Genomic DNA, 111,750 nt, shown 5'->3' on the forward strand with positions numbered 1-111,750 from the left:
GCTGCATCCAGCTCAAGCGGTTGACCAAGGCGCGATGGCTGTTGCCGGCGCCTTTGGGCTTGCCGGTGGAGCCCGAGGTGTAGATCACGTAGGCCAGGTTAAGGGCATGCAAGGCCACATTCGGCGATTCGCTGCTGTAGCCGTCGAGCCATAGCGCCGGCTGGTCCAGGGCAATCACCTGGATACCGGCGACGGGCAGCGACGCCAGCAGGCTCTGCTGGCTGAGCAGCAGTTGTATGCCGCTGTCTTCGATCATGTAGGCCAGGCGTTCCTGGGGGTACTCAGGGTCGAGGGGCACGTAGGCGCCACCGGCCTTGAGAATCGCCAGCAGGCCAACCACCATCTCGATGGAGCGCTCGATGCAGATGCCCACCAGCACGTCCGGCCCTACGCCCTGCTCGCCCAAGGCATGGGCCAACTGGTTGGCGCGCGCATCCAGTTGGGCGTAGGTCAAGGTGGTGCTACCGAACACCAGCGCCGGTGCATCAGGGCTGCGCCGCGCCTGGTCTTCGATCAGGTGATGAATGCCGCGTTCGGTCGGGTACGTCTCGGCGGTCTGGTTCCAGCTGTGAACGAGCCGTTGCTGTTCATCCGCATCAAGCATGGGCAATTCGCCGATGCGCTGTTCGCCATCGAGCACCATGGCCTGCAGCAGGCGGGTCCAATGCCGGGCCATGCGCTCGATGGTGGGCGTATCGAACAAGTCATTGGCGTAGGTCAGCGCGGCATGCAGGGTGCCGGACTTTTCGTAGGTGTCCAGGGTCAGGTCGAACTGGGTGGTGCGGCCTTGCCATTCCACCAGGGCCAATTCCAGCCCCGATGCGGTACTGACCGAGGCGATGTCGGCGACTACCGGCTGATGGTTATACATCACCTGAAACAGCGGCGTGTGGCTCAGGCTGCGCTCGATTTTCAGCGCTTCAACCAGACGTTCAAAGGGCAACTCCTGATGGGCCTGGGCGCCCAGGGCATGCTCCTTGATACCTTGCAGCAACTCGGCAACCCGCGTTTGCCCGGTCAGTTCGGTGCGCAACACCTGGGTGTTGACGAAGAACCCGATCAGCCCCTCGACTTCGGTGCGATTGCGATTGGCAATCGGCACACCGACGCGGATGTCGCTTTGGCCGGTATAGCGGTGCAACAGCACATTGAAGGCACCGAGCAGCAGCATGAACAGGGTGACGTTGTGTTTTTGCGCGCAACTGCGCAGTTGCACGGCCAGTGCCGGCTCAATCGCGAAGTTATGCCGTGTGCCCTGGTAGCTGGGCATGGCCGGCCGCGGGTGATCAGTGGGCAATTCCAGTACCGGATGCTCATCACCCAGGCGAGCCTGCCAGTACTCCAACTGGCGCGCCTGCTCGCCCGCTTCCAGCCAGCGGCGCTGCCACAGGGCGTAGTCGCTGTACTGGATGGGCAGCGCTGGCAGTTGGGGCGTTTCGTTGCGCTCATGGGCGTCATAGCAACGGATGAATTCGTCGATCAGCACGTTCATCGACCAACCGTCGGAGACGATGTGGTGCAGGGTCAGCAGCAACACGTGTTCCTGCTCGGCAAGCTTGAGCAGTTGCACGCGCAGCAGTGGCCCATGTTCCAGGTCGAACGGCAACAGCGATTGACGGGTGGCGGCGGCGTTGACGGCCTGCTCCCGCGCATCGACGGCCAAGGCGGTGAAGTCCAGGTGCTCGACGGTCACCGACGGTTCCACCGCCACCTGCGCCAGCCGCTCATCGGCCTGACGCTGGAACACCGTGCGCAGGGTTTCGTGACGCGCCACCAGGCTGGCGAACGCTTGCTCCAGCGCTGGCAGGCTCAACACGCCACTTAAACGCACCGCGCCGGGCAAATTGTAGGCGCCGCTGGCCGGATCCAATTGCCATAGAAACCACATGCGCTGCTGTGCGTAGGACAGCGCCTGGCGGTCCTCCACCTCCACCCCTGCCGGAATCGGAAACCTCGAAAAATCCACGCCTTCTTTCTGCAAGGCTTGCAGGAACAATTGGCGTTTTTCCAGGGGCAGCCCGATAAACCGGCGAGCAAGTTTCAAGGAGTCTTCAGCATTCATTTCTTGGAATCCGGGGCAATAGGCGGGAAGCACAAAGGCACGTCGTCCCTATAAAACGAACCGGGCGGGGAAAAATTAGCGGGGGGATGGGTGGCGGTTGCGCGCGGGGAATACAGGCTGGCGGGAAGCGTCCTACGCAAAATCAGTACGCCACCGCTAGGGTTAGCGATGCGTGCGCTCTAGGCTTGCCGAGGTCAGGTTATCCAGACGTCTACACGAGGGAAATCAGCGCAATGAATCGCCAACTGCAATACAAAGGCAATAACGGCTCAATTGAATACAGCGCTGACGACAACTGCCTGTTCGGCAGGCTTTTGTACATCAGCGCGCTGGTGAGTTATGAGGGCCAAACCGAACACGCATTGGAAGTGGCCTTTCGCGAAGCCGTGAATGATCTGCTCAACCAAACCTGCGAGGCCAGCCCTTTACCCTAATCGCCGGTAACCCAACACCGCCGAGCCCGCTACCACCGCCCCCGCCGCCAGCGCCACCCAGAACCCGCTGGTGGCGCCAAAGTGGTCGATCATCCACCCCGAACTGGCGGCGCCAATGGCCACGCCGATGCTCAGGCCGGTGATCAGCCAGGTCATGCCTTCGGTCAGGCGGCTGGCCGGGACGATCTGCTCCACCATGGCCATCGACACAATCAAGGTGGGCGCGAAGAACAGTCCGGAGATAAAGATCGCAGCGGCCAAGCCGGGAATATTGCTCACCAGCAGCAAGGGCAAGGTGGTCAACGCCGTGGCTACGCCGCAGTACAGGAACTGGCGTGGTAGCGGCGCCTTGAGTTTGAGGGCACCGAAGGCCAACCCGGCCAGGCACGAACCAATGGCATACACCGACAGCACGATACTCGCCGCCGCCGGCTGGCCCTGATGCTGGGCGAAGGCCACGCTGACCACATCCACCACGCCAACGATCACGCCCATGGCCAGCAGCAGAATCATCAGGATCAATACCGACGGCGAAGCAATCAGCCAGCGACCATGCGCGCCTTGATGCGCGTGCACCGGTGGCTCGGTTTGCCGTTGCAGCACAAAGGTGGTGACGCCCACCGCCAGCAACAGCGCAGCCACCAAAGGCCCGGCCTCTGGAAACACCGCCACGCTCAACCCCACCGAAATGGGCGGGCCGATGATGAAGCACACCTCATCAAGCACCGACTCCAGGGCAAACGCGGTTTGCAGCCTGGGCTGGCCACGGTACAGCTCGGTCCAGCGCGCCCGCACCATGGCTGACATATTGGGCATGCAGCCCGCCAGCGCGGCGAACAGAAGCAGCGTCCAATTCGGCGCCTGCAACCGCGTACACAGCAGCAACATCAATAGCGCTCCGCCGCCGATCAGCGCGGCAATCGGCAATACTTTGCCCTGGCTGTAGCGGTCCACCCAACGTGACACTTGCGGCGCGCAAATCGCCGTGGCCAGGGCAAACACCGCCGCCACCGAACCGGCCAGGCCATAGCCGCCATGCACCTGGGACAGCATGGTGATCAGGCCGATGCCGGTCATGGATATCGGCATGCGTGCCAGCATGCCCGCGAGCACGAAGGCCCGGGCACCGGGGGCCTGGAATAATTCGGCGTAGGGGTTCGCCATGACGTTAATGCCTTCTTTGCTTCAAGTTGCGCAGCTTTTTATCACACCAACCGCTTGATCTGCTTATGCCGCCACACCAACCGGTAATAGGCGATCTGCAACACCAGCATCGCCAGGTAGGTCACCGGAAATGCCATCCACACCCCTTCCAACCCGAAGTGGGCGTTGAACAGATAGGCCATTGGTAACTCCACGCAGAGCACGCAGAAGATCGAGATCGCCACCGGCATCAGCACCACGCCGCTGGCGCGCATGATGCCGCCAATCACCGCCTGGAAGCCGAATACCAGAATGCTCCAGAGCATGATGTGCAGCAGGTGTTCGGCCCGCACCCGTGCGCTGTCGTCGGTGATGAACAGCCCCAGCAACCAGTGGGACAACCCGTAGCCGAGCACGATCAAGCCACCAGTGAGGCACAGATTGATCACCAGCCCAGTGCGCAGGATAGGCCCGATGCGCTCCAGGCGCCCGGCGCCAATCGCCTGGGCGCCGAGGATCGACGCGGTGATGGCAATCGACAGCGCCGGGAACTGCACATAGTTGACGATCTGCGTCACCGCGCCATAGGCCGCCGTGGCCTGGGAACCGTGACCATTGACCAGGGCCAGGATGACCAGCTCCGACAGCGACAACACCACCATCTGCAAGCCCGTCGGCAGGCCGATGCGCAGGACTTTGCCGAGGATGACGCGGTCCAGGCGCAAGGCGGCAAGCAGCTCGCGGTCTGGCGCCATCACGTGGTTTTTGTGGCGCAGGCGCAGGATCAAAAACAGCATCGCCAAGGCGTTACCCACCAGCCCGGCATACACCGCACTCTGGATGCCCATGGGCGGCAGGCCGATCCAGCCGCGAATCAGCGCAGGCGTCAGCAGCAAGCCCACCAGGGTGGAGACCATCAACGCCAGGAGCGGCGAAATCGTGTCGCTGACCCCACGCAGCAGTTGGGTATAGAGGATGAACACCAGCAGCAACGGCATGATCAACATCATCATCTGGGCGTAGCCCACCGCATCGTCGAGCACGTCCACCGGCGTGCCCAACGCCTGCAACGCCGGGCGCGCAAACAGGCTGCCCAGCACGGCGGCCACCAGGCCCACCAACGCGCCCAGGGTCAGGGTGGCACCGGTGATCGCCTTGACCAGCCCGGTCTCCTTGGCGCCCCATGCCTGGCCGATCAGTACCGAGGCGCCCGCCCCCAGGCCGATCACCAGAGCGATAAAGAAAAACACGATGGGAAACATCCCCGACACCGCAGCCAACGCCTGGGTGCCGAGCATCTGGCCAACGTAAATGCCGTTGAGGGTACCGGAAAAGCTTTGCAGGAAATTGGACAGCACCATCGGTGCCAGGAACAACAGGTAGATTTGCCACAGGGGGCGTTGCCGAGTAACGTCCATGAAGGTCTGAGCCCCTTGATTATTGGGCTGGGAAGGCATTGCGCGACAGCCAGGCCAGGTAGGTGCGCACGTCCGTCGGCCAGTGCGCGATACTGTTCGAGAAGCCGTCTCTGTCCTGGGCAAACAGCGCACGCGAGGCGTCTTCAAAGCCCGGCAGATTACCGCCAATCGCGCTCATGAAGCGATAGCTGGCCTCCTTGGCCTGCCGCAATTGATCAGCGCTGGCATGAGCCATACGCGCTTCATCCACCAACCGGCGCAAGGCAGCCGACGCACCACCACGCTGCTGGCCGAGCCACTCCCAATGACGTGGCAGCAAGGTGACTTCCCGGGCGACGACGCCCAACTTCGGGCGGCCCACCGAGGGCGTGGCGGGCGGCTCGTCGTCGATGTGGGCCTGGGCAGGTTGCTGCGGCGCATAGCCCGCCGGCCACGGGTAGTCGACCTGCCTGCCGGTGGCATCATCGAAGACCAGGAAGCTACCGGCGGGCAACGCTTGATCGGCAAGTGCCTCGGCGACTGCGGGGTAAGTACCGGCAGCAATGCGCTGATGAACTGCGAAAGCCGTGCAGAGCGGGAAAGTTTGCATAGGCATTTTTTATTACCCGGATTTTATTTGTTTTACCCGGATCATATTAGTCAACATTTACCGACTTGCAAGGCTGGCTGCAACACAGAGATTTTTCCGTGAACATTAGTGGTTGTCGAATCCCTACCCCCAAACGCCTGCGAGGACCTGCGTAACGCAGGGCGATGGCTGCTGATTCGTGCCTGAGCAACTCCACCACCATCGGCAAACGGCTCGGCCCCATCCCTTTGGGCCCAAGATTTACCCATTTATCCATCTCGGTTGCGTCTTGAATCTACAGCACGACGGGACTGCTTTACATTCTCTCAAGAGTCGCGTCCTGATCGGGCTGAAGCACTTTTTGGAACATGACTTTTCATCATCAAGAAACCGACAAGCGGCCATCGTCTCGGCCAGCCTCCGACAAGCCGCAGGAATGCTGCTACTTGGGCGATCGGCCATCCTCGCCAAAGTCCAGACCAACAAGGCCAACCCGCAGACGCATGTAATGTTCCTTGACGACGGCTTCACCCCTGAAAAGGTGCCGTTTTCGCGTTTGGCAAGCGGGGTCGCAAATCACTTTTTTCCGGCAGCCCCGCGATTACTGAGTTTGGAGCGCTGCCGGAAAAATCTGGGACTTGGGCATACAACCCCAAATACCTGTCAACTCTGACAGTAGACGTAGTTCGACATTAGCTTGTAACTTAAAGCTGCAAGATAAAAACATTACTCACAAATCGAGAGGGAATTTATCATGAGTTATCCAGTAGATACTGCATATAGAGGCTTTATCATTCGCCAACATGATCCTGCCTATCAAACGAATTCATTTCAGGGCTTTGACACTAACGGGAACGCTATTACTCTCCTTAACGCAACCGCAGATCAAGTAAAAGTTATAATTGATGAGCGCCTTAAAAAAGGCTCGGGAAGATACGGCTAGTTAACACGCCTTCCGACCTCAGCTAATAAGTCTAGCGGCTCGACAACATCGGCCGCTTGACCCGACTACATCGCTCGTTTCTGGATCACATTAAATGCCCGAAGAAAAATTTCAGGCATTTTCAGTACCTAGGTTCTTTTAGAGAGGCCATTTTGTACGAGGGCTTAAGCTTGCCACCCACCTTCGAACTTCAGCGTTTTGAGAATAGGGTGAACGCGTCGATCCACGCAGTAAACTACCCCACACTTCACCTTTTCTACGCTCGCCCGGAGGCGGTCGTATGTGCAGACCACCGGAGATGACCATGAGCCTTTCGAAAGCCGCCATCGCTTCATTCGACGTCGACGCCCAGAAGAGCTTCACACCTTTATGCCCCAATGAATTACCGGTAGCCGGTGGCGACCACATTGGCGCCGAACTCAACTACATGGCCAGCCTCGCCGGCCACCGCATCGGCAGCAAGGACGCCCACACCCCCCACGCACCCTGGGTGGTTGCGCAGCACAGCGAGATGTTGCAACCCACCGGCCTGGCCCATGCCGATGTAACCTGGGTCAGCCACTGCGTGCCGGGTACCGAGGGGTTCACCTTGCTCGATGAGTTGCCCACGCCCTATGACTACGACTACTTCATCTGGAAAGGTGTCGAGCCCGACCTGCACCCCTATGGCGCCTGTTACCACGACCTGCACGACAAACTGTCCACCGGCGTCATCGAGTACCTCAAGGCCCGAGGGGTGGTGCGTGTGATCGTCGGCGGCCTGGCTTTGGACTACTGCGTCAAGACCACTGCGTTGCAGTTGCTCAAAGCCGGATTGCAAGTGGTCCTGCACCTGCCGGCGTGCCGCAGCATCAGCGAGGACGGCGGTGTACAGACGGTGAATGAGTTGCTTAAGGCGGGTGCTGGCATTAGCAGCACCCGCGAAGAGCTGGCCGTGTTGGCCGCGCGTTAAGGAGACACGCCATGGAAAGTGCGCCCTGTGACGCTCCGCGTCACGATTGCGCTGGGCTCAAGCCTCAACGCTCAATCGACCGACCTCACCGCGCATTCCACTCCGGTCGCGCCTGGTTGACCTGGTCCCAATCAATCGAAATCGCTGTCTGCAAGTAACCCTGCATGGCTTTCACCTGCACAAGGGTCTCGTCGGTAGTGGGCGTGGTCGGGCTCTGGTCACCTACTGTCGACTGGATTGGTAAGAGAATAACGCTGCATTACATAATTAAAAATGAACAGGGAGAGTCCCCCAAACTGACTTTGAAAATTAAAGCGTAACTGTAATGGCTTGCGTTTGAAAACACGTGGGCTCGCACTCAGCGAAATGTCTGGCTCCCATTAACTGCAACCAGGCAAAGCCATCGGCTCACATTGGCTGAAAATGAGCCAAGTGCCCGAATAGAAATTATGTGTGTTAGGCGGATCAGCATGTCAAGCCTGCGATGACCATAGGTATCTACACAACTTTGGTGCGACACTGGACCTGTGGCGAGGGAGCTTGCTCCCGTGACGACCGGATAGCCGACGCTGTTCTAACTGACGCACCGCGATCCAAATGTGGGAGCTGGCTTGCCTGCAAAGACGGCCTGACAGCCGGCCGGGATGTTGGATTTGACCGCGTACATATCCGTTATTTAGGTAACGACCACTTAGGGTTCCGCCCTGGCGGCTCACTTTTGAAAAGCCGGAATGCCGGCCCAGGCAAAAGTAAGCAAAACGCTCTTGCCCCACCACTCGGCACCTCGCTTTGGCTCGGTGTGCCCGTAATCCGCCAGTGATTTGGGGGGCCGCCGCCCCGCGCCATCCATGGCGCGGGGCGGCTAAGATCAAAAGCAGATCAAGAGCTACTCGCTTCGCATCGTAGTTACCGCCTGCTGTTACAACCCACAAAGTTGTGTAGATACCTATGCTGCGATGACTGGAGTAAATCCACCAACGCTATCGCAGTTCAAGCCATCTCCCACAGTTGGATCAGCGTCAACCGCTAGTTCATCCAATTGCCGCCATCGACGTTATAGGTCTGGGCCACCACATAGTCGGCGTCCTTCGACGCCAGGAAGATCGCCATGCCGGTCAGGTCTTGCGCCGTGCCCATCCGCCCAAACGGCACCTCATCGCCTACGCGCTTTTTCTTCTCGCCAGGCGCCAGCCCTTCATGCCTGGCGAACAGCGCATCCACCCCATCCCAATGCTCGCCGTCCACCACACCAGGGGCGATGGCGTTGACGTTGATGCCTTGCTTGATCAGGTTCAAACCCGCCGATTGCGTCAGGCTGATCACCGCTGCCTTGGTCGCGCAGTACACCGCCACCAACGGCTCGCCCCGTCTCCCGGCCTGGCTGGCCATGTTGATTATCTTGCCGCCATGCCCCTGGCTGATCATCTGTCGGGCTGCGGCCTGCAGGGTGAACAGGGTGCCGGCGACGTTGATCGAGAACAGCCGCTCAAAGCTGTCGCGGGTGATGTCGACAATGGGGGCCAGGTCGAACAGGGCGGCGTTGTTGATCAGGATATCGAGCTTGCCGGCATGACTCACCACTGTGGCGATGGCCGCGTCGATGGAGGCTTGGTCGGTAACGTCCATCGCCACGGCGTAAGCCTGGGGGCCCAGCTCAGCGGCGGTGGCTTGGGCCCTTTGCAGGTTGATGTCGGCGATGGCTACGGTGGCGCCTTCTGCGATGTATGCCTGGGCGAACGCACGACCAATGCCCCGCGCCGATCCGGTGATCAGCGCGCTTTTGCCTTCGAGTCGTTTCATGGGAGGGTCCTGTAAGGGTTATTGCCGGTAGCCGGTGAGCGCCGCCGAGAACAGCTTGCCGACCTTTGTTGTTGAGCTTCGATTACAGCAGCTTGGCCTGCCATCTCACAAACGACTGGCGAAGGCTCGGCTGATACTTTTTTAACCGTAGGCATAGGATCAAAAAAGTATCAGCCTCAGGCGAAACCGGGGCTAGCGCACCGATTGCCGGTGAGGGTATTTTGGGGAAATTGCACCATCACAAGAGGCAGCACCATGCCCATCAGCCCCGCCACTCTGTTCGAGCACCGCCCTGCGGAGCTTGAGGTGATCCTGCCCGAACCGGAACACGGCTTTCGCTGGTTCGAACATGACTACCCCTATGAATTGGCGCGCTGGAACCATCACCCTGAATTCGAAATCCACCTGATCCGCCAAGGCAGCGGCAGGCTGGTGGCGGGTGACTATATCGGTGAGTTCGGCGCCGGGCATGTCGCGCTGATCGGCCCTGGCCTGCCGCACGACTGGATCGGCGACCTGCCCCCCGGCGAACACCTGCACGGGCGCGATGTAGTGCTGCAATTCGACGGCGCCGCCCTCCTCGCCCTGCGCACCACCCTGCCTGAGCTCGGTGATTTACAGCCACTGTTTGAACGGGCGCGCCGGGGCATCGAATTCACCGGCGAGACCGCAACGGGCGCGGCACGGCTGATGGAGGCCATCGGCAGCGCCCAGGGCTTGCAACGCCTGACCCTGTTCCTGCAACTGCTCGATACCCTGAAGAACGCACCGCCCGCACAGGCCAAAACCCTGGCCAGCCCTTGCTACGCACCAACCCTGGACGCGCGCAGTGCCCAGCGCATCAACAAGGCATTTGACTACCTGATGCGAGAGCTGACCGGCGATGTACGCCTGTCGGACATTGCCCGGCAACTGGACATGAGCGAACCGGGCTTTTCGCGGTTTTTCAAACGCAACACCGGTCACGGCTTTATCGACCTGATGCGCAAGTTCCGCGTGCAGCGTGCCTGCCGCTTGCTGTTGCACAGCCAGATGTCAGTGGCGGACATCTGCTTTGAGGTGGGCTACGCCAACCTGTCGAATTTCAACCGCCACTTTCGTATCGAAATGCACCAGACGCCGAGTGAGTACCGGCGGCAGGCCGCACTGCCGATATTCCACTCCATCGCCCCTCCGGGATGATAGGAGTCCCACTGTTTTCCTGACCAAAGCGTCGGCAAATTCGTCTTTTTTCTAAACAGTTCAAGCCATTGACCCAAGTTGGTACAGCCTGTGCAAACGTTTGCGGAACGAACTTGACCGCCAAGTTCACTCCTCCCCGTCAAATCGGGTTTAAACCGCGTAAGAATAAGGACTTTCAATGCACCCCACCTCAAAGCCTCGTGCTGGTCTTGGCGCTTCTTTGCTACTGGCCGCCGTTACGGGAGTACTCAGTGCACCCATTTTGGCGCAGCAAAAGCCCGTGGATGACTCAGCACAGGGCGAAACCCTCAGCCCTGAAGCCACCCCTCCGGCGAAAAAAGGCGTGTATCTGTCCGAGTGGTTTAACCAGGACCTCACGCTGATTGGCAGCAAAGACATCAGTTTCGGCCCCAAGCCCCAGGATGATGTCTACCTGGAATACGAGTACTTCGGGCGCAAGGGCCCCTTTGAGTTGTACGGCTATATCGATGTGCCGAAGATCCTCACCATCGGTAACAGCAATGACAAAGGCGTGTGGGACCATGGCTCGCCGGTGTTCATGGAGCACGAACCGCGCATCTCCATCGACTACCTCGCAGGACGCAGCCTGGCGATCGGCCCGTTCAAGGAATGGTATGTGGCCTTCGACTGGATCTACGACCACGGCAGCCGCAAGGAAAACCGCGCCAACACCCTGTACAGCGGCCTGGGCACCGATATCGACACCCACTCGCGGGTCAACCTGTCGGCCAACTTCTACGGGCGCTACCAGTGGGAAAACTATGGCGCCAGCAATGAGTATTCCTGGGACGGCTACCGGGCGCAGATGAAGTACATCGTGCCTATCGGCAAGTTCGACAACGGCGCCTCGCTGACCTACATCGGTTTTACCAACTACGATTTCGGCTCGGACCTGCACAAGGACAACCCGGCGCGCACCGCCAACTCCCTGGTGGCCACCAACGTGTTGCTGTACTCGTTTACCCACCTGCGTTTTACCCTGGTCGGCCGTTACTTTCACAACGGCGGCAATTGGGAGGACGGCAGCGAGTTGAATTTCGGCGAAGGCAACTTCCGCGCACGCTCAGACGGCTGGGGTTACTACGCCGGCGTGGGCTACCAATTCTGATCAAGGAGCTGTAGATGAACGCATTGACCCGTATCTCGCTGGCCGCAGGCCTGGCCCTATTGCCCCACGTGGTGCTGGCGGATAACCCGGCGCCGATCAAACCCAAGGTGATGCTGATCACCATGTTCGCCCCCGAGGCGCAAACCTGGATCGACCGCCTGGCCCTCAAACAAGAAGTACGCGTACCGGGCTTGTCCGCCGAATACCCAGTGATTCGCTGCAACACCCAAGACGTGTGCCTGCTGGTAACCGGCATGGGCCAGACCAACGCGGCCGCGTCCACGCTGGCCCTGGCACTGTCGCCCAAGTTCGACCTGCGCCAGAGTTACTTCCTGATCGCGGGGATCGCCGGCATCAACCCCAAGCACGGCACCATCGGCACCGCCGCATGGGCTCATTACCTGGTGGAGTTCGGCACGCAGTGGGAGCTGGATTCACGGGATGCCCCCAAGGGCTGGCCGACGGGCTATATCGGGATCAACACCAAGGGCCCCAACGAAAAACCCCCGTTGGACTACAAGACCGAAGTGTTTGAGCTCAACCCCAAGCTGCAAGCCAAGGCGTTTGCCTTGTCGCACAAGGTGGAACTGACAGAAAGTACAGAGTCCGCCGCCTGGCGCAAACACTACCCCGCCGCCCCGGCCAACCAACCGCCGCAAGTCACGCGCTGCGACACCCTGGCGGGCAACACCTGGTTTTCCGGCACGCGGTTGAGCGAACGTGCCGAGGTCTGGACCAAGTTGCTCACCGACAACAAAGGCGAATACTGCACCACCCAACAAGAGGACAACTCCACCTACGAAGCGCTGCTGCGCGCCAGCCGCGAAGGCTTGGTGGATATCCAGCGCCTGGCCGTGGTGCGCGCAGGCTCCGATTTTGACCGGCCTTATCCGGGCTACAGCGAGGTAGACAACCTGCTCAAGTATGCGGACCAGGGTGGTTTTGTACCGGCGCTGGAAAACCTGTACCGCACGGGCAACCCGTTGGTCCAGGCGATTGTGCAGAACTGGTCGGCGTGGGAAAAAGGCGTTCCTGAGGTCGAGTGAAGATGATCGTTCCCACGCTCTGCGTGGGAATGCCGCTTTTGACGCTCTGCGTCCGCTTTGAGCGTTTGGCGCAGAGCGCCGCTGGATGCATTCCCACGCGGAGCGTGGGAACGATCAGGGTAGGAAAATGATTTTGTCCGGGCTGCCGCTGTTCACTTCGGCATAGCACTGAACCCCGTCCCCCAACGCCATTTCACGCAACCCCGTAGGCAGCGGCAACAGGCCTTCATCAAAGAAGCGCCCAAACGCCTCCAACATCACCGCGCATTGTTCGCAGCTATAGAGCAACGAGTTAACCCCCACCACCGAACCACCCTTGCGGTACAGCGCCAGGGCCGGTAACTGCACGTGGCCGTCAACCGGGGCGGCGATGATGGCGATGCGGCCGAACGGTGCCAGCCCTGCCACCGCGGCAGGCAGCCAGAAACCGGTGGTGTCAAAGATCACGTCGGCGCCGCCCTTGAACACGGCCTGCACTTGCGCGCCCAGAGCCTCTGGCTTGCCCAAGGCAATCGCGTCCAACCCTTGAGCCTGCAACAACTCGAGCTGATCGGCCTTGCGCACAGCCGCCAGCACCTGCGCACCGCGTATCTTCGCCAACGCCAGCGCCGCACTGCCGACCGCGCCGTTGGCGCCAATCACCAGCAAGCGCGTGCCCTGGCCAACGCCACTGCGTTCCAGGGCATCCCAGGCGGTGGTATAGGGCACGCCGAGGCTGGCCGCCTGGGCAAAGCTCAAATGCGTGGGTTTGTGCGCCACGCCCTTGGCGGATACGCGCAGGTATTGGGCATGGGAACCGTCAGCGAAAAAACCCAGGTCGCGACCGGTGCCCCAGACTGCCTGGCCGAGCAATGCTTGCGGGCCCTCCACCACCACGCCGGCAAAATCACGCCCTGGGATGCGTGGCAGCGTGGTGTAGGGGAAGCGGCCGAGCACGTTTTTCACGTCGCTGGGGTTCAGGCCCGCAGCTTTAATCTGCACCAGCACTTCACCGGCAGACGGCACCGGCACGGGAACCTCCACCAGGCTCAGGTTGGCAAGGTCGCCGGTGGCGGTAAATTGCAGTGCGTTCATCGAGGGCATCCGTCGAAGGGAAAAGGGATCAGGACAACCAACCACTGACCAGCTGCCGCGCCATGGGCCAGAGCTTTTCGCCAAGCAGCATGCCCATCAGGCCGACCAGTGCGATAGCGGGCGGCGCCGGTGAGCGGAAATCCAGCGCGCCGTAGATCACGCCGACAAACAGGCCAATGGCCAAGGAAATCAAATAGCTCATGAAGACTGCGCCCGGTTGATTGATGGGCTCAGTCTAGGGCGCACCTACCGTGGGTATCGGCCAAGTGCTTCAGGATTTCGGCCAACTCCGGTACTGCGACGGCGACACGCCCAGTTCGCGTCGGAACATGTCGCTGAAGCTGCTGGGCGAGTAGCCCAGGGTGCGCGCTATGCCGCTCACCGACTGGCCCTGGATGAGCTCCGCCGCTGCCGTGGCCAACTGCACCTGACGGCGCCATTGGGCAAACCCCATGCCCAGGTGCTGCTGGAACAATCGCGCCAGGGTACGCACGCTGGCGCCCGCCGCCTCGGCGTGCTGTTCGAACGGGATGTCCAGGGAGGGCGATGCCATGACCGCCTGGCACGCATTGATCAGCCGACGATCCGCCGCCACCGGCATGGCGATGCGAATTGGCGAGCGACGTGCGCGTTGCAACTCCAACAGGGCCAGGCCTACGACAGCCTCGTAGTAGGCCGCATCGCCGTGATCGCCCTGCTCCACCAAGGTTACGATCAACTCCCGCAACAAGCGGCCCACTTCGATCACCTGCACCTGGCTGTCCAGCGTCGCCGCCAGCGCCGGGCGCAGGTAGATATTGCGCATCTGCAAATCGGAGACCACACGGATGCCGTGTTCCACTCCCGGCGGCAACCAGACCGCGCGCTGGGGCGGCACCACCAGGGCTTCACGGGGCGTCTCGACCCACATCACACCGCTCATGGCGTAGAGCAACTGGCCCCAATCGTGGCTGTGCGGCTCTACGTACAACCCACGCGGGTAGGTACGCGCCAACGGTTGTACGGGAACGGCGTGATCACTGAGGTCGGGGGGCGCGGCCAGGGCCATGGCGGGTACACATCAATCAGGGATGGGCCACCATGGTAAAGACTGGTTGCCGGCAAGCGAACTGTTTCTACTCAGCCTGCAGGCGCCGGGTGCCCGGGCCTGCAGGTCAATCCTGTCAACCGTGAGCGGACTTGGCGCATTCGCAACCCGTCGCGGCGGCGCAGGGCTCGCCGTGCGCATGGTGCTCGGCACAGCCCTGGCAGCAATAGCCCTTGCCGTCTTTCATGATTGCGTCAACGCCCAATACACATTTGCAGTGAGGGCAAGCACAGGTTTGATCTGGCATGGTCAGACTCCTTTTTCATGGTCGTCCGGTGCGGCGAGCGCCGCACCTTAAGCAGTGACCCTGAGCAAGCAAGCATGGTTCAGCGCCGTCAGTCGGCCCGGCGGCTATTGCTGCGGTACATGAACACCAACGCCAGGGCGAGCAACAGCATGGCGAGGATACGGCTGCCCGACAGCTCGATCGCCGGGTTGCCCAGCCAGCCGAAGTTGTCAATCAACATGCCCATGCCCAGTTGCCCGACGATCACCGCCACCGTGGCGACGGCCGTGCCGACCACAGGCACCGCGCCCACCATCACCATCATGTACACCACGCCAAACAGCGCACCCGTCAATTGCCACTTGGGCACCTCCAGCAGGCTGACGGCCTGGGCCGGCTCGAAGAAAAATATCAACAGCGCCGTGGTCAGCGCGCCCACCGCAAAGGTCAACAGACTGCTGCGCAATACTCCTACAGTCTGGCCCAGACGCCCATTGATAGCGGCCTGCACACTTAGCACCGCCCCCGCTGCAATCACCAGCACCAACAACATAAACAGATTCATCGCCTTAACCCCGTGCAATCAGAATCAATGCCGCCACAATCAACGCCAACGCGATCCAGCGCTCACCATTGACGCGTTTGCGCGCCGTGCCGAACCAGCCGAAGTGGTCGATCAATACACTCTTGCCCACCTGGCCCGAGAGAATCGCGATCATGGTCATCGCGATGCCGATGTGCGGTGTGGCCAGGGTTAGCACCACCACGTACATCGGCCCCAGAAACCCGCCGATCAACTGCCAGCGCGGCAATTGCGTGAATGCCGGGCCCTTTTGCGGGCCGCTGAACAACAGCAGTAAAAAAAGAATCGCCGTGCCAACGCCAAAGATGCTCAACGTCGCCCACAAATGCCCGACCTGCGCGCCCAATGGCCCGAGCAACCCGGCCTCCACCGACAGGCCCATGCCCGCCAGAATCACCAACGGCAACAGCAGCAGCCGTAAAAGGTTATTGCTCGGCCTGGCCTGCGCCAGCGCCTCGGTAGAACGTGCCTGCATACATCACCCGCGTATCAAGAAAGAAAACCATGGCGCGCATTATCCGGTGGCCGTGCTGTGCGATAAATGGGACTATGCGGACAACACCTTTGCGCAAAACGCACAGCCTGGAGAAATGATGCAGGGCTTGAATGAACTGAGTTTCAAGGCGCTACGCCTGTTTGTGGCCGTGCTGGACCAGGGCAGCTTTTCCGAAGTAGCCCGCCGCGAAAGCCTGGCACCCTCCTCCATCTCGCGGCAGATTCAACTGATGGAACAGGCCGTCGGCCAACAATTGCTCTACCGCCATACGCGCGCCGTCAGCCCCACCGAAGCCGGCCGCCTGCTGGGCCGCCACGCACGCTTGCTACTGGAGCAGTTGGAGACGGCGAACCAAGCCCTGCAAGAGCAAGACAGCGAACCCAGCGGCCTGGTGCGCATCAACGCGCCCATGGTGTTTGGCCAGCGCCACCTTTCACCCTGGCTGGGAGCGCTGTGCCGGCGCTACCCGAAGTTGCAGCTGGATATCCAGCAGACCGACACCTTCGTCGACCCGCTGCAAGATGGCACCGACCTGCTGTTTCGTATTGGCGTGCTCAATGACTCAGGCATGCAGGCGCGCATCTTCGCGCCGCAACGCTTTCGCATCGCGGCCAGCCCTGCCTACCTGGCCCAGCACGGCACGCCGCGCCACCCCGACGAACTGGCCCACCACCACTGCCTGGCCTACAAAGGCATCACCGGCCAGGAGCGCTGGTTCTTCCGCCGCGGCCAAGGCGACTGGACAGCCTACAGCGTCAGCGGCCCCATCACCGGCAACCACGCCGACACCCTCACCCACGCCGCCGAACAAGGACTGGGCCTGGTGGTATTTCCGTCCTGGCTGATTGGCGAAAGCCTGCGCGCCGGCACCTTGCAGGCGGTGCTCGGCGAATACGACGTTGCGACTACCCTGGAGCCCCAACAGATCGCCGCGTTGTGGCCGGGCAGCCGCAGGCTCTCGCTGAAGGTGCGCACGGTGATCGACTATTTCGTGGAGTGTTTTGGGACGGTGCCGTATTGGGATCGGTGACGGATGTTGGCGCTGCTGAACGGCGCCAGTGAAGGAATATTCCTAGTAGAAAACGTAGGTCAGTTCTGATTTTGGGGGCCAGTATTTCTGGGGACGGTGCGCTGGGGCAGACTTTGGCCAAATTTATTTGGAGAGACGTCATGGTCACTACGTACCACACACCATCCCGCGCTGAACGAGCGGCCGCCGCCAGTGGTCGTGCCATCTTTGATAGCGGTCGTAGTTTTGGCTATATTTGGCCAAAACACGGAGAAGACCTCATGATTACCGTTGCCCTCGGTGAGGCAAAAAACAACCTGTCCAAACTGGTCGATGAAGCCGCCGCTGGCAAAATCATCACTATCGCCAAACATGGTCGCGCAATGGCGCAGCTCGTCCCGCTTGGTAAGTCCAAGGGCCGGCGAATTGGCGCAATGAAGGGCGAGTTGACCATTCCTGAAGACTTCGACGCCCCACTCCCCAGCGATCTTTTGGATGCCTTTGAGGGCAGTCATTCATGAGGCTACTGTTGGATACCCATATCCTGCTATGGGCACTCAACGATGACTCCAAACTGTCCGGTAAAGCCCGCAAGCTGATAGAAAACGCCGCCGAAATTTACGTCAGTGCGGCGACATTCTGGGAGATGGCAATCAAGGTTAGCTTGGGAAAGCTTGCTGTGGACTTAGATAAAATTCGCGACTACTGCCTGGAAAGTGGCTTCGTCGAATTACCCATCAGCCTGGAGCATGCCATTGCCGTCAGGGATCTTGAACATCATCACAAGGATCCCTTCGATCGGCTGATCATTGCAACAGCCATGACTGAGCCGATGAAGCTATTGACTGCTGACCCAGAAGTTGCCCAATACACATCCTTGGCCATCTTGGTGTAGGCACTGCCTTGGCAATGCACCTCAGTGTCAGAACAACCACTGCCCAATCAACCATGCATTCGCCCCACTGATCACCGCGAACAGAAACCACGCCAGCATCCGTGTGGGTAGCCGGTTGACGAACGGCCCCATCAATTGCTTGTCGCCGGTCATGCGGATCAGCGGGTACAGCGCAAAGGGCAACTGCAGGCTCAATACCACTTGGCTGAGAATCAGCAGCTTACCGATGGCATCGTCGCCCATCAGCCATACGCCAAGAAACGCCGGGATCAGCGCCAGCCCACGGGTAATCAGGCGCCGCTGCCAGCAGGGTATGCGCAGGTTGAGGTAACCCTCCATGATCACTTGCCCGGCAATGGTGCCGGTGAAGGTCGAGCTCTGGCCCGATGCCAGCAGGGCGATACCGAACAGGATGCTGGCGAAAGCACCGCCGACCAGGGGGTCGAGCAGATGATAGGCGTCCTGGATCTCCACCACATCGGTATGGCCGGTCTTGTAGAAGGCCGCTGCGGCCAGCACCAGGATCGCGGCGTTGACCAACAGCGCCAAGGCCAGGGAGCCGATGGTGTCGATACGCGCCAGCTTGACCGCGTCCTGCTTGCTCGCCAGGTCCTTGCCGATCAGGCGGGTCTGCACGATAGAGGTGTGCAGGTAGAGGTTATGGGGCATGACCGTAGCGCCGAGGATGCCGATCGCCAGGTACAACGGCGCCGCATCGCTGATGGCCGACAGTGACGGGGTAAACCCGCTGAGCACGTCGGGCCAGTAGGGTTTGATCAGCACCAGTTCGATGAAAAAGCACACGCCGATGGTGGCGACCAGCGCCAGCATGATCGCTTCGAGGCGGCGAAAACCACGATTTTGCAGGGCCAGGATCAACAGTGTGTCGAATGCCGTGATGACAATGCCGGTGGTCAGCGACACCCCCAGCAACAGGTGAAACGCCAGGGCGCAGCCGAGCACTTCGGCAAGGTCGGTGGCGATGATGGAGATTTCCGCCAACACCCACTGGGTACGAGCAGAGCGCTGGCTGTAGCGCTCACGGCACAATTGCGCCAGGTCCTTGCCGGTGGCGATGCCCAGCCGCGAACACAGGCACTGCACCGCCATCCCCGCCAGGCTGGCCAGCAGCACCACAAACAGCAGGCTGTAGCCGTAGCGTGAACCGGCTTCAATGGCCGTTGCCCAGTTGCCGGGGTCCATGTAGCCGATGGAGATCAACAGGCCGGGGCCAGCAAACATCAACACCCGTTTAAAAAACGAGGCCTTGGGATCAACAGCGACAGAGCCGGCCACTTCCGGCGGGCAGAACGGGGCGGTAGCGATTTTGGGCAGGCTGAATTTCACGCGGTATTCCAGGCAAATACACAAGACTTGGGCAGCAGCTTATCAGTCGGACGCGACCGTGCGCATCACCGTGTCCCGCGGCAGGTCAAACGCTTCCACCACTTGCACCACCAAGTCCAGTTCCTGGTTAAGCGCCTCGCGCTCCATGCGTTGGCGGATCACGCCGACCACCAGTACCGCCAAGGTGGTGATCGAATACGCCGGGCCGGAAAACGCCCGAACACCGCTGACCAGCAACATCGCCGCAGCCAGCGCCTGGCCCACCACCGGGATCGCCGTCGCCGCACCGCGCCGCAGGATAAACCCGGTCAGCCCGGCCAACGCCGTGCCGCTCAAGGCTGCGGTAGCCGAACGGCCTAAATCCAAGCGGTTGAACAACCCCTGCTCTTTTTGCGCAGCGGCCTGGAGCTCGGCCTCGAACGCCTGACGATCAGCGCGGCTGAGTTTGTCCTTGTACTGCTCGATCAGTGTTTCTGCGACCTGCCCTTCGATTTCTGCCAGCGCCACATGCTCAAGTGGTTGGTCGAACTTGATGCCAAGGCGTTGCGCCACATCTTCGGCAATCTGGCGATAGCCCACGCCATGGCCACGAGCCAGGTTCATAAAGCTGTCGCCGCCCATGCGCTGCAACTCAATGGCCAGTTTCAACGGTTCGCGCACACTGGCATCAATCGCAGCACTGCGCTTTTGCGCCATCAGTTCGGCAAGAAACTTCAGTTCCTCCGGCCGCGCTTGTACCAATGCCGGGTACAGGTCCACGTCCGCTTCGGCAAACCGCACGTCACTGCTGCGCGAGTCCACACGGATCATGCCGCGCCGCTCCTGCAGCAAATCGGTGTACTGCACCACCGTCTTCAACTGCGGCCAATAGGCGGCATGATCGAAGCTGGCCAGGTGCACATTGGTGACCTTGGCCTTGAGCGCGGGCGTCACTTCAATCGCATAGCGGCCGATGCAACGCTCGGTATCGGGCTTCATGGCCAGCGCCCAGTCCTTGCTCGAATGGCAGTTGATCAACCGCCCCTTGAGCGGCGCCGACACCTCGTCCCAGGGGCTCGAGGTACAGATCGCCCCGCCCATCAACAACAGGTTATTCAACGGCAGTTCGCGAGCGATCTCGGGGCTGGCCAGCAGGCTCTTGACCAGAATGCGCGCGCCCAGGGAATGGCCGATCAGGTTGATGCGCCGCACCGGCAGCGACTGGTTGTGCAGGTAACCGGCCAATTCTGGCAACAAAGTCTTGGCCACTTCATCCACCCGCGCCTCGACGCTTTTGTAATGGTCAAGGAAATAGGCAATGGCCTTGCCCACGCCCACCGTCGCCGCGCCCAGGCCGCCACCGCCGAGCAACGAGGCGAGCACGTCCTTGAACGGTGCAAACAGGTTTTCCAGAAAATGCCCCGCCGGCCAGAACAGCATCAGGTTGGTCGAGCCTTCGATAGCCGCCAACTGCTGCTTGAAATTGCCCAGTTGCTGGCGGTTAAAGAATGCCGAGTAACCGTGAACATAGAGATTGAGCACATCCCCCTGGGGCTCGCCACACAGGACGAACGTGGGCTTGCGGGTGCGGTGCATTTCATCCCACTGGTGTTGCATACGGCGGCGACTCCGGGTGACGGGATGGCAATAGTAACAAACAGAGACGATCAGCGCGGTGAACTATGCCCGTCAGTTAAGCGAACACAATGCTCAAGGCAATGAAGATCAAATGTGGGAGCTGGCTTGCCTGCGAAAGCGGTAATGCAGCAACAGATGCAGTGACTGACACACCGCTTTCGCGAGCAAGCCCGCTCCCACAGTTTGATCGCGGAGCGTCAGGTGGGAATGTGTCGTTTATCGGGCCGCCTTCGCAGCATAGGTATCTACACAACTTTGTGGGCTGTAGCAGCAGACGGTAACCACGATGCGAAGCGAGTCGCTCTTGATCTTGATCTTAAGCGCCCCGTCAAACCACGCTGGCCGGAATTCGACAGGGATTTGGGGGGTAAACCGGCAGGGATGCCGGTTTAGCCGCCCCGCGCCATGGATGGCGCGTGGCGGCGGCCCCCCAAATCACTGGCGGATTACGGGCACACCGAGCCTAGGCGAGGTGCCGAGTGGTGGGGCAAGAGCGCTTTGCTTACTTTTGCCTGGGCCGGCATTCCGGCTTTTCAAAAGTGAGCCGCTGTCAGAGCGGAACCCTAGGTGGCCGTTACCGCAGGAATGGATATGTACACGGTCCAACTGTATTGACTGTCAGGCCGCCATCGCAGGCAAGCCAGCTCCCACATTGAGTCTGCAGTTATCCGGTGGATACGGGACGATCAGCTTGGCGTCGGGGCACCACCCTGCCCAAACCGCCGAATCGCCAGGCAATACCCCACCAACGCCAACGCCGCCAGCAAACCGCCCGCCGCGCCGATCCAGGCAAAACCGAAGTGGCTGCCCACCCAACTGCCCATCAATGCACCACCGCCGATGCCGATGTTGTAGATCCCGGAAAACATCGCCATGGCCACATCGGTGGCGTCCGGTGCCAGCACCAGCACCTTGGACTGCATGGCCAGGCCAAAGCCCATGATCGCCATGCCCCAGAAAATGCTCAGCCCCACCAAGTAAGACTCGGCGCCACTCAACGGCAGCATCAGCGCCAGGCACGCGGCGAGGATAGACACCGCGCCGATCACGAACAGGTGGGGGTTGAAGCGATGCACCAGGCTGAACAACAACGAGCCGATGATGCCCGCACCACCGAACACCAACAGGATCAGGGTCACGGCACTGCCACCCAGGCCGGCGACGCCTTCGACGAAGGGTTCGATGTAGCTGTAGGCGGTGAATTGGGCGGTGACGGTCATCGCCGTCAGCACGTACAGCGCCACCAGCGCCGGACGCTTGAACAACAGCGGCAGGCTGCGCAGGGAGCCGGAGTTCTGGCTGGGCAGCAACGGCAAGGTGCGCGCCAGCCAGAACACCAGCGCGGCGGCGAACGCGGCGATCACCAAAAAGGTAGTGCGCCAGCCCATGGCCTCGCCCAACAGGCGGCCCAAGGGAATGCCCAGCACCATCGCCAGGGACGTGCCGGTGGCCAACAAGCCAAGGGCCTGCACTTGCTTGCCTTCCGGCGCCAGACGTACGGCCAGGGAAGCCGTGATCGACCAGAACAACGCATGGGCCAGGGCGATGCCGACCCGACTGACCATCAGCAAGCCGAAGCTGGTGGCGACGCTGGAGAGGATATGGCTGGCGATAAACAGACCGAACAGCACGATCAACAATTTGCGCCGTTCGACGTTGCGGGTCAGCAGCATCACCGGCAGCGAGGTCAGCGACACGATCCACGCATAAATGGTGAGCATCAGGCCGACGCTGGCCACGGGCATGTCAAAGCTGGCGCCGATGGCGCTGAGCAGCCCGACGGGGACGAATTCGGTGGTATTGAACACAAACGCGGCCAGCGCGAGGGCGATGACCGGTTGCCAGTTGGCTTGGGGGGTTGCGGCTGAAAGGCTCATTGACGGGCGCGGTACTCTGACGATGATCAAGCGGCCACCCAGGACAAGCGCCGCCGCCGAGCATTCTATAGGTTTCTCGCACCGCTGTTGCTGCGGATCGTCGCCCGACGACCTACGGCGAAGTCATGGTAATGATGTAGTTGCCTGACTGAATCAGCTTGCCGGCGCGGTCTACCAACACGTAACGCTGATCGTAATAGCGCCCCTCGCCGCTGTCCGCCACCAGCCGCACATGGGGTGCGTCGACACTGGCTACCGGCGCGACACTGCGCACCTCGATGCGGCTGCCACGACTGGATTGGGCACAGCTGCGCAGTTCCATCACCGAACCGTTGCGCGCATTTGTCGCACACCCCGACTCGACAATCGCGCCGCTGAACCTGATGGTGCCCTGCCCCACGGTCTGTGCGGCGCCGCAGGTACTTGCCCACAGGCCCAGGAGGCCAGTCATTACCGCTACACGATGAACGTTCATGCCGACACTCCTTCTTGGGTTAGTTAAGAAGTAAGTCGTCGGCACGCCGGTTAACTTGAGCTCATTTACCCACGAATGAGAGGTGCGTCACGGATCCACCTGCCCCATCAACTCAGGAATGCTCTCCGGCCGCTGGGCATAGCGTTGGGCCAGCGCCGCGCAGACCATCAACTGGATCTGGTGAAACAGCATCAACGGCAAAATCAACACGCCCATGCTTGCCCCGGCAAACAGCACCTGTGCCATCGGCACGCCGGTTGCCAGGCTTTTCTTCGAACCACAGAACAAGATGGTGATGCGGTCCTCCTGGTTAAAGCCAAACGCCTTGCCCAGCAGCGTGGATGCCACCAGCACCAGGGCCAGCAACACGCAGCAGGCCACCACCAACCCGCCCAATTGCCACAGCGGGATCTGGTGCCAGATACCTTCGTTGACCGCCTCGCTGAAAGCCCCGTAGACCACCAGCAGAATCGAACCTTGATCGACGAATTTGAGCCAGGCTTTGTTACGTCCGACCCAGCCACCGATCCAGCGGCTGGCGATCTGCCCGGCAATGAACGGCAGCAGCAACTGCACGCTGATTTTGACAATCGCGTCGATTGTGGAGCCGCCATCCCCGTGCACGTTGAGCAGCAGCGCTACCAGCAGCGGTGTCAGGAAGATGCCGAACAGACTGGACGCCGCCGCGCTGCAGATGGCCGCCGGGATATTGCCGCGGGCCAGGGACGTAAAGGCAATCGCCGATTGCACGGTGGCCGGCAAGGCGCAGAGGTAGAGCATGCCCATGTACAGCTCGTTGCCGATCAACGGCGACAGCAGCGGCTTGAGCGCCAGGCCCAGCAGCGGGAACAGCACGAAGGTCAGGCTGAACACCAGCAGATGCAGGCGCCAGTGGCCGGCACCGGCGACGATGGCCTTGCGCGACAGCTTGGCGCCATGCAGGAAAAACAGCAGCGCAATGGCCAGGTTGGTGACCCAGCCGAACGCCACGGCGGTCTGGCCGCTGGCGGGCAGCAGTGAGGCGAGGATCACGGTGGCGATCAGGGTGAGGGTGAAGTTGTCGGGCAGAAACCGGGGCCGGGTCATAAGCAATTCTTCCAGGGGTTGCCAAGAGCGTCGCGACGACTCTAACGTAACCACCTGTTACCGACTAACGCCAATGAGCCAGTAAATGCCGCCTAAAGGACATGAAAAAGCCGTTCGCCGCAGTGTTCCTGGGCTTTCCAGCCTGCCTAGGCCGGTGTACGGGCGCACTGAATCCTTGCCCAATCGGGCGCTGACGCGACGGCACAGTCATCCGTGGGTGCAGTTGTCCTACGCGATTTCCGGGGTATTGGAGATCCAGACCAGCGTCGGACGTTTCGTCGCACCACCCCAGCGCGCGGTGTGGATCCCGGCCGGCATGCCCCATCGGGTGTTCAGTTCGCCCCATACGGAAATGCGCAGCTTGTATCTTGATTGCAGCGTCACCGCCTGGGCCGCCGAACGTTGCCAAGTGCTGGAGGTGAGCAGTTTGTTGCGCGAGTTGATCCGCAACTTCAGCCAACTGCCGGTGGAATATACCGAGGACGGACCGGACGGACGCCTGGCCCAGGTGCTGCTCGACCAACTCGCCGCCGCGCCCCAGGTGGATTTGATGTTGCCGCTGCCTCACGACCCGCGGTTGCGGCAGATCTACCGCAGCCTGAACCTGCACCCCGAGCAACAGACTACGTTGGGCGAGTGGAGCCGCAAACTGGGGGTCAGCGAAAAGACTCTCAGCCGGGTGTTCCTGAGTGACACCGGGCTGACATTCCGCGCGTGGCGCCAGCGCCTGCGCCTGTTAAGCGCCCTGCCCGCCCTGGAACAAGGCGAGCGGGTGACGGATGTGGCATTGGGGTGTGGCTATGAGTCGACCTCAGCCTTTATCAATGCATTTCGTCAGCAGTTTGATTCCACCCCCGGTGAATTCTTCCGCTGACCCTTGCCCACGATGCAAATAATCCCCAAACCCACGCTCGGCTGGTATTGTGCCGCGCTTTGAAACACAGCAACCGACTGCGAGGAAATGGACGTTGAACACTGACGAAAAAATGACCGGGGACCTGTTCGAGCTTGATAAGCGCCTGTCACTCAAGCCCGTGGTGGACTTCAACGCCTACCTGCGCAGTGCCTTCGGCGACGGCCCTTGCACCTGCGTGCGCTGCACGGCCAGCGGTGGCGATGAAAGCGGCTACGAGTTCCAACACACCTTCACCTTCGAGGGTAAGCCCGTGCACCGCCGCTTCGCTTCGACGGCGGGCAGTGATGTGTTGATGGCGTTGAAAAAGGCCTGGTTGTCGTACACCAAGGCCGAGCTGCCGCTCAGTGGTGTGTTGGCGTTGGATACGGTGAAGGAATACGTCGAGCCGCAGCTGCACAAACGCCTGGCGCCGCTGTTTGTCGCCAGTGGGCTGGTCAAGGATGTGGACGGCGAACTGCGCATCCAGCCGCAAGCCATGGCCTGACACAGGCTAATGTTGGGGGGGAACACATCTTTCTAGGCAAAGAAGATCCAATGTGGGAGCTGGCTTGCCTGCGAAGGCGGCCTGCCAGCCGACCGGGATATTGGATTTGACCGAGTACATATCCATTATTTAGGTACCGGCCACTTAGGGTTCCGCCCTGACGGCGGCTCACTTTTGAAAAAGCGCAAAAGTAAGCAAAACGCTCTTGCCCCACCACTCGGCACCTCGCTTAGGCTCGGTGTGCCCGTAATCCGCCAGTGATTTGGGGGGCCGCCGCCACGCGCCATCCATGGCGCGGGGCGGCTAAACCGGCATCCCTGCCGGTTTACCCCCCAAATCCCTGTCGAATTCCGGCCAGCGTGGTTTAACGGGGCGCCTAAGATCAAAAGCAGATCAAGAGCGGCTCGCTTCGCATCGTTGTTACCGTCTGCGCCTACAGCAGCTCCCCCATTGGCCTAGAACCCGGGAACACCTTGTACGCGCAACTCAGGGGTCAGTTCGTCCAGCGGTTCGGTCAGCGGCCGGTCGCTCCCACCTGGCAGGAGGATCACCTTGCGGCATTCCTCTTCGGCTTTATCAAACAACTCATACCCCCGCGCCGCCTGCTCCAGAGGCAGCCTGTGAGTGATGATCGCCTCCGGGTGCAGATGCCCCAGCTCGATATGCTCCAAGAGCTCCGGTAAGAACCGCTGCACATGGGTCTGGCCCATCTTGAAAGTCAGGCCCTTGTCGAAGGCATCGCCAAACATAAAGCCATGGATAAACCCGGCATACACCCCGGCAACGCTCACCACGCCACCGCGGCGTACAGCGGCGATGCACTGGCGCAGGGCCTTGCCGCTGCTGCCCTCGATCTTGAGGGCCGTGAGCAGGGTTTCCGTGGTGCTGCCCTTGGCCTCGAAACCTACCGCGTCCACCACGCCATCGACGCCGCGCATGCCTGCGGTCTGGCGGATGATGGTGTCAGCCGGGTCCTCGTCTTCTTCGAAATTGATCGGGATCACGCCGTACATTTTCTGCGCGTAGGCCAAACGATACGGATGGTCGTCGACCATGAAGATCTGTTCGGCGCCCAGCATCTGCGCGCAGGCCGCACTGAGCAGGCCTACGGGCCCGGCGCCATAGATGGCCACGCTGGAGCCTTTGCCGATGCCGGCATTGGTCACTGCCTGCCAAGCGGTGGGCAGGATATCGGAGAGGAACAGCACCTTCTCATCCGCCAAGGTGCCGGGCACCTTGAACGGCCCGGTATTGGCCTTGGGCACCCGCACCCACTCCGCCTGGCCGCCGGGAATGCCGCCATACAGACGGCTGTAGCCGAACAGCGCGGCGCCCGGTGGGATGGCTTTTTTATTCAGGATCGCACCGCGCCCATCGTTGGTGGTTTCGCAGGCGGCGAATTGCTGCAGCTGGCAGAAAAAGCAATCGCCACAGGCAATCACAAACGGAATCACCACACGGTCGCCAGCTTGCACGGCGGTGACGGCCGGACCGGTTTCTTCGACGATGCCCATGAACTCATGGCCGAAGATATCGCCGTGCTCCACGGTCGGGATCTTGCCGCGATACAGGTGCAGGTCCGAGCCACAGATCGCGGTGGCGGTGACCCGCAGAATGATGTCGTCGGGTTGTTCAATGATCGGATCGGGCACGGTATCCACCTGCACCTTGTGTGCGCCCTGGTAAGTCATCGCTCGCATGCTCTGCGCTCCTGCCGTTGAGGGGTTACTAATTAAGGACAGAGCAGCCCCTCAGTGTTCCTTCGACGTAGAGCGACACCCGATCAATGGTCGCCACTCGTCTGGGCCAACAGCAGGTCGACTACCTGGCGCAAGCTGCCAAGCGCCTCGGCGCCGCTGGCCTGGGCCTGGGCCTGCCAGCGCAACTGCTCGGCCGCGCTATTGCCCCGTCTCAGCAAGGCATCCAGGATATCGAACAACAGCGGCTCGCCCATGGCCTCTGCGGTGGCGGCAAACGTCTGTCGGGCGCATTGCAGCCATTGCTCAGCGCTACCCAGGGTGCCGGTGTGGTCCAACGCAAAGGTACCAGCGGCCCCATAACGCTTGGCCTGCCAGCGATTCTCCTTGAGCAGCCAGCGCGCCTCGGCACTGAAACCGGCGCCAGGGCGCTGCATCGCGCAGGCATGGGTGACCATCACCCGAAACAGCGTGGCGAGGGCCAAGGCATCCTCCAGCCGTGGGCAGGCGTCGGTCATGCGCAGTTCCAGGGTGGGGTAACGCGCCGCCGGGCGAATGCCCCACCAGCCATTGCCATCGGCCTTGATCGCGCCGATGCGCTGTAACATGGCCAGGTAGCGCTGGTACTCGGCCCAGTCGGTGAAGTGTTCCGGCACGCCCATGCGGGGCCACTCGTCGCACGCGACCTGGCGGTAGCTCATAAAGCCGCTGGGCGCGCCATCCCAGAAGGGGGACGAGCAACTGAGCAGCAGCAACAACGGCAGCCACGGCGACACCTGATTCATCACCGCAATGCGGTCCAGCGTTTGCGGGACCTGCACATGCACATGCAGCCCGCACAACACACTGCGCCGCGCTACGTATTGAATATCGTCGAACAGTTGCCGGAAATGCGCCTGATCTGTCGGCTTTTGCCCACGCCAATCGGCCAGCGGGTGGCTGCCGGCGCACACCACACCGAGACCGAACTCAGCCAGGGATTGCGCCAGGTTGCCGCGTACAGTCGAGAAATAATCCGCCGCTTCGGCGCTTGAGGTAAACACCGGCGAGGCCGCCTCGATCTGCCCCTGGAACATCTCAAAGGAGAAGCCCGCGCCAATCGCTTCGCGGCAGGCCGCCAGCACCGCCGCAGACGGCTCGCCGACCATCTGACGGCTGTGCAGGTCGGTGATGAAGTATTCCTCTTCAATACCAAAGGTGAGCATCGGCATTCAGCGCAATCGGGTGACAGTCAGCGCGACCACGGCAATGCGCTCCACCTGCTCATAGCCTGGCTTTTCCAGTTCTTCACCGAAGACGTCCGGGTCCAGTTCGCGGTAGGTCCAGCCGAAGGCGTCGCTGCCCAGCAGCGGCTTGACTGCCTCCAGGAAGGGATCGCTGCCGGCCACCATCGCCACCCCGGTATACAGCAGCAAGCTACCGCCCAGGGCCAGGCGCCCGATGGATTCACTGACGATGCGCAGCGACAACTGCTCCCCCAGGGCGCCACCACCATGGCGATAGGCGCGCTGACGGTCATCTTTCATGTACGGCGGGTTGGCGACGATCAGGTCGAATTCGCCCTCCACACTGGCCAGCACGTCACTGTGGTAAACGCTGAGGTTATTCAGCCCGGCCAGTTCGGCATTCACTGCCGTCATGCGCAGGGCACGGGGGTTGATATCCACCGCCAACACCTGGGCGTCATGTCGGGCTTTGGCAATCATCAGCGCGCCGACACCGGCGCCACAGCCAATGTCCACAGCGCGCTTGAGGGGCTCGAAACGCTGTTGCAGGTAGGCTTCGATTACCTGGGCAAAGCGGTAGCTGTCGGGGCCGAAAAACACCGCGTCCGCCTGGTCGGTGGGATAAGGCGAATGGGCGAACAACAGATCATCGAGGCTCGACCAACGCACCGCGCTGCGCCATAGCGCGCCATGTTTTTCGATCACATCCGCTTGCTGCAACTCCTCACGCAAGGCCTCGGGCAACAGGCCTTGATCGAAGGGCATCGACCAACCGAACACATCGCGCAGCGTCATTGCCAGGGGCGTCGCCAGCCGCCGGTAGACACGCTCATGGGTCAAGGGCGTTGGCGTGATAAAGCGATAACCACCCTCCTTCAACCCCCGGCCCAAATTCAACAAGGCACGGTCAGCCAATTGTTGCGCAGACATAGGCACATTCCTTAGCGCAGGCGCGCACGCAGTTGGATAAAGCGGCGAGTGGCATACAGCCCGGCAGGCGTGCAGTGACGGCGTGCCGACAGCCATGGGATCAGCGCATTGAGCTGTTGCACATCGGGCAGGTTGCACAACGACTCCGCCAGGGCCTGGGTATCCGGGTCCGCTGGACGATGCTGCTCGCGGGAAAACCGGCTGCCGCGTCCCGGCCGTACGGGCGGCACGCGTTCGCTGGCCACCCATTCACCCGCAATCCAGTCATGGATCAGTTGTTTTTCATAACCGCTGAACACCCCGAACATCGCGGCGCCAGCACCCTCGATGAGTTGCCAGAAACGGCTGTTGGCGGGGTTCTGGTTGTGCTGGATCCAGCCCTTGTCTTCCAGGGCCTTGAGAAACGCGCCGATCTGCCCAGGCTGGGCCAGCCATTGGTTGACGGTCTGGCCTTCGAAGCGGCAATAGTCCGAATGCATGTGCTGGCCGAAGGCGCGCTTGCGCTCAAGCATCGCCACCACCTCGTCCTGCAAGTTGAACTGTTTGATGATAGACGTGGTACCGAGGCCCAGATCATTCAGACGGTAGCCTGCGGCCACACGGCGATAGAAGTCTACCCTGCCCTCGCCCAGCGGCAACAGGTTCAGCACCGATTGTGCGGCCTTGCAGGCGTGGCCACTGCTGGCATTGTCGATGGTGACATGCAGCGTGAAGTAATAAGGGTCGATGCCCAGCTCACTGAGTTCATAGGCGGTGATCAACAGGTGCAGCGGCAGCTGTTCATAGCCCAGGTTGAAGCCAATGACTTCCGGCAGGAACTCGTCGGCACACACACCCAGCGCCAGTTGCAGCGCGCCTTGCAGGTAATGGTCATCCTCAAGGCCGGCTTCGCTGTCGGCATCGTGTTCGCTGAGCAACTTGCGGTAGATCACCACATGGTTCTGCGCGGCTTCACCGTCGCCCAATTCTTCCAGGTAAGTGGTGAGCAGGCCGTCGAAGCGCTGGTCTTGCCAATAGCGCAGCAAGCCGTAGAGCCAGGCGCCGTCCACCTGTTTGGTCGGCGCCACGCACTGCAGGAAATACAACGCATGGGCCTTGTTCTGGAAATACCGCCGTGGCCCGCCTTGCCGGCGCTGCTCAAGGTAGTCGGCATAGGCCTGGGCCACCTCGGCGCAGCGCTGCTCGACCCAGGCCAGCAACTGTTCGGGCGCCTCTGGCAAGTCGCAATCGGTGGCTTCTACCAGAGCCAATTGATCGTGCAGGTATTCACGCGCCAGTTCGGTGGCGTCTTGGGTTTCGCCATGCAGTTGTTGGTACACCCGTTGATGGCGGCCCTGGGCCGAATCGGTGAGAGAGGCCGGCTGGCCAGACAGCGCTGTAAGGAGTGTCATGATGGCAGTTTCCGCAAAGTCCGTTACAACGGGCCTCCCACAAGGTGGCCCCGCAAGAGCGCTTGAAAAACATGCGCTTCTAAGATGCAGAACCTTGAGATGTGCGGAAAATTCAGATGGGATTGTTAACCTGGGGACAAGCGGTCGCGGTGTTATTGCGATGGGGGCATTGGGTCAATAGTCGTGCCCAACGCGATATGAGGAGAAATCAGGGATACTCTTGCCGAGCGTGCAACACGTTGACTATCTCGATGCGCTCTGCTGTTACTCGATACACCAGGACGTAATTGGGGTGAACGACGACCTCCCGAGTGCCGGGCACACGGCCGTTCGGATACAGGTAAGGATGCTCGGTCAGTGGCAGAGGCGCACCTTCAAGGCGTGTCTTGATACGGCGCGCAGCCCCAGGATTCTCTGCTGCAATGAAAGTAACGATATCAATCAGGTCGCTGATAGCCTCATCAAGCCAAACAACACTCAACATCAGGCTTTGACCCTCTGCTTGCGTTCTGCTTCAAGGATAATCGCCTCAACCCTCGCCATGACTTCGTCATGGGGTACACCAGGTCCGGGGTTGGCCAAGCTTTTTTCGACTTTGGCGCGAAACCAAAGATCATGGCTATTTGCCTGCTCCTCAGTTTCAAATTCGGAAACAATTGGGGAAAGTGGAACACCCATGAGATGACCTCCTGTATGAATGCTCAGCAGTTTAGTCCCAAGCTAGCAGGCTGTCTCGGACCACCAGATGAAATGCAGGTGGCCCACCCAAAAACAAAAAAACAACGGCACGCAAGCGTGCCGTTGTGTTCAGCTCATTCAGCGAAATTACTTACGCGCCGCCTCCCACTGCTTGAGCAGGTCGTTGTAGTTCACGGTTTCGCCCTTGGGCTTCTCGTTGGCCAGTTTCGGCTTCGGCGCGCCCGGCTGGTCGAACCAGTATTGCGCGTCACGCTCGGGGTTCATTTTCGGGCCGCACACCGGCTGCACCTTGGAGCGTTCCAGGCGCGTCATGATCGCATCCTGCTCCTTGGCCAGGTTGTCCAGCGCCTGTTGCGGGGTTTTCTCGCCGCTGGCCGCTGCGGCGATGTTGCTCCACCACAGTTGCGCCAGGCGTGGGTAGTCGGGCACGTTGGTACCGGTCGGCGACCACTCGGTGCGCGCCGGGCTGCGGTAGAACTCCACCAGGCCGCCGAGTTTGGGCGCCATGTCGGTCATGGCCTGGGAGTTGATATCGGACTCACGAATCGGCGTCAGGCCAACGATGGTTTTCTTCAGCGACACGGTTTTTGAGGTCACGAATTGCGCGTAGAGCCAGGCCGCGAGTTTCTGCTTCTCGGGTGTGGACTTGAGGAAGGTCCAGGAGCCTACGTCCTGATAGCCCTTCTTCATGCCCTTTTCCCAATACGGCCCGACCGGCGACGGTGCCATACGCCATTTCGGCGTACCGTCGGCATTCACGACCGGCAGGCCCGGCTTGACCATGTCGGCGGTAAACGCGGTGTACCAGAAGATCTGCTGGGCGATGTTGCCCTGGGACGGCACCGGGCCGGATTCGGAGAAGGTCATGCCCGCCGCTTCCGGAGGAGCGTAAGCTTTCATCCAGTCCACGTATTTCTGCGTGGCAAATACCGCCGCCGGGCCGTTGGTGTCGCCGCCACGGGTGACGCTGGAGCCCACCGGGTGGCAGTCCTCCACACGGATGCCCCACTCGTCCACCGGCAAGCCGTTGGGCAAGCCCTTGTCGCCGCCGCCGGCCATGGAGAACCAGGCGTCAGTGAAGCGCCAGCCCAGGGACGGGTCTTTCTTGCCGTAGTCCATGTGCCCATAAATGCGCTTGCCGTCGATCTCCTTGACGTCTTCGCTGAAGAACTTGGCGATGTCTTCATACGCCGACCAGTTCACCGGCACGCCCAGGTCGTAGCCGTATTTCTCCTTGAACTTGGCCTTCAACTCCGGCCGCTCGAACCAGTCAGCGCGGAACCAGTAGAGGTTGGCAAACTGCTGGTCGGGCAACTGGTAGATCTTGCCGTCCGGCGCGGTGGTGAACGACAGGCCGATAAAGTCCTTGAGATCCAGAGTAGGCGAGGTGAAGTCCTTGCCTTCGTTGGCCATCAGGTCGGTGATGGATTCGGTCTTGCCGTAGCGAAAGTGGGTACCGATCAAGTCGGAATCGTTGACCCAGCCGTCATAGATGTTCTTGTCGGACTGCATCTGGGTTTGCAGCTTCTCCACTACGTCGCCTTCCTGCAGCAGGTCGTGGGTCAGCTTGATGCCGGTGATTTCACTAAAGGCCTTGGCCAGCACCTTGGATTCGTACTCGTGGGTGGTGAGGGTTTCCGACACCACGTTGATCTTCATCCCACGGAACGGCTCCGACGCCTTGATAAACCACTTCAACTCCTCCAGCTGTTGGGCTTCGGTAAGGGTCGAGGGTTTGAACTCGCTGCCGATCCATTTTTTTGCGGCATCTTCATACGCATCGGCCCAGGCCGAAGCGCTCAAACCACTGAGGGCCAGTACGGCGGCCAATGAAATGCTATGTCGCAGCTTATTGTTTTTATTCAACATAGAGACCTCCAGGTTAATTTCAAACGGGGCTATCGGCAATCACCTCCCTTGTAGGAGCGAGCTTGCTCGCGAAGAACGCAAAGACACCGCGGGCTACCAGGAGCACTGCGTTATCGTTGACGATTTTCGCGAGCAAGCGCGCTCCTACAGGGGTGTGCACAGCTAGCCCCAACGCATCACACTCAACAGCCATACCAGGGAGAGCGCGGACGCCACCCAGATGCTCCAGTCGGTAACGCCAATGACCAGCAAATGCAGGTAGGCGCTGCCGAGCAGACCGATAAACAAGCGATCGCCACGGGTGGTGCTGATCGGCAGCAAACCGCGCCGCGGGATACTCGGGGAACGCAATTCCCAAGTGGTCATGCCCGCCAGAATCAGGGCAATACCGCCAAAGAACAGCGCTGTGGGGGTGGTCCAGGCCATCCATTCCATCATCGATTCCTCTAGACCCGGCCCAAGGCAAAGCCCTTGGCCACGTGGTTGCGAACAAACCAGATCACCAGCATGCCCGGCAGGATGGTCAACACCCCCGCCGCTGCCAGCACGCCCCAATCAATGCCAGAAGCCGACACCGTGCGGGTCATCACCGCTGCGATGGGCTTGGCGTTGACCGAGGTCAGCGTGCGCGCCAGCAGCAGTTCGACCCAGGAAAACATAAAACAGAAGAACGCCGTGACACCGATACCGGAGCCAATCAGCGGGATAAAAATCTTCACGAAGAACTTGGGAAAACTATAGCCGTCGATGTAGGCGGTTTCGTCGATTTCCTTCGGCACCCCGGACATGAAGCCTTCCAGGATCCATACCGCCAACGGCACGTTGAACAGGCAATGGGCCAGCGCCACGGCGATGTGCGTATCGAACAGGCCAATGGATGAATACAGCTGGAAGAACGGCAGCAGGAACACCGCCGGCGGTGCCATACGGTTGGTGAGCAGCCAGAAGAACAGGTGCTTGTCACCCAGGAAGCGGTAGCGCGAGAACGCATAGGCCGCCGGCAGCGCCACGCTCAAGGAGATCACCGTGTTGAGGCTCACGTAGTAGAGCGAGTTGAGGTAGCCGGTGTACCAGCTCGGGTCGGTGAAGATCACCTTGTAGTTGGCCAGGGTGAAATCCTGCGGAAACAGGGTCAGGCCGCCGAGGATTTCGGTGTTGCTCTTGAAGGACATGTTCAGCAGCCAGTAGATCGGCACCAGCAGGAACAGGATGTAAACCAGTAGTGGAATAAGCTTGCGCTTGCTCATGTTGGCGGCCTCAGCGGTTGGCGTCGGAATGGGTCATGGCGGTGTAGAACAGCCAGGACACCAACAGGATGATCAGGAAGTACACCAGGGAAAACGCCGCCGCCGGGCCCAGGTCGAATTGGCCGACGGCCATCTGGGTAAGCGTCTGGCTCAGGAAAGTGGTGGCATTACCCGGTCCGCCGCCGGTGAGCACGAAGGGTTCGGTGTAGATCATGAAGCTGTCCATGAACCGCAGCATCACCGCAATCAGCAGCACGCTTTTCATCTTCGGCAACTGGATATGTCGGAACACCGCCCAGGCCGATGCACGATCAATCCGCGCGGCCTGGTAGTACACGTCCGGAATCGCGCGCAAGCCGGAGTAGCACAGCAGCGCCACCAATGAGGTCCAGTGCCACACATCCATCACCAACACGGTGACCCAGGCGTCCATGGTGTTGGCCGCGTAGTTGTAGCTGATGCCCATGGCGTTGAGGGTCGAGCCCAGCAGGCCGATGTCGGCACGGCCAAAAATCTGCCAGATGGTGCCGACCACGTTCCACGGAATCAGCAACGGAATGGCGAGAATGATCAGCACCAGCGAGGACCAGCGGCCCTTGGTGGGCATGGTCAGGGCGATGGCGATGCCCAATGGGATCTCAATCAATAGCACGCAGGCCGAGTAGATGAACTGGCGCAGCAGCGAGTCGTGCAGGCGCGGGTCGAGCAGCACCTGCTTGTACCAGTCGGCCCCGACAAAATAGCGGCTGGACTGGTCGAAAATGTCCTGCACCGAATAGTTGACCACGGTCATCATCGGGATCACCGCACTGAACGCCACCAGCAGGAACACCGGCAACACCAGCCACCAGGCCTTGTTGTTCTGCACCTTGTTCATGGCGCCACCTCCAGCAGGTAATCGTCGGCGTAGAGCATCAGCCATTGCGCGGGGAAGCTGATGGAAGCCTTGCCTTCCGGCACCGGCTTGTCCTCGGCCAGCCGCACCTTGAGGGTGGCGCCGTCGAGGTTGAGGGTCATGATCTTGTAGGTGCCGAGGTCTTCCACATGGACGACGTCGGCTTGCAGGGCGTCAGGGTTGTACTCGTCCCACACGTGGATAAATTCCGGGCGGATACCAACCTGGAGCTTTTTGTAGTCGGTGGCGTTGAGACGTTGCTGCAACGCTTCGGACAGTGGCAACAGGGTAGTGGCGAACCCTACACCGCCAGCCTTGGCCTGCACCTCGATCAGATTCATCCCAGGGCTACCGATGAAATAACCGACAAAGGTGTGGCTGGGCCGTTCGAACAATTCACGCGGCGTACCGAACTGCACGATTTGCCCGCCGTACATCACCGCGATCTTGTCGGCGAAGGTGGAGGCTTCCAGTTGATCGTGGGTAACGTAGACCATGGTGATATTGAACTGCTCATGGATCTGCTTGAGCTTGCGCCGCAGTTTCCACTTCAGGTGCGGGTCGATCACCGTCAGCGGCTCATCGAACAGAATCGCCGACACGTCATCGCGCACAAGGCCACGGCCCATGGAGACTTTCTGTTTTTCGTCGGCGGTGAGGTTGCGAGCTTTTTTGCTCAGCAGGTTTTGCAGGTCGAGGACTTCGGCGATCTCCTGCACCTTGCTGTGAATTTTCGCTTCGGCCATGCCCTGGTTGCGTAGCGGGAACGCCAGGTTGTCGAACACCGTCATGGTGTCGTACACCACCGGGAACTGGAACACCTGGGCGATATTGCGCTTCTCCGGGGTAAGGTCGTTGACCACTTGGGTATCGAACAGCACCTGGCCTTCGGACGGGCTGAGCAGGCCGGAAATGATATTGAGCAGCGTGGACTTGCCGCAGCCTGACGGCCCGAGCAAGGCGTAGGCACCGCCCTGCTCCCACACATGGTTCATTTCCCGAATGGCGTAGTCTTCTGGCCCAGCGGGCGTAGGGCTGTAGCTATGGGCCAGGTTGCGCAAATGGATCTCGGCCATCAGGCAACCCTCGCGACACGGCGCCCGGGGGCCTGGACCAAGCGGCCCTGACCATCGAACACAAACAGTTTATGGGTGGGGATATACACGCGGATCGGCGCGTCGACATCGTACTCATGCACCCCCGGCAGGTGCAGCACCAGCAGGAAGTGCTCACTGCGCACATGCAGGAAGGTTTCCGAGCCGCTGATTTCGGCGACTTCCACGGTCACCGCCAGCTCCAGGTCATCATCGTTGCTGGGCACCAGGCTGATATGACTGGGGCGCACGCCAAAGCGGAAATCGCCTTCGCCGATGGGCCGCAGGTCAACATTGAGTGGGAAATGCACGAAATTGGCGAAGCTCACTTCGTTACCGCTGATGCGCCCTGGCATCAGGTTGATCGGCGGCTCGGAGAACAGCTCAGCGGCGAGCACGGTTTGCGGCTGGTGGTAGACCTCGGCGGCCTTGCCGCTCTGTATCACTCGCCCCTCGTGAAGGATGGTGGTGGTGCCACCCAAGGCCAGGGCTTCGTTGGGCTCGGTGGTGGCATAAATGGCGATGGTGTGGCGCGCCTTGAACAGTTCGCGCATTTCCTGACGCAGCTCTTCGCGCAGTTTGTAGTCCAGGTTGACCAGCGGCTCATCGAACAGAATCAGTTCGGCGTCCTTCACCAAGGCGCGGGCCATGGCGGTGCGTTGCTGCTGGCCACCGGACAGCTCCAGGGGGTGGCGCTGCAGGAATTTCTCGATGCGCAGCATCTTCGCGGTTTCCAGCACCTTGCTCTGGATCACCTCCTGGGACACACCGGCCTGGCGCAACGGCGAGGCGATGTTCTCGAACACGGTCATGGTCGGGTAGTTGATGAACTGCTGGTAGACCATCGACACATTGCGCAGGCGTACCGGCTTTTGCGTGACATCCACACCGTTCATCAGGATGCGACCGCTGTCGGGCTTGTCCAGGCCGGCCATCAGGCGCATCAGGCTGGTCTTACCCGACAGGGTGCGACCGAGCAGGACGTTGAAAGAACCGGCTTCGAACCGCAGGTTGGCGTCGTCGATCCAGGTTTGGCCGTCTACAACGCGGGAGACATGTTCCAGGGTCAATGACATGACACGACCTTTTTTATTATTGGAATGAATCTGGTCCGTTGTCAGAGCGAGTTTCGTGCCAAAACCGCAAGCGCTTGATGTGTAAGGAAATGGGTGAATCATGATGTTCAGGAGTGAACAATCCGGCTGAACAACTGAACACTGCCGGGGTTGACAATGAACAGTTGTGAACAACACTTTATGCGCGACGAAGATCAAATGTGGGAGCGGGCTTGCCCGCGATGGCGGTGCACCAGTTTGTAGATGCTGTGCCTGACCCATTGCCATCGCGGGCAAGCCCGCTCCCACATTGTTCGATGTCTGACGTTAGATGGCGCAAGACCCGACAACAATAATAAAGAAGGTCGCACGATGGCCGAACCCTTGACCCACGACACCCTTATCCAGGAATCCTGGCGCCGTTGCCGCGCCTACGGCCTGGACCACCAGAGCGCCCCCAGCTTTGACCAACTGCCCGCCGAGGGCATTCGCCAACTCCTGGAAAGTCAACATTCCCTGGTGCAGACCACCCATCAGGAAGTGTTGCCCTACTACGAGAACATCCTCAGCAATTCCAATTGCCTGATCATGCTGGCCGACAATCAGGGCCAGGTGCTGACCTCGTGGGGTACCCAGCGGTTTATCGAACCCACGCTGGCCCGTGGCTTCAGCCCCGGCGCCAGCTGGATAGAGCGCGCCAGCGGCACCAATGCCATCGGCACCGCGCTGGCCTGCGCCCAGGCCGTGCATATTGAACACGATGAACACTTCCTCAAGGCCAACCGCTTCATGACCGGTTCCGCGGCGCCGATTTTTGACGCCCAGCGCGAAATCATCGCCGTGCTGGACGTGTCCAGCGACAGTTACCTGCCGCCCTCACACACCTTGGGCATGGTCAAGATGATGAGCCAGACCGTGGAGAACCGGCTGATCCTCAACCTGTTTCGCGGCGAACATTTCCAACTGACCTTCAACACCGGCCTGAGCAACCTCGACAGCCAATGGGCCGGCCTGCTGATCTTTGATGAAAGCGGCCAGGTGCTGTCGGCCAATCGGCGCGCAGATAATCTGCTGGGCATCAGCCTGTCGCGGGTGATGATCGACAGCCTGTTCAAGGTCTCGCTGCTGGAGTTGCTCAACCAACCGGAAGGGCTGCCCTTCGCCTTGCAAGCGGCGGGACGCAATCGGTTCCAGTGCCTGTTGAAGCGGCCCAAGCAGATGCCGGTGCAGGCGCGGGTGTTCAGCCAGCCGCCGCCAGCACCGACGTCGATCAACCTTAAGACCCTGCATTTTGGCGATGTGCGCGTGGAAAAAGCCGTGCGCCAGGCCGAGCGCCTGCTGGAAAAAGACATTCCGTTGTTGATTCACGGCGAGACCGGCGTGGGCAAAGAGGTGTTCGTCAAAGCCCTGCACCAGGCCAGTTCCCGCAGCCGACAGGCGTTGATCGCGGTGAACTGTGCGGCGATCCCCGCAGAGCTGGTGGAATCGGAACTGTTCGGCTACGAAAAAGGCGCCTTCACCGGCGCCAACCAGAAAGGCAGCATCGGCCTGATCCGCAAGGCGGACAAGGGCACGCTGTTTCTCGACGAGATCGGCGATATGCCGCTGCCGACCCAGGCCCGCCTGTTACGGGTGCTGCAAGAACGATGCGTGCAGCCGGTGGGCAGCAGCGAGGTGTTCCCGGTGGATTTGCGCATCATCTCGGCGACCAACCGCGCACTGCGCGAACTCGTGCAGGCCGGACGCTTTCGCGAAGACTTGTACTACCGCATCGGCGGCCTGACCCTGGAACTGCCGCCACTGCGCGAGCGTACCGACAAGCAGGCGCTGTTCCAGCAACTGTGGCAGCAACACCGCGAGCCGACGCAATGGGCCGGGCTGAGTGCCGAGGTGCTGAGGCTATTTGAGCAACACCCGTGGCCGGGGAATTTACGCCAGGTGAGCAGCGTGTTGCAGGTGGCGTTGGCAATGGCCGAAGAGCAGCCGATCCGCGCAGAGCACCTGCCCGATGATTTTTTTGTGGATTTGCAGGCGACGGTGCCGCAGTCCAAACCCGAACACCTGAATGAACGCCTTGACCTGAACCAGCGCCTGGAAGCCGTGGGCGGGAACATCTCCCACCTGGCGCGGGAGTTAGGAGTGAGCCGCAACACACTGTACAAGCGCCTGCGCCAGCACGACGGCTGAGTTAACGCCAACTCCAGGAAACGCCGGTGTAGATACCCCGCCCATCCGCAGGGGTGGAGCGCGCCGCGTCCATGCCTTTGTCGTCGTAGCCCGGGGTGACGGTGTTGGCGTAGCGGCGGTTGGTGAGGTTGCGCAGGTCGACCCAGGCTTGCCAATCCTGCTTGGGCGCGTCGTAGCCGAAGGTGGCGCCGAGGGTGGTGTAGGCCGCCGCGTAGTAGGAGTTGGCGTAGTCCACCGCTACCCGTGAGGCGTGCTCGGTGTTAAGGCTGGTGTAGAAACCCGTCGGGTGGCTGTAGCGCAGTTGCGCCTGGTAGTAGTGCTTGGGAATGCCGGGCAAGGTGTTGTCGCCGAAACGCTCGTCGTCGCGGTAGTGGAAGTCGCTGAAGGTGTAGGCCTGGCGCAGATCGAGCTTACCGCTGCGGCCGCCGTCCCACAGCGGGCTGAGCAGGCTCAACTCCACACCCTGGTGCACGGTTGGGCTAGCGTTGGACTCGGCGATGATGGCGCTACTGTTGGCGGTTTGGGCCTGGGTTTCCACGGAGAGCAGCTCGTGGCGAACCTCAGAACGATAGAGCGCCAGGTCCCATTGGCCGAGCCAGGCTTCACCGCGCCCGCCGATTTCCAGGGTGGTGGCGGTCTGATTACGCAGCTTCACGCCTTCGCGCTGCAACCCCGTGGCCGCCCCACTGCCCGGCCCGAAGTACTTGTTGGAACCCCAGATCATCGACCACGCATGCGGTGGCTCAACCGAGCGGCTCAGGTTGCCGTAGACCTGCAACTGCGGGGTGAAGTCGTAACGCAGGCCGATGCGCGGTGCATAATCCCAATCATGCTGACTTGTCGGCGCCTGGCCGTCGGGGTACGTGACCTGAGTTTCGCGGCGCGTGTAGATGGCGGCGAGGCCGGTGGTCAGCCATAGATCCTCCAGCAGTTCCAGCTCATTGCCTACATGCAGCACGGTATCGGAGCCCAGGTAGCTGTAGTCGCGGGTCTTGGTGCCGGGGGCATAAATGGCGGTATTGCCCGCAGGGATGCGCACGTATTCCGACGCGCCATTGTTCGGCATCGCCTGGGTGGTACGCAGGCCGAGGGTGGTGGTACTGGCATGGCCGAACAGGCTGTCCTGGCGGATGTAATTCAGGGTGCCGCTGATATCGGTGTAGGCGACTTTGAGGCGGTTGGTGCCTTCGCGCAGGTCCATAGGGTAATCGTGATAGGCCAGCCCGACCTCGACCCGTGAATTATCGTCCAAGCGCAAGGTGGTTTTGTTGGCGATCCAGGTGGAGCCCGGTTGCAGGCGTTTTGAATCGCGGGCGGCATTGAGGCTGTTGGCGGCACGCGGATCATGGCTGATCTGGTCACGCGTGAGCCTGCCGGGAGAATCGTTGGTGGTTTCGCGATAACGCAAGTAGAAGCGCGTTTCCAGGTCCGGGTTAAAGCGATAGCCAAAGTTGGCGGCGATGCCCTTGCCGGTACCAGCGCTCTGGTGCTGATAACCGTCGGATTCCGAATCGGTGAGGCTGATGTAATAGTCGGCGTCCCCCAGCACTTGCCCCGAACTGACTTCACGTTGAGCATAGCCGCGACTGCCGACCTCATAGCGCACTTGCAGCTTGGGCGCGTCCAAGCCGGTGCGGGTGACGTAATTGACCGCACCGCCCAAAGCCAACGCGCCCTGATCGAACCCGTTGGCGCCACGCAGCACCTCTACCCGGCTTTGCCACAGCGGGTCCTTCAGCTCATAAGGCGTACCCCCTGGGCCGGTAAGCGGCAGGCCGTCGAACATTTCATACAGGCCGGAGGCGTGGGCACCGGGCGCGCGGTTCAGGCCCGAGCCACGAATGGACACCTTCACCCCTTCGTTATTGGCCGCCTTGGCGTAAACACCAGCCTGGTACTTGAAGACATCCTCGTTGCTGCTGACCCGTCCCTGCTGAACGCTGTCCATGTCGATGTAATTGGTGCCACCGGGCATGCTTTTGAGCTGCGCCTGGGCGATTTCTGCGGCGCTGGCCTCGGCCGTGGTGACTTCAACCGGCGCCAATTGCAGGCCTTCGGCCTGTACCAGCGAACTGAGGGTCAAGGCGGCAAAAATAAACGGGGGGTGGCGCAGCAGCATTGGGGGCAGGTCCTTGGAATCCGGGAACGTGCCAGGCCAAGCCCACCACGCGAACAGTGATGGGAAGGCAGGCACGCCCGTCGAGTCACTCCTTAATGACGGACAGGGGCGTATCAAAAACAGGGATGAATCAGTTTAGCCATCGGTAGTTGCCAATGCCCGCAGCAGATCATCTGCATCCGACCCCGGCGCAAAGCGAAAGCCATACATTTCGTCAGTGGCGAGAATCTCCCCCAAGGTGTCGCGCAACTGGGCCTCCGTGGGCGAGTCACGCAATAACTTATGCGCCGGCAGCAACAACTCGGCAGACACGCCCTGGGCCGTCGCGGCGTCGATCACCGCATAGAGGATAAACCGCAAGCGTATTTCGCGATCCGTGGGCCAAACCGTTTTTCGTTTACCCAAGGTAGGGCCTCGTGTTTAAGAAAAATCCGAGGCTATTGCCCGCAGGCAAGCGTTTCAAGCCACAGGAGGCAAGATAGGCCGCTTCCTACAGCGGAAAGGGAAACACCGCACCGATTGGTCGATGCGACGGGCCTTATTGCACCGGCAGGAAATTCATCAGCAACAGGCTTTGTGCGTAATTGAGGCCAATGCGTCGGTAGCGCTCATCGAGGATTTGGGTAAGCAAGTCCAAACGCGCGACGATCTTGCCGAACTCAACGGCAAAACTGAGGTTACTGCCCTCCTCCGATATTTCATTGGAAAACAACAGCAACACGCCATTGGCATCCTGACGCTGGCTGAGCAACCAGGTGGCCTTTTCGATATTGCGCGCGGCATTGCTGACAAACTGCGGGTTGATCGAGTCGGTCACATAAAACTGCGTGCGCCCGCCGTGAGCGGTTACGAGCATGCTGCCAATCGCATAGATGAACGCGCCGACGCGATCGCCGCGAAAGTCAGGGCTCAAGGAATAACTCAAGGCAGCCAGGTCACGCCGGTCACCCAGTGCGGGCAAGGGTTGGCGATTTTCGATGGCCTGGCGGATTTGCCGGGCGGCGGTCACCGCATCCGGGTAGCCCGATTGACGCCATTGGCTGGGGTTGCGCAGGTAGAGCTTGCTCATCAGCAAGTAGAGGCTTTGCAGGTTGTCACGCATGCCCAAGGTGGCCATGCGGTCGACGCTGGTCTGGAAGAACTCATCGGGCTTGCCATCGCTGAACTGCCTGGCGATATCGCGGCCCTGTTGTTGGCTGCAACCCACTGCACACAGCGCGAACATCGCAGCCAGCAACAGCGGCCATCGGGTGGTAAAAATCGTAAACGTTCGATCCATCGGCACCGGGTCTGATTCTGTGGGCCGCACGCGGGAGTCGGGTGGCCGGGACAGAGGTAGATCAGCAAAAGGGAAAAAAGTGCAGCGGTGCGGGTCGGATCAGCATCGGCTTACAGCCACAAGGAGGTGAACGAGACCAAGGGGGCCAGCAGACAAAGCCCGGCACAGGGCCGGGCTCTTTGGCCTGAACGCCTTCAGGTCTTGGGATGCTCAGTAGCTACTGAATCGGCCGCATCTACATCCGACATATCTTCTTCAAGAGGCGCCTCGTCATCCGGCGGCAGCGGGATATTGTCCTCGTCACGCCGCGGGTCATGGCCGGTCTCGTTATCGGTGCCCCGGGTAACCGCTTGCTGGGAAATGTTGCCTGGGGCTTTCTCGTTGATTTCCATGCTGGCACTCCGTTTATAGGCTCGGGATATCCGCGCTTAGGAATGAGAGGCTGCATCGGGATTGAGAGTGCCGGGCGTTAGACGAATGGCGTTTAGTAGGCAGTCGAGGTGAAAGAAAAACTGCTGCCGTGCTGAGAAATTCTGCGGCGAACAAGGTCTCCCGGCTTCATATCAATTTCTGATTCGATGATTCTTGAGGTGCCGAAAAGCATGTATTTCGAGACACCAAGAATATGCTTGCCAGGGGCCAGCCCAAACCTGGCAACCTCCCCAGGGTGAAACTCGGCAGCCGGTTTCCCATCAATATGCAAAATAAAACGGACTTCAGCTCCGTAGATGCCCGAGTCTCTAGTCACCACCAACTGAGCCGCGTTCTTTTCCGTGAAGGCATACATCCTTGTGGATGGCACAGGGTCTGCGATGTCGGCAGATATAGGCGAAGTGGAGCACCCACCAAGAGCAGCAAGCAGTAATGCTCCGATTAAGCCTCGCATATCGTTCCCTCAAAAAATTTGTGCGACTTTAACATCCACGATAACCATAACAAGCTGTCTGTTCGCTATGTCTTATCTGATGGTCGTTCTCCCCACCCACCGTTTGCCGCAGCAGAGCGACACCGGTCATCAATCTTCGGGATTGTTGTCAGCAAACGACTTATTCAGTAGGCCCTGAACGACACTGTCGGGATCACCCAGCAATTGCTTACTGAATGCCTCTCCCTCGGCTGGACGCGTCGCGAGTAGCCCCCAGGACTTTGTTCCATCTGTGTTAAAGACCACGATTAGCTGATTGTCTGCACAATCATGTGGCTTGCACATGTGGCCTACCGTAAAGCGCTTACCATCCGCCGAAACCGTCTCGACTGGCGACGCTGTGCCCTGAGCTTTACTGACCCAGTCCGGATAACTGAGCATCTCTGCGTAGGCTTTTTTGTAAGGCGCTTTGCTGGCAATCTCGGGCAGATATTGCTCAGCCCAAACGCCTTCAGAGACTAGCATCATGGAGGCACCCGCCAGCATCGAAAGGCTCAGTATTTTCATTCGAATGACTCCATCTCGCTGACTTTTCAGCCGCTTTCGCAGGTTGCACTTAAACATCGGTATGAAAGCTGGGACAGGGCACTGTTTTAGAAGTTTCGACGTTCACCTAACAAACAAGCTTGAAATCATGAGGCAGGCCATGGCTGCCGTGTAGAGGAATAAATCAGTCAAGCTAAAAGCTCCGTACTGTGCTTAGTAATGAATACGCAGTGCGAGGGCACGTGCACGATGACAGCTCCATACGGATCAAGTAAGACAGCATAGTCTTGTAGAAAACGTGCTGTGATGACGGCGGCCATTTGCTTCGTGTACTTTCGACCCTCGACTTCACTTACGGATGAGTATCATGAATGACGATTTGAAGCAGTCAGGCTCTACGACTACATCACAAGCCACCACCTCTCTAGAGCAGGTCAAAACCGGCAGGGTCCTGGATTTTACCTGGGCGCCAAACGCCAACACCACGACCACCATCGTCTCGGCAGACTTTGTCGACTACAAGGTCGATACTGCCCAAGGCAGCCCCACTGGCGACAGCCATTCCATTGCACGATTTACCTATGTCCAGGGCAAAGGCGGTGGCCAGATCAGCCAGCTCTTTCTGGAAGAAATGCGTGCCGGTGTACGCGCCAATACCCAGATCGGGTTGATGGTAGGACGCAAATGGGTTCTGGACCCCAATGGGGAAGTTTCCGGCAGCATTGGTACATACGTGGTTGAGCAATTCGACGACATGCGCGCCAGTGTGAATTATGTCGGCTCCTTCGCCCGGGTCTTCGCTGATCCGAGAATGGTCAGTTACCACGCTGGCGGACATGTGCACACTAATGTTTCTATCACCGGCAGCAGGCCCTTGACCATGTCGGATTCAGGCAAGTCGATACTGGTCATCAGCGATACAGATGTCACGCTGACAATCGGTGATGATGTGATTGAAGGGTTCAAGGTGAATCTAATCCAGGCGGCCGCCGGCAAGATCAACATTGCCGTATCCAGCAGCCACGTGATCTACAGCAACGCTGGAAGCCGCACGCACACGCTCAATCCACTGGATGAGCTGAAAGTCAGTACCTTCCCATTCGGGCCGGTGTTCCTGGCCTTTCGAGTTAGACCAACTGCCTAAATAGCCCGGTATAACCAAACCCCAGAAACGCAAAAGCCCCGCTTTCGCGAGGCTTTTGTGTAAATCTTGGCGGGAAACCAGGGATTCGAACCCTGGGAACGCTATTAACGTTCGCCGGTTTTCAAGACCGGTGCATTCAACCACTCTGCCAATTTCCCTTGTGCATCACAGGATTATAGTAGCCCATCCCGTGTCAGCGGGCGCCATAATACCCGAATGAAACACACTGTCAAACTCTCTGCATCGCTTGTTACAGGGCGTCTGTTATGATCTTTGCGACTGAACGTTTCAAAACTGAAGGAGTGTCGCCATGCGCGAACAGAATTACGCAGTGAATGGCAACGCGCAGGCTGAGCAGCTTGAAGTCAGCCGCGTGTTGCGCAACACCTACGGCTTGCTCGCCCTTACCCTCGCATTCAGCGGCGTGATGGCTTACGTGGCCCAGCAGATGCGCGTCGGTTACCCGAATATCTTTGTCGTGTTGATCGGCTTCTACGGTCTGTTCTTCCTGACCAACAAGCTGCGTGACTCGGCCTGGGGCCTGGTGTCGGCGTTTGCCTTGACCGGTTTCATGGGCTTTATCCTCGGCCCAATCCTCAACCGTTACCTGGGCATGGCCGGCGGTGCGGAAGTGGTCAGTTCGGCATTTGCCATGACCGCCCTGGTGTTTGGTGGTCTGTCGGCCTACGTGCTGATCAGCCGTAAAGACATGAGCTTCCTGGGTGGCTTCATCACCGCAGGTTTCTTCGTGCTGCTGGCGGCCGTGGTGGCCAGCATGTTCTTCCAGATCAGCGGCCTGCAACTGGCGATCAGCGCGGGTTTTGTGCTGTTTTCCTCGGTGTGCATCCTGTTCCAGACCAGCGCCATCATCCACGGCGGTGAGCGTAACTACATCATGGCGACCATTAGCCTGTATGTGTCGATCTACAACCTGTTCATCAGCCTGTTGCAGATCTTCGGCATCATGAGCCGCGATGACTGATCAGCCAGCGCAATAAAAAATGCCCCGTATCGCGAGATACGGGGCATTTTCATTTTCAGGCCCGATAAAGCTCAGTACTGATTGGGTTCCATCTCCAGCTCGACCTTGAAGCGCTTGAAGATATCTTGCTGGATGCGTAGCGCCAGCTGGGCAATCTCCTGCCCGGTGGCAGTGCCGTAATTGACCAGCACCAGCGCTTGCAGCTTGTGCACGCCCGCATCGCCCTCCCGGAAGCCCTTCCAACCGGCCTTGTCGATCAGCCAGCCGGCGGCGAGTTTCATTTGGCCGTCGGCCTGAGGGTAGGCCACCAGGTCCGGATACTGGCTTTGCAGCTCCACAGCCAGGGCTTGGGGTACCAGCGGATTCTTGAAGAAGCTGCCCGCATTGCCCAGCTCCGCCGGGTCTGGCAGTTTCTCGCGGCGAATGCTGCAGATCGCGCGGCTCACATCGCTTGGCGTGGCGTGGGTGATGCCCTGCGCGGTCAGGCGCTGTTGCACCGGGCCGTAGTCGAGTTTCAGGTGAGTGGCGCGGCTGAGGGCAAAGCGTACCCGCAGGATCAGCCAACGCCCGACTTCGTGCTTGAACAGGCTGTCACGGTAAGCAAAGTTGCATTCGTCGAGGCTGAAGTCCCGCAGTTCGCCCGTCTGGCGGTCCAAAGCGGTGAGGCCGGCGAAGACATCCTTGATCTCTACGCCATAGGCACCGATGTTCTGCATCGGCGCGGCACCGACAGTGCCTGGGATCAAACTGAGGTTTTCCAGGCCGCAGAAGCCGTGTTCGAGGGTCCACAGCACAAACGGATGCCAGGCTTCGCCCGCTTCGGCTTCGACCACCACGTGCGTGCCATCGTCGCTCACCACGAGAATGCCTTGGGTCGCCATGCGCAGCACCAGCGCCGGAATATCCTGGGTCAACAGTAAATTGCTGCCGCCACCGATCACCAGCAACGGCACCGCGTGCGCGGCGGCATAGGCGATGGCCTCGCGCACGTCAGCATCACTGTGGGCCTCGGCGAACAATTGCGCGTTCACATCGATGCCAAAGCTGTTGAATGGCTTGAGCGATACCTGCGCAAGCACTTGCAAGGTCATAACCGCCCCTTCAATTCGATCACCAATAAATCACAGGCGCGTTCGATCAGGTCCATGACCCGTTCGAAACCTTGCTCACCTTCATAGTAAGGGTCTGGCACCTCGTCCACCTCGCCATCAAAGCGACGCAGGAATAAATCCAGCTCCGCCTTGCCCTGCCCCGACTGCATGGCTTTGAGGTTGCGCAGGTTGCTGCTGTCCATGGCCAGGATCAGGTCATAGCGGGCAAAGTCCGCGCGGCAAACCTGCTGGGCACGCTGGCTCGACAAGTCATAGCCGCGCGCCAACGCCGCACGCTGGCTGCGCTGGTCCGGTGGGTTGCCGACATGCCATTCGCCGGTACCGGCAGACGCCACCTCAATCTGGCCCGCCAAGCCGGCTTCGCGCAACTTATGGCGCAAGATACCTTCAGCGGTTGGCGAGCGGCAGATATTGCCCAGGCATACAAACAAAACTTCCATCAGGCGCCCAGCAGGCGACGGACGCGTTCGAGGTCTTCCTGGGTGTCGACACCGGCTGGCGGTGCTTCCAAGGCATCGCCCACGTGGATACGCACGCCGTGCCAGAGCGCACGCAGTTGCTCCAGGGACTCGGTGTTCTCCAGCCAGCACGGGCCCCAGCTGACGAAGTCATGCAGGAAACCGGCGCGGTAGGCGTAAATGCCGATGTGGCGGCGATACGGCACACCTTCCGGCAACACGTCAGGGTGCTTGGCGAAGGCATCCCGTGCCCAGGGCAGCACTGAGCGACTGAACGTCAAGGCCAGGCCGTTGATATCGCTGACCACCTTCACCACGCTCGGGTTGAACAGCGTCTCAAGGTCTTCGATCGGCTCGGCCAGGGTCGCCATGCGCGCTTCGGCGTCGGCAGCCAGGTTGGCCGCGACCTGGTCAATGATGCTCGGCGGGATCAACGGCTCGTCACCCTGCACGTTCACCACAATGGCGTCGGGCGCCAGGCCAAGCTTGGTCGCCACTTCGGCCAGGCGGTCAGTGCCGGAATTATGGTCTTCGCGGGTCAGTACCGCTTCGGCACCAAAACCTTTGCACGCCTCGATAATACGCGGATCATCGGTGGCCACTACCACGCGCTCGGCGCTGCTTTTGCAGGCTTGCTCCCACACCAACTGGACCATCGGCTTGTCGCCGATCATTTGCAACGGTTTGCCCGGCAGGCGCGTCGAGGCATAGCGCGAGGGAATGACAACGGTAAAGGCGGTGGTCATTTATCCAGGCGCTCATCGGTGGTCAGGGTACGGGCTTCGCTTTCGAGCATGACCGGGATGCCGTCACGGATAGGGTAAGCCAGGCCGGCACCTTTGCTGATCAGCTCGGTTTTGTCGGCGCTGAGCTTGAGCGGGCCTTTGCAGATCGGGCAAGCGAGGATATCGAGCAGTTTGGTGTCCATGAGTGTTTCCTGGAAAGAAGCGTTTTAAGGCAAGAGACGGTTGGGCAGCAGACGCATCAGCTGCGTGTCGAACCAGGCGACGAACGCCGGCGACGGTACCGCATCCACCGCAAGGTACCACCAGTCGGGCTGGGCAAAGGCGCGGCACTTCACCGCGTCCTTTTCGGTCATGACCAGCGGCAATGACGGGGTAAAACTCAAGACCTCGGCGCTGTAGGGCGCGTGGTCGGCAAAAGCATGGGGTAGCGGCTGCCAGTGTAGCGTTTCAAGGGTATTGAAGAAACGTTGCGGGTTACCTATGCCGGCCACCGCATGCACCTGCTGGCCCTGCGAAAAATAGGTGACCGGCTGGCGCTCGCCGCTGTGCAGGTTGACCAGCGCTGTGGGCTGCAGGCGGAAGGCAAAACCCTCTTCACGGTCCGAGGCGGCACCGTTATAGAGCACCGCATCCACACTGTGCAGGCGCTCCACCGGTTCGCGTAACGGCCCGGCAGGCAGGCAGCGGCGGTTGCCGAGGCCACGGGCGGCATCGATCAGCACCAGTTCAAGGTCGCGTGCCAGGCGGTAATGCTGCAGGCCGTCATCCGAGAGGATCAGGTCCAGGGGCTCACTGGCCAGCAGGGCCTTTACCGCACGACTGCGATCAGGATCGATCATCAGCGGTACACCGCTGCGCTGTACGATCAGCAAGGGTTCATCACCGGCCACCTCGGCACTGTGGCCGGCCTCGACCCGCCACGGCAACTGCGGCGGCTTGGCACCGTAGCCTCGACTGACCACGCCCACGCGCAAACCGCTGCGGCGGCAGTGCTCGATCAACCACAGGATCAACGGCGTCTTGCCGGTGCCGCCTACCGTGATATTGCCCACCACGACCACCGGCACCGGCGCTTGATAAATCTCGCCCTCGCCTGCCACAAAGCGCGCACGCTTACGTTGCACCACGCGGCGATACAGCGATTCCAGTGGCCGCAAAAATGCCAGTGCCGGGTGGCCCTCGTACCAGGCCTTGAGTAAGCGATCGGACATGGCCATCAGGGCGGGCTCGCCGCCTCGACGGTGGTCATGCGCAAATGGCTGAAACCGAGCTTGCCGGCAGCGTCCATGGCGGTGATCACGGCTTGATGCGGGGTCTTGCCATCGGCGCTGATGGACAGCGGCAACTGGGTGTCGCCGCCAGATTCCTTCTGCAACGCCTCCATCAAGCTGGCAAGGTCGTTTTTCTCCAGCAACTGGTTATTCACCGAAAACACCCCTTCGGCGCTGATGGCGATGTCCAGTTGCTTGACCTGCTGGTCTTCGGCAGGCGAGCCGCTTACCGCTTCAGGCAAGTCGACACGCAGCTGGGTTTCGCGGGTGAAGGTGGTGGTCACGACAAAGAACAGCAGCAGGATAAACACCACGTCGATCAACGACGCGAGGTTGATATCGACATTTTCCCGTTGCTTGCGGCGAAATTTCACGCTTTGCCCTCGACCAGGTCTACATCACGGTCGCCCTGCACCACTTCTACCAACTTGATGGCTTCCTGTTCCATACCGACCACCAGCTCATCAATGCGCCGCTGTAGGAAACGGTGGAAGAACACCGAAGGGATACCCACCATCAAGCCCGCCGCGGTGGTGATCAGGGCCTTGGAGATACCGCCGGCCAGTACCGACGCGTTGGTGGTCATGCCCGAGCCCGTGAACGCGCTGAAGATATCGATCATGCCCAATACCGTGCCGAGCAAACCCAGCAACGGCGCCATGGCGGCGATAGTGCCGAGGGCGTTGATATAGCGCTCCAGCTCATGGATAACCCGGGCGGCCGCTTCTTCAATGCACTCTTTCATGATCTCGCGACCATGCTTGGAATTGGCCAAGCCGGCGGCGAGGATTTCACCCAGTGGCGAATTGGCACGCAGCTCCTTGAGCTTTTGCTTGTCGAGCTGCTTGTTCTTGATCCAGCCCCAGACCTGCCCCAGCAAGTGCTCGGGGGTGACGCGACTGGCGCGCAGGGTCCACAGGCGTTCGGCGACGATGCCGAGTGCGACGATGGAGCTCAGAATGATCGGCAACATCATCCAGCCGCCGGATTTGACCAATTCCCACACAGTGAATGTCCCCTCGAAAAAGTGCGCCACTTTACCATATAGGGTCAACAGAGGGGTTCACCGGCTACAGGCCCTTCTGTCGCGGTTCGAAACTTTGGTAACGCCTGATTACGGTAACGGTTCGCGCCAGAAACGACGTTGGCTGCGCGCAACCGTCGCCGGCACAAACGCCCCCAGGCGCAGGCGCACGGCGCCCTGCTCGGCGCTGTCATACACCCGGCTGCCCAGTGCTTGGTAGCGTTCCAGGACCTGCGGATGAGGATGGCCGAACGTATTGCTGCGCCCGCGGGAAATCAGCACCGAGGTGGGCGCCAACCGTTGTACGAAAGGCCAGGACGAAGAACTGCGGCTGCCATGGTGCGGGGCCTGTAGCCAGTCGGTCGGAACCGCCAGCGGGGAAGCCAGAAACGCCTGTTCGGCGGCGCGATCAATGTCGCCGGTGAGCAGCAGGCATTCGCCATTGGCCTGGACGTGCAGCACGCACGACCTCGGATTGCCCTCAAGCCCACCCGCCCACTGCCACAGTTCAAACCACACCCCGTCCCATTCCCATCGCTCGCCGCTGGTACAGGGCTGGGTGGCGAGAAAGGCTGGCAAGCCCTCGGTTTCGCCGCCCACCACGCGTTTGACGGGCAGCCCCCGAGCCACTGCTGCCGCACCACCGGCGTGATCGGCGTCGGCATGGCTGAGCAGCATCATGTCCAACTGCCCTACCCCGAGTTTTTTCAACGACGGCAACACGACGCGCGCGCCGAGGTCGACAGGCCCCGAGCGCGGCCCGGCATCGTAGAGCAAGGTGTGATGACGGGTGCGCAGGATCAGTGCCTGCCCCTGGCCGACATCCAGTTGCAGCACCTCTACCTGTCCGTGGGGCACCCACTCCCGGGGCGGAAAAACGGCCATCAACAGCATGGGCCAGCCCAACACCCGGAACGGCACCCCTTTGGGCAGCAGTAACACCACCGCGCCCATCAGGCTGACCAGCCAATACCCCAGCGGCACCTCGGGCGGCACCCAGGCCGGCAATTGCCCGGCCAGCAGCGCCAGGCCCTTGAACAATCCGTCCAGCGCGCCGCCGGCCAGCCACAGCACACCTTCTCCCGCCAGCGGCACCCACAACAACGCCGTGCCCAGCAGCGCCAGGGGCAGTACCACCAGGCTGATCCACGGCACGGCAAACAGGTTCGCCACCGGTGCGCTGAGGCTGATGGGCAGACCCAGCACCAGCAACACCGGAAACAAGCCAATGGCAATCAACCACTGGGGCCGGGTCCACGCCTGCCAGACGCTCCATGGCCCCAGGCGCCCGCCGAACGCTAGCAACAACACCGCGACCGCCGCAAACGACAACCAGAACCCTACCTGCAGGCTGGCCAAGGGCTCCAGCACCAGCACGCCGTTCAGCGCCAGCAGCAATGGCCACCACAGCCCCAAATGGCGGAAACGCAGACGCCACAGCAACACCAGGCCGACCATCACACAGGCCCGCTGCACCGGCACACCAAACCCCGCCAGCAGGCCATAACCCAACGCTGCGCCAAAAGCCAGGCCGCACGCCCACGGCAGCCACGGCCAGGTTCGGGGCCAGCAACCATAGCGCGCCAAAACAGCGACCAAGCCGTAGATCAAGCCCGCCAACAAGCCGATGTGCTGCCCGGAAATCACCAGCAGATGCACCGTGCCCGTGTCCTGCAACACCTGCCAATCCTCAGGCGCCAGGCCGGAACCGTCGCCCAATACCAGCGCCGCCAAGCCCGCCTCGCGGCCTTGGGCATCCACCGCCATCAGGCGCTGGCGAACAGCATCGCGCCAGGCATTGCGGGCCGGTGCGAGGCGTTCACCGTCTTTTACCGTTGCAGTGGCACCGATACGCTGGGCCAGCAGCCAGGCTTCATGGTCAACTCCATGGAAATTGAGCAGGCCCGCAGGCCGCTTGAGCGTCAACGCCAGGCGCCAACGTTCGCCGCTGTTCACCACTGGCCCGCCGTGCCAGGACACGCGGATACGTTGGGGCAGCCGCCCCTTGCGCAACCGGCCGTCGGCCAGTTCAAAGCGCACGCCCGTACCCGTCTGCTGGGGCAAGCCGACCACACGCCCCTCCACCCAGCGAGTCTGCCCGTCCAGGGCCGGCTGCAGTCGATCATCCAGCGCCCGCTGCGCGCTGAAGCAAGCCCAGCTCAACCCCACCAGGAAGAAGGCCAAGGGATAGGACCGAAAAGGCAACAGCATCAAGGCCAACACCAGCATGGCCAATAGCACGGCGCCGGGCGGCAGCGCCGGCAACCAACGCAACGTCAGCAACCCCAGCGCCAACGCCAACATCCCTGTCTTCATGGATCATCCTTTTCCCGTGATCCACTCAGTCTTAGCCGGCTGAACGACAGCGCCTATGATGTTTTGTCACAAAGTCTGAATTTTCTGTTTATAGAATCCGGGCATACTTGCCCCTCGAATTGACCTGGACCCCTTATGCCCCGGCGCTTATTCAAACGGTACATGCCCGATCCCAGCAGTATCAGGGAACACAAGTCATTACAGTTTCTTGGCACGCTGCTGCATGACCCTAACCTCTGGCACTTGAACCGACACTCCGTGGCGCGCGCCATGGCGGTGGGTTTATTTGCGGCGTTTATCCCGATTCCGTTGCAGATGTTGCTCGCCGCAGTCCTGGCGATCTGGGTGCGCGGCAATATGCCTATCGCCATTAGCCTGGTGTGGTTGACCAACCCCATCACCATGCCGGTGGTGTTCATCTGCACCTATATGACCGGCGCCTGGCTGATGAATGTACCGCCACGCAGCTTGCCCGATAACCTGACGTGGGAATGGATCAGCGGCCAGTTGAGCACCCTCTGGCAGCCGTTCCTGCTGGGTTCGGTGGTATTGGGGGTGGTATTGGGCGCCCTGGCCTATTGCCTGACCATGGCGTACTGGCGCTGGTGGGTGGCGCACCAGTGGAAAAAACGCAAACTGCGTCGGCGCTGAGCGCTAACGGGCCAGCAAGTGCAAATGCACCCGCAGACCCTGCCCGGTGTTTTCTGCCCATAAGCGACCGCCCTGGCGCTGCACTGCGTTGCGGGCAATGCTCAGGCCCAGGCCGAAACCGCCATCGCCGGGCCGCGAGCCGTCCAGACGGGTAAAGGGCGCGAAGATGCGCTCCAGGTCACCCTCGGCAATCCCCGGGCCCTGATCCTGCAGCCAGATATGCCAATAGTCTCCTTCACGACAGCCGTCGAGTTGCACGCAGCCGCCCTTGGGCGAGTGGCGTATGGCGTTGCGCAGGATATTTTCCAGGGCCTGGGCCAGTGCATTCAGGTTGCCGCGCACCCAACTGTCCGCCGGTAACAGGCACGGCAAGCGCGATGCGGGCCAACCGCTTTCAAAACACGCGTTCTCGCGCAATATGTCCCATAACGCCTGGAGCTGAATATCTTCCTGGGGCAGCGGCGTCGTTTCGCTGTCGAGCCAGGCCAGTTGCAGGCTGTCTTCCACCAGGCGCTGCATCGCGTCGATTTCCCGGCCCAGGCGCTCGCGCAGTTTGGCCAGGTCTTGCTCACTGTCACAGGCCACCCGCAAGCGGCTCAAGGGTGTGCGCAGTTCATGGGACATATCGCGCAGCAACTGCTGCTGCAAACGCACCGTGCCCTGCAAGCGTTCGGACATATGGTCAAAAGCCCGGCCCAGCTCGCCCAGTTCATCCTGGCGGCTGGTGGCATCACGGGACATTCGCGTATTGAGTTGGTCGGCACGCCAGGCATTGGCCTGCTCGCGCAATTGATTGAGGGGCATGATCAGCAGCCGATAGAGGCCGATGCACAGCAACAGGGTAAATAGACCGGGAATCACACCATTGGTGACCACTCGCCAAAACAGTTGATAGCGCCCTGGCATAAAGCGCTGCGGCAGCTCGATCACCAGCGACCCCGCGCCAGGGTCGACCGGAAACGGCACCTTCATCCAGGGCAAACCGATGACATGCCGACTGACCGGCCAATCCAATCCACGCAAGAACGTCAGGCGCTGGCTTTCCTTGTCACTCAAGGGCGTGCTGCTAAGGGACTGCAAGTCGTTACCGATCACGCCAACCCAGGTGCTTTCACGCTCGGCCATTCGCTGCAGCCAGGCATCCACGCCAGCACTGCCCTGTGTGCTCCACGCCAGTTCGGCACCGGCGGCATAGCCAGTGAGAATCTCCCGCGACTTCTCGGACAGGTACGCGCTCTGCTGCTCCATGTAGCGGCCCCACGACCAACTGAGCCAAATCATCAGCAAACAGAAGGCGATCAACAGGCAGGCCAGCTTCCAGAACAACGAGTGTTTGCCGGGCAGTCGCTCAAAGCCCTTCATCGTGACCGCTCAGCACGTAGCCCTTACCCCACACGGTGCGCACTTCACGCTCGATGTAACCGATGGCCTTGAGCTTGCGGCGGATCTGGCTGACGTGCATGTCGAGACTGCGGTCATGGGGCGCATAACCGCGCTGCAACACCTGCTGATACAGGAAGGCTTTGCTGAGGACTTCTTCGGTATTGCGGTGCAGGGTTTCCAGCAGGCGGTATTCGCTGCGCGTGAGCGTGGCCCACTGGTCCTGGCAGGACACATCGCAGCGCTCATCATCAAAGTGCAGCACCCGGGTATCTTCGGAGGCCGGGGCACGCGGCGGCTCGGGTCGGCGGTCCAGGGCAACGCGGCGCAGGATCGCTTCAATACGCACGCACAGTTCAACCATGCTGAACGGTTTGGGCAGATAGTCGTCCGCGCCCAGGCGAAAACCGCTGATACGATCGGCTTCAGCGCCCAGGGCCGACATCAGGATCACCGGCATGGCGTGGCTCTGGCGCAAATGGGTGAGGATCGACAAACCGTCCAGCCCCGGCAGCAGAATGTCCATCAGCACCAGGTCAAAGGCCTGGGCGCGGGCCAGTTGCAGGCCCTGCTGACCGTTCCGGCACCAGGTCACCTGGAAGCCACTGCGGCCAAGCTGCTCGTGCACATAGGCGCCCAACACCGGGTCGTCTTCGATGGTCAGGATACTGGGTAGGCCAACTGCTGCGGGAGTCATTAGCGTCTGCAAGTCATTCTCAATCACTGATTATTCAAGATTAAACGTTCACAGGCAATCGCCACCCGGCGCCGAATGGCCCGAAGATTGCCGCATGTCATTAATTTGCAAGATTCCGGGCCGCGCAAATGGCTACACTGCGCAGGTGGCGCGGGCCGGATGCCGGCGTGGATGATTGATAACAACGTGGTAGCAGGAGAGTGGCGTGCTTAGAAGAATGGGGATAAAAGGCCGCGTACTGTTGCTGACCTTATTACCGACCAGCCTGATGGCGCTGTTGTTGGGCGGCTATTTCACCTGGATGCAGCTCTCGGAGTTGCAGACCCAGTTGCTGCAACGCGGCGAAATGATCGCCGAGCAATTGGCACCCTTGGTGGCACCTGCCCTGGCCCACAACAACACCGACCTGCTGGAGCGCATCGCGACCCAGTCCCTGGAGCAGCCGGATGTGCGCGCCGTGTCGTTCCTGGCGCCAGACCGCTCTTCCCTGGCCCACGCCGGCCCGACCATGCTCAACCAGCCGCCCACCGGCAACAGTTCGCACCTGTTGCAGCGCACCGGCAACGACGCCACCCGCTATCTACTGCCGGTGTTTGGCCGCCATCGCAACCTGGCGGGCGAGCTGATTCCGGATGAGGCCGACCGCCTGCTGGGTTGGGTCGAAGTGGAGCTGTCCCACAATGGCATGTTGCTGCGTGGCTATCGCAGCCTGTTCGCCAGCCTGCTGCTGATCGCCATCGGCCTGATGTGCACCGCCGCCCTCGCCCTGCGTATCAGCCGCACCATCAATTCGCCGATTGGCCAGATCAAGCAAGCAGTGGCCCAACTCAAGGACGGCAACCTGGAGACACGCTTGCCTCCCTTGGGCAGCCAGGAGCTGGACCAGCTCGCGTCGGGCATCAACCGCATGGCCGAAACCCTGCAAAATGCCCAGGAAGAGCTGCAACACAGTATCGACCAGGCCACCGAGGACGTGCGCCAGAACCTGGAAACCATCGAGATCCAGAACATCGAGCTGGACCTGGCACGCAAGGAAGCCCTGGAGGCTAGCCGTATCAAGTCGGAGTTCCTGGCCAACATGAGCCATGAAATCCGCACGCCGCTCAACGGCATCCTCGGTTTTACTCACTTGCTGCAAAAAAGCGAGCTGTCGCCGCGCCAGTTGGACTACCTGGGCACTATCGAAAAGTCTGCGGATAACCTGCTGGGTATCATCAACGAAATCCTCGATTTCTCGAAGATTGAAGCCGGCAAACTGGTGCTCGACAGCGTGCCTTTCAACCTGCGCGACTTGCTGCAAGACACCTTGACCATCCTCGCCCCCGCCGCCCATGCCAAGCAGCTCGAACTGGTGAGCCTGGTGTACCGCGACACGCCGCTGGCGTTGGTGGGCGACCCGCTGCGGCTCAAGCAGATTTTGACCAACCTGATCAGCAATGCGATCAAGTTCACCCGCGAAGGCACCATTGTGGCCCGGGCAATGATCGAGGATGAACAAGAAGACAGCGTGCAATTGCGCATCAGCGTGCAGGATACCGGCATCGGCCTGTCCAACCAGGACGTGCGTGCCCTGTTCCAGGCATTCAGCCAGGCCGACAACTCGCTGTCGCGCCAGCCCGGCGGTACCGGTTTGGGCCTGGTGATTTCCAAGCGGTTGATCGAGCAAATGGGCGGCGAAATCGGCGTCGACAGCACGCCGGGTGAAGGCTCCGAATTCTGGATCAGCCTGAACCTGCCCAAAACCCGTGACGACGTCGAAGACCTGCCCGCCGCGCCGTTGCTGGGGCGGCGTGTGGCCGTGCTGGAAAACCACGAACTGGCGCGCCAGGCCCTGCAACATCAGTTGGAAGACTGCGGCCTGGAAGTCACGCCCTTCAACACCCTGGAAAGCCTGACCAACGGCATCACCAGTGCGCACCAGACCGAACAGGCCATCAGCCTGGCGGTGCTCGGCGTCACGGCCAATGACATTCCGCCAGAACGCCTCAATCAACACCTGTGGGACCTTGAACACCTGGGCTGCAAGGTGCTGGTGCTGTGCCCGACCACCGAGCAGATGCTGTTCAACCAATCGGTGCCCAACCCCAACAGCCAATTGCAGGCCAAGCCCGCCTGTACCCGCAAGCTGCGCCGCTCCCTGGCCGACCTGATCAGCCCGCGCCCTTCGCGCAGCGAACCCGGTGAGCCGTTGTCCAGCCGTGCGCCACGGGTGCTGTGCGTGGACGACAACCCGGCCAACCTGTTGCTGGTGCAAACCCTGTTGGAAGACATGGGCGCCAAGGTGCAAGCAGTGGAAAGCGGTTACGCGGCCGTCGATGCCGTGAAGCAGGAAACTTTCGATTTGGTGCTGATGGACGTGCAAATGCCCGGCATGGATGGCCGCCAGAGCACCGAGGCGATCCGCCAGTGGGAAAGCGAGCGCCACGGCACGCCGCTGCCGGTGGTGGCCCTCACGGCCCACGCCATGGCCAACGAAAAACGCGCCCTGCTGCAAAGCGGCATGGACGACTACCTGACCAAACCCATCAGCGAGCGGCAATTGGCCCAAGTGGTATTGAAATGGACCGGCTTGGCTTTGCGTAACCAAGGCCCGGAGCGCACCCACGAAGGTGCGGCCCAGGGCGTGCAGCTCTTGGTACTCGACCACGAAGAAGGCCTGCGCCTGGCCGCCAACAAGGCCGACCTGGCCGCCGATATGCTCGCCATGCTGCTGGCCTCCCTGGAGGCTGATCGCCTGGCGATTACCGTCGCCCGCGAAGCCAATGACAACCATGCCTTGATCGAACGCGTACACCGCCTGCACGGCGCCACCCGCTACTGTGGCGTGCCGCAATTACGAGCAGCCTGCCAACGCGCCGAAACCCTGCTCAAGCAGGATGACGCCAAGGCCATGGCTGCGCTGGATGAACTGGACATGGCGATTGCACGGTTGGCCAGTGAAGCCAGGGTCAGCGCCTGACTACTGTAGGAGCGAGCTTGCTCGCGAAAAACCAGAGGACACCGCGTTAAACCAGAATTAACGCGTTATCGTTGACGTTTTTCGCGAGCAAGCTCGCGCCTACAGGTACGCATCTATTTTGTCATTGCAGGGAGCCTTCTTAATGCGCGTCATTCTCTTCAGCAGCCAAACCTACGACCGCGAGAGTTTCCTCGGCGAACCGCTGCCGGCCGGCCTGGAACTGCAATTCCAACCCGCCCGCCTCAACCTCGATACCGTGGCCCTGGCCGAACACCACGAGGTGGTCTGCGCCTTTATCAACGACGACCTCAGCGCCCCCGTGCTGGAACAACTGGCCAAGGGCGGCACGCGCCTGATTGCCCTGCGCTCGGCGGGCTACAACCATGTCGACTTGCCCGCCGCCCAGCGCCTGGGCCTGAGTATCATGCGCGTGCCCGCCTATTCGCCCCATGCGGTGGCCGAGCACGCCGTCGCGCTGATTCTGGCTCTCAACCGTCGCCTGCACCGTGCCTACAACCGCACCCGCGACGGTGATTTCAGCCTGCACGGGCTGACCGGTTTCGATCTGGTCGGCAAAACGGTCGGCGTGGTCGGCACCGGGCAGATCGGCGCGACCTTCGCCAAGATCATGGCCGGCTTCGGCTGCCAGTTGCTGGCCTACGATCCCTTCCCCAACCCACAGGTGCAGGGCCTCGGGGCACGCTACGTGAGCCTGCCTGAACTGTTGGCGCAGGCGCAGATCATCAGCCTGCACTGCCCGTTGACCGCCGACAGCAAACACCTGATCAATGCCCGCTCGCTCGCGCAGATGCAACCCGGCGCGATGCTGATCAACACCGGGCGCGGTGGCCTGGTCGATACGCCGGCACTGATCGAAGCACTCAAGGTTGGCCAGTTGGGCTACCTGGGGTTGGACGTCTACGAAGAAGAAGCTCAATTGTTTTTCGAGGACCGCTCCGACCTGCCCCTGCAAGACGACGTGCTCGCCCGCCTGCTGACCTTCCCCAACGTGATCATCACCGCGCACCAGGCCTTCCTCACCCGTGAGGCCCTGGCGGCGATTGCCGGCACCACATTGGCCAACATTGCCGCGTGGGCCGATGGCCGGCCGCAAAACCTGGTCGAGGGATGATCAGCGGTCACACACCAGGCTCATGATAGGCCGGCACCCGTGATAGGATGCCGCGCCTATTTGGAGGATCCATGGCCGAACACGATTTCCGCTTCAGCTTGCTGAGCCCGCAACACACCCTGATCGAATGCCGCGCCCTGGTGCCGGGCCGTTACCAGGTCACCGGCAACGGTGGTTCGATCAAACATGGCGACGTCCTGATCGTCAGCCTGCGCGGCAGTAAAACCCTGTCGATGCGCCTGACCGTCGAAGGTGACGCGCGCTACTCCATCCGCCCGGCGGGCCAGTGGGTCGCCATGGCCCAAGGGCCGAAGTTCGGCGAATTGGAAATTCACACCTGGAAGGTCAACTGCGACAGCTGCGACGCCGTGCTGGAGTTTGAATTCGCGGTAGAAACCAAGCTGACCAAGGCACCGCTGCAGCCGGCTGCCAACGCGCGTATCAAAGAACTGGGCTGGGCCAGCGAAGGCGATAAGCACCGTTGCCCGAAATGCCAGCAGGCCGCGCAATGAAAGGCCGGCTGCTGCTCGCCGCAATCGGCATGAGCCTGGCAGGCTGCGCCGCCGATGGCGCCAAGCTCGAGCGCGACCACAGCTACGTAGTGGAATGGATCGGTGAGCGGCCGTTGATGGACTACGCGCACCTTACCGTCACCCTGGGCGCCGATGGCCGCGCCTATGGCAATGGCGGCTGCAACCACTGGTTTGCACCGTACACCGTCGAAGGCGACAAGCTCAGCTTCGGCCCGGTCGGCAGCACCCGAAAAATGTGCGCCGAAGCCCTGATGGAGCAAGAGCATCGCTTCTTCCAGGCCCTGCAAAGCGTGCAGCGCTGGGACATCTCGCCGATCGAGCAGACGCGGTTCTGGCCGGCCGAAGGCAAGCCGATCCGCTTGTGGCTCGAAGAAGGCTGACCTAGGCGCACGCTCCTGTATTAACGCGGTGTCCTCTGGTTCTGTGGGAGCTGGCTTGCCTGCGATGCGGACGACTCGGTGATTCAGGTACACCGAGTCGATACTTTCGCAGGCAAGCCAGCTCCCACATTTGGATCACCGTGCCTCAGTTAGATCAGCGCCGGCTGTCAGGACGTCACGGGAGCAAGCTCCCTCGCCACAGGTTCAGAGTCGCACCAAAATTGTGTCGATACCCATGGCCAGCTCCCACAGTTTCAGCCTTTCAGGGCCTTGAGCTTGGCCAACACCCCTTCCGCCGTCTGCTCACCCATCAACTGCTCACGCACCTTGCCCTTGTCGTCGATGATGTAGGTCACCGGCAAGGCCTCACTGCGCGGAATCTCGAAAATCCCGTCCGGGTTCTGGGCCAGCACCGTGAACTTGATCCCCAGCTTGTCGCTGGCGGCCTTGAGCTCTTCACCCTGCACATTGTCGAAGTTGACGCCGAACACCCCGACATTCTGGCCTTTCAACTGTTCTGCCAGGGCATTGAGCTCGGGGATTTCCGTGCGGCACGGGCCACACCATTCGGCCCAGTAGTTGACCACCAGCCACTGTTTGTCCAGGCGTTCGGCCGCCACTTTCTGGCCATATTGGTCAACGCCGTAATCGTTACCGCAGCCGCTGAGCAGCAGGGTTGTGATGATCGCCAATGCACCGATCAGTCGCCTTGTCATGGGGTATTCCTTCGCAAAAATGAACGTTGGCTGCGGCCTATCGCCTCTTACGGTTTAAGGACAGGCGCCAGCGCAGGTAGAATACCCGCCACCTTACGCAAGATGCGACCCGCACATGACCGATCTGACGCTTTATCACAACCCGCGCTGCTCGAAATCGCGCGGTGCGCTGGAACTGCTGGAAGCCCGCGGCCTCACCCCGACCGTCGTGCGCTACCTGGAAACCCCGCTGAATGCCGCGCAAATCAAGGCCCTGCTGCAAAAGCTTGGCATCAGCGCACGCCAACTGCTGCGCACCGGTGAAGACGAATACAAAACCCTGAACCTGGCCGACGCCAGCTTGAGCGAAACGCAACTGATCGCCGCCATCGCAGCCAATCCCAAGCTGATGGAACGCCCGATCCTGGAAACCGCCGACAAAGCCATCATCGGCCGCCCGCCCGAGAACGTGCTGGAGATCCTGCCGTGACTACGCCCTATGTGCTGGTGTTGTATTACAGCCGCAACGGCTCGGTGAGCGAGATGGCCCGGCAGATTGCCCGCGGTATCGAGCAAGGCGGCATGGAAGCGCGGTTGCGCACCGTGCCGGCGATTTCCACCGAGTGCGAAGCGGTGGCGCCGAGCATTCCCGACGAAGGCGCGCTGTATGCCAGCCTGGACGACCTGAAGCACTGCTCGGGCCTGGCCCTGGGCAGCCCGACCCGGTTCGGTAACATGGCCGCGCCGCTCAAGTACTTCCTCGATGGCACCAGCAACCTGTGGCTCACCGGCGCGTTGGTCGGCAAGCCAGCGGGCGTGTTCACCTCCACCGCCAGCCTGCATGGCGGCCAGGAAACCACGCTGATGTCGATGCTGTTGCCGCTGTTGCACCACGGCATGCTGATCACCGGCCTGCCCTACAGCGAACAGGCCCTGCTCGATACCCAGGGCGGCGGCACGCCGTATGGCGCCAGCCACCATTCCGGGCCAGACGGCAAGCGCATGCTCGACCAGCATGAAATCACCTTGTGCCGGGCCCTGGGCCTGCGCCTGGCCAAGACCGCCACGCTGCTGGAGAACGGCCGTGGCCAGGAAGCCTAAGGTCCTGCCGCCACGGGAGTGGCTGGAGCCGCGGGTCAAGGTGGCACGCGCGCTGAGCCTGCTGGCGTTTTTGGGCCTGGTGGGCTTGTTGTGCGCGTACTACCTGTTTGTCGCCGACCTGCATGGGGCACGCCCCTGGGTCATCCTGCTGATCGAGCTGGTGCCGCTGCTGATACTCGCGCCAGGCATGCTGATGGGCAGCGCACGCGGGCATTCGTGGATGTGCTTTGTGGTGAACCTGTATTTCATCAAGGGCGCGCTGGCCGCGTATGACCCGAACCGCCAGTGGTTTGGTGTGCTGGAAATGCTCGCGAGCCTGGCGGTGTTTTGCACGGCGTTGCTGTATGTGCGTTGGCGGCATCAGCTGAACCGGCGCCTGGCCAATTGACTGATCGTGACTGATCGTTCCCACGCTCCGCGTGGGAATGCATCCTGTGACGCTCCGCGTCACCCTTGCACGAGGCCTGGGACGCAGAGCGTCCTGGGCAGCATTCCCACGCGGAGCGTGGGAACGATCAGCGTCAATGGTTGACGGTATAGGCCAACATCATCGACAGCTGACACATCGGCCGCCCACTCTCGGCGTGCCACTGGTTGAAGGCACCCTGCACCGTCGCCAAATCGCGCAGGCTGGTCGGGGCCTTGTCGACGATCTTCTGCGCATTCAGCGCCGCCACCACGTCATCGCTCGGCACAAAGGTGTCCTTGCCGACCATGCGCAGAAAGCGCGGCGCCGACAGCCCACCCAGCTGGTGGCCGTGCTTGCTGAGGTATTTCCAGAGCCCGACGATATCGGTCACCGGCCAATCGGCGATAAACGCGCCGAAGCTGCCTTTTTCCTGCTCGATATCCAGGATCATCTGCGCATTACGCGGCACGCTCTTGAGCTTGCCCAAATGGCGGATGATGCGCGTGTCCTGCATCAGCCGTTCCAGGTGCTCGGCGCCCATCAGCACGACTTTTTCCGGGTCAAAGCCAAAGAACACCTGCTCGAACGCCGGCCATTTGGCATCCACCACGCTGTGCTTCAAACCGGCGCGGAACACCCGCAGCGCCAAGGTCGACAGGTAACGGTCATCGGTGATCTTGCGCAATTGCGCCGGGGTCTTGGGCACCGGCAGATGGGCTTCCAGCTTGGCCGCCGAACCGAAGCGGTTCAGACAATATTCGTGCAGCCACTTGTAATCACGCATGCCCTCTCCTGTCAGTCGAATTGAAAACGGCGCCCGCAAGCGCCGTGTACTAGAGCCTTGGGAAGACTCAGAGGTTCACTACATTGACGAAACGCGATGCGGCGGTCTCGTCGATTTTCAGGCTAGTGAAGTCGAACAGGTTGCGGTCGGCCAATTGCGACGGGATCACGTTTTGCAGGCTGCGGAAGATACTTTCGGTACGCCCTGGGGTCTTGCGCTCCCAGTCCACCAGCATCTCCTTGACCACCTGGCGCTGCAGGTTTTCCTGGGAGCCGCACAGGTTGCACGGGATGATCGGGAATTGCTTGAAGTCGGAGTAAGCCTGGATGTCCTTCTCGTTGCAATACGCCAGCGGGCGGATCACCACGTTGCGCCCATCATCGGCACGCAGCTTGGGCGGCATGGCCTTGAGCGAGCCGTTGAAGAACATGTTGAGGAAGAAGGTTTCGACGATGTCATCGCGGTGATGACCCAGGGCCATCTTGGTCGCGCCGATCTCATCGGCAAAGGTGTAGAGCGTGCCACGGCGCAGGCGCGAGCACAGTGAGCAGGTGGTCTTGCCTTCCGGGATCAGTTCCTTGACCACCGAGTAGGTGTCTTTCTCGACGATGTGGTACTCCACGCCCAGTTCTTTCAGGTAGGCCGGCAGCACATGCTCGGGGAAACCGGGTTGCTTCTGATCCATGTTGACCGCCACGATCTCGAACTTGATCGGCGCGACCTTTTGCAGGTGCAGCAACACGTCGAGCATGGTGTAGCTGTCTTTGCCGCCGGAGAGGCAGACCATGACCTTGTCGCCGTCCTCGATCATGTTGAAATCGGCGACTGCTTCACCGGCCAGGCGACGCAGGCGTTTTTGCAGTTTGTTCTGGTTGACTGTGAGAGTGCCCATGGCGCTTGGATCCGCAAAGGTGTGTGACGAAAAGCGCAGCATTTTACCGGCAAGACTGGCCCAGTTCCAATGTGGGAGCTGGATGCCATGAATCCTTACAGACCGCACCGCGATTAGCGCCTGCGTTTACAGCGCAATTTGCTCTAAAGGCCCTACGGTTATTCCGGTCATCCCTTCCTATACTGCGACTTGAGGTCGCACATCTATCCAGACCTTTCAGGCCATTTGGGCCGTGGGCGCTCCGATGGGGGGCGATGGTAATAACGACAGGAGTGACTGGCATGATCCATCACGTCGTGGGGCTATTTACCCATCCCGACCAGGAATGGCGGGAAATTCGTGGCGATAAAGAAGAAAGCATCGGCCACATGTACCTCACTCATACCCTGATTCTCGCGGCGATTCCCGCCATTTCCGCCTTTATTGGCACCACTCAGGTCGGCTGGGTTATCGGCAACCGCGCTCCGGTGATGCTGACCCAGGAAAGCGCGCTGTGGATGACCCTCATGTCTTACGCGGCCATGCTGTGCGGCGTGGCGGTGATGGGCGCGTTCATTCACTGGATGGCTCGCACCTACGACGCCAGCCCAAGCATGGCCCGCTGCGTGGCGTTTGCCACCTACACCGCCACGCCCTTGTTTATCGGCGGGCTGGCGGCGCTCTACCCGCATATGTGGCTGGGCATGGTGGTGGGCACGGCGGCGATCTGCTACACGGTGTACCTGCTGTATGTGGGGCTGCCGACCTTCATGAGTATCGACCCGGATGAAGGCTTCCTGTTTTCCAGTTCGGTATTGGCCGTGGGCCTGGTGGTGCTGGTGGCGATCATGGCCTTTACCGTGATCGTCTGGGGCCTGGGCGTCGGGCCGATCTACACCAGTTGACCGAAGAAAACCGCAGGCAAGGCCACCGCAAGGTGGCTTTGTGCGTTATGCATGACCATTCGGCGCCTGACAGATTCGGAAACCCCCAGCTTTGCGGCATACTGGGCGTCTCTGGAGATATGTACAGCATGCCCGAGCAACTCAATACCCGCGTCGAAGATTGTTTCCTGCAAGCCGAATCCTTTTTCAAACGAAGCTTCAAACGCCCCCAGGTCAGCCTCAAGCTGCGGGGCCAGAAGGCCGGTGTCGCGCATTTGCACGAGAACCTGCTGCGTTTCAACCCTCAGTTGTACCGTGAGAACAGCCAACACTTTCTCAAGCAGACCGTGGCCCACGAAGTGGCGCACCTGATTGCCCACCAGTTGTTTGGCGAGCGCATCCAGCCCCATGGCGAAGAATGGCAGTTGATCATGCGCGGGGTTTACGAACTGCCGCCCGACCGTTGCCACACCTACGAGGTCAAGCGCCGGCAGGTGACTCGCTATATTTACCGCTGCCCGTGCGCGGACAGTGATTTTCCGTTTTCACCGCAGCGCCATGGGCTGGTGAACCAGGGGCGGCGGTATTTGTGTCGGCGGTGTCGGCAGACTCTGGTGTTCACTGGGGAAACTCGGGTGGAATGAAGGCCTCATCGCAGGCAAGCCAGCTCCCACATTTGGATCTGTGAACGCAATCAAAATGTGAGAGCTGGCTTGCCTGCGATAGCGCCCTTTCAGTCAACCCACCACCTTGGCCTGGCGCAATTGCTCTATCCGCTGAGCACTGACCCCCAACTCCACCAACACCTCATCACTGTGCGCCCCCACCGCCACCCCAATATGCCTGGGCGCCGGCAACCCCTCGGAGAACTTCAGCGGGCAGGCCAATTGCGCTTGTGTCGAACCATCACCCCGGGGCACCTGGCTGACCAGCTCCCGCGCCTTCACCTGTGGATGCTCCACCGCCTCACTCAAACTCAACACCGGCTCCACACACGCATCCACCCCGGCAAACAACTCACACAACTGGTCAAAACTGCGCTTCTCGAACTCCACCTGCAACGCCTGTTTGAGCACGGCCTGGCGTTCGGGCGCCACGCTGTGTGCCGCCAGTTCCGGCCGCCCCAAGGCCGCGCACAGCTGCTGCATAAACCCCGGTTCCAGACTGCCCACCGACATCCAGCGACCATCGCGCGTACGGTAATAGTCATAGAAACTCCCGCCATTGAGCACATGGTTTTCCCACCCAGGCTCGACCCCGCAAGCCAGGTAACCCGCCCCAGCCATGGCATTCAGGCTGAACGAGCAATCGGTCATGCTCACATCCAGGTATTGCCCCACCCCGCTCTGCTGCCGGGCAATCACCGCCGCCAGCAACCCCACCACGGCGTGCAGCGAACCGCCCGCCACATCCGCCAGTTGTACGCCCAGGGGCAATGGGCCGGTGTCCTGGCGCCCGGTATGGCTGGCCACGCCGGCCAACGCCAGGTAGTTGATATCGTGCCCGGCACGGTCCTTATAGGGGCCGGTCTGGCCGTAGCCGGTGATCGACACATAGATCAGCCGCGGGTTGATCGCCTTCAGCGCCTCATAGCCCAGGCCCAGTCGCTCCATGACACCGGGGCGGAACTGCTCGAGCAGGATGTCATAGCCCTTGACCAACTCACGCACGATCTCCAGCGCCTCGGCCTGCTTGAGGTCCAGGGCCAGGCTGCGCTTGTTGCGGTTGAGGTAGGCGTGGCTGGCCGATGTACCCCGATCATGGGGCGGCAATACCCGCAACAGGTCCATCCGCGTGGGCGATTCGATACGCAGCACCTCGGCGCCCATGTCCGCCAGCATCAAGGAGGCAAACGGGCCGGGCAACAAGGTGGAAAAATCCAACACTTTAAGGGACGCCAAGGGACCTGACATAGGGACTCCAGTTGGGTTGCGAATCCCCACAGACTAGGCAGCCGGGCGCCTGCCGGCAATCGTCAGAACAATCAACCGCAGTGACCGTTTTGATCACGGCGGGCTTTTTCGCGGCGGCGGCTTTATCATTGGCCGACGTTTGTTGGCAGAGTCTTCCATGAAGTTCGCGATTGCACTGTATAGCGCCGCCCACGCGCCCTCCTCGCGCCGCGCCCTGTTGTTCGCCCAGGCAGCGCTGGCCGGCGGGCATGAGATTGTGCGGCTGTTTTTTTATCAGGATGGCGTGTACAGCGCGTCCAACAACATTGTCGCGCCCCAGGATGAGCAAGACATTGCGCGCCAATGGCGCGAGTTTGTCAGCCAGCACCAACTGGACGGCGTGGTGTGCATCGCCGCCGCCCTGCGCCGGGGTGTGCTGAATGCCGAGGAAGCTGCGCGCTATCAACGCAGCGCGGTCAACCTGGAAGCCCCCTGGGCGTTGTCGGGCCTGGGCCAATTGCATGACGCGATCCAGGACGCCGACCGCCTGATCTGTTTTGGAGGGCCGTGACATGTCCAAATCCTTGTTGGTGATCAGCCGTCAGGCGCCGTGGTCCGGGCCGAGTGCGCGGGAAGCGCTGGATATCGTGCTGGCCGGTGGCGCGTTCGATCTGCCCATTGGCCTGCTGTTTCTGGATGACGGTGTGTTCCAACTGGCGCCGAACCAAGCCGCCAAAGCCGTGCAACAGAAAGACCTGAGTGCCAACCTGCAGGCCCTGGGCCTGTTCGGCATTGACGACGTGTTCGCCTGCGACCACAGCCTGTCCGCTCGCGGGCTGCCGCCACCCGCCAACGCGCAGGCGCTCGACAGCCAAGCCATTTCCCAGTTGATTGACCGTTACGACCAGGTGATTACCCTCTGATGTCGACTCTACATGTGGTGTCTCATTCCCCGTTTACCGACAGCCGCCTGGACAGCTGCCTGCGCCTCTGTGGCGCCGGGGACGCAATCCTGCTGTGTGGTGACGGCGCCTATGGCCTGCACACGCCCGTGCTTCAAACCAAAGGCGTGAAGGTGTTTGTACTGGCCGAAGACATGCAAGCGCGCAACCTGCCGCTGCCCGACTGGGCTGACAGCGTGGACTACCCGGGCTTCGTGCAACTGTCCATCGACTACGACAAGGTCAACACCTGGCTATGAACACCCTGACCGTAGGGGCACGCGCCCTGGAACTGGACAAGGACGGCTACCTCGTCGACCTGAATGAGTGGTCCACTGAGGTGGCCGAAGCCCTGGCCGCCGCTGAAACGCTGGAACTAACCCCGGATCACTGGGAGATCCTCGCCCTGCTGCGCCAGTTCTACGCTGAATTCCAGCTGTCCCCCGCCACGCGCCCGCTGATCAAGTACACCGCCTTGAAACTGGGCTCGGAGAAGGGCAACAGCCTGCACCTCAACAAACTGTTCAACGGCACTCCCGCCAAACTCGCCGCCAAGCTGGCGGGCCTGCCCAGGCCGACGAATTGCTTATGACCGACTTTGCCCCCCTGACTCTCGTAACGCCCCAAGAGCATCCCTTTGCGCAGTTCGTGCGCATCCTCGGCAAAGGCAAGCGCGGCGCGCGCAACCTCACCCGTGAGGAAGCGCGGGAGGCCATGGGCATGCTGCTCGATGAAAAGGTCGAGGACACCCAGCTCGGCGCCTTCCTGATGCTGCTGCGTCACAAGGAAGAAAGCCCGGAAGAGCTCGCCGGCTTCACCGAAGCGGTCCGTGAGCGCCTGCACGCACCAGCGTTGAACGTGGATATCGACTGGCCGACCTACGCCGGTAAAAAGCGCCACCTGCCGTGGTTCCTGCTGGCAGCCAAATGCCTGGCACAGAACGGCGTGCGTATCCTGATGCACGGCGGCGGCGCCCACACTGCGGGGCGGTTGTACACCGAGCAATTGCTGGACAGCTTGCAGATCCCGCTGTGCCGCGATTGGCAACAGGTCGAAAGCGCCTTTGCCCACGGCAACCTGGCGTTTATCCCGCTGGGTGATTGGGCGCCACAGCTGCAACGCATGATCGACCTGCGCAACACCCTGGGCCTGCGCTCGCCTATCCACTCCCTGGCGCGCCTGCTCAACCCGCTGAATGCGCGCTGTGGCCTGCAAAGCATTTTCCACCCCGGTTACCAGGGCGTGCATCGTGATGCCAGCGGCCTGCTGGGTGACAACGTGATTGTGGTCAAGGGCGACGGCGGTGAGATCGAGATCAACCCCGACACCCTGAGCCACTTGTACGGCACCACTGGCGGCCAGAGCTGGGACGAAGAGTGGCCCGCCCTCTCCGACCAGCGCCACGTCAAGCCGGCAACGCTTGAGCCCGAGCACCTCAAAGCGCTGTGGCGCGGCGACGTTGAAGACAGCTACCCGCAACTGGCGTTGATCGCCACCATGGCGTTGGCCCTGCGCGGCCTTGGCCACCCACGGCAACAGGCGTTCGAATTGGCCCAGCAGTACTGGGACGCACGGGATAAATCGATTTAATCGATCATTCACGCCGGTTCTTTGCGCTTTTAGTTCGAACTCATCCCTTTAGACTGAGCTCCAACGCTTATCAGCCAAGGAGCCAGTCATGGGTTTATTGATCGAAGGACAGTGGAAAGACCAGTGGTACGAAAGTAGCGCCGATGGCGCTTTCCAACGGGAACAGGCACAACGCCGCAACTGGGTAACCGCCGATGGCGCGCCAGGCCCGAGCGGCGAAGGCGGCTTCAAGGCCGAGGCCGGTCGCTATCACCTCTATGTGTCCCTCGCCTGCCCGTGGGCGCACCGCACCTTGATCCTGCGCAAGCTCAAAGGCCTGGAAAGCCTGATCGACGTCTCGGTGGTCAGTTGGCTGATGCTGGAAAACGGCTGGACCTTCGACAAGGCCCACGGCTCCAGCGGCGATAGCCTCGACGGTTTCAACTTCATGCACCAGCGCTACACCGCCGATACCGCCGACTACACCGGGCGCGTCACCGTGCCGGTGCTGTGGGACAAAAAGCTCAAGCGCATCGTCAGCAATGAATCGGCGGAGATCATCCGCATGTTCAACAGCGCGTTCAATGAACTGACCGGCAATACCCTGGATTTCTACCCCCAGGCCCTACGCCCGACCATCGACGCCCTCAACGAACGCATCTACCCCGCCGTGAACAACGGCGTGTACCGCGCAGGCTTCGCCACCTCACAACAGGCGTATGAAAGCGCGTTTGATGATGTGTTTGCCGAGCTGGATCATCTGGAACAGCACCTGGGCAGCCATCGTTATCTGGCCGGTGAGTACCTGACCGAAGCCGATGTGCGGCTGTTCACCACGCTGATTCGTTTTGATGCGGTGTATTACAGCCACTTCAAATGCAACCTGCGGCGGATTGCCGACTATGCAAACTTGTCGAACTGGCTAAGGGAGATGTATCAGTGGCCAGGCGTGGCCGAGACGGTGGATTTCGAGCATATCAAGGGGCATTACTATGCCAGCCATCGCACGATCAACCCGACGGGGATCGTGCCGAAGGGGCCGTTGCAGGGGTTTGATACCGAGCATGATCGCCATGCATTGCCCGGCAAAGGTGTCTGCAACTGACGTAAACCGCCTGTAGGAGCGAGCTTGCTCGCGAAGAACGCCAACGATAACGCAGCGCTATCAGGTAGCCCTCGACGTCCTTGAGTTTTTCGCGAGCAAGCTCGCTCCTACAGTGGGTCAGTCGTTCAGACTTGGGACTGGGCGCCCTCGAACCACTTGAGCTTTTCACGCAGTACCACCACCTCACCCACAATCACCAATGTCGGCGCATGCACTTCATGCTCCGCCACCATGCGCGGCAGGTCGGCCAGGGTGCCGGTGAACACGCGCTGGTTGGACGTGGTGCCCTGCTGGATCAGCGCCGCTGGAGTATCTGCGGCACGCCCATGCTTGATCAACTGCTCGCAAATGATCGGCAGGCCAATCAAGCCCATGTAGAACACCAGGGTCTGCGACGGCCCGACCAGGTCCTGCCAGGGCAGATCCGAGGTATTGTTCTTCAAGTGGCCGGTGATGAAGCGTACCGACTGGGCATAGTCGCGATGCGTCAGCGGAATCCCGGCATAAGCCGCGCAACCACTGGCTGCGGTGATCCCCGGCACCACCTGGAACGGGATGCCGTGGGCCGCCAGTTCCTCGATCTCTTCGCCACCACGGCCAAAGATGAACGGGTCGCCACCTTTAAGGCGCAGCACGCGCTTGCCTTGCTTGGCCAGGTCGACCAGTTGCTGGTTGATCTGGTCCTGGGGCACGGCGTGATCGGCACGACGCTTGCCGACGTACACGCGCTCGGCATCCCGACGGCACAGTTCCAGGATCGCCGGCGCCACCAAACGGTCGTACAACACTACGTCGGCTTGCTGCATCAGGCGCAATGCACGGAAGGTCAGCAAATCCGGATCACCTGGGCCCGCGCCCACCAAGTACACCTCGCCGGGCGCATAAGGCGGCGCGCCATTGACCTTTTCGATCAACAGGCGCTCAGCCTCATCGCCCTGCCCGGCCAATTGGCGGTCGGCAATCGGGCCCTGGAACACTTCTTCCCAGAACGCCCGGCGTTGCTGCACATCCGGGTACAAACCTTTGACCTGAGCACGAAAGCGCGCGGCCAGCCCAGCCAATTGACCGTAGGTCGAGGGAATCCAGGTTTCCAGCTTGGCGCGGATCAGCCGTGCCAGTACCGGCGCGTCACCGCCGCTGGAGACCGCAATCACCAAGGGCGAACGGTCGACAATCGCCGGGAAGATCACGCTGCACAACGCTGGCGCGTCCACCACATTGACCGGCACGCAGCGACGCTTGGCATCACTGGACACTTGCGCATTCAGTGGCTCATCGTCGGTGGCCGCGATAATCAGGGTGCAACCGTCCAGATCGGCCTCCTGATAACCGCGCAACATCAGTTCCCCGCCACTGCCCTGCACCAGCTCACGCAGCTGGTTTTCGATCTGGGGAGCAACCACCCGCAACACCGCGCCGGCGTCGGCCAGCAGTCGGGATTTGCGCAAGGCAATCTCCCCACCACCGACGACCAACACACGACTGCCGCGCAGGTTATGAAACAGCGGCAGAAATTCCATTTAGCGGATGACCTCAACGCCCGCCATGTACGGCTTGAGCACCTCAGGCACACGGATCGAACCGTCGGCCTGCTGGTAGTTTTCGAGCACGGCCACCAGGGTACGGCCTACGGCCAGGCCCGAACCGTTGAGGGTGTGCACCAGCTCCGGCTTGCCGGTTTCCGGGTTGCGGAAACGCGCCTGCATGCGACGGGCCTGGAAGTCACCGCAGTTGGAGCACGACGAAATCTCGCGGTATTTGTCCTGGCTCGGCACCCACACTTCCAGGTCGTAGGTCTTCACGGCGCTAAAGCCCATGTCGCCTGTGCACAGGGCCAGTACGCGGTAAGGCAGCTCCAGCAGCTGCAACACGCGCTCGGCGTTGGCCGTCAGGCCTTCCAGGGCGTCCATGGAGGTCGACGGCTCGACCACCTGCACCATCTCAACCTTGTCAAACTGATGCTGGCGGATCATGCCACGGGTATCGCGACCCGACGCGCCGGCTTCGCTGCGAAAGCACGGGCTGTGGGCGACCAGCTTCAACGGCAGTTGCTTGGCGTCGAGGATTTCGCCGGCGACGATATTGGTCAGCGACACTTCGGCCGTCGGGATCAGGTACAGGTCGGCTTCGCCGTCGCGGCTGATCTTGAACAGGTCTTCTTCGAATTTCGGCAGTTGGCTGGTGCCCATCAACGCCGGCGCCTGAACCAGGTACGGGGTGTAGGCTTCTTCGTAACCGTGTTCGCCGGTGTGCAGGTTGATCATGAACTGCGCCAGGGCACGGTGCATGCGCGCAATCGGGCCACGCAGTAACGCAAAGCGTGCGCCGGACATTTTTGCTGCGGTTTCAAAGTCCAGGCCACCGGTCAATTCGCCCAGGGCGACGTGGTCCTTGATCTCGAAATCGAAGGTTTTCGGCGTGCCCCAGCGGCGCACTTCGACGTTGCCGTCTTCGTCTTCGCCGACCGGCACGGATTCGTGGGGCAGGTTCGGAATGCCCAGCAGGATCGAGTCCAATTGGGTCTGAATGCCTTCCAGCTCGACTTTGCCGTCGGACAGCTCAGTGCCCATGCGCTCGACATCCGCCATCAACGGCGCGATGTCTTCGCCGCGCTGCTTGGCCTGGCCGATGGACTTGGAGCGCGCATTACGTTCAGCCTGCAGTGCTTCGGTGCGGGTCTGGACGGTCTTGCGCTGTTCTTCCAGCGCTTCGATGCGCGCAACATCCAAGGCAAAGCCACGGGATGCCAGGCGGTCCGCTACGTCCTGAAGGTTGCTACGTAACAGTTTGGAATCGAGCATGTCGGTCTCTCGTTATCAAAGTTTGGTCAAGGACAGGCCAGCCCAGGTGGCGAGCAGCCCGCCGAATACGCTGATGGCCGCATAGCCAATCGCCAGCGGCACTTGCCCGCTTTCCAGCAGGCGCACGGTATCCAGTGAAAAGGATGAAAAAGTCGTCAGGCCGCCAAGAAAGCCAACCATCAGGCCGGCACGTACCTCGACAGGCACTTCCGGGCGTAACAAAAACAGGCCGTATAACACGCCGATCAACAGGCAGCCCACGATATTAACGGCGAGCGTCGCCGTATAGAAGTGTTTCGGCCAATTGGCGTTGATCCAATTGCCGGTAGCAAAGCGCAGCAGTGTACCGGCGATACCTCCCGCCGAAACCGCGACCACCAAAGGAATCATGATTTTCTCCGCTGCCGGGGGCTCAGACGGTCGAGGGTGGCCAGGTGATTGAGCTTTTCACCGATCTTCAGCTCCAGGCCACGGGGCACTGGCTGGTAGAACGGCTGCGGCGCCAGCTCATCGGGGAAGTAGTCTTCACCGGCCGCATAGGCATCCGGCTCATCGTGGGCATAACGGTATTCGTCACCATACCCCAGCTGTTTCATCAGCTTGGTCGGCGCGTTGCGCAGGTGCAGCGGCACTTCGAGGGAGCCATGCTCGGCGGCCGCACGCAGGGCCGACTTGAAGCCCATGTACACCGCGTTGCTTTTTGGCGCGCAGGCCAGGTAAGTGATGGCCTGGGCCACCGCCAACTCGCCTTCCGGGCTGCCGAGGCGCTCCTGCACTTCCCAGGCGGCCAGGCACAGGCTCAAGGCGCGCGGGTCGGCATTGCCGATGTCTTCGCTGGCCATGCGCACCACACGGCGCGCCAGGTACAGCGGGTCGCAACCGCCGTCGATCATGCGCGCAAACCAATACAGCGCGCCATCAGGGTTGGAGCCGCGTACAGATTTGTGCAGCGCCGAAATCTGGTCGTAGAAGGCTTCGCCGCCCTTGTCGAAACGCCGGCGCGTGTCACCGAGCAGGCTTTGCAACAGGTCGACACCAATCTCGCCGCCGTCTTCGGCCAGGTCGGACGCGTTCTCCAGCAAGTTGAGAAAGCGCCGCCCGTCGCCGTCGGCGGCGGTCAGTAAAATCTTGAAGCCCTCATCGCTGAGGCTCAGCTGGCGCTTGCCCAGGCCCTTGTCTTCGCTCAAGGCACGGTGCAGCAGCTTACGCATCGCCGCTTCATCCAGGCTCTTGAGCACATAGACCCGCGCCCGTGAAAGCAACGCGTTGTTCAATTCAAAGGACGGGTTTTCGGTGGTGGCGCCGATAAAGATCAGCGTACCGTCCTCGACATAAGGCAGGAACGCATCCTGCTGCGACTTGTTGAAGCGATGCACTTCATCGACGAACAGGATAGTGCGCTTGCCGTATTGCCCGGCCTGCTGCTTGGCGACTTCCACCGCCTGGCGGATCTCCTTGACCCCGGCGAGCACCGCCGAGACCGTTTCAAAGTGCGCGTCCGAGACTTTCGCCAGCAACCGCGCCAGGGTGGTCTTGCCCACGCCCGGCGGGCCCCAGAAAATCATCGAATGCAGCGCACCCTGCTCCAGGGCTTCGCGCAAGGGCTTGCCGCGAGCGAGCAGGTGTTCCTGACCGACGTACTCATCCAGGTTGGTCGAACGCAAGCGCGCGGCCAACGGCTGGGCAATCGGGTCACTTCGAAACAGATCCATGGGCAGCGTTTGAAACCTCTGGGCAGTTTATTCCTGGATCACGTCGGCACCCTTGGGGATGTCGAACTTGAACTTGGACGCGGGCACCGGCTGGTTGGCCTTGACCCCGGAGAACAGGATATCGGTGCGCTGGCCGACGCTGTCGACCAGGCGCATGTTGTTGATCACGCCGTTGCCGAACGACAGGGACAGCGTGTCAAACAGCGTGTCCTTGGATTTTGGCTTGAGGGTGAACTCGATGACGTTGCTGGTCTGCTTGGAGGTGATGTCGAAGCTGTCGTTGATTTTCGACACATCACCCGACAGCAGCAGTGCCGGGGTCTGGTTCAGGCGCGGATCGAGCTTCTTGATGGTGGCCTGTTCCAGGTCCGGGTCCCACAGCGTGACTTTCTGGCCGTCGGAAACGATGGTCTGCTCCGCCTTGCCTTCGGTATGCCAGTAGAACAGCCCAGGACGCTGCACGGCCATTTCACCGGCGGTTTCCTGCAACTGGGTGCCGCCGGCATCCAGGGTCAGCTGGGAGAAACGCGCGGTGAGGGTCTGGGATTTGTCCAACAGGTTCTTCAGGCTGGCGACGGAAGCCGGGTCGGCGTGAGCCGAAACAGCGGTCAGGGCCAGGGCCGGCAACAACAGCATGCGGATAAAGCGCATGGGAGTCCTCATTGAGTAGTCAGGGCGCGCCGCGTGTTGCCACGCGGCGCGGGATCAGTCGCGCATCTGCCCGGGGGCGATGACTTCACGCGAGCCATTGGTGTTCATTGCGGTCACGACGCCGGCCATTTCCATGGCTTCGATCATGCGGGCGGCGCGGTTGTAGCCGATTTTCAGCTTGCGCTGCACCGCCGAAATCGAGGCGCGGCGGCTTTCCAGTACGAAGGCCACGGCTTCGTCGTAGAGCGCGTCGGTTTCAGCATCATCGTCGCCACCGCTGCTGCCACCGTCGAAGCCACTGCCGGCCTCTTCCACGCCAGCGAGAATGTCGTCGTTATATTCCGGAGCGCCGCGCAGTTTCCAGGCTTCGACCACGCGATGCACTTCGTCATCGGAAACAAAGGCGCCGTGAACGCGGATCGGCAGGCTGGTGCCCGGCGGCATGTACAGCATGTCACCGTGGCCCAGCAGTTGCTCGGCGCCACCCTGGTCAATGATGGTGCGCGAGTCGATCTTGCTGGAGACCTGGAACGCCATGCGCGTCGGGATGTTGGCCTTGATCAGACCGGTGATCACGTCCACCGACGGCCGCTGGGTCGCGAGGATCAAGTGGATACCCGCTGCCCGTGCCTTCTGGGCGATACGGGCGATCAGTTCCTCAACCTTCTTGCCGACGATCATCATCATGTCGGCAAACTCATCGACCACCACCACGATGGTCGGCAGCTTGGTCAGCAGCGGTGCTTCATCGTGAATGCTTTCGCGCTTGTACAGCGGGTCGGTCAGCGGTGTGCCGGCGTCCTGGGCTTCCTTGACCTTGGCATTGAAGCCCGACAGGTTACGCACGCCCATCTTCGCCATCAGCTTGTAGCGGCGCTCCATCTCGGCAACGCTCCAGCGCAGGGCATTGGCGGCGTCCTTCATGTCGGTGACCACCGGGCACAGCAGGTGCGGGATGCCTTCGTAGATCGACAGTTCCAACATCTTCGGGTCGATCATGATCAGCTTGGCGTCATCCGGCCCGGACTTGAACAGGATCGACAGGATCATGGCGTTCACACCCACCGACTTACCGGAACCGGTGGTACCGGCCACGAGCAAGTGAGGCATTTTCGCCAGGTCGGTAATCACCGGCTTGCCGCCGATGTCATGACCGAGCGCCAGGGTGACCGGCGATTTGAAGTTGTCGTATTCCGGGGTCGACAGCACTTCGGAGAACCGTACGATCTGCCGGTCTTCGTTGGGAATCTCGATACCCACGGTGGTCTTGCCCGGGATCACTTCCACCACACGCACGCTGGTCACGGCCAGGGAACGCGCCAAGTCTTTGGCCAGGTTGGAAATGCGGCTGACTTTTACCCCGGCGGCCGGTTGGATTTCGTAACGGGTAATCACCGGGCCAGGATGGATCGAGTCCACCGACACTTCGACGCCGAATTCCTTGAGCTTGATTTCCAGCAGGTGGCCGACGGCCGCCAGGGATTCGGGGGAATAGTTGAGTTGTTTCTTTTCGGCCGGGTCCAGAATCGAGATAGGCGGCAAGGTGCCTTCGACGGCGCTGTCGATAAACAGCGGCGCCTGTTTCTCTTTTTGCACGCGATGGCTGGGCTCCGGCGCCTTGGGCGGTGCCGGGGCGATCACCGGCGGCACCTGCTTTTCACGGTCCGACATGTGCTTGCTCAGGGCCTGCTCGCGCTCGATCAAGCGCTCCTTGACCTTGGCTTGCTCGCGTCGATCCGGCGTGCTTGGGGCCACCACCTCGTTGACGCGGGTGTCCACTTCACGCAGCTGCGCCACCATTTGCTTGCGCTCGACACGGGCGGCCCACCAGCGGTTGGCGGCGCCCTGGAACAATTCGAACAGGTCGAGGGTGATCTTGCCGGTCACGTCCATCACCTTGAACCATGACAGGTCGGTGAATACTGTGAGGCCGAACAGGAACAGCGCGATGAACATCAGGGTGCTGCCCTGGATATTCAGGGTTCTGCGCGCCAGGTCACCAAGGCTTTCGCCCAGGGCCCCGCCCGCGCCCGCCGGCAGGCCAGTCGGTGCATGGAAGTGGATATGCGCCAGCGCAGCGCCCGACAGCACCAGGAACACCAGGCCGATCAGGCGCCAGGAAAACAGCCAGCCGCTCCACTGCCACGGCTCGTGACGCTGGCGGAAGATCTGCCAGGTCTTGATCGCCAGCAACAGCGGGAAAATGTAGGCGAAGTAACCCAGGATCATGAAGAGGATATCGGCGCTGTAGGAACCTACCGGGCCGCCGAAATTCTGCACATCATCGATCTTGCTGTTATGGCTCCAGCCCGGATCGTCCTTGCCATAGGTGAGCAAGGCCATCATCAGGAACAGGCACAGCGCACCGATGGCAATCAGTGCGCCTTCCTTGAGTCGGTAATGCAGGTGCTGGCGCCAGGCCGGTACGACTGCTGCTTTAGGTGCTGCGGCGGATTTCTTCAAAACGGGTCTATTCCTGCGCCTTTAGCGCGTCCATCTGTTGAATGACTACACACGACTGCTCTATCCGGAGCAGCTGAAAAATGAACGAATGTTGCTGAATCTACTTTTAACACCCGGTGACGGATAGGTGAAATGGCGATAACGCCACAATGGCCGCATTGTACGGGTTTGCGTGCGCGATGCCACACACTTGCCGCTCACCTGACTGCACGCACAATTTGAGCATGCATTGCCTTTGCTGACAAAGGCTTATGAGCTGTATTTAGCAATCCAGGCAAGCTTGGCAAAGGGCCTGTATGCGCCAGACCCGATTACGACCACACCCGGTGTGCAGAGTTGCAGAAACACCCGCTCATGCTAATCCACGTCAATAGGCTATTCGGGCTGGCCCCGTGGCGCCGGGTCGTCAATAATCAACGCTTGCGGCGCAGGTGAATGACCTGCCACTCCCCTCCCCTTCCGTAAGCCTGGATGCCATGCTGACCTGGTTACAACGCGACACCCTGACGTTCCCTCCCCTGGCCAAGGCCATGCGCGAACCCAACGGCCTGCTCGCCGCCGGTGGCGACCTGTCGGCCGAACGACTGATCCAGGCCTACCGCCATGGCTGCTTTCCCTGGTTCTCCGAAGGCCAGCCTATCCTCTGGTGGTCACCCGACCCGCGCACAGTGATATTCCCCGACGAGCTGCATGTTTCCCGCAGCCTGGGCAAATTACTGCGCCAGCAGCGCTATACCGTGACCTTCGACCAGGACTTCGCCGCCGTCATCCAAGCCTGCGCCGCGCCCCGCGCCTACGCCGATGGCACCTGGATCACCGAAGGCATCCAGCAGGCCTATCTGGAGCTGCACCAGCGCGGCTACGCGCATTCGGTCGAGGTCTGGGACCAGGGCGAACTGGTGGGCGGGCTGTATGGCCTGGCGATGGGCCAATTGTTTTTTGGCGAATCCATGTTCAGCCGCGCCGACAACGCCTCCAAATTCGGTTTCGCCACGTTGACCCGGCAACTGCAAGCCTGGGGGTTTGTGCTGATCGACTGCCAGATGCCCAACGATCACCTGCACAGCCTGGGTGCCCGCGGCATACCGCGCAGCGTCTTCGCCGACTTCCTGCACAAACATCTGGACCAACCCAACGCTGGGCCGTGGGTTTCCTAGGCGACTTTCGCGCACGTGGCTTACACTTATTTCAAAGCTTATCCCGAGGGTTGATCATGACCGAGCTGGCGCGCTTGAAGTTCTATGCCACTCAAGCCCACTCATGCAGCTATCTGCCCGACGAGCAGGCCACCACGCTGTTCCTCGATCCCAGCCAGCCCATGGACGTGCATGTGTATGCCGACCTGTCCGAGATGGGCTTTCGGCGCAGCGGCGATCATCTGTACCGCCCCCATTGCCAGAACTGTAATGCGTGTGTGCCTGCGCGCATCCCGGTGGCGCAATTTTCGCCCGACCGTAACCAGAAACGCATTCTCAAGCGCAACGCCGACTTGACCGTACATGCCACTAACCCCCAATACAGCGAAGAGTATTTCGATCTCTACCAACGCTATATCGAGCAGCGACACGCGGACGGCGATATGTATCCGCCCAGCCGCGACCAATTTTCTACGTTCCTGGTGCGTGACCTGCCCTTTTCGCGCTTCTACGAGTTCCGCCTCGACGGCCGCCTGCTGGCCGTGGCGGTGACCGACCTGCTGCCCAACGGCCTCTCGGCGGTGTACACCTTCTATGAACCAACCGAAGAACGCCGCAGCCTCGGGCGCTTCGCCATCCTCTGGCAAATAGGCGAAGCGCTGCGCCTGGAACTGGAAGCGGTGTACCTCGGATACTGGATCAAAAACTGCAAAAAGATGAACTACAAGACCCAATATCGGCCCATTGAGCTGCTGATTAATCAAAGATGGGTCACGCTTAACTAGAACCCCTTGGCTTGAACACCCTTTTTCGGGCACAATGCACGCCGCTTTTGCCTGGCGCAGTTGCACCGGGCCATTCACTGGATACCGAGGGCTTTACTGCATGTCGAAAGAAGACAGCTTCGAAATGGAAGGCACTGTCGTCGACACCCTGCCCAACACCATGTTTCGTGTGGAGTTGGAAAATGGGCACGTCGTAACCGCGCATATCTCCGGCAAGATGCGCAAGAACTACATTCGTATTCTTACCGGTGACAAAGTGCGCGTCGAGCTGACGCCCTATGACTTGAGCAAAGGGCGCATCACTTACCGCGCTCGCTAAGCAAGTCAATACAAAACGCCCGGTTATGCCGGGCGTTTTTGTGTGCGCAGGATTTATAGGGACTGCAAAAACAACTGTAGGAGCGAGCTTGCTCGCGAAGAACCCAAGGACAACGCGGCGAATCAGACAGCATGCGTTATCGTTGACGATCTTCGCGAGCAAGCTCGCTCCTACAGGTTTACCCGTCCTGCAGGTCGATGTGCACCACGCCGCCATGCTCGGAGAATACAAAACGCCCGGTTATGCCGGGCGTTTTTGTGTGTGCAGGATTTATAGGGACTGCAAAAACAACTGTAGGAGCGAGCTTGCTCGCGAAGAACCCAAGGACAACGCGGCGAATCAGACAGCATGCGTTATCGTTGACGATCTTCGCGAGCAAGCTCGCTCCTACAGGTTTACCGCTATCAGGCCATTTCCGCCGTGGTCTCGAACTCGAAGGTCAGCTCGCCGTCCTTCAGGTCTATGTGCACCACGCCGCCATGGTCGGAGAGTTCGCCGAACAGGATCTCTTCGGCCAATGGCCGTTTGATCTTGTCCTGGATCAGACGCGCCATTGGGCGTGCGCCCATTGCCGCATCGTAGCCGCCCTCTGCGATCCAACTGCGGGCCGCTTCCGTCACATCCAGCTGCACGCGCTTGTCTTCCAACTGCGCTTGAAGCTCGGTGAGGAACTTGTCCACCACGCTTTTGATGACCTCATGGCTGAGGCGACCAAACTGGATAATGGTGTCCAGGCGGTTGCGGAACTCCGGCGTGAAGCTCTTCTTGATCACTTCCATGGCATCAGACGAGTGATCCTGATGCGTAAAGCCGATCGAAGCCCGCGCCGCGGTTTCAGCACCGGCGTTGGTGGTCATGATCACGATGACGTTGCGGAAGTCCGCCTTGCGCCCGTTGTTGTCGGTCAGGGTGCCGTGGTCCATGACCTGCAACAGCAGGTTGAAGACTTCCGGGTGAGCCTTTTCGATTTCATCGAGCAACAATACGCAATGTGGCTGCTTGGTGATCGCCTCGGTCAACAGGCCGCCCTGGTCGAAGCCGACATAGCCCGGAGGCGCACCGATCAAGCGCGACACCGTGTGGCGCTCCATGTACTCGGACATGTCAAACCGCACCAGTTCGATACCCATGGCCTTGGCCAACTGCCGAGCCGCCTCGGTCTTGCCGACGCCGGTCGGGCCTGCGAACAGGAACGAACCGACTGGCTTGTCCGGCGACTTGAGGCCCGCACGGGACAACTTGATCGCGGTGGACAGCGAGTCGATGGCCGCATCCTGACCAAACACGGTGAGCTTGAGGTCGCGCTCCAGGTTACGCAGCAGCTCTTTGTCGGAACTGGTGACGTGTTTTGGCGGAATCCGCGCGATCTTGGCCACGATGTCCTCGACCTGAGGCACGTCGATGCGCTTCACACGCTTCTCGACCGGCTGCAGGCGCTGATAGGCACCCGCCTCGTCGATCACATCGATGGCTTTGTCTGGCATGTGCCGGTCGTTGATGTAGCGCGACGCCAACTCAGCCGCCGCACGCAAGGCCTCATCGGTGTACTCGATGCCATGGTGCGCTTCAAAACGCCCCTTGAGCCCGCGCAGGATGCCGATAGTGTCTTCAACCGACGGCTCGGACACGTCGACTTTCTGGAAGCGACGCGCCAGGGCACGGTCTTTTTCGAAGATGCCGCGAAATTCCTGGAACGTGGTCGAACCAATGCAGCGGATATCACCGGAGGACAGCAGCGGCTTGAGCAGGTTGGAAGCGTCCATCACCCCACCGGAAGCCGCACCGGCGCCAATGATGGTATGGATCTCGTCGATGAACAGGATGGCCTGCGGGCGTTTTTTCAGCTCGCCGAGCAACGCCTTGAAGCGCTTCTCGAAATCGCCACGGTACTTGGTCCCGGCGAGCAACGCGCCCAGGTCAAGGGAGTAGACGACACTGCTGGCCAGCAGGTCTGGCACCTGGTTGTCGACAATACGCTTGGCCAGGCCTTCGGCAATCGCGGTTTTACCCACGCCCGCCTCGCCCACCAGCAATGGGTTGTTCTTGCGACGACGCGCCAGGATCTGCGCTACACGCTCAACCTCATGCTCGCGCCCCACCAGCGGATCGATCCGCCCCTGGCGCGCCATTTCATTGAGGTTGCTGGCATAAGCATCCAGCGGGTTGCTGGAAGAAGAAGACTCACCGCCCTCCTCGTCCTGCATGTCCTGCTCACCCTCGGAATGATCGCCATGCCCAGGCACTTTGGAGATACCGTGGGCGATGTAATTGACCACATCAATACGGGCAACGCTCTGCTGCTTGAGCAGGAACACGGCCTGGCTTTCCTGTTCGCTGAAAATCGCCACCAGCACGTTCGCGCCTGTGACCTCACGCTTACCGGAGCTCTGTACGTGGAACACAGCACGTTGCAATACCCGCTGAAAGCCCAGGGTTGGCTGGGTTTCGCGATCCTCGTCATGCACGGGGATCAGTGGCGTGGTGGAGTCGATAAACTCCTGCAGGTCATGCTTGAGCTTGTCAAGGTTGGCGCCGCACGCACGCAGGACCGTGGCGGCAGCTTCGTTATCCAAAAGTGCCAGCAAAAGGTGTTCGACCGTCATGAATTCATGACGCTTCGAACGAGCCTCCTTGAAGGCAAGATTGAGGGTGACTTCGAGCTCGCGGTTTAACATAGCTTCACCTCATACCCAAGTGGTCGGCGTTAACCGTCCTTCTCGATTTCACAGAGTAGCGGATGCTGGCTTTCCCTGGCGTACTGGTTGACCTGCATGGCCTTTGTCTCGGCGATGTCGCGGGTAAACACTCCACATACTGCCCGTCCTTCTGTGTGAACGGCCAGCATTACCTTGGTCGCCAACTCGCGGTTCAGGTTAAAAAACACCTCGAGCACTTCGACGACGAAATCCATCGGTGTGTAGTCATCATTAAACAAAACCACCTTGTACATCGGCGGCGCCTGTAAAGCAGGCTTCGCCTCCTGAACAGCAATGCCTGCAGAACCGTCGTCGTCGTGTTCCTGATCCGGGCGATCCTGATTGAATGTTAGTCGAATCTGGCTGTTTGCATGCATGGGAAAGAAAGGTTCGTCAGTGGTTCAATTACAGTGGTGGGGGCGACCTGTCAGATTTTCAACTCCGACCCTTTGGTCACCTTGACTATCGGCGAAACGGTGTTACAACGAATAGAGCCCACAGTGGGTAAAAAAGGTCCGCGCAGTCAACCTTATTTATTCGGGTTAGGACGGATAGACAGGATGATACTCCAGTGATGGAGTCTGGTGCAGAGGGATATGGGAATGGCTAGTGGTAAGGTCAAATGGTTCAATAATGCCAAGGGTTTCGGCTTCGTCATTGAAGACGGCAAGACTGAGGACCTTTTTGCGCATTTCTCAGTGATCAAGATGGAAGGCTACAAAACGCTGAAAGCGGGTCAGCGTGTCAACTTTGAAATCATTCAAGGGCCAAAAGGCATGCATGCCGTAAATATTGTTGATGCGCCTGCCACTGCGGAGGGTGCGAAAGAGACAAAGGTTGAAAAATCAGAAAAGCTACGGGTCTGACCAGCAATAAAGCATTGAAAGCAAACCGGCCGCCCCGAATCATCAGGGCAGCCGGTCTTTTCTGCCTGTTTACATATGTTTGATCAACGCATCACCAAAGCCCGACGACGACACCAGCGTAGCGCCATCCATCAGACGCTCGAAATCATAGGTCACGGTCTTGGCCGAAATTGCGCCGTTGGTGCCCTTGATGATCAGATCCGCCGCCTCGACCCAGCCCATATGCCGCAGCATCATTTCCGCCGACAGGATCAATGACCCAGGGTTGACCTGATCCTTGCCCGCATATTTAGGCGCAGTACCGTGGGTGGCTTCAAACATTGCCACGGTGTCCGACAGGTTGGCCCCCGGCGCAATACCAATACCGCCCACTTCCGCCGCTAGGGCGTCGGACAGGTAATCACCATTGAGGTTGAGGGTCGCGATCACGTCATATTCAGCCGGACGCAGCAGGATCTGCTGGAGCATGGCGTCGGCAATGGCATCCTTGACCACCACATTCTTGCCGGTCTTGGGGTTCTTGAACTGCATCCACGGCCCGCCGTCGAGCAGGGTCGCGCCAAATTCTTCAGCCGCCACCTCGTAGGCCCACTCCTTGAAGGCCCCTTCGGTGAACTTCATGATGTTGCCTTTGTGCACGATGGTCAGCGAATCGCGGTCGTTATCCACCACATACTGCAAGGCCTTGCGCGCCAGGCGCTTGGTGCCCTCTTTGGAGACCGGCTTGACGCCAATCCCGCAATCCTGGTCGAAACGGATCTTGGTAACGCCCATTTCTTCCTTGAGGAACTTGATCACCTTGATCGCTTCCGGCGAACCGGCCTTCCATTCGATGCCCGCGTAAATATCCTCGGAGTTCTCACGGAAGATGGTCATGTCCACATCGCCGGGCTTTTTCACCGGGCTGGGCACGCCTTCGAACCAGCGCACCGGGCGAAGACACACATACAGGTCGAGTTGCTGACGCAGGGCTACGTTCAGCGAGCGGATGCCGCCACCGACCGGCGTGGTCAGGGGGCCCTTGATGGACACCACGTAATCCTTGACCGCATCCAGGGTTTCCTGGGGCAGCCAGGTATCCTGGTCGTAAACTTGCGTGGCCTTTTCGCCAGCGTACACCTCCATCCAGGAGATTTTGCGCTTGCCGCCGTAAGCCTTTTCAACAGCAGCGTCGACCACCTTGATCATCACCGGGCTGATGTCGACGCCAATACCGTCACCTTCGATATAGGGGATGATCGGTTGGTCAGGAACATTGAGAGAATGGTCTGCATTGACGGTGATTTTGTCGCCGACTGCCGGAACCTGAATCTTCTTGTATCCCATGCTGAACTCCATCTATGGATTGAACATCTGGCTGCGTTCGAGCCTACTCCAGATAAATGGCGACTGAAACCTCACGCCATGCTCATTTGCATCGAAAACAGCATATTTGGTGGCCTACAAGCCTGAAAGCAAAGGGAAAAGCGCCAATCTTGAGCACATCCCACCATCCCGTGCGCCTGCGACCTTTAGACCAATGGACGAGCCTCCTTTTTCATGAAGGCTCAGCGTAAGCATAGCGACCTATGTATAATGCCGCCGCTGACCAAAGAGTCACGATGGCGGACCGCTCTAGCACGTAGCCTTTCGCCAGAAAGCCGGACTATTACCATAGCCCACCCGCTTGACGCTCGACTGATGCAAACCAACATCACCGCGAAGAAACCTCGACATTTCGCTCATGGATGACTTTGAACGAACGCGCTCTACCCGGCGCATCTCGAGTTTCTGCGCACGCTTTCAGCAAAGAAGAGAGTTAATCCGAATATGCCCACCCGCTCGAAGATCATCTACACCTTCACCGACGAAGCCCCAGCCCTCGCCACCTATTCACTGCTGCCTATCGTAGAGGCCTTCACCGCTTCCGCTGATATTGCCGTGGAAACCCGCGACATTTCCCTCGCCGGGCGCATCCTCGCAAGCTTCCCCGAGCAACTGGGCACCAAGGCCATCCCGGACCACCTCGCCGAACTGGGCGACCTGGCCGTCACGCCTGAAGCCAACATCATCAAGCTTCCCAACATCAGCGCCTCGACCCCGCAGCTGCAAGCCGCGATCAAGGAACTGCAGGCCCAGGGCTACGCCCTGCCGGACTACCCTGAAACCGTAACCACCGACGCGGAAAAAGAAACCCGTGCACGTTACGACAAGGTCAAGGGCAGCGCCGTGAACCCGGTCCTGCGCGAAGGCAACTCCGACCGTCGCGCGCCGCTGTCGGTCAAGAACTACGCACGCAAGCACCCGCACAAGATGGGCGCCTGGGCCGCCGACTCCAAGTCGCACATTGCCCACATGAACAATGGCGACTTCTACGGCAGCGAAAAAGCCGTGCAGATCGAAGCCGCTGACGCTGTCAAAATCGCGCTGGTTGCAAAGGACGGCACCACCACCGTCCTGAAGGAAAAGACCAACGTTCAAGCCGGCGAAATCATCGACACCGCCGTGCTGAGCAAAAAAGCCCTGCGCAGCTTCATCGCCGCTGAAATCGAAGACGCCAAGAAGCAAGGCGTGCTGCTGTCGGTTCACTTGAAAGCCACCATGATGAAGGTCTCCGACCCGATCATGTTCGGCCAGATCGTTGCCGAGTTCTATAAAGACGCCCTGGCCAAGCACGCCACCGTGCTGGAACAGATCGGCTTCAACCTGAACAACGGCATCGGCGACCTGTACGCCCGCATCAAGGCCCTGCCGGCCGACCAGCAAGCGCAGATCGAAGCCGACATTCAGGCGGTCTACGCCGCGCGCCCTGCGCTGGCGATGGTCAACTCCGACAAAGGCATCACCAACCTGCACGTACCGAGCGACGTGATCGTCGATGCCTCGATGCCAGCGATGATCCGTGACTCCGGCAAGATGTGGGGCACCGACGGCCAGCTGCACGACACCAAGGCCGTGATCCCGGATCGCTGCTACGCCACCATCTACCAGGCGGTCATCGAAGACTGCAAGGCCAATGGCGCCTTCGACCCAACCACCATGGGCAGCGTGCCAAACGTTGGCCTGATGGCCAAGAAAGCCGAAGAGTACGGTTCCCACGACAAGACCTTCCAGATCAAGGCTGACGGCGTTGTCCGCGTCACCGACAGCCAGGGCAACCTGCTGATGGAACAGAACGTCGAAGCTGGCGACATCTTCCGCATGTGCCAGACCAAAGACGCGCCGATCCAGGACTGGGTCAAGCTCGCCGTCAACCGTGCTCGCGCCAGCAACACCCCGGCCATCTTCTGGCTGGACCCCAAGCGTGCCCACGATGGTGTAGTCGTCGAGAAAGTTCAGGCTTACCTCAAAGACCACAACACCGAAGGCCTGGACATCCGCATCATGGCCCCGGTCGATGCGATGAAGTTCACCCTGGAGCGCACCCGCAAGGGCCTGGACACCATCTCGGTGACCGGCAACGTGCTGCGCGACTACCTGACCGACCTGTTCCCGATCATGGAACTGGGCACCAGCGCCAAGATGCTGTCGATCGTGCCGCTGATGAACGGTGGCGGCCTGTTCGAAACCGGCGCTGGCGGCTCGGCGCCAAAGCACGTGCAGCAACTGCTGGAAGAAAACTTCCTGCGCTGGGATTCTTTGGGCGAGTTCCTGGCCCTGGCGGCGTCCCTTGAGCATTTGGGTGTGACGTACAACAACCCCAAAGCCCTGGTGCTGTCCAAGACCCTGGACCAGGCCACTGGCCAGTTCCTGGACAACAACAAGTCGCCATCGCGCAAAGTCGGCAACATCGACAACCGCGGCAGCCACTTCTACCTGGCGCTGTACTGGGCACAAGCCCTGGCCGCCCAGGCCGAAGACACTGCACTGCAAGCGCAGTTTGGCGAATTGGCCAAAACCCTGGCCGAGAACGAAGCAACCATCGTTGCCGAACTCAACGCCGTACAGGGCAAGCCAGTGGACATCGGCGGCTACTACGCGCCGAACCCGGAGCTGACCAGCAAGGCCATGCGCCCAAGCAACACCCTCAATGCGGCAATTGCCAAGTTGAAGTAAGGTTGTAAGGATGCAAAGAAGCCCCGGCCAAGTGCCGGGGTTTCTGTTTGTAGGGACTTCATTGAAGAAACCCAATCCAATGTGGGAGCTGGCTTGCCTGCGATTGCAGTCTGTAGGAGCGAGCTTGCTCGCGAAAAACGTCAACGATAACGCGTGCTTGCTGAATGAACGCGGCGCCTTTGAGTTTTTCGCGAGCAAGCTCGCTCCTACAAAAAGCCTTAACTGACTGGCATTAAGGCAGCCAGCTCCCACATTGAGCATGCCACCTTCCAGATACCGAGGTTTGCAATGACCTGGCTCCCCCACATCACCGTCGCCACCATCGTCGAAGACAGCGGCAAGTTCCTGATGGTCGAAGAACTCAAGGGCGGCCGCGCCGTGCTCAACCAGCCCGCGGGCCATCTGGACCCGAACGAAACCCTGACCGAAGCCGCCGTGCGCGAAACGCTGGAAGAAACCGGCTGGGACGTGGAAGCTACCGGCATCGTCGGCATCTACCTGTACACCGCACCGAGCAATGGCGTGACCTATCAACGGGTCTGTTTTATCGCCAAGGCCCTGAAACACCACCCAGACTATCAACTCGACGAAGGCATCCTGCGCGCCCGCTGGCTGACCCGCGACGAGCTGATGGCGGTGCGCGACGACTGGCGCAGCGAGCTGATTATCCGCTGCATCGATGATTATCTGGCCGGCCAGCGCCACAGTCTCGAATTGATCCGCCCTTCTCTTTAGCCTTGCGGGCCCAGGCCTGCTAGAATCGCGTCCTTTTTCAAGACACCCGTTGAAACCCTATGCGTGATCCAGCCCCTTCTGACACACAAAAGAAGCGCGTCATCGTCGGCATGTCCGGCGGCGTGGATTCTTCCGTTTCCGCCGTTCTGCTCATGGAGCAGGGTTATGAGGTGGAAGGCCTGTTCATGAAGAACTGGGAAGAAGACGATGGAACGGAATACTGCACCGCCATGGACGACCTGGCGGACGCCCAGGCCGTGTGCGACAAGATCGGCATCAAGCTGCACACCGCCAACTTCGCCGCCGAGTACTGGGACAACGTGTTCGAGCACTTCCTGGCCGAATACAAGGCCGGCCGCACGCCGAACCCGGACATCCTGTGTAACCGCGAAATCAAGTTCAAGGCCTTCCTCGACTACGCCATGATGCTCGGCGCCGACCTGATAGCTACCGGCCACTACGTGCGCCGTCGCGATATCGATGGCCGCACCGAATTGCTCAAGGGCCTGGACCCGAACAAAGACCAGAGCTACTTCCTGCACGCCGTGGGCGGCGAACAGATCGCCAAGACTCTGTTTCCGGTCGGCGAACTGGAAAAGCCCGAAGTGCGCAAGATCGCCGAGAAACACGGCCTGGCTACCGCCAAGAAGAAAGACTCCACCGGCATCTGCTTTATCGGCGAGCGTCGCTTCAGCGACTTCCTCAAGCAGTACCTGCCCGCGCAACCGGGCGAGATCAAGACCACCGACGGTGAAGTCATCGGCCGTCACCACGGCCTGATGTACCACACCATCGGCCAACGCCAGGGCCTGGGCATTGGCGGCCTGAAGGACGCAGGTGAAGAGCCGTGGTACGTGCTGGTCAAAGACCTGGAAAACAACGTGCTGGTGGTCGGCCAAGGCAATGAGCACCCGCTGCTGTTCTCCGGCGCCCTGCTCGCTTCCGAGATCTACTGGGTCAACCCGATCGACCTGAGCACCCCGCGCCGCCTGACCGCCAAAGTGCGTTATCGCCAGAGCGACCAGCCCTGCACCCTGGAAAAGACCGCCACCGGTTACCGCGCCACCTTCGATGACCCGCAACGCGCGGTCACCCCTGGCCAGTCCGTGGTGTTCTATGACGGTGAAATCTGCCTGGGCGGCGGCGTGATTGAAGTCGCGCAAGCCTGGAGCAACCCGGCATGAGCCCGACCCAGGAGCAATTGACGGCCCTTGGCGGTGTGTTTCTCGCTGCGGTACTGGTGGACAAGATCGCCAAGACCGGCCAGGTCACCGAAGCCGGCCTGACCTGCATGCTCGGCAGCCTGCTGATCCGCGACCCCAAGGACACCCTTGAGGTTTACGGCGGCGACGACCTGGCCCTGCGTGAAGGCTATCGCGCCCTGATCGGCGCCTTGGAGCGCGACCCCAGCACCTTGCAGCGCGAACCGTTGCGCTACGCCCTGTCGATGCTTGGCCTTGAGCGCCAGTTGGCCAAGCGCGACGACCTGCTGGACACCATCGGCAAGCGCCTGCCGCAGATCCAGTCCCAGGTAGAACACTTCGGCCCGGCCCACGAAAACGTGATCGCAGCCTGTGGTGCGCTGTACCAGGACACCTTGAGCACCCTGCGCCAGCGCATCCAGGTGCACGGCGACATGCGCAACCTGCAGCAACCCAACAATGCATCGAAAATCCGCGCCTTGCTCCTGGCCGGTATTCGTTCGGCACGTTTGTGGCGTCAGCTGGGCGGTCATCGCTGGCAGTTGGTGATCAGCCGGCGCAAATTGCTCAAAGAGCTTTACCCGTTGATGCGCAACGAATAAGTCGCACCAGCAGGCTGTTTTCAAGCCATTACGCGTAATACGCCGGTCAGTTGGCGACGGACCGGCGGATTTTTTCATGTATGATACGCGCCCCATTTCGTTGCCCGACTGTCCGAGAACACCCCATGCAGCTCTCTTCGCTCACTGCGGTTTCCCCTGTTGACGGCCGCTACGCCGGCAAAACCCAGGCCCTGCGCCCTATTTTCAGCGAGTACGGCCTGATCCGTGCCCGCGTCCTGGTTGAAGTGCGCTGGCTCCAGCGCCTGGCCGCTCATCCCGCCATCAGCGAAGTGCCGGCGTTTTCCGCCGAGGCCAACGCTGTATTGAACACCCTGGCGGAAAACTTCTCCCTGGAGCACGCCGAGCGTGTGAAAGAGATCGAGCGCACCACCAACCACGATGTAAAAGCCATCGAGTACCTGCTCAAAGAGCAAGCGGCCCAACTGCCGGAACTGGCCCAGGTCAGCGAGTTCATCCACTTTGCCTGCACCAGCGAGGACATCAACAACCTGTCCCACGCCCTGATGCTGCGCGAAGGCCGTGATGACGTGATGCTGCCGCTGATGCGCCAGACCGCCGAAGCCATCCGCGAGCTGGCGATCCGTTTCGCTGCCGTGCCGATGCTGTCGCGCACCCACGGCCAGCCGGCCTCGCCAACCACCCTGGGCAAAGAACTGGCCAACGTGGTGTACCGCCTGGAGCGCCAGATCGCCCAAGTCGCCGCCGTGCCATTGCTGGGCAAGATCAACGGCGCCGTAGGCAACTACAACGCCCACCTGTCGGCCTACCCTGAGATCGACTGGGAAGCCAACGCCCGCGCCTTCATCGAAGACGAGCTGGGCCTGGGCTTCAACCCCTACACTACGCAGATCGAACCGCACGACTACATCGCCGAACTGTTCGACGCGATTGCACGCTTCAACACCATCCTGATCGATTTCGATCGCGATATCTGGGGCTACATCTCCCTGGGCTACTTCAAGCAGCGCACCATTGCCGGCGAAATCGGTTCTTCGACCATGCCGCACAAGGTCAACCCGATCGACTTCGAAAACTCCGAAGGCAACCTGGGTATCGCCAACGCCCTGTTCCAGCACCTGGCCAGCAAGTTGCCGATCTCCCGCTGGCAGCGCGACCTGACCGACTCCACCGTACTGCGCAACCTCGGCGTGGGCTTTGCCCACAGCGTGATCGCGTACGAAGCCAGCCTCAAAGGCATCAGCAAGCTGGAGCTCAACGAGCAGAAGATTGCCGCTGACCTGGACGCGTGCTGGGAAGTACTGGCCGAGCCGATCCAGACTGTGATGCGCCGCTACAACATCGAAAACCCCTACGAGAAGCTGAAAGAATTGACGCGCGGCAAGGGCATCAGCCCCGAAGCACTGCAAACTTTCATCGACGGCCTGGACATGCCAGCCGCGGCCAAGGCCGAGTTGAAGCTGCTCACCCCGGCCAACTACATCGGCAACGCTGTAGCGCAAGCCAAGCGCATCTGATCCAAGCAAGCTCCTTTGAGACGCCCGGCCGCGCCGGGCGTTTTTATTCCTGTCTTAAAAGTGCTTTTTTTCAATAGGTTACACATGAATCCTGATATTCCTCTTCAACTTCTGGGCGGCATCACGGCACGGGAATTCCTGCGCGACTACTGGCAGAAAAAACCGCTGCTGATCCGCCAGGCCATCCCTGACTTCGAAAGCCCGATCGACGCCGACGAACTGGCAGGCCTGGCTCTGGAAGAAGAAGTCGAGTCGCGCCTGGTGATCGAACACGGCGAGCGCCCGTGGGAACTGCGCCGCGGCCCGTTCGCCGAAGACGCTTTCAGCACCCTGCCCGAGCGTGAGTGGACCCTGCTGGTGCAGGCGGTCGACCAGTTCGTGCCGGAAGTGGCCGAGCTGCTGGAGCACTTCCGCTTCCTGCCGAGCTGGCGTATCGATGATGTGATGATCAGCTTCGCCGCGCCGGGTGGCAGCGTCGGTCCGCATTTCGATAACTACGATGTGTTCCTGCTGCAAGCCCAGGGCAAGCGCAACTGGAAGATCGGCCAGATGTGCAACTCCGAAAGCCCGTTGCTGCAACACGCAGACCTGCGCATCCTCGCCGAATTCGAAGAAAGCGCCGAATGGGTGCTGGAACCGGGCGACATGCTCTACCTGCCGCCGCGCCTGGCGCATTTCGGTATTGCTGAAGACGACTGCATGACCTATTCCGTGGGCTTCCGTGCACCGAGCGCCGCTGAAGTGCTGACCCACTTCACCGACTTCCTCAGCCAGTACCTGACCGACGAAGAGCGCTACACCGACGCAGACGCCCAGCCGGTCAGCGACCCGCACCAGATTCAGGGCGACGCACTGGACCGCCTCAAGGGCCTGCTCGCCGAGCACATGAGCGATGAGCGCATGCTGCTGACCTGGTTCGGCCAGTTCATGACCGAACCACGCTACCCGGAACTGGTAGCCGGCGAAGAGTTGGGCGAAGAAGACTTCATCAACAGCCTGCAAGACGGCGCGATCCTGGTGCGCAACCCGAGCGCGCGCTTGGCCTGGTCCGAAGTGGACGACGACGTGCTGCTGTTCGCCAGCGGCCAGAGCCGTTACCTTCCGGGCAAACTGCGTGAACTGTTGAAGCTGGTGTGCTCGGCCGATGCACTGCACAGCGAAAACCTGGGCGAGTGGCTGGCCGACGAAGACGGTCGCGACCTGCTGTGCGAACTGGTCAAGCAAGGCAGCCTGGGGTTCGCGGATGAATAAAATTCACGTAAGTGTCGCGGACTGGCGAAAGGATATCGACGAGATTCGGCGCATTCGTGAAGCGGTATTTATCGCCGAACAATCGGTCCCGCCTGAACTGGAGTGGGACGCCGACGATGCCGATGCGGTGCATTTTCTGGCATTCGAAGGCGATTTCCCGATTGGCACCGCTCGACTGCTGCCCAGCGGCGAGATTGGTCGTGTATCGGTGCTCAAGGACTGGCGCGGGCTGAAAGTCGGCGACAAGCTGATGGAAACGGTGATTGGCGTGGCCGAGCAACGTGGCCAGACCCGGCAGTTCCTGAGTGCACAGGTGTATGCGGCGCCGTTCTATGAGCGACTGGGCTTCAAGATCGTCAGCGATGAGTTTCTTGAAGTCGGGATTCCGCATGTGGATATGGTGCGCGATAGCTGATTTGAGACCGCGTCGCCTTTATCGCAGGCAAGCCAGCTCCCACATGTGAATGCATTCCAAGTGTGGGAGCTGGCTTGCCTGCGATAGCTATTTCAGCAACACCCTCAATGCCCTGCCTGCCAGGGCATTTTGCCGTCTACGATTCAACTTGCGACCCACCAGGCCGACAAACTGGCACTATCAAGCAAATGACTCGCAGAGATAACGTACATGTCCCTACGCACCCTGCTCACCGCCCTCCTGATGACCGTCAGCGCTTGCGCCATGGCCGCCACTGAAGTCGTCAACCTGAACAACCGCACCAGCGCCGACCTGTTACCGGTCGCGCAAAACTTCATCGGCAAGGACGGCACCGTCAGCGCCTACGGCAACCAACTCATCGTTAACGCCGAGCCCACCAAGATCGAGGGCTTGCGCGCCCTGCTCGGCCAATTGGACACCCCGGCCAAACGCTTGCTGATCACCGTCGACACCAACGAGAACAACCAGCAGAACAGCGGTGACAGCCAGACCCGCATCATCAGCTACGGCACTGCCAGCCGCGACGGTGGCGTGCAGCAGATCCAGGCCAGTGAAGGCGTGCCCGCGCTGATCCAGGTTGGCCAGAGCGTGCCGCTGACCACCACGCAGCAGGACAGCTATGGCCGCCTGCAAAACCAGACCCAGTATCGCAACGTCACCCAGGGCTTTTACGTGACCGCCACCGTCACTGGCGAAACCGTACACCTGGCCATCAGTACCAACCGTGACCGCATGAGCCAGGAACGTCCCGATGTAGTGAACGTGCAAAGCACCGACACAACTGTCAGCGGCCGCTTGGGCGAGTGGATTCCCTTGGCCGGCATCAATCGTGAAACCCAGGCGGACAAATCCTCTACAACCCGCAGCTACTCTACTCAGGGACGCGATGACCTGACTTTACGGGTCAAGGTCGACACCCTGAACTGAAGCACCGAAAACTGACTGACAAGTCGCATTAGACTAAAGATGTAGTGCTTGAAAAAAAGCACTACAAAACATTTGACGAGCCAAAAAAGCATGGGCATGATGGCCTCGCTCCCGCTAATCAGGGGCCCTGGCAAGGGCCTTCGGATCGCTGCTCTAAGCTACCCACCTGAGCCGATTCGTGTCTGTACCGCCCACAAGGTGTGTTTGACGTTGGTTGCGACTGGAACGAAGTTGTCCCGAGGGACGGAAGCTAACCAGGTAACCCGGCTACACACTGATGGATCGTACAAAGGCCCACGACGCCCGAAGACCGTTCGCAGTTTGCCCTTACCTGCTCAACTCCCCCTTTGAGCCCCATCGTTCATCCCGTCGCCTACCTCCGTCAGATTTGACTTGAACACCAAAGCTTCTGGTCAGCGAGCAACCCTACCCAGGCAACGAATGCCGGGCTGGCAAACGGATACTTCAAACAAGACGCGACGAGGTTTTTCCCCATGGCACTGACACGCGAACAGCAAATTGCAGCCCTTGAAAAAGACTGGGCTGAAAACCCACGCTGGAAAGGCGTAACCCGCGCTTATTCCGCTGCTGACGTCGTCCGCCTGCGTGGCTCGGTTCAACCTGAGCACACCTTTGCAAAACTCGGCGCCGAGAAGCTGTGGAACCTGGTCACCCAAGGTGCCAAGCCTTCTTTCCGTCCCGACAAAGATTTCGTCAACTGCATGGGCGCCCTCACTGGCGGCCAGGCAGTCCAGCAGGTAAAAGCCGGTATCCAGGCGATCTACCTGTCCGGCTGGCAAGTGGCAGCGGACAACAACTCCGCTGAATCCATGTACCCCGACCAATCGCTGTACCCGGTGGACTCGGTACCAACCGTGGTCAAGCGCATCAACAACTCGTTCCGTCGTGCCGACCAGATCCAGTGGAAAGCCGGCAAGAACCCGGGCGATGAAGGCTACATCGACTACTTCGCGCCAATCGTGGCCGACGCCGAAGCCGGTTTCGGCGGCGTACTCAACGCCTACGAACTGATGAAGAGCATGATCGAGGCAGGCGCTGCCGGCGTGCACTTCGAAGACCAACTGGCTTCGGTGAAAAAATGCGGCCACATGGGCGGCAAGGTACTGGTACCGACCCAGGAAGCCGTACAGAAGCTGACCGCTGCTCGCCTGGCTGCTGACGTTGCCGGTACGCCGACCATCATCCTGGCCCGTACCGACGCCAACGCAGCAGACCTGCTGACCTCGGACTGCGACCCGTACGACCAGCCGTTCGTCACCGGCGAACGTACCCAGGAAGGCTTCTATAAAGTGCGTGCCGGTCTCGACCAGGCCATCGCCCGTGGCCTGGCCTACGCCCCGTACGCCGACCTGATCTGGTGCGAAACCGCCAAGCCAGACCTGGACGAAGCACGCCGCTTTGCCGAAGCGATCAAGAAGGAATACCCAGACCAACTGCTGTCCTACAACTGCTCGCCTTCCTTCAACTGGAAGAAGAACCTGGATGACGCGACCATCGCCAAGTTCCAGCGCGAACTGTCGGCCATGGGCTACAAGCACCAGTTCATCACCCTGGCGGGTATCCACAACATGTGGCACAGCATGTTCAACCTGGCGCACGACTACGCCCGCAACGACATGACTGCCTACGTGAAGCTGCAGGAGCAGGAATTCGCTGACGCCGCCAAAGGCTACACCTTTGTGGCGCACCAGCAGGAAGTGGGCACCGGCTACTTCGACGACATGACCACCGTGATCCAGGGCGGCACCTCGTCCGTGACCGCGCTGACCGGTTCGACCGAAGAAGAACAGTTCCACTAAGTACCGCGTACACGGCCACTGCGGCCCCACGGAAGACCTAACCGCAGTGCCGCGCAACAATCACGCCCCGACTGGTTCGGGGCGTTTTTTTGCCTGAAGCAAAGGCCCATAGCCACCTGTAGGAGCGAGCTTGCTCGCGAAAAACCTGAGAGCACCGCTGGCTGGCTGGTTACCCGCGTTATCGTTGACGATTTTCGCGAGCAAGCTCGCTCCTACAGAGAGCGTGCCTATAGGCTGGATTTTGCGCAAAACATTGACCCAGAGCGGTATCCGCGCACATCCGATCGGTTAAAAGAACCGTTGCGACAACTAAGCGACACTCAAGCAAGTAACGCTAACTTCCCGCGCCACATGAGAAACACTCGCTTAAATCCCGCGCAAACAATATTCATTATCATTTGGCGCTTGAAAACTTCGTTACAGCTTAAACAAAACATATTTGATGAAAAGCCCGCTAATGCCCACGCCACAAGGGCTACAGCCCCAAGAAGGTGCACTATGTGCTTATTCCACCGAATAATTTCGCCCTGGGAATTTTACTTGCCCGGTGTTTAGCCATAAAATCACCGCGATTGATTGCAGTGCGACATATCGTCACTGCATCGTTACTTTTTCGAGCTCAGAGACCTTTGCTCTCTGTTAAGGATTTCCAGCATGACCGACGCGACAGGACTCATGGCCCACAACTGGGGCTTTGCCATTTTCCTTCTCGGTGTTGTAGGCCTTTGCGCCTTCATGCTCGGCGTGTCCAGCCTCCTCGGGTCAAAAGCCTGGGGCCGCAGCAAAAACGAACCGTTCGAATCCGGCATGCTGCCTACAGGTGGCGCCCGCTTGCGGCTCTCAGCCAAATTCTATCTGGTCGCGATGTTGTTCGTGATCTTCGATATCGAAGCCCTCTTTCTCTTTGCATGGTCTGTGTCCGTCCGCGAAAGCGGCTGGACCGGATTCGTCGAAGCTCTCGTTTTCATAGCAATTCTGTTGGCAGGTCTTGTCTACCTGTTCCGAGTGGGCGCCCTTGACTGGGCTCCGGAAGCTCGTCGCAAGCGGCAGGCGAAGCTGAAACAATGAGGCTTTGGCAATGCAATACAATCTCACCAGGATCGACCCGGATGCTCCTAACGAGCAATACCCCATCGGCGAACGGGAAACCGTTTCCGACCCGTTAGAAGACCAAGTCCACAAAAACATCTACATGGGCAAGCTGGAAGACGTGCTGAGTGGCGCGGTCAACTGGGGGCGTAAAAACTCCCTGTGGCCGTACAACTTCGGCCTTTCGTGCTGCTACGTGGAAATGACCACCGCCTTCACGGCGCCCCACGACATCGCGCGCTTTGGCGCCGAAGTGATCCGGGCCTCGCCGCGCCAGGCGGATTTCATGGTTATCGCCGGTACCTGCTTCATCAAGATGGCGCCGATCATCCAGCGTCTCTATGAGCAAATGCTCGAACCAAAATGGGTTATCTCCATGGGTTCGTGCGCCAACTCCGGTGGCATGTACGACATCTACTCGGTCGTTCAAGGGGTGGACAAGTTCCTGCCCGTGGACGTCTACGTGCCTGGCTGCCCGCCCCGTCCCGAAGCGTTCCTGCAAGGCTTGATGCTGTTGCAGGAATCGATTGGCAAGGAGCGTCGCCCACTGTCCTGGGTGGTCGGTGATCAAGGCGTTTATCGCGCCGAGATGCCGTCTCAAAAGGAACAGCGCCGCGAACAGCGAATCGCAGTCACCAACCTGCGCAGCCCCGACGAAGTCTGATCCAGCCCGCTTCTTTTATAGAACGAAAACCTGGCTTCATTCTTTACGTTGACCGAAAGCGATAAAAAACCATGACTACAGGCAGTGCTCTGTACATCCCGCCTTATAAGGCAGACGACCAGGATGTGGTTGTCGAACTCAATAACCGTTTTGGCCCTGACGCCTTCACCGCCCAGGCCACACGCACCGGTATGCCGGTGCTGTGGGTGGCGCGTGCCAGGCTCGTCGAAGTCCTGACCTTCCTGCGCAACCTGCCCAAGCCGTACGTCATGCTCTATGACCTGCATGGCGTGGACGAGCGTCTGCGCACCAAGCGCCAGGGGCTGCCGAGCGGCGCCGATTTCACCGTGTTCTACCACCTGATGTCGCTGGAACGTAACAGCGACGTGATGATCAAGGTTGCGCTGAGCGAGAGCGACCTGAGCATCCCGACCGTGACCGGTATCTGGCCGAACGCCAGCTGGTACGAGCGTGAAGTCTGGGACATGTTCGGTATCGACTTCCCGGGCCACCCGCACCTGACGCGCATCATGATGCCGCCGACCTGGGAAGGTCACCCGCTGCGCAAGGACTTCCCTGCCCGCGCCACCGAATTCGACCCGTTCAGCCTCAACCTGGCCAAGCAGCAACTGGAAGAAGAAGCCGCGCGCTTCCGCCCCGAAGACTGGGGCATGAAGCGTTCCGGCACCAACGAGGACTACATGTTCCTCAACCTGGGCCCGAACCACCCTTCGGCCCACGGTGCCTTCCGGATCATCCTGCAACTGGACGGCGAAGAAATCGTCGACTGCGTCCCGGACATCGGCTACCACCACCGTGGCGCCGAGAAGATGGCCGAGCGCCAGTCCTGGCACAGCTTCATCCCGTACACCGACCGTATCGACTACCTCGGCGGCGTGATGAACAACCTGCCGTACGTGCTCTCGGTCGAGAAGCTGGCCGGCATCAAGGTACCGGACCGCGTCGATACCATCCGCATCATGATGGCCGAGTTCTTCCGCATCACCAGCCACCTGCTGTTCCTGGGTACCTATATCCAGGACGTCGGCGCCATGACCCCGGTGTTCTTCACCTTCACCGACCGTCAGCGCGCCTACAAGGTCATCGAAGCCATTACCGGTTTCCGTCTGCACCCGGCCTGGTACCGCATCGGCGGTGTGGCCCATGACCTGCCGAACGGCTGGGAGCGCCTGGTCAAGGAATTCATCGACTGGATGCCCAAGCGTCTGGACGAATACCAGAAAGCCGCCCTGGACAACAGCATCCTCAAAGGCCGCACCATCGGCGTGGCGCAGTACAACACCAAAGAGGCCCTGGAATGGGGCGTCACCGGTGCCGGCCTGCGTTCCACCGGTTGCGACTTCGACCTGCGTAAAGCGCGCCCTTACTCCGGCTACGAGAACTTCGAGTTCGAAGTACCGCTGGCGGCCAATGGCGATGCCTACGACCGTTGCATCGTGCGCGTCGAAGAAATGCGCCAGAGCCTGAAGATCATCGAGCAGTGCATGCGCAACATGCCGGCCGGCCCGTACAAGGCGGATCACCCGCTGACCACGCCGCCGCCAAAAGAACGCACGCTGCAGCACATCGAAACCCTGATCACCCACTTCCTGCAGGTTTCGTGGGGCCCGGTCATGCCGGCCAACGAATCCTTCCAGATGATCGAAGCGACCAAGGGTATCAACAGTTATTACCTGACGAGCGATGGCGGCACCATGAGCTACCGCACCCGGATTCGTACCCCAAGCTTTGCCCACTTGCAGCAGATCCCTTCGGTGATCAAAGGCGAGATGGTCGCGGACTTGATTGCGTACCTGGGTAGTATCGATTTCGTTATGGCCGACGTGGACCGCTAAGCATGAACAGCACGCTTATCCAGACAGACCGTTTCACCTTGAGTGAAACCGAGCGCTCGGCCATCGAGCACGAGCTGCATCACTACGAAGACCCGCGCGCGGCGTCTATCGAAGCCTTGAAGATCGTCCAGAAGGAACGTGGCTGGGTGCCCGACGGCGCCCTCTACGCCATCGGCGAGATCCTCGGCATCCCCGCCAGCGACGTTGAAGGCGTGGCCACGTTCTACAGCCAGATCTTCCGCCAGCCGGTGGGCCGCCACATCATTCGCGTGTGCGACAGCATGGTCTGCTACATCGGCGGCCACGAATCGGTGGTCAGCGAGATCCAGAACAAGCTGGGCATCGGCCTCGGCCAGACCACCCCGGACGGCCGCTTCACGCTGCTGCCGGTGTGCTGCCTGGGCAACTGCGACAAGGCGCCGGCGTTGATGATCGACGACGACACATTCGGTGACGTACAGCCCGCTGGCGTCACCCAATTGCTCGAGGGCTACCCATGACCCTGACTTCCTTCGGCCCGGCCAACCTGATCAAGCGTTCGGCCGAGACTCACCCCCTCACCTGGCGCCTGCGTGACGACGGCGAGCCGGTATGGCTCGACGAGTACCAGGCCAAGAACGGTTACGCGGCGGCGCGCAAAGCCTTCGCCGACATGGCCCAGGACGATATCGTCCAGACCGTGAAGGACGCCGGCCTCAAGGGTCGCGGCGGTGCGGGCTTCCCCACCGGCGTGAAGTGGGGCCTGATGCCCAAAGACGAATCCATCAACATCCGCTACCTGCTGTGCAATGCGGATGAAATGGAGCCCAACACCTGGAAAGACCGCATGCTGATGGAGCAACTGCCCCATCTGCTGATCGAAGGCATGCTGATCAGTGCCCGTGCGCTGAAAACCTACCGCGGCTACATCTTCCTGCGTGGCGAGTACACCACTGCCGCCAAGCACCTGAACCGTGCCGTGGAAGAAGCCAAGGCCGCTGGCCTGCTGGGCAAGAACATCCTCGGTTCCGGTTTCGACTTCGAACTGTTCGTGCACACCGGCGCCGGGCGTTATATCTGCGGTGAAGAAACCGCACTGATCAACTCCCTCGAAGGCCGCCGCGCCAACCCGCGTTCCAAGCCGCCCTTCCCTGCCGCTGTAGGTGTGTGGGGCAAGCCGACTTGCGTGAACAACGTCGAGACCCTGTGCAACGTGCCGGCGATCATCGCCGACGGCGTGGACTGGTACAAATCCTTGGCCCGCGAAGGCAGCGAAGACATGGGCACCAAGCTCATGGGCTTCTCCGGCAAGGTCAAGAACCCTGGCCTGTGGGAGCTGCCGTTCGGCGTGACTGCACGCGAGCTGTTCGAGGACTACGCCGGCGGCATGCGCGACGGCTACACCTTGAAAGCCTGGCAGCCAGGCGGCGCTGGTACAGGTTTCCTGTTGCCCGAGCACCTGGACGCACAGATGTATGCCGGCGGCATTGGCAAGGTGGGTACCCGGATGGGTACTGGCCTGGCGATGGCGGTGGACAACACGGTGAACATGGTCTCGTTACTGCGCAACATGGAGCAGTTCTTTGCCCGCGAGTCTTGCGGCTTCTGCACCCCATGCCGTGACGGTTTGCCGTGGAGCGTCAAGCTGCTGATGGCCCTGGAAAATGGCGAAGGCCGCGAGGGTGATATCGAAACCCTGCTGGGCCTGGTCGGCTTCCTCGGCCCAGGCAAGACCTTCTGTGCTCACGCACCGGGCGCCGTGGAGCCATTGGGCAGCGCAATCAAATACTTCCGCTCGGAGTTCGAAGCCGGCATCGCGCCCACCAGCGCCGCCGTCCCGCCTCTGGCAAAGCCGATCGTAGTCGGCGCGTAACGCTTAAACAGGCGAAGGGTCCGTGCCCTTCGCCTGCTCATGTGCTGACGCCTTCAAGGCTGTGTAGATGCACATGAATAACAAGATTCCATTAGCCACGCCCGCTGACAACGGGCCAACGAAGAACTTTGAACCATGGCCACTATCCACGTAGACGGCAAAGCGCTCGAAGTCGATGGGGCAGACAACCTGTTACAGGCGTGTCTGTCACTCGGCCTCGACATCCCGTATTTCTGCTGGCACCCCGCACTTGGTAGCGTCGGTGCCTGTCGCCAGTGTGCGGTCAAGCAATACACCGACGAGAACGACACCCGTGGTCGTATCGTCATGTCCTGCATGACCCCAGCCACCGACAACACCTGGATCTCCATCGACGATGAAGAATCCAAGGCGTTCCGCGCCAGCGTTGTCGAATGGCTGATGACCAACCACCCCCACGACTGCCCGGTCTGTGAGGAAGGCGGTCACTGCCACCTGCAAGACATGACGGTGATGACTGGCCACAACGAGCGCCGTTATCGCTTCACCAAGCGTACCCACCAGAACCAGGACCTCGGCCCGTTCATTTCCCACGAAATGAACCGCTGCATCGCCTGCTACCGCTGCGTGCGCTTCTATAAAGACTACGCCGGCGGCACCGACCTGGGCGTGTTTGGCGCTCACGACAACGTGTACTTCGGTCGCGTTGAAGACGGCGTGCTGGAGAGCGAATTCTCCGGCAACCTCACCGAGGTCTGCCCCACCGGTGTGTTCACCGACAAGACCCACTCCGAGCGCTACAACCGTAAGTGGGACATGCAATTTGCGCCGAGCATCTGCCATGGCTGCTCCAGCGGTTGCAACATCTCCCCGGGCGAGCGCTACGGCGAACTGCGTCGTATCGAAAACCGCTTCAACGGTTCGGTCAACCAGTACTTCCTGTGCGACCGTGGCCGTTTCGGCTATGGCTACGTCAACCGCGAAGACCGCCCACGCCAGCCCCTGCTGGCCGATGGCGCCAAGCTGAGCCTGGACGCCGCGCTGGATAAAGCCGCCGACCTGCTGCGCGGGCGCAACATCGTCGGTATCGGTTCGCCGCGTGCCAGCCTCGAAAGCAACTTCGCGTTGCGCGAGTTGGTGGGTGCCGAGCACTTCTACTGCGGTATCGAAGCCGGCGAGTTGGAGCGCATCCGCCTGGTCCTGCAAGTGCTGAACGACAGCCCGCTGCCCGTGCCGAACATGCGCGACATCGAAGACCACGATGCGATCTTCGTGCTCGGTGAAGACCTGACCCAGACCGCCGCGCGTATCGCGCTGTCGCTGCGTCAATCGGTCAAAGGCAAGGCCGAAGAAATGGCCGACGCCATGCGCGTACAGCCGTGGCTCGACGCCGCGGTGAAAAACATCGGCCAGCACGCGCTGAACCCGCTGTTTATCGCAAGCCTGGCTGAAACCAAGCTCGACGACATCGCCGAAGAATGCGTGCACGCTGCGCCGGACGACCTGGCTCGCCTCGGTTTCGCCGTGGCCCACGCCCTCGACGCCAGCGCGCCTGCCGTTGAAGGCCTGGACGCTGAAGCCGTTGAACTGGCCCAGCGCATTGCCGACGCCTTGCTGGCGGCCAAGCGCCCATTGATCATCGCAGGCACCTCGTTGGGTTCCAAGGCGCTGATCGAAGCCGCCGCCAACATCGCCAAGGCCCTGAAGCTGCGCGACAAAAACGGCTCCATCAGCCTGGTAGTGCCGGAAGCCAACAGCCTGGGCCTGGCCATGCTCGGTGGCGAGTCCGTGGACGCTGCGCTGCAAGCCGTGATCGACGGCAACGCCGATGCCATCGTGGTACTGGAAAACGACCTGTACACCCGCACCGCTGCGGCCAAGGTTGACGCTGCGCTCAACGCCGCCAAGGTGCTGATCGTCGCCGACCACCAGAAGACCGCCACCAGCGAGCGCGCCGACCTGGTGCTGCCAGCCGCCACCTTCGCCGAAGGCGACGGTACCCTGGTCAGCCAGGAAGGCCGCGCCCAGCGCTTCTTCCAGGTGTTCGATCCGAAGTACATGGACGCCAGCATCCTGGTGCACGAAGGCTGGCGCTGGCTGCATGCCCTGCGCGCCACCCTGCTGAACCAGCCGATCGACTGGACCCAGCTCGACCACGTCACCGCTGCCACCGCTGCCAGCGCGCCGCAACTGGCTCGTATCGTCGATGCCGCGCCGTCTGCCGCGTTCCGTATCAAGGGCATGAAGCTGGCGCGTGAGCCGCTGCGTTACTCCGGCCGTACCGCCATGCGTGCTGACATCAGCGTGCACGAGCCGCGTACTCCGCAAGATAACGACACCGCGTTTGCCTTCTCCATGGAAGGTTACTCGGGTTCGGCCGAACCGCGTCAGCAGGTGCCATTTGCCTGGTCGCCGGGCTGGAACTCACCACAGGCCTGGAACAAGTTCCAGGACGAAGTCGGTGGTCACATCCGCGCTGGCGACCCGGGCACCCGCCTGATCGAAACCCGCGGTGACTCGCTGAACTGGTTCGCTGCGGTACCGCGTCCGTTCAACCCGGCACCGGGCACCTGGCAGGTCGTGCCGTTCTTCCACCTGTTCGGCAGCGAAGAAACTTCTTCCAAGGCCGCGCCGGTTCAAGAGCGCATTCCTACCGCTTACGTGTCCGTGGCCAAGTCCGAAGCCGACCGCCTGGGCGTCAACGACGGTGCCCTGCTCAGCCTCAACGTGGCCGGCCAGACCCTGCGTCTGCCGCTGCGTATCAATGACGAGCTGGGTGCCGGCCTGGTTGCACTGCCTAAAGGCATCGCCGGTATTCCGCCTGCCATTTTCGGCACAACCGTTGACGGTCTGCAGGAGGCAGCGCAATGACTTGGTTCACGCCGGAAGTAATTGACGTGATCATCTCGGTGGTCAAGGCCATCGTGATCCTGTTGGCCGTGGTCGTCGCGGGCGCCCTGCTCAGCTTCGTCGAACGTCGCCTGCTGGGCTGGTGGCAAGACCGTTACGGTCCGAACCGCGTTGGCCCGTTCGGCATGTTCCAGATCGCTGCCGACATGCTGAAAATGTTCTTCAAGGAAGACTGGACCCCGCCGTTTGCCGACAAGGTGATCTTCACCCTGGCACCGGTGGTGGCCATGAGCGCCTTGCTGATTGCCTTTGCGATCATCCCGATCACCCCGACCTGGGGCGTGGCGGACCTGAACATCGGCTTGCTGTTCTTCTTCGCCATGGCCGGTTTGTCGGTATACGCGGTGCTGTTCGCCGGTTGGTCGAGCAACAACAAGTTCGCCCTGCTGGGCAGCTTGCGTGCCTCGGCGCAAACCGTATCCTATGAAGTGTTCATGGGGTTGGCACTGATGGGCATCGTGGTGCAGGTTGGCTCGTTCAACATGCGCGACATCGTCGAGTACCAGGCACAGAACCTGTGGTTCATCATTCCGCAGTTCTTCGGCTTCTGCACCTTCTTCATCGCTGGCGTGGCCGTGACTCACCGTCACCCCTTCGACCAGCCGGAAGCGGAACAGGAACTGGCCGACGGTTACCACATTGAATATGCCGGCATGAAGTGGGGCATGTTCTTCGTCGGTGAGTACATCGGCATCATCTTGATCTCGGCCCTGCTGGTCACGCTGTTCTTCGGCGGCTGGCACGGTCCGTTTGGCATCCTGCCGCAGTTGGCCTTCTTCTGGTTCTTCCTGAAGACCGCGTTCTTCATCATGCTGTTCATCCTGCTGCGCGCCTCGATTCCGCGCCCGCGTTATGACCAGGTGATGGATTTCAGCTGGAGATTCTGCCTGCCGCTGACCCTGATCAATTTGCTGGTGACGGCTGCCGTCGTGTTGTTGAACACGCCGGCTGCCGCGGTTCAGTGAGGATTTGACCCATGTTCAAATATATTGGCGACATCGTTAAGGGTACCGGTACCCAGTTGCGAAGCCTGGTGATGGTGTTCGGTCACGGCTTTCGCAAACGCGACACCCTGCAATACCCCGAAGAAGCGGTGTACCTGCCGCCGCGCTATCGCGGCCGCATCGTACTGACCCGCGACCCCGACGGCGAAGAGCGTTGCGTAGCCTGCAACCTGTGCGCCGTGGCGTGCCCGGTGGGTTGCATTTCCCTGCAGAAAGCTGAAACCGAAGACGGTCGCTGGTACCCGGACTTCTTCCGCATCAACTTCTCGCGCTGCATTTTCTGCGGCCTCTGCGAGGAAGCTTGCCCGACCACCGCGATCCAGCTCACACCGGATTTCGAGATGGCCGAGTTCAAACGTCAGGACCTGGTGTACGAGAAAGAAGATCTTTTGATCTCTGGTCCCGGTAAAAACCCTGATTACAACTTCTATCGTGTTGCAGGTATGGCCGTTGCCGGTAAGCCAAAAGGCGCCGCACAAAACGAAGCTGAGCCGATCAACGTGAAGAGCTTGCTGCCTTAAGGAAGAAAGATGGAATTCGCTTTCTATTTCGCATCGGGTATTGCAGTGGTGTCCACGCTTCGCGTGATCACCAACACTAACCCCGTGCACGCCCTGCTCTACCTGATCATTTCGCTGATCGCCGTGGCCATGACGTTTTTCAGCCTCGGCGCACCGTTCGCCGGTGTGCTGGAAGTGATCGCCTACGCCGGCGCCATCATGGTGCTGTTCGTGTTTGTGGTGATGATGCTCAACCTGGGGCCGGCTTCGGTCGCCCAGGAGCGTGTCTGGCTCAAGCCCGGCATCTGGCTCGGCCCGGTTGTCCTCGCAGCCCTGCTGCTGGGTGAACTGCTGTATGTGCTGTTCGCTCACCAGAGCGGCCAGGCCATCGGCCACACCACCGTAGACGCGAAAGCCGTGGGCATCAGCCTGTTCGGCCCGTACCTGCTGGTGGTCGAACTGGCTTCGATGCTGCTGCTTGCCGCAGCCATCACTGCCTTCCACTTGGGCCGCAACGAAGCCAAGGAGCAATGACGATGCCTGCTATCCCTTTGGAGCATGGTCTGGCGGTCGCCGGCATCCTGTTCTGCCTTGGCCTGGTCGGCCTGATGGTTCGCCGTAACATTCTGTTCGTGTTGATGAGCCTGGAAATCATGATGAACGCGGCAGCACTGGCGTTCATCGTGGCAGGCGCACGTTGGGGCCAGCCGGATGGGCAAGTGATGTTCATCCTGGTGATCAGCCTGGCAGCCGCCGAAGCCAGTATTGGCCTGGCGATCCTGCTGCAGCTGTATCGTCGCTTCCACACGCTTGATATCGACGCTGCCAGTGAGATGCGCGGATGAACATGATCTTTCTGACTTTCGTATTCCCCCTGATCGGTTTCCTGCTGCTGTCGTTCTCTCGCGGGCGCTGGTCGGAAAACCTCTCGGCCCTGATCGGCGTGGGCTCCATCGGCCTGTCGGCCGTCGTGGCCGCCTACGTCATCTGGCAATTCAACGTGGCCCCGCCTGAAGGCGGCCACTACACCCTGGTGCTGTGGCAGTGGATGGCGGTTGAGGGCTTCAAGCCCAACTTCGCCCTCTACATCGACGGTCTGTCGATCACCATGCTCGGCGTGGTGGTAGGTGTGGGCTTCCTGATCCACCTGTTCGCGTCCTGGTACATGCGCGGTGAAGCGGGCTACTCGCGCTTCTTCTCGTACACCAACCTGTTTATCGCCAGCATGCTGTTCCTGGTGCTGGGCGATAACCTGTTGTTCCTGTACTTCGGCTGGGAAGGCGTGGGCCTGTGCTCGTACCTGTTGATCGGTTTCTACTACAGCAACCGCAACAACGGTAACGCGGCACTCAAGGCATTTATCGTCACCCGCATCGGCGACGTGTTCATGGCCATCGGTCTGTTCATCCTGTTCCAACAGGTGGGCACGCTGAACATCCAGGAACTGCTGGTGCTGGCTCCGCAGAAATTCCAGGTCGGTGACTTCTGGATCACCCTGGCGACCCTGATGCTGCTGGGCGGCGCCGTGGGTAAATCCGCGCAACTGCCGCTGCAAACCTGGCTGGCGGATGCGATGGCCGGCCCTACCCCGGTATCGGCATTGATCCACGCCGCCACCATGGTGACCGCTGGCGTCTACCTGATCGCCCGTACCCACGGCCTGTTCACCCTGGCGCCGGACATCCTGCACCTGGTGGGCATCGTCGGTGGCGTGACCCTGGTACTGGCCGGCTTCGCCGCGCTGGTGCAGACCGACATCAAGCGTATCCTCGCCTACTCGACCATGAGCCAGATCGGCTACATGTTCCTGGCCCTGGGCGTCGGCGCCTGGGACGCGGCGATTTTCCACCTGATGACCCACGCGTTCTTCAAGGCCCTGCTGTTCCTCGCCTCCGGTGCGGTGATCGTGGCCTGCCACCACGAGCAGAACATCTTCAAGATGGGCGGCCTGTGGAAGAAACTGCCACTGGCCTACGCCAGCTTCATCGTCGGTGGTGCCGCCCTGGCAGCCCTGCCGTTGGTGACCGCCGGTTTCTACTCCAAGGACGAGATCCTCTGGGAAGCTTTCGCCAGCGGTAACCAGAACCTGCTGTACGCAGGCCTGGTGGGTGCGTTCATGACCTCGCTGTACACCTTCCGCCTGATCTTCATCACCTTCCACGGTGAAGCCAAGACCGAAGCGCACGCAGGCCACGGCATCTCCCACTGGTTGCCACTGTCGGTGCTGATCATCCTGTCGACCTTCGTTGGCGCGATGATCACCCCGCCGCTGCACGGTGTGTTGCCACAAAGCGTCGGCCATGCCGGCGGCGAAGCCCAGCACAGCCTGGAAATCGCCTCGGGCGCCATAGCCATCGCCGGTATCCTGCTGGCGGCCCTGCTGTTCCTCGGCAAGCGTCGCTTCGTGACCGCCGTGGCCAACAGTGGCATTGGTCGCTTCCTGTCGGCCTGGTGGTTCGCTGCCTGGGGCTTCGATTGGATCTACGACAAACTGTTCGTCAAACCTTACCTTGCGATCAGCCACGTGCTGCGCAAAGACCCGCTCGACCAGACCATCGGTTTGATCCCGCGTGCCGCCAAGGCCGGTCACACCGCCCTGAGCCGCAGCGAGACCGGCCAATTGCGTTGGTATGCAGCGTCCATGGCGGCGGGTGCCGTTCTGGTGATCGGCGCCATCGTCGTGGTAGCGGTCTGACTATGTTTAAGTGCACTGCGTACTTTGCGAACTTGCGAAAGGAAACGAGCCCGTCATGATTCTGCCCTGGCTAATCCTGATCCCCTTTATCGGCGGCCTGCTCTGCTGGATGGGTGAACGCTTCGGCGCCACCCTCCCCCGCTGGATTGCGTTGCTAACCATGTCCTTGGAACTCGCGCTCGGCCTCTGGCTGTGGGCCCATGGTGACTATTCATTCGCTCCGGCACCGGGTGTCGACCCCACCTTCGCGCTTGAATTCAAGCACGTGTGGATCCAGCGCTTCGGCATCAACGTGCACCTGGCCCTCGACGGCCTGTCACTGTTGATGATCCTGCTGACCGGCCTGCTGGGTATCCTCTCGGTACTCTGCTCCTGGAAAGAGATCCAGCGTCACGTGGGCTTCTTCCACCTGAACCTGATGTGGATCCTGGGCGGTGTTGTCGGCGTGTTCCTCGCGCTGGACCTGTTCATGTTCTTCTTCTTCTGGGAAATGATGCTGGTGCCGATGTACTTCCTCATCGCGCTCTGGGGTCACAGTTCTTCGGACGGCAAGAAAACCCGGATCTACGCGGCGACCAAGTTCTTCATCTTCACCCAGGCTTCCGGCCTGATCATGTTGGTGGCGATCCTGGGCCTGGTACTGGTCAACTTCAACAACACCGGCGTGATTACCTTCAACTACGCCGACCTGTTGAAAACCAAGATGTCGCTGACCACCGAGTACGTGCTGATGCTGGGCTTCTTCATCGCCTTCGCGGTGAAGCTGCCGGTGGTGCCGTTCCACTCCTGGTTGCCTGACGCCCACGCCCAGGCGCCGACTGCCGGCTCCGTGGACCTGGCCGGTATCCTGTTGAAGACCGCTGCCTACGGCCTGCTGCGTTTCGCCCTGCCGCTGTTCCCGAATGCCTCGGCCGAGTTCGCGCCGATCGCCATGACCCTGGGTCTGATCGGGATCTTCTACGGCGCGTTCCTGGCCTTCGCGCAAACCGACATCAAGCGTCTGATTGCCTTCTCGTCCGTTTCCCACATGGGTTTCGTACTGATCGGCATCTACTCCGGCAGCCAACTGGCGCTGCAGGGCGCGGTGATCCAGATGTTGGCCCACGGTGTTTCGGCCGCTGCCCTCTTTATCCTGAGTGGCCAGTTGTACGAGCGCCTGCACACCCGTGACATGCGTGAAATGGGTGGCGTGTGGTCGCGCATCGCGTACCTGCCGGCCATCAGCCTGTTCTTTGCCGCCGCGTCGCTGGGCTTGCCGGGTACCGGTAACTTCATCGGCGAGTT

Annotated in this window: 113 protein-coding genes, 1 tRNA gene and 2 pseudogenes (2 of these 116 cut by a window edge); 55 read left to right on the top strand and 61 right to left on the bottom strand. The window is 60.7% G+C overall.

The genetic code is table 11. The features are described 5' to 3' along the window. On the bottom strand, positions 1-2,062 hold the 5' portion of the coding sequence (locus V8689_RS16275; RefSeq protein WP_314691744.1) for a non-ribosomal peptide synthetase. 8,936 nt of this gene lie to the left of the window's left edge; only the first 2,062 of its 10,998 coding nucleotides appear in the window; it begins with the start codon at positions 2,060-2,062; the stop codon falls past the left edge of the window. A gap of 233 nt (positions 2,063-2,295) precedes the next feature. Between V8689_RS16275 and V8689_RS16280 the strand changes: the two genes are divergently transcribed. Beyond that, on the top strand, positions 2,296-2,496 hold the full coding sequence (locus V8689_RS16280) for a hypothetical protein (protein WP_056783815.1): 201 nt from the start codon (positions 2,296-2,298) through the stop codon (positions 2,494-2,496). Here the strand turns inward: V8689_RS16280 and V8689_RS16285 are convergent. From V8689_RS16285 to V8689_RS16300, 4 genes and pseudogenes are all read right to left on the bottom strand, one after another. Further along, positions 2,488-3,660, bottom strand: a complete 1,173-nt coding sequence (locus V8689_RS16285; RefSeq protein WP_056783812.1) for an MFS transporter — start codon at positions 3,658-3,660, stop codon at positions 2,488-2,490. The genes V8689_RS16280 and V8689_RS16285 overlap by 9 nt on opposite strands. A gap of 41 nt (positions 3,661-3,701) precedes the next feature. Further along, complete coding sequence (locus V8689_RS16290) at positions 3,702-5,057, bottom strand: MATE family efflux transporter (RefSeq protein ID WP_056783808.1); 1,356 nt, start codon at positions 5,055-5,057, stop codon at positions 3,702-3,704. Positions 5,058-5,076: 19 nt separating this feature from the next. Further along, the gene (locus V8689_RS16295; protein WP_056783806.1) at positions 5,077-5,652 is read right to left on the bottom strand and encodes a DUF2239 family protein; all 576 of its coding nucleotides are present in this window, start codon (positions 5,650-5,652) and stop codon (positions 5,077-5,079) included. Positions 5,653-5,923: 271 nt separating this feature from the next. Beyond that, a pseudogene (locus V8689_RS16300) lies at positions 5,924-6,075 on the bottom strand (IS4-like element ISAzvi7 family transposase); the annotation flags it as partial. 304 nt (positions 6,076-6,379) lie between these two features. On the opposite strand from V8689_RS16300, the gene V8689_RS16305 reads away from it, so the two are divergent. Then, positions 6,380-6,568, top strand: coding sequence for a hypothetical protein (locus V8689_RS16305; RefSeq protein WP_150073571.1), 189 nt, complete (start codon positions 6,380-6,382; stop codon positions 6,566-6,568). Between the two features lie 304 nt (positions 6,569-6,872). Then, a complete protein-coding gene (locus V8689_RS16310; RefSeq protein WP_056783803.1) occupies positions 6,873-7,520 on the top strand; it encodes an isochorismatase family protein in 648 nt (215 codons plus the stop codon). A gap of 85 nt (positions 7,521-7,605) precedes the next feature. On the opposite strand, the pseudogene V8689_RS16315 reads toward V8689_RS16310, so the two are convergent. Together V8689_RS16315 and V8689_RS16320 are read right to left on the bottom strand one after the other, a co-directional pair. Next, a pseudogene (locus V8689_RS16315) lies at positions 7,606-7,743 on the bottom strand (ABC transporter substrate-binding protein); the annotation flags it as partial. 803 nt (positions 7,744-8,546) lie between these two features. Beyond that, the gene (locus V8689_RS16320; RefSeq protein WP_056783801.1) at positions 8,547-9,320 is read right to left on the bottom strand and encodes an L-iditol 2-dehydrogenase; all 774 of its coding nucleotides are present in this window, start codon (positions 9,318-9,320) and stop codon (positions 8,547-8,549) included. 255 nt (positions 9,321-9,575) lie between these two features. Between V8689_RS16320 and V8689_RS16325 the strand changes: the two genes are divergently transcribed. From V8689_RS16325 to V8689_RS16335, 3 genes are all read left to right on the top strand, one after another. Further along, complete coding sequence (locus V8689_RS16325; RefSeq protein WP_056783799.1) at positions 9,576-10,502, top strand: AraC family transcriptional regulator; 927 nt, start codon at positions 9,576-9,578, stop codon at positions 10,500-10,502. A gap of 178 nt (positions 10,503-10,680) precedes the next feature. Next, entirely contained in the window at positions 10,681-11,631 is a 951-nt protein-coding gene (locus V8689_RS16330; RefSeq protein WP_056783795.1) for a nucleoside-specific channel-forming protein Tsx, read from the top strand. A gap of 14 nt (positions 11,632-11,645) precedes the next feature. Then, the gene (locus tag V8689_RS16335; RefSeq protein ID WP_056783792.1) at positions 11,646-12,677 is read left to right on the top strand and encodes a purine-nucleoside phosphorylase; all 1,032 of its coding nucleotides are present in this window, start codon (positions 11,646-11,648) and stop codon (positions 12,675-12,677) included. A gap of 114 nt (positions 12,678-12,791) precedes the next feature. Here the strand turns inward: V8689_RS16335 and V8689_RS16340 are convergent, their stop codons facing one another. The 6 genes from V8689_RS16340 to V8689_RS16365 all read right to left on the bottom strand — a co-directional run bounded on the left by V8689_RS16340 (position 12,792) and on the right by V8689_RS16365 (position 16,122). Continuing rightward, on the bottom strand, positions 12,792-13,751 hold the full coding sequence (locus tag V8689_RS16340; protein WP_056783789.1) for a quinone oxidoreductase family protein: 960 nt from the start codon (positions 13,749-13,751) through the stop codon (positions 12,792-12,794). Positions 13,752-13,779: 28 nt separating this feature from the next. After that, positions 13,780-13,953 (bottom strand): DUF1427 family protein, encoded by a 174-nt coding sequence (locus V8689_RS16345; protein WP_014718843.1) that lies wholly within the window; start codon positions 13,951-13,953, stop codon positions 13,780-13,782. Between the two features lie 69 nt (positions 13,954-14,022). Beyond that, a complete protein-coding gene (locus V8689_RS16350) occupies positions 14,023-14,799 on the bottom strand; it encodes an AraC family transcriptional regulator (RefSeq protein ID WP_056783786.1) in 777 nt (258 codons plus the stop codon). Between the two features lie 115 nt (positions 14,800-14,914). Further along, on the bottom strand, positions 14,915-15,085 hold the full coding sequence (locus tag V8689_RS16355) for a metallothionein (protein WP_081089507.1): 171 nt from the start codon (positions 15,083-15,085) through the stop codon (positions 14,915-14,917). Positions 15,086-15,173: 88 nt separating this feature from the next. Continuing rightward, the gene (locus tag V8689_RS16360) at positions 15,174-15,629 is read right to left on the bottom strand and encodes a DMT family transporter (RefSeq protein WP_044274535.1); all 456 of its coding nucleotides are present in this window, start codon (positions 15,627-15,629) and stop codon (positions 15,174-15,176) included. Between the two features lie 4 nt (positions 15,630-15,633). After that, on the bottom strand, positions 15,634-16,122 hold the full coding sequence (locus V8689_RS16365) for a DMT family transporter (protein WP_056783784.1): 489 nt from the start codon (positions 16,120-16,122) through the stop codon (positions 15,634-15,636). Between the two features lie 118 nt (positions 16,123-16,240). On the opposite strand from V8689_RS16365, the gene V8689_RS16370 reads away from it, so the two are divergent. The 3 genes from V8689_RS16370 to V8689_RS16380 all read left to right on the top strand — a co-directional run bounded on the left by V8689_RS16370 (position 16,241) and on the right by V8689_RS16380 (position 18,047). Continuing rightward, positions 16,241-17,173 carry a LysR family transcriptional regulator gene (locus V8689_RS16370; protein ID WP_056783907.1) on the top strand — a complete coding sequence of 311 codons (933 nt, stop codon included), beginning with the start codon at positions 16,241-16,243 and terminating at the stop codon, positions 17,171-17,173. 140 nt (positions 17,174-17,313) lie between these two features. Next, positions 17,314-17,673, top strand: a complete 360-nt coding sequence (locus V8689_RS16375) for a type II toxin-antitoxin system Phd/YefM family antitoxin (protein ID WP_223816927.1) — start codon at positions 17,314-17,316, stop codon at positions 17,671-17,673. Continuing rightward, positions 17,670-18,047, top strand: a complete 378-nt coding sequence (locus tag V8689_RS16380; protein WP_056783781.1) for a type II toxin-antitoxin system VapC family toxin — start codon at positions 17,670-17,672, stop codon at positions 18,045-18,047. The genes V8689_RS16375 and V8689_RS16380 overlap by 4 nt, the downstream gene beginning before the upstream one ends. A 27-nt stretch (positions 18,048-18,074) precedes the next feature. Here V8689_RS16380 and V8689_RS16385 read toward each other — a convergent pair whose 3' ends face one another. The 5 genes from V8689_RS16385 to V8689_RS16405 form a co-directional block, all read right to left on the bottom strand. Then, entirely contained in the window at positions 18,075-19,394 is a 1,320-nt protein-coding gene (locus V8689_RS16385; protein ID WP_056783778.1) for an Nramp family divalent metal transporter, read from the bottom strand. Between the two features lie 42 nt (positions 19,395-19,436). Next, positions 19,437-20,990, bottom strand: a complete 1,554-nt coding sequence (locus V8689_RS16390) for a DUF726 domain-containing protein (protein ID WP_056783776.1) — start codon at positions 20,988-20,990, stop codon at positions 19,437-19,439. A gap of 707 nt (positions 20,991-21,697) precedes the next feature. Continuing rightward, entirely contained in the window at positions 21,698-22,888 is a 1,191-nt protein-coding gene (locus V8689_RS16395) for a sugar transporter (protein WP_056783773.1), read from the bottom strand. Between the two features lie 112 nt (positions 22,889-23,000). Then, the gene (locus V8689_RS16400; protein WP_056783770.1) at positions 23,001-23,363 is read right to left on the bottom strand and encodes a type 1 fimbrial protein; all 363 of its coding nucleotides are present in this window, start codon (positions 23,361-23,363) and stop codon (positions 23,001-23,003) included. Positions 23,364-23,450: 87 nt separating this feature from the next. Then, complete coding sequence (locus V8689_RS16405; RefSeq protein WP_056783768.1) at positions 23,451-24,449, bottom strand: bile acid:sodium symporter family protein; 999 nt, start codon at positions 24,447-24,449, stop codon at positions 23,451-23,453. Positions 24,450-24,534: 85 nt separating this feature from the next. On the opposite strand from V8689_RS16405, the gene V8689_RS16410 reads away from it, so the two are divergent. Together V8689_RS16410 and V8689_RS16415 are read left to right on the top strand one after the other, a co-directional pair. Then, the gene (locus V8689_RS16410; RefSeq protein ID WP_032896737.1) at positions 24,535-25,323 is read left to right on the top strand and encodes an AraC family transcriptional regulator; all 789 of its coding nucleotides are present in this window, start codon (positions 24,535-24,537) and stop codon (positions 25,321-25,323) included. A gap of 94 nt (positions 25,324-25,417) precedes the next feature. After that, positions 25,418-25,849: a hypothetical protein gene (locus V8689_RS16415; RefSeq protein ID WP_434520573.1), complete on the top strand. Its 432-nt coding sequence runs from the start codon at positions 25,418-25,420 to the stop codon at positions 25,847-25,849. A gap of 455 nt (positions 25,850-26,304) precedes the next feature. On the opposite strand, the gene V8689_RS16420 is transcribed toward V8689_RS16415, so the two are convergent. The 12 genes from V8689_RS16420 to V8689_RS16475 form a co-directional block, all read right to left on the bottom strand. Further along, positions 26,305-27,549, bottom strand: coding sequence for a zinc-dependent alcohol dehydrogenase (locus V8689_RS16420; RefSeq protein WP_032896734.1), 1,245 nt, complete (start codon positions 27,547-27,549; stop codon positions 26,305-26,307). An 83-nt stretch (positions 27,550-27,632) separates the two neighbouring features. Then, positions 27,633-28,751: a carboxylate-amine ligase gene (locus V8689_RS16425; protein ID WP_056783905.1), complete on the bottom strand. Its 1,119-nt coding sequence runs from the start codon at positions 28,749-28,751 to the stop codon at positions 27,633-27,635. Positions 28,752-28,757: 6 nt separating this feature from the next. Beyond that, on the bottom strand, positions 28,758-29,702 hold the full coding sequence (locus V8689_RS16430; RefSeq protein ID WP_056783763.1) for a N5-glutamine methyltransferase family protein: 945 nt from the start codon (positions 29,700-29,702) through the stop codon (positions 28,758-28,760). Between the two features lie 11 nt (positions 29,703-29,713). Continuing rightward, on the bottom strand, positions 29,714-31,093 hold the full coding sequence (locus V8689_RS16435; protein ID WP_056783760.1) for an iron-containing redox enzyme family protein: 1,380 nt from the start codon (positions 31,091-31,093) through the stop codon (positions 29,714-29,716). A gap of 208 nt (positions 31,094-31,301) precedes the next feature. Next, positions 31,302-31,577 (bottom strand): type II toxin-antitoxin system RelE/ParE family toxin, encoded by a 276-nt coding sequence (locus V8689_RS16440; RefSeq protein ID WP_044273978.1) that lies wholly within the window; start codon positions 31,575-31,577, stop codon positions 31,302-31,304. Then, complete coding sequence (relB, locus tag V8689_RS16445) at positions 31,577-31,771, bottom strand: type II toxin-antitoxin system RelB family antitoxin (RefSeq protein ID WP_020303079.1); 195 nt, start codon at positions 31,769-31,771, stop codon at positions 31,577-31,579. Before relB ends, V8689_RS16440 begins: the two co-directional genes overlap by 1 nt. A 147-nt stretch (positions 31,772-31,918) precedes the next feature. Beyond that, a complete protein-coding gene (locus tag V8689_RS16450; protein WP_003192009.1) occupies positions 31,919-33,661 on the bottom strand; it encodes an ABC transporter substrate-binding protein in 1,743 nt (580 codons plus the stop codon). Between the two features lie 162 nt (positions 33,662-33,823). Next, on the bottom strand, positions 33,824-34,096 hold the full coding sequence (locus tag V8689_RS16455) for a DUF2160 domain-containing protein (RefSeq protein ID WP_014718862.1): 273 nt from the start codon (positions 34,094-34,096) through the stop codon (positions 33,824-33,826). Between the two features lie 11 nt (positions 34,097-34,107). Further along, positions 34,108-34,908 (bottom strand): carbohydrate ABC transporter permease, encoded by an 801-nt coding sequence (locus tag V8689_RS16460; protein WP_003192012.1) that lies wholly within the window; start codon positions 34,906-34,908, stop codon positions 34,108-34,110. Between the two features lie 10 nt (positions 34,909-34,918). Continuing rightward, complete coding sequence (locus V8689_RS16465; RefSeq protein WP_005789024.1) at positions 34,919-35,785, bottom strand: carbohydrate ABC transporter permease; 867 nt, start codon at positions 35,783-35,785, stop codon at positions 34,919-34,921. After that, positions 35,782-36,879 (bottom strand): ABC transporter ATP-binding protein, encoded by a 1,098-nt coding sequence (locus tag V8689_RS16470; protein ID WP_056783757.1) that lies wholly within the window; start codon positions 36,877-36,879, stop codon positions 35,782-35,784. Before V8689_RS16470 ends, V8689_RS16465 begins: the two co-directional genes overlap by 4 nt. Then, on the bottom strand, positions 36,879-37,973 hold the full coding sequence (locus V8689_RS16475; RefSeq protein ID WP_056783754.1) for an ABC transporter ATP-binding protein: 1,095 nt from the start codon (positions 37,971-37,973) through the stop codon (positions 36,879-36,881). Before V8689_RS16475 ends, V8689_RS16470 begins: the two co-directional genes overlap by 1 nt. A 351-nt stretch (positions 37,974-38,324) precedes the next feature. Between V8689_RS16475 and V8689_RS16480 the strand changes: the two genes are divergently transcribed. After that, positions 38,325-40,139: a sigma-54-dependent Fis family transcriptional regulator gene (locus V8689_RS16480; protein ID WP_056783751.1), complete on the top strand. Its 1,815-nt coding sequence runs from the start codon at positions 38,325-38,327 to the stop codon at positions 40,137-40,139. 1 nt (position 40,140) lies between these two features. Here the strand turns inward: V8689_RS16480 and V8689_RS16485 are convergent, their stop codons facing one another. From V8689_RS16485 to V8689_RS16510, 6 genes are all read right to left on the bottom strand, one after another. Beyond that, positions 40,141-42,258: a TonB-dependent receptor family protein gene (locus V8689_RS16485; RefSeq protein ID WP_056783749.1), complete on the bottom strand. Its 2,118-nt coding sequence runs from the start codon at positions 42,256-42,258 to the stop codon at positions 40,141-40,143. A 135-nt stretch (positions 42,259-42,393) separates the two neighbouring features. After that, positions 42,394-42,663 carry a hypothetical protein gene (locus V8689_RS16490; protein ID WP_032896723.1) on the bottom strand — a complete coding sequence of 90 codons (270 nt, stop codon included), beginning with the start codon at positions 42,661-42,663 and terminating at the stop codon, positions 42,394-42,396. Between the two features lie 133 nt (positions 42,664-42,796). Beyond that, a complete protein-coding gene (locus tag V8689_RS16495) occupies positions 42,797-43,537 on the bottom strand; it encodes a hypothetical protein (protein WP_056783745.1) in 741 nt (246 codons plus the stop codon). A gap of 194 nt (positions 43,538-43,731) precedes the next feature. Further along, positions 43,732-43,929: a hypothetical protein gene (locus V8689_RS16500; protein ID WP_014718870.1), complete on the bottom strand. Its 198-nt coding sequence runs from the start codon at positions 43,927-43,929 to the stop codon at positions 43,732-43,734. 92 nt (positions 43,930-44,021) lie between these two features. After that, positions 44,022-44,423 (bottom strand): hypothetical protein, encoded by a 402-nt coding sequence (locus V8689_RS16505; protein ID WP_056783742.1) that lies wholly within the window; start codon positions 44,421-44,423, stop codon positions 44,022-44,024. A gap of 129 nt (positions 44,424-44,552) precedes the next feature. Beyond that, positions 44,553-44,969, bottom strand: a complete 417-nt coding sequence (locus V8689_RS16510) for an Ivy family c-type lysozyme inhibitor (protein WP_056783741.1) — start codon at positions 44,967-44,969, stop codon at positions 44,553-44,555. Between the two features lie 346 nt (positions 44,970-45,315). Here V8689_RS16510 and V8689_RS16515 point away from each other — a divergent pair, with 346 nt between their 5' ends. Next, positions 45,316-46,092: a hypothetical protein gene (locus V8689_RS16515; protein WP_056783738.1), complete on the top strand. Its 777-nt coding sequence runs from the start codon at positions 45,316-45,318 to the stop codon at positions 46,090-46,092. A 67-nt stretch (positions 46,093-46,159) separates the two neighbouring features. Here the strand turns inward: V8689_RS16515 and V8689_RS16520 are convergent. Beyond that, positions 46,160-46,250: transfer RNA gene (locus V8689_RS16520), tRNA-Ser, on the bottom strand. Between the two features lie 152 nt (positions 46,251-46,402). On the opposite strand from V8689_RS16520, the gene V8689_RS16525 reads away from it, so the two are divergent. Then, positions 46,403-47,074 (top strand): Bax inhibitor-1/YccA family protein, encoded by a 672-nt coding sequence (locus tag V8689_RS16525; protein WP_003192030.1) that lies wholly within the window; start codon positions 46,403-46,405, stop codon positions 47,072-47,074. A gap of 71 nt (positions 47,075-47,145) precedes the next feature. Here V8689_RS16525 and murB read toward each other — a convergent pair whose 3' ends face one another. The 8 genes from murB to V8689_RS16565 all read right to left on the bottom strand — a co-directional run bounded on the left by murB (position 47,146) and on the right by V8689_RS16565 (position 54,001). After that, positions 47,146-48,165, bottom strand: a complete 1,020-nt coding sequence (gene murB, locus V8689_RS16530) for a UDP-N-acetylmuramate dehydrogenase (RefSeq protein ID WP_056783734.1) — start codon at positions 48,163-48,165, stop codon at positions 47,146-47,148. Further along, positions 48,162-48,626: a low molecular weight protein-tyrosine-phosphatase gene (locus tag V8689_RS16535; RefSeq protein ID WP_056783732.1), complete on the bottom strand. Its 465-nt coding sequence runs from the start codon at positions 48,624-48,626 to the stop codon at positions 48,162-48,164. Before V8689_RS16535 ends, murB begins: the two co-directional genes overlap by 4 nt. Further along, entirely contained in the window at positions 48,626-49,390 is a 765-nt protein-coding gene (gene kdsB / locus V8689_RS16540; RefSeq protein WP_056783729.1) for a 3-deoxy-manno-octulosonate cytidylyltransferase, read from the bottom strand. Before kdsB ends, V8689_RS16535 begins: the two co-directional genes overlap by 1 nt. Continuing rightward, a complete protein-coding gene (locus tag V8689_RS16545; protein ID WP_003174668.1) occupies positions 49,387-49,572 on the bottom strand; it encodes a Trm112 family protein in 186 nt (61 codons plus the stop codon). Before V8689_RS16545 ends, kdsB begins: the two co-directional genes overlap by 4 nt. A gap of 24 nt (positions 49,573-49,596) precedes the next feature. Then, positions 49,597-50,607 (bottom strand): tetraacyldisaccharide 4'-kinase, encoded by a 1,011-nt coding sequence (gene lpxK / locus V8689_RS16550; protein WP_056783726.1) that lies wholly within the window; start codon positions 50,605-50,607, stop codon positions 49,597-49,599. Beyond that, positions 50,607-51,035, bottom strand: a complete 429-nt coding sequence (locus V8689_RS16555) for an ExbD/TolR family protein (RefSeq protein WP_014718877.1) — start codon at positions 51,033-51,035, stop codon at positions 50,607-50,609. The genes lpxK and V8689_RS16555 overlap by 1 nt, the downstream gene beginning before the upstream one ends. Then, on the bottom strand, positions 51,032-51,667 hold the full coding sequence (locus tag V8689_RS16560) for a MotA/TolQ/ExbB proton channel family protein (RefSeq protein WP_003192043.1): 636 nt from the start codon (positions 51,665-51,667) through the stop codon (positions 51,032-51,034). Before V8689_RS16560 ends, V8689_RS16555 begins: the two co-directional genes overlap by 4 nt. 108 nt (positions 51,668-51,775) lie before the next feature. Beyond that, positions 51,776-54,001: a ComEC/Rec2 family competence protein gene (locus V8689_RS16565; protein ID WP_223816861.1), complete on the bottom strand. Its 2,226-nt coding sequence runs from the start codon at positions 53,999-54,001 to the stop codon at positions 51,776-51,778. Positions 54,002-54,136: 135 nt separating this feature from the next. Between V8689_RS16565 and V8689_RS16570 the strand changes: the two genes are divergently transcribed. Next, positions 54,137-54,652, top strand: coding sequence for a DUF2062 domain-containing protein (locus V8689_RS16570; RefSeq protein ID WP_056783719.1), 516 nt, complete (start codon positions 54,137-54,139; stop codon positions 54,650-54,652). Positions 54,653-54,655: 3 nt separating this feature from the next. Here the strand turns inward: V8689_RS16570 and V8689_RS16575 are convergent, their stop codons facing one another. Both V8689_RS16575 and V8689_RS16580 read right to left on the bottom strand, forming a co-directional pair. Then, positions 54,656-56,014, bottom strand: coding sequence for a sensor histidine kinase (locus V8689_RS16575; protein WP_056783717.1), 1,359 nt, complete (start codon positions 56,012-56,014; stop codon positions 54,656-54,658). Next, a complete protein-coding gene (locus tag V8689_RS16580) occupies positions 56,001-56,729 on the bottom strand; it encodes a response regulator transcription factor (RefSeq protein ID WP_056783714.1) in 729 nt (242 codons plus the stop codon). The genes V8689_RS16575 and V8689_RS16580 overlap by 14 nt, the downstream gene beginning before the upstream one ends. 205 nt (positions 56,730-56,934) lie before the next feature. On the opposite strand from V8689_RS16580, the gene V8689_RS16585 reads away from it, so the two are divergent. The 4 genes from V8689_RS16585 to V8689_RS16600 all read left to right on the top strand — a co-directional run bounded on the left by V8689_RS16585 (position 56,935) and on the right by V8689_RS16600 (position 61,733). Continuing rightward, on the top strand, positions 56,935-59,688 hold the full coding sequence (locus V8689_RS16585) for a response regulator (protein ID WP_060765691.1): 2,754 nt from the start codon (positions 56,935-56,937) through the stop codon (positions 59,686-59,688). Positions 59,689-59,830: 142 nt separating this feature from the next. After that, positions 59,831-60,820, top strand: a complete 990-nt coding sequence (locus V8689_RS16590; protein WP_056783711.1) for a 2-hydroxyacid dehydrogenase — start codon at positions 59,831-59,833, stop codon at positions 60,818-60,820. Between the two features lie 71 nt (positions 60,821-60,891). Further along, a complete protein-coding gene (locus tag V8689_RS16595; protein ID WP_003192054.1) occupies positions 60,892-61,332 on the top strand; it encodes a hypothetical protein in 441 nt (146 codons plus the stop codon). Next, entirely contained in the window at positions 61,329-61,733 is a 405-nt protein-coding gene (locus tag V8689_RS16600; RefSeq protein WP_056783709.1) for an META domain-containing protein, read from the top strand. Before V8689_RS16595 ends, V8689_RS16600 begins: the two co-directional genes overlap by 4 nt. A 254-nt stretch (positions 61,734-61,987) precedes the next feature. Here the strand turns inward: V8689_RS16600 and V8689_RS16605 are convergent, their stop codons facing one another. Beyond that, positions 61,988-62,449, bottom strand: a complete 462-nt coding sequence (locus tag V8689_RS16605) for a TlpA disulfide reductase family protein (protein WP_003192057.1) — start codon at positions 62,447-62,449, stop codon at positions 61,988-61,990. Positions 62,450-62,564: 115 nt separating this feature from the next. On the opposite strand from V8689_RS16605, the gene arsC reads away from it, so the two are divergent. From arsC to V8689_RS16620, 3 genes are read left to right on the top strand one after another with little or no spacing between them, the layout of a single operon-like run. Continuing rightward, positions 62,565-62,918, top strand: coding sequence for an arsenate reductase (glutaredoxin) (gene arsC, locus V8689_RS16610; protein ID WP_060765692.1), 354 nt, complete (start codon positions 62,565-62,567; stop codon positions 62,916-62,918). Beyond that, positions 62,915-63,529: an NAD(P)H:quinone oxidoreductase gene (gene wrbA / locus V8689_RS16615; RefSeq protein WP_014718885.1), complete on the top strand. Its 615-nt coding sequence runs from the start codon at positions 62,915-62,917 to the stop codon at positions 63,527-63,529. The genes arsC and wrbA overlap by 4 nt, the downstream gene beginning before the upstream one ends. Further along, positions 63,513-63,917, top strand: a complete 405-nt coding sequence (locus tag V8689_RS16620) for a DUF2069 domain-containing protein (RefSeq protein WP_032896701.1) — start codon at positions 63,513-63,515, stop codon at positions 63,915-63,917. The genes wrbA and V8689_RS16620 overlap by 17 nt, the downstream gene beginning before the upstream one ends. A 133-nt stretch (positions 63,918-64,050) precedes the next feature. On the opposite strand, the gene V8689_RS16625 is transcribed toward V8689_RS16620, so the two are convergent. Then, complete coding sequence (locus tag V8689_RS16625) at positions 64,051-64,722, bottom strand: DNA-3-methyladenine glycosylase I (RefSeq protein WP_034127867.1); 672 nt, start codon at positions 64,720-64,722, stop codon at positions 64,051-64,053. A 67-nt stretch (positions 64,723-64,789) separates the two neighbouring features. Next, complete coding sequence (gene ttcA / locus V8689_RS16630; RefSeq protein WP_014718888.1) at positions 64,790-65,614, bottom strand: tRNA 2-thiocytidine(32) synthetase TtcA; 825 nt, start codon at positions 65,612-65,614, stop codon at positions 64,790-64,792. Between the two features lie 281 nt (positions 65,615-65,895). Here ttcA and V8689_RS16635 point away from each other — a divergent pair, with 281 nt between their 5' ends. Both V8689_RS16635 and V8689_RS16640 read left to right on the top strand, forming a co-directional pair. After that, entirely contained in the window at positions 65,896-66,498 is a 603-nt protein-coding gene (locus V8689_RS16635; protein ID WP_003192065.1) for a Yip1 family protein, read from the top strand. Between the two features lie 128 nt (positions 66,499-66,626). After that, entirely contained in the window at positions 66,627-67,121 is a 495-nt protein-coding gene (locus tag V8689_RS16640) for a SprT family zinc-dependent metalloprotease (protein WP_003192067.1), read from the top strand. Positions 67,122-67,214: 93 nt separating this feature from the next. Here the strand turns inward: V8689_RS16640 and V8689_RS16645 are convergent, their stop codons facing one another. Then, a complete protein-coding gene (locus V8689_RS16645) occupies positions 67,215-68,390 on the bottom strand; it encodes a CaiB/BaiF CoA transferase family protein (protein WP_056783705.1) in 1,176 nt (391 codons plus the stop codon). A 157-nt stretch (positions 68,391-68,547) separates the two neighbouring features. On the opposite strand from V8689_RS16645, the gene tusD reads away from it, so the two are divergent. From tusD to V8689_RS16675, 6 genes are all read left to right on the top strand, one after another. Continuing rightward, on the top strand, positions 68,548-68,940 hold the full coding sequence (gene tusD / locus V8689_RS16650) for a sulfurtransferase complex subunit TusD (protein ID WP_003192069.1): 393 nt from the start codon (positions 68,548-68,550) through the stop codon (positions 68,938-68,940). A 1-nt stretch (position 68,941) separates the two neighbouring features. Beyond that, positions 68,942-69,292, top strand: a complete 351-nt coding sequence (tusC, locus tag V8689_RS16655) for a sulfurtransferase complex subunit TusC (RefSeq protein WP_003192070.1) — start codon at positions 68,942-68,944, stop codon at positions 69,290-69,292. After that, complete coding sequence (gene tusB, locus V8689_RS16660) at positions 69,292-69,570, top strand: sulfurtransferase complex subunit TusB (protein ID WP_056783703.1); 279 nt, start codon at positions 69,292-69,294, stop codon at positions 69,568-69,570. The genes tusC and tusB overlap by 1 nt, the downstream gene beginning before the upstream one ends. Further along, positions 69,567-69,902: a TusE/DsrC/DsvC family sulfur relay protein gene (locus V8689_RS16665; RefSeq protein ID WP_056783700.1), complete on the top strand. Its 336-nt coding sequence runs from the start codon at positions 69,567-69,569 to the stop codon at positions 69,900-69,902. The genes tusB and V8689_RS16665 overlap by 4 nt, the downstream gene beginning before the upstream one ends. Further along, positions 69,899-70,900, top strand: a complete 1,002-nt coding sequence (locus V8689_RS16670) for a glycosyl transferase family protein (RefSeq protein ID WP_056783697.1) — start codon at positions 69,899-69,901, stop codon at positions 70,898-70,900. The genes V8689_RS16665 and V8689_RS16670 overlap by 4 nt, the downstream gene beginning before the upstream one ends. 88 nt (positions 70,901-70,988) lie before the next feature. Continuing rightward, positions 70,989-71,984, top strand: a complete 996-nt coding sequence (locus V8689_RS16675) for a glutathione S-transferase family protein (protein ID WP_056783696.1) — start codon at positions 70,989-70,991, stop codon at positions 71,982-71,984. Positions 71,985-72,109: 125 nt separating this feature from the next. On the opposite strand, the gene cysG is transcribed toward V8689_RS16675, so the two are convergent. Genes cysG through ftsK form a run of 6 tightly spaced genes read right to left on the bottom strand, consistent with a single transcriptional unit; the run spans position 72,110 to position 79,611 of the window. After that, positions 72,110-73,504: a siroheme synthase CysG gene (gene cysG, locus V8689_RS16680; protein ID WP_056783694.1), complete on the bottom strand. Its 1,395-nt coding sequence runs from the start codon at positions 73,502-73,504 to the stop codon at positions 72,110-72,112. Beyond that, a complete protein-coding gene (serS, locus tag V8689_RS16685) occupies positions 73,505-74,785 on the bottom strand; it encodes a serine--tRNA ligase (protein ID WP_056783691.1) in 1,281 nt (426 codons plus the stop codon). Between the two features lie 15 nt (positions 74,786-74,800). Next, positions 74,801-75,175, bottom strand: coding sequence for a fluoride efflux transporter CrcB (crcB, locus tag V8689_RS16690; RefSeq protein WP_003192080.1), 375 nt, complete (start codon positions 75,173-75,175; stop codon positions 74,801-74,803). Continuing rightward, positions 75,172-76,497 (bottom strand): replication-associated recombination protein A, encoded by a 1,326-nt coding sequence (locus V8689_RS16695; RefSeq protein ID WP_056783688.1) that lies wholly within the window; start codon positions 76,495-76,497, stop codon positions 75,172-75,174. Before V8689_RS16695 ends, crcB begins: the two co-directional genes overlap by 4 nt. Positions 76,498-76,524: 27 nt before the next feature. Further along, positions 76,525-77,148, bottom strand: a complete 624-nt coding sequence (gene lolA / locus V8689_RS16700; RefSeq protein WP_003174700.1) for an outer membrane lipoprotein chaperone LolA — start codon at positions 77,146-77,148, stop codon at positions 76,525-76,527. A gap of 54 nt (positions 77,149-77,202) precedes the next feature. After that, a complete protein-coding gene (ftsK, locus tag V8689_RS16705; RefSeq protein ID WP_003192084.1) occupies positions 77,203-79,611 on the bottom strand; it encodes a DNA translocase FtsK in 2,409 nt (802 codons plus the stop codon). 476 nt (positions 79,612-80,087) lie between these two features. Here ftsK and aat point away from each other — a divergent pair, with 476 nt between their 5' ends. The 3 genes from aat to infA all read left to right on the top strand — a co-directional run bounded on the left by aat (position 80,088) and on the right by infA (position 81,851). Beyond that, the gene (gene aat, locus V8689_RS16710) at positions 80,088-80,768 is read left to right on the top strand and encodes a leucyl/phenylalanyl-tRNA--protein transferase (protein WP_003192086.1); all 681 of its coding nucleotides are present in this window, start codon (positions 80,088-80,090) and stop codon (positions 80,766-80,768) included. Positions 80,769-80,824: 56 nt separating this feature from the next. Beyond that, positions 80,825-81,532 carry an arginyltransferase gene (locus V8689_RS16715; RefSeq protein ID WP_056783685.1) on the top strand — a complete coding sequence of 236 codons (708 nt, stop codon included), beginning with the start codon at positions 80,825-80,827 and terminating at the stop codon, positions 81,530-81,532. Positions 81,533-81,632: 100 nt separating this feature from the next. Next, complete coding sequence (gene infA, locus V8689_RS16720) at positions 81,633-81,851, top strand: translation initiation factor IF-1 (protein WP_002553999.1); 219 nt, start codon at positions 81,633-81,635, stop codon at positions 81,849-81,851. Between the two features lie 178 nt (positions 81,852-82,029). Here the strand turns inward: infA and V8689_RS16725 are convergent, their stop codons facing one another. Genes V8689_RS16725 through clpS form a run of 3 tightly spaced genes read right to left on the bottom strand, consistent with a single transcriptional unit; the run spans position 82,030 to position 84,924 of the window. Next, positions 82,030-82,230: a hypothetical protein gene (locus V8689_RS16725; protein ID WP_314691695.1), complete on the bottom strand. Its 201-nt coding sequence runs from the start codon at positions 82,228-82,230 to the stop codon at positions 82,030-82,032. A gap of 25 nt (positions 82,231-82,255) precedes the next feature. After that, positions 82,256-84,526, bottom strand: coding sequence for an ATP-dependent Clp protease ATP-binding subunit ClpA (gene clpA, locus V8689_RS16730; RefSeq protein ID WP_003192090.1), 2,271 nt, complete (start codon positions 84,524-84,526; stop codon positions 82,256-82,258). A gap of 29 nt (positions 84,527-84,555) precedes the next feature. Continuing rightward, positions 84,556-84,924, bottom strand: a complete 369-nt coding sequence (gene clpS, locus V8689_RS16735) for an ATP-dependent Clp protease adapter ClpS (RefSeq protein WP_005789091.1) — start codon at positions 84,922-84,924, stop codon at positions 84,556-84,558. A 219-nt stretch (positions 84,925-85,143) separates the two neighbouring features. On the opposite strand from clpS, the gene cspD reads away from it, so the two are divergent. Next, positions 85,144-85,413 carry a cold shock domain-containing protein CspD gene (gene cspD, locus V8689_RS16740; RefSeq protein ID WP_056783680.1) on the top strand — a complete coding sequence of 90 codons (270 nt, stop codon included), beginning with the start codon at positions 85,144-85,146 and terminating at the stop codon, positions 85,411-85,413. Positions 85,414-85,482: 69 nt separating this feature from the next. Here cspD and icd read toward each other — a convergent pair whose 3' ends face one another. Continuing rightward, positions 85,483-86,739, bottom strand: coding sequence for an NADP-dependent isocitrate dehydrogenase (gene icd, locus V8689_RS16745; protein ID WP_005789095.1), 1,257 nt, complete (start codon positions 86,737-86,739; stop codon positions 85,483-85,485). 483 nt (positions 86,740-87,222) lie between these two features. Here icd and V8689_RS16750 point away from each other — a divergent pair, with 483 nt between their 5' ends. The 21 genes from V8689_RS16750 to nuoM form a co-directional block, all read left to right on the top strand. Continuing rightward, a complete protein-coding gene (locus V8689_RS16750) occupies positions 87,223-89,448 on the top strand; it encodes an NADP-dependent isocitrate dehydrogenase (protein ID WP_056783677.1) in 2,226 nt (741 codons plus the stop codon). Between the two features lie 288 nt (positions 89,449-89,736). After that, positions 89,737-90,183 (top strand): NUDIX hydrolase, encoded by a 447-nt coding sequence (locus tag V8689_RS16755; RefSeq protein WP_056783674.1) that lies wholly within the window; start codon positions 89,737-89,739, stop codon positions 90,181-90,183. 59 nt (positions 90,184-90,242) lie between these two features. Then, positions 90,243-91,367: a tRNA 2-thiouridine(34) synthase MnmA gene (gene mnmA / locus V8689_RS16760; protein ID WP_034133822.1), complete on the top strand. Its 1,125-nt coding sequence runs from the start codon at positions 90,243-90,245 to the stop codon at positions 91,365-91,367. Next, positions 91,364-91,987, top strand: coding sequence for a high frequency lysogenization protein HflD (gene hflD, locus V8689_RS16765; protein ID WP_003192101.1), 624 nt, complete (start codon positions 91,364-91,366; stop codon positions 91,985-91,987). The genes mnmA and hflD overlap by 4 nt, the downstream gene beginning before the upstream one ends. A 125-nt stretch (positions 91,988-92,112) precedes the next feature. Beyond that, positions 92,113-93,483 carry an adenylosuccinate lyase gene (gene purB, locus V8689_RS16770; protein WP_056783672.1) on the top strand — a complete coding sequence of 457 codons (1,371 nt, stop codon included), beginning with the start codon at positions 92,113-92,115 and terminating at the stop codon, positions 93,481-93,483. Positions 93,484-93,567: 84 nt separating this feature from the next. Continuing rightward, a complete protein-coding gene (locus V8689_RS16775) occupies positions 93,568-94,734 on the top strand; it encodes a cupin domain-containing protein (protein WP_014718907.1) in 1,167 nt (388 codons plus the stop codon). Continuing rightward, on the top strand, positions 94,727-95,149 hold the full coding sequence (locus V8689_RS16780) for a GNAT family N-acetyltransferase (protein WP_056783669.1): 423 nt from the start codon (positions 94,727-94,729) through the stop codon (positions 95,147-95,149). The genes V8689_RS16775 and V8689_RS16780 overlap by 8 nt, the downstream gene beginning before the upstream one ends. 210 nt (positions 95,150-95,359) lie before the next feature. Next, the gene (locus V8689_RS16785; protein WP_056783666.1) at positions 95,360-96,097 is read left to right on the top strand and encodes a secretin N-terminal domain-containing protein; all 738 of its coding nucleotides are present in this window, start codon (positions 95,360-95,362) and stop codon (positions 96,095-96,097) included. A gap of 494 nt (positions 96,098-96,591) precedes the next feature. Then, positions 96,592-97,917, top strand: coding sequence for an isocitrate lyase (aceA, locus tag V8689_RS16790; RefSeq protein WP_003174717.1), 1,326 nt, complete (start codon positions 96,592-96,594; stop codon positions 97,915-97,917). Positions 97,918-98,571: 654 nt separating this feature from the next. After that, positions 98,572-98,985, top strand: coding sequence for an NADH-quinone oxidoreductase subunit A (locus tag V8689_RS16795; protein WP_003192109.1), 414 nt, complete (start codon positions 98,572-98,574; stop codon positions 98,983-98,985). 10 nt (positions 98,986-98,995) lie between these two features. Beyond that, the gene (locus V8689_RS16800) at positions 98,996-99,670 is read left to right on the top strand and encodes a NuoB/complex I 20 kDa subunit family protein (RefSeq protein WP_003174719.1); all 675 of its coding nucleotides are present in this window, start codon (positions 98,996-98,998) and stop codon (positions 99,668-99,670) included. A gap of 71 nt (positions 99,671-99,741) precedes the next feature. After that, on the top strand, positions 99,742-101,526 hold the full coding sequence (gene nuoC, locus V8689_RS16805) for an NADH-quinone oxidoreductase subunit C/D (protein WP_003192111.1): 1,785 nt from the start codon (positions 99,742-99,744) through the stop codon (positions 101,524-101,526). Between the two features lie 2 nt (positions 101,527-101,528). Beyond that, complete coding sequence (gene nuoE, locus V8689_RS16810; RefSeq protein ID WP_003174721.1) at positions 101,529-102,026, top strand: NADH-quinone oxidoreductase subunit NuoE; 498 nt, start codon at positions 101,529-101,531, stop codon at positions 102,024-102,026. Then, a complete protein-coding gene (gene nuoF, locus V8689_RS16815; RefSeq protein ID WP_032896666.1) occupies positions 102,023-103,378 on the top strand; it encodes an NADH-quinone oxidoreductase subunit NuoF in 1,356 nt (451 codons plus the stop codon). Before nuoE ends, nuoF begins: the two co-directional genes overlap by 4 nt. A 135-nt stretch (positions 103,379-103,513) precedes the next feature. Further along, on the top strand, positions 103,514-106,228 hold the full coding sequence (gene nuoG, locus V8689_RS16820; protein WP_056783663.1) for an NADH-quinone oxidoreductase subunit NuoG: 2,715 nt from the start codon (positions 103,514-103,516) through the stop codon (positions 106,226-106,228). Next, positions 106,225-107,232: an NADH-quinone oxidoreductase subunit NuoH gene (nuoH, locus tag V8689_RS16825; RefSeq protein WP_003174724.1), complete on the top strand. Its 1,008-nt coding sequence runs from the start codon at positions 106,225-106,227 to the stop codon at positions 107,230-107,232. The genes nuoG and nuoH overlap by 4 nt, the downstream gene beginning before the upstream one ends. 11 nt (positions 107,233-107,243) lie before the next feature. Then, a complete protein-coding gene (nuoI, locus tag V8689_RS16830; RefSeq protein WP_003174725.1) occupies positions 107,244-107,792 on the top strand; it encodes an NADH-quinone oxidoreductase subunit NuoI in 549 nt (182 codons plus the stop codon). A 9-nt stretch (positions 107,793-107,801) separates the two neighbouring features. After that, entirely contained in the window at positions 107,802-108,305 is a 504-nt protein-coding gene (gene nuoJ / locus V8689_RS16835; RefSeq protein ID WP_003174726.1) for an NADH-quinone oxidoreductase subunit J, read from the top strand. A gap of 2 nt (positions 108,306-108,307) precedes the next feature. Then, entirely contained in the window at positions 108,308-108,616 is a 309-nt protein-coding gene (gene nuoK, locus V8689_RS16840; protein WP_003174727.1) for an NADH-quinone oxidoreductase subunit NuoK, read from the top strand. Continuing rightward, positions 108,613-110,466, top strand: a complete 1,854-nt coding sequence (gene nuoL, locus V8689_RS16845) for an NADH-quinone oxidoreductase subunit L (protein ID WP_056783660.1) — start codon at positions 108,613-108,615, stop codon at positions 110,464-110,466. Before nuoK ends, nuoL begins: the two co-directional genes overlap by 4 nt. 55 nt (positions 110,467-110,521) lie before the next feature. Beyond that, positions 110,522-111,750, top strand: partial view of an NADH-quinone oxidoreductase subunit M gene (gene nuoM, locus V8689_RS16850; RefSeq protein ID WP_014718913.1) — the 5' portion only. Its footprint extends 304 nt past the window's final position; the window shows 1,229 of its 1,533 coding nt (coding positions 1-1,229); its start codon is at positions 110,522-110,524; the stop codon falls past the right edge of the window.

Origin of the sequence: Pseudomonas sp. AK181 (assembly GCF_051122975.1) — a bacterium.
GTDB lineage: Bacteria > Pseudomonadota > Gammaproteobacteria > Pseudomonadales > Pseudomonadaceae > Aquipseudomonas > Aquipseudomonas lactis.

What these genes read in the sequence shown, in the direction of transcription:
- V8689_RS16430 (WP_056783763.1), bottom strand. Translation starts at nt 29,702, where the DNA reads ATGTCTGCGCAACAATTGGCTGACCGTGCCTTGTTGAATTTGGGCCGG.
- V8689_RS16440 (WP_044273978.1), bottom strand. Translation starts at nt 31,577, where the DNA reads ATGTTGAGTGTTGTTTGGCTTGATGAGGCTATCAGCGACCTGATTGAT.
- V8689_RS16500 (WP_014718870.1), bottom strand. Translation starts at nt 43,929, where the DNA reads ATGGAAATCAACGAGAAAGCCCCAGGCAACATTTCCCAGCAAGCGGTT.
- nuoH (WP_003174724.1), top strand. Translation starts at nt 106,225, where the DNA reads ATGACTTGGTTCACGCCGGAAGTAATTGACGTGATCATCTCGGTGGTC.
- V8689_RS16785 (WP_056783666.1), top strand. Translation starts at nt 95,360, where the DNA reads ATGTCCCTACGCACCCTGCTCACCGCCCTCCTGATGACCGTCAGCGCT.
- nuoE (WP_003174721.1), top strand. Translation starts at nt 101,529, where the DNA reads ATGAACAGCACGCTTATCCAGACAGACCGTTTCACCTTGAGTGAAACC.
- V8689_RS16460 (WP_003192012.1), bottom strand. Translation starts at nt 34,908, where the DNA reads ATGAGCAAGCGCAAGCTTATTCCACTACTGGTTTACATCCTGTTCCTG.
- serS (WP_056783691.1), bottom strand. Translation starts at nt 74,785, where the DNA reads ATGCTCGATTCCAAACTGTTACGTAGCAACCTTCAGGACGTAGCGGAC.
- V8689_RS16750 (WP_056783677.1), top strand. Translation starts at nt 87,223, where the DNA reads ATGCCCACCCGCTCGAAGATCATCTACACCTTCACCGACGAAGCCCCA.
- V8689_RS16605 (WP_003192057.1), bottom strand. Translation starts at nt 62,449, where the DNA reads ATGACAAGGCGACTGATCGGTGCATTGGCGATCATCACAACCCTGCTG.
- icd (WP_005789095.1), bottom strand. Translation starts at nt 86,739, where the DNA reads ATGGGATACAAGAAGATTCAGGTTCCGGCAGTCGGCGACAAAATCACC.
- hflD (WP_003192101.1), top strand. Translation starts at nt 91,364, where the DNA reads ATGAGCCCGACCCAGGAGCAATTGACGGCCCTTGGCGGTGTGTTTCTC.
- nuoL (WP_056783660.1), top strand. Translation starts at nt 108,613, where the DNA reads ATGAACATGATCTTTCTGACTTTCGTATTCCCCCTGATCGGTTTCCTG.
- V8689_RS16345 (WP_014718843.1), bottom strand. Translation starts at nt 13,953, where the DNA reads ATGAGCTATTTGATTTCCTTGGCCATTGGCCTGTTTGTCGGCGTGATC.
- V8689_RS16330 (WP_056783795.1), top strand. Translation starts at nt 10,681, where the DNA reads ATGCACCCCACCTCAAAGCCTCGTGCTGGTCTTGGCGCTTCTTTGCTA.
- V8689_RS16455 (WP_014718862.1), bottom strand. Translation starts at nt 34,096, where the DNA reads ATGGAATGGATGGCCTGGACCACCCCCACAGCGCTGTTCTTTGGCGGT.
- V8689_RS16320 (WP_056783801.1), bottom strand. Translation starts at nt 9,320, where the DNA reads ATGAAACGACTCGAAGGCAAAAGCGCGCTGATCACCGGATCGGCGCGG.
- V8689_RS16570 (WP_056783719.1), top strand. Translation starts at nt 54,137, where the DNA reads ATGCCCCGGCGCTTATTCAAACGGTACATGCCCGATCCCAGCAGTATC.
- V8689_RS16515 (WP_056783738.1), top strand. Translation starts at nt 45,316, where the DNA reads ATGAATGACGATTTGAAGCAGTCAGGCTCTACGACTACATCACAAGCC.
- V8689_RS16625 (WP_034127867.1), bottom strand. Translation starts at nt 64,722, where the DNA reads ATGCGTGATTACAAGTGGCTGCACGAATATTGTCTGAACCGCTTCGGT.
- V8689_RS16400 (WP_056783770.1), bottom strand. Translation starts at nt 23,363, where the DNA reads ATGAACGTTCATCGTGTAGCGGTAATGACTGGCCTCCTGGGCCTGTGG.
- tusD (WP_003192069.1), top strand. Translation starts at nt 68,548, where the DNA reads ATGAAGTTCGCGATTGCACTGTATAGCGCCGCCCACGCGCCCTCCTCG.
- V8689_RS16505 (WP_056783742.1), bottom strand. Translation starts at nt 44,423, where the DNA reads ATGCGAGGCTTAATCGGAGCATTACTGCTTGCTGCTCTTGGTGGGTGC.
- V8689_RS16380 (WP_056783781.1), top strand. Translation starts at nt 17,670, where the DNA reads ATGAGGCTACTGTTGGATACCCATATCCTGCTATGGGCACTCAACGAT.
- V8689_RS16285 (WP_056783812.1), bottom strand. Translation starts at nt 3,660, where the DNA reads ATGGCGAACCCCTACGCCGAATTATTCCAGGCCCCCGGTGCCCGGGCC.
- cspD (WP_056783680.1), top strand. Translation starts at nt 85,144, where the DNA reads ATGGGAATGGCTAGTGGTAAGGTCAAATGGTTCAATAATGCCAAGGGT.
- V8689_RS16355 (WP_081089507.1), bottom strand. Translation starts at nt 15,085, where the DNA reads ATGCCAGATCAAACCTGTGCTTGCCCTCACTGCAAATGTGTATTGGGC.
- murB (WP_056783734.1), bottom strand. Translation starts at nt 48,165, where the DNA reads ATGACCTTGCAAGTGCTTGCGCAGGTATCGCTCAAGCCATTCAACAGC.
- kdsB (WP_056783729.1), bottom strand. Translation starts at nt 49,390, where the DNA reads ATGACCACCGCCTTTACCGTTGTCATTCCCTCGCGCTATGCCTCGACG.
- V8689_RS16670 (WP_056783697.1), top strand. Translation starts at nt 69,899, where the DNA reads ATGACCGACTTTGCCCCCCTGACTCTCGTAACGCCCCAAGAGCATCCC.
- crcB (WP_003192080.1), bottom strand. Translation starts at nt 75,175, where the DNA reads ATGATTCCTTTGGTGGTCGCGGTTTCGGCGGGAGGTATCGCCGGTACA.
- V8689_RS16420 (WP_032896734.1), bottom strand. Translation starts at nt 27,549, where the DNA reads ATGCGAGCGATGACTTACCAGGGCGCACACAAGGTGCAGGTGGATACC.
- V8689_RS16800 (WP_003174719.1), top strand. Translation starts at nt 98,996, where the DNA reads ATGCAATACAATCTCACCAGGATCGACCCGGATGCTCCTAACGAGCAA.
- V8689_RS16375 (WP_223816927.1), top strand. Translation starts at nt 17,314, where the DNA reads ATGGTCACTACGTACCACACACCATCCCGCGCTGAACGAGCGGCCGCC.
- clpS (WP_005789091.1), bottom strand. Translation starts at nt 84,924, where the DNA reads ATGCATGCAAACAGCCAGATTCGACTAACATTCAATCAGGATCGCCCG.
- V8689_RS16535 (WP_056783732.1), bottom strand. Translation starts at nt 48,626, where the DNA reads ATGGAAGTTTTGTTTGTATGCCTGGGCAATATCTGCCGCTCGCCAACC.
- V8689_RS16450 (WP_003192009.1), bottom strand. Translation starts at nt 33,661, where the DNA reads ATGTTGAATAAAAACAATAAGCTGCGACATAGCATTTCATTGGCCGCC.
- V8689_RS16465 (WP_005789024.1), bottom strand. Translation starts at nt 35,785, where the DNA reads ATGAACAAGGTGCAGAACAACAAGGCCTGGTGGCTGGTGTTGCCGGTG.
- relB (WP_020303079.1), bottom strand. Translation starts at nt 31,771, where the DNA reads ATGGGTGTTCCACTTTCCCCAATTGTTTCCGAATTTGAAACTGAGGAG.
- V8689_RS16435 (WP_056783760.1), bottom strand. Translation starts at nt 31,093, where the DNA reads ATGACACTCCTTACAGCGCTGTCTGGCCAGCCGGCCTCTCTCACCGAT.
- V8689_RS16565 (WP_223816861.1), bottom strand. Translation starts at nt 54,001, where the DNA reads ATGAAGACAGGGATGTTGGCGTTGGCGCTGGGGTTGCTGACGTTGCGT.
- V8689_RS16715 (WP_056783685.1), top strand. Translation starts at nt 80,825, where the DNA reads ATGACCGAGCTGGCGCGCTTGAAGTTCTATGCCACTCAAGCCCACTCA.
- V8689_RS16645 (WP_056783705.1), bottom strand. Translation starts at nt 68,390, where the DNA reads ATGTCAGGTCCCTTGGCGTCCCTTAAAGTGTTGGATTTTTCCACCTTG.
- V8689_RS16795 (WP_003192109.1), top strand. Translation starts at nt 98,572, where the DNA reads ATGACCGACGCGACAGGACTCATGGCCCACAACTGGGGCTTTGCCATT.
- V8689_RS16390 (WP_056783776.1), bottom strand. Translation starts at nt 20,990, where the DNA reads ATGCAACACCAGTGGGATGAAATGCACCGCACCCGCAAGCCCACGTTC.
- nuoI (WP_003174725.1), top strand. Translation starts at nt 107,244, where the DNA reads ATGTTCAAATATATTGGCGACATCGTTAAGGGTACCGGTACCCAGTTG.
- V8689_RS16370 (WP_056783907.1), top strand. Translation starts at nt 16,241, where the DNA reads ATGCAGGGCTTGAATGAACTGAGTTTCAAGGCGCTACGCCTGTTTGTG.
- nuoF (WP_032896666.1), top strand. Translation starts at nt 102,023, where the DNA reads ATGACCCTGACTTCCTTCGGCCCGGCCAACCTGATCAAGCGTTCGGCC.
- V8689_RS16290 (WP_056783808.1), bottom strand. Translation starts at nt 5,057, where the DNA reads ATGGACGTTACTCGGCAACGCCCCCTGTGGCAAATCTACCTGTTGTTC.
- mnmA (WP_034133822.1), top strand. Translation starts at nt 90,243, where the DNA reads ATGCGTGATCCAGCCCCTTCTGACACACAAAAGAAGCGCGTCATCGTC.
- aat (WP_003192086.1), top strand. Translation starts at nt 80,088, where the DNA reads ATGCTGACCTGGTTACAACGCGACACCCTGACGTTCCCTCCCCTGGCC.
- V8689_RS16475 (WP_056783754.1), bottom strand. Translation starts at nt 37,973, where the DNA reads ATGTCATTGACCCTGGAACATGTCTCCCGCGTTGTAGACGGCCAAACC.
- aceA (WP_003174717.1), top strand. Translation starts at nt 96,592, where the DNA reads ATGGCACTGACACGCGAACAGCAAATTGCAGCCCTTGAAAAAGACTGG.
- V8689_RS16640 (WP_003192067.1), top strand. Translation starts at nt 66,627, where the DNA reads ATGCCCGAGCAACTCAATACCCGCGTCGAAGATTGTTTCCTGCAAGCC.
- V8689_RS16280 (WP_056783815.1), top strand. Translation starts at nt 2,296, where the DNA reads ATGAATCGCCAACTGCAATACAAAGGCAATAACGGCTCAATTGAATAC.
- lolA (WP_003174700.1), bottom strand. Translation starts at nt 77,148, where the DNA reads ATGCGCTTTATCCGCATGCTGTTGTTGCCGGCCCTGGCCCTGACCGCT.
- V8689_RS16360 (WP_044274535.1), bottom strand. Translation starts at nt 15,629, where the DNA reads ATGAATCTGTTTATGTTGTTGGTGCTGGTGATTGCAGCGGGGGCGGTG.
- V8689_RS16525 (WP_003192030.1), top strand. Translation starts at nt 46,403, where the DNA reads ATGCGCGAACAGAATTACGCAGTGAATGGCAACGCGCAGGCTGAGCAG.
- V8689_RS16395 (WP_056783773.1), bottom strand. Translation starts at nt 22,888, where the DNA reads ATGAGCCTTTCAGCCGCAACCCCCCAAGCCAACTGGCAACCGGTCATC.
- V8689_RS16575 (WP_056783717.1), bottom strand. Translation starts at nt 56,014, where the DNA reads ATGAAGGGCTTTGAGCGACTGCCCGGCAAACACTCGTTGTTCTGGAAG.
- V8689_RS16365 (WP_056783784.1), bottom strand. Translation starts at nt 16,122, where the DNA reads ATGCAGGCACGTTCTACCGAGGCGCTGGCGCAGGCCAGGCCGAGCAAT.
- V8689_RS16545 (WP_003174668.1), bottom strand. Translation starts at nt 49,572, where the DNA reads ATGGACACCAAACTGCTCGATATCCTCGCTTGCCCGATCTGCAAAGGC.
- V8689_RS16775 (WP_014718907.1), top strand. Translation starts at nt 93,568, where the DNA reads ATGAATCCTGATATTCCTCTTCAACTTCTGGGCGGCATCACGGCACGG.
- nuoG (WP_056783663.1), top strand. Translation starts at nt 103,514, where the DNA reads ATGGCCACTATCCACGTAGACGGCAAAGCGCTCGAAGTCGATGGGGCA.
- nuoC (WP_003192111.1), top strand. Translation starts at nt 99,742, where the DNA reads ATGACTACAGGCAGTGCTCTGTACATCCCGCCTTATAAGGCAGACGAC.
- infA (WP_002553999.1), top strand. Translation starts at nt 81,633, where the DNA reads ATGTCGAAAGAAGACAGCTTCGAAATGGAAGGCACTGTCGTCGACACC.
- V8689_RS16755 (WP_056783674.1), top strand. Translation starts at nt 89,737, where the DNA reads ATGACCTGGCTCCCCCACATCACCGTCGCCACCATCGTCGAAGACAGC.
- arsC (WP_060765692.1), top strand. Translation starts at nt 62,565, where the DNA reads ATGACCGATCTGACGCTTTATCACAACCCGCGCTGCTCGAAATCGCGC.
- V8689_RS16495 (WP_056783745.1), bottom strand. Translation starts at nt 43,537, where the DNA reads ATGGATCGAACGTTTACGATTTTTACCACCCGATGGCCGCTGTTGCTG.
- V8689_RS16635 (WP_003192065.1), top strand. Translation starts at nt 65,896, where the DNA reads ATGATCCATCACGTCGTGGGGCTATTTACCCATCCCGACCAGGAATGG.
- V8689_RS16665 (WP_056783700.1), top strand. Translation starts at nt 69,567, where the DNA reads ATGAACACCCTGACCGTAGGGGCACGCGCCCTGGAACTGGACAAGGAC.
- V8689_RS16595 (WP_003192054.1), top strand. Translation starts at nt 60,892, where the DNA reads ATGGCCGAACACGATTTCCGCTTCAGCTTGCTGAGCCCGCAACACACC.
- V8689_RS16340 (WP_056783789.1), bottom strand. Translation starts at nt 13,751, where the DNA reads ATGAACGCACTGCAATTTACCGCCACCGGCGACCTTGCCAACCTGAGC.
- V8689_RS16470 (WP_056783757.1), bottom strand. Translation starts at nt 36,879, where the DNA reads ATGGCCGAGATCCATTTGCGCAACCTGGCCCATAGCTACAGCCCTACG.
- V8689_RS16695 (WP_056783688.1), bottom strand. Translation starts at nt 76,497, where the DNA reads ATGGATCTGTTTCGAAGTGACCCGATTGCCCAGCCGTTGGCCGCGCGC.
- clpA (WP_003192090.1), bottom strand. Translation starts at nt 84,526, where the DNA reads ATGTTAAACCGCGAGCTCGAAGTCACCCTCAATCTTGCCTTCAAGGAG.
- lpxK (WP_056783726.1), bottom strand. Translation starts at nt 50,607, where the DNA reads ATGGCCATGTCCGATCGCTTACTCAAGGCCTGGTACGAGGGCCACCCG.
- V8689_RS16325 (WP_056783799.1), top strand. Translation starts at nt 9,576, where the DNA reads ATGCCCATCAGCCCCGCCACTCTGTTCGAGCACCGCCCTGCGGAGCTT.
- nuoJ (WP_003174726.1), top strand. Translation starts at nt 107,802, where the DNA reads ATGGAATTCGCTTTCTATTTCGCATCGGGTATTGCAGTGGTGTCCACG.
- cysG (WP_056783694.1), bottom strand. Translation starts at nt 73,504, where the DNA reads ATGGAATTTCTGCCGCTGTTTCATAACCTGCGCGGCAGTCGTGTGTTG.
- V8689_RS16310 (WP_056783803.1), top strand. Translation starts at nt 6,873, where the DNA reads ATGAGCCTTTCGAAAGCCGCCATCGCTTCATTCGACGTCGACGCCCAG.
- V8689_RS16590 (WP_056783711.1), top strand. Translation starts at nt 59,831, where the DNA reads ATGCGCGTCATTCTCTTCAGCAGCCAAACCTACGACCGCGAGAGTTTC.
- V8689_RS16295 (WP_056783806.1), bottom strand. Translation starts at nt 5,652, where the DNA reads ATGCCTATGCAAACTTTCCCGCTCTGCACGGCTTTCGCAGTTCATCAG.
- V8689_RS16425 (WP_056783905.1), bottom strand. Translation starts at nt 28,751, where the DNA reads ATGCTCACCTTTGGTATTGAAGAGGAATACTTCATCACCGACCTGCAC.
- tusB (WP_056783703.1), top strand. Translation starts at nt 69,292, where the DNA reads ATGTCGACTCTACATGTGGTGTCTCATTCCCCGTTTACCGACAGCCGC.
- ttcA (WP_014718888.1), bottom strand. Translation starts at nt 65,614, where the DNA reads ATGGGCACTCTCACAGTCAACCAGAACAAACTGCAAAAACGCCTGCGT.
- tusC (WP_003192070.1), top strand. Translation starts at nt 68,942, where the DNA reads ATGTCCAAATCCTTGTTGGTGATCAGCCGTCAGGCGCCGTGGTCCGGG.
- nuoK (WP_003174727.1), top strand. Translation starts at nt 108,308, where the DNA reads ATGCCTGCTATCCCTTTGGAGCATGGTCTGGCGGTCGCCGGCATCCTG.
- V8689_RS16600 (WP_056783709.1), top strand. Translation starts at nt 61,329, where the DNA reads ATGAAAGGCCGGCTGCTGCTCGCCGCAATCGGCATGAGCCTGGCAGGC.
- V8689_RS16410 (WP_032896737.1), top strand. Translation starts at nt 24,535, where the DNA reads ATGCCGCCTAAAGGACATGAAAAAGCCGTTCGCCGCAGTGTTCCTGGG.
- V8689_RS16480 (WP_056783751.1), top strand. Translation starts at nt 38,325, where the DNA reads ATGGCCGAACCCTTGACCCACGACACCCTTATCCAGGAATCCTGGCGC.
- V8689_RS16350 (WP_056783786.1), bottom strand. Translation starts at nt 14,799, where the DNA reads ATGGCCCTGGCCGCGCCCCCCGACCTCAGTGATCACGCCGTTCCCGTA.
- V8689_RS16675 (WP_056783696.1), top strand. Translation starts at nt 70,989, where the DNA reads ATGGGTTTATTGATCGAAGGACAGTGGAAAGACCAGTGGTACGAAAGT.
- purB (WP_056783672.1), top strand. Translation starts at nt 92,113, where the DNA reads ATGCAGCTCTCTTCGCTCACTGCGGTTTCCCCTGTTGACGGCCGCTAC.
- V8689_RS16405 (WP_056783768.1), bottom strand. Translation starts at nt 24,449, where the DNA reads ATGACCCGGCCCCGGTTTCTGCCCGACAACTTCACCCTCACCCTGATC.
- V8689_RS16510 (WP_056783741.1), bottom strand. Translation starts at nt 44,969, where the DNA reads ATGAAAATACTGAGCCTTTCGATGCTGGCGGGTGCCTCCATGATGCTA.
- V8689_RS16580 (WP_056783714.1), bottom strand. Translation starts at nt 56,729, where the DNA reads ATGACTCCCGCAGCAGTTGGCCTACCCAGTATCCTGACCATCGAAGAC.
- V8689_RS16335 (WP_056783792.1), top strand. Translation starts at nt 11,646, where the DNA reads ATGAACGCATTGACCCGTATCTCGCTGGCCGCAGGCCTGGCCCTATTG.
- V8689_RS16780 (WP_056783669.1), top strand. Translation starts at nt 94,727, where the DNA reads ATGAATAAAATTCACGTAAGTGTCGCGGACTGGCGAAAGGATATCGAC.
- V8689_RS16485 (WP_056783749.1), bottom strand. Translation starts at nt 42,258, where the DNA reads ATGCTGCTGCGCCACCCCCCGTTTATTTTTGCCGCCTTGACCCTCAGT.
- V8689_RS16305 (WP_150073571.1), top strand. Translation starts at nt 6,380, where the DNA reads ATGAGTTATCCAGTAGATACTGCATATAGAGGCTTTATCATTCGCCAA.